Here is a 115,343-nt window from a genome sequence, read left to right as displayed (position 1 = left end):
CCATCAAATGACTCATACAAATCACTCAAGGCAATTCCTTTCACTTCTCTATCGACTTTTACTTGACGTAGTAATTCGAGAGGGAAATCAAATTGATTTTCTTCCAACCAAATATTTTGATCGTCTTTGATTCCTCCACTTTCGTCTGACATTGTCAAAGGAATTTCATACTCATAGTAGTTATTTTCAAAATCACTTCCTATTCGCATAAACATGGTCATGTCTCCAGGATCATTTTCTTGCTCTCCTCTCAAATTTTCTGCATGAACATACATTTTTAAACGTTCATAAACCCGCATATCCAAGTCTACGATTTTATAAATTCCTCTAGCATCTCCATCTTCTAGGTTACAAACTCTCAACGCTTGCGATTGTTCATTTTGTTGTGCATTGGTAACAGAACCAATCACTTGTTCACGAGACACACCAGGAGGCAACACATAATTAAATGGAATTTTAGAACCATTTTCTTCAATATTTACTGCAAATACATCAAATGTTGTGTTACTTGGATCTTCTGGAGGAATAATCAAACCTGGCAAGGTCAAATCTCTGATATAACGTCTCCATTGATTGCGAATCAAATCTAGACGAGCCATACGCAACGTCGTTTTTTCTTCAAACCCTGTCATATACATTCTCATAAATCGAATGGCACGGAAATCAGAAATTCCTCCGACACGACTGGTAAATTTATCCACAGGGATTTTCAACTGATACCAATATACTGTCTCTGGTCCATTAGGGCCATCATAGTTCATACGAACAGAATCAATGGTATACTGAGTAAATGCCATCTCATCACCATTTTCTCTGCGAATTGGAATATGATAACGATAGTAGGACTCTTGCTCGTTTAGCGTATTGTCTTTGTTTAAATCCTCTGTATCTGGAATGTTGGTAGAAGTTGAAATAGCCTGATTATTGGTACTCTGATCATTAGAAGAGTTACCCTGTGGGTTGTTATATTTAATATAACGATACAAAGTTGGATCTTCTAAGTTTCCTGAAGGAATGTTGGCAGGATCATCATAAAAGGCATCTCTATAAAAACGGAAGTTATCTCCTGCTGGGTCATCTTGAATGCCTTGGAAAATACCTGGTGCAACAATTCGTTGCATGGCACTTAGATAAGAAGCATAATGCTGACGTTCTCCTTCATCATCAAAGCCATCCAAACCAATATCTTGTTGGTCTCTAATAGCAGGATCATTGTCAAAAGCACGTGTAACAGCTTGTGTTCTTGGAATTCTTGACCAGACAGTTTCATCTGTACTAGTATTAGAATTGGCGGCTGGTATCCCATTCTCAAAGAACAATCGAGAATCTTTTAAGATATCTTCCGAAACATCTCCCAACTCAATATACAAGTCTCCACCATTACCACCATAACCTTCTTTAAAAGGACTCATGACCCACATTTCGACAAACTCAATATTAGAAGCCTCAAAATCAGTATTTGTCAAACTACGCATAACACCTCCCCAACGATCAGCAGGGTTGGTAAATTCTCCTGTAGCTGGATCTATGTTTGTCGTATCAAAGTTATAAGGTCCACGTTCCTTCGGTCTATAAGACAAATCAAATGTACGTAGTCCAGTATAGGTTAAACCTGTATTTTGAACATTTTGAAAAACCTCTTGTTGTTGAATTTCACGTGTATAAATACTCTTAGAACCAGAGGTGAAATTTAAAGCAGGTTCCAAGTTATACCATGCTATTCTTGCTCTGTTTTTATTGTATTCCAAATCATTTGACAAACTTGCTTCTGGGAACAAAGGATTAGAAAGGTCACTTCTTGGCGTACTTGCCAACACCCAATTTAAACTTGGAATAGACAAATTAAAATTGCTCGTTGATCCCTCAAAATCATCAATAAAAACAACTCCTCCTTCGTCATTAGCTTGATTGATAATATCTGGAGAACCAGGAATTAAATGTGCAAATTCTGCTGAAAACGAAATATTTGACATTGCCTTGGTGCTAATCAATGGTATTTTATCTATCAAACGAGTTAACCAAGGTGCTTCGCTGCTATATTGTACGTCAAATCCATAAATACTATTCGAAATAGGGTCATCCCCATAATTTACCTTCTGTGTAAAGGGGCGTTCGTTTAAGTGCAAAAAGGTAGCTCCAATATTCAGATCTTTATTCACAAAGTAATCAAACCTTGCTCCAAAAAAGCCTTGTTGATTAAACCCAAAGGTAGCATTGTCCTCAAAAGCAACTCGAACTGGCTGTCCAGAATTCAAATAAGCCTCATTCAAAATTTTAATTCTTCCCAAATTATAATCAATCGTATAATCCGTACCTTCTGTCAATGTACGTCCACCCGCTGTTACCACTACCGACCCTTTCGGAATATTAAATCCTCCCAAGGAAATTTCAGAAGAAACACTAGACTTGTAACGACCTCGTATAATGTATCGATTAAACTCTGGAAATTCTCTTGCTCTTGTAATTGTAGAATCGTAGAGCTGGTTGTATAGATATTTTTGAGAAATAGGATGTAAACTTGCAGGATCACCAGGTGTTCGATAAAACTCTCCAGCCAACGAACTTCCAAAAGGCTCTAAAACTGGAAAAATGACACGTCCGTTTCTAGGCAAAATCGTTGTCCCTGGGATATAGTCAAACTGTCCATCAGGAATAGGGTCTCTTGCTCTGTTCAGATTATCTAAGTTCAACATCGTAATCAAGGGCTTTCCTTCTGGTGGTCCCTCTGGCAAAAATCGCTTCTCTCCTCCTCCTGGGTCTTGATAAAAGACATCCAGCATAAAGTCTTCTTGATTAATTTGATAGGCTCCTAAGGAATAAATGTTTTTCATCATTAAGTCCCAAATTGGCAAATCAACTCTTGTTCTAACTCCCTTTAATAATTTTAAATGCATTACATTCAAAGTGTCAGCATTCAAAGGCAAATCTTGTGCAAACTCCCCCACTTGGTATATCTGACCATTATAAGTATATTGATAAGCCACTGCGACTACATCTGTTGGCTTGATCGACACATTGACAGATACGAACCCAAGTTTAGGATCATAGGTAAACTCTGAGGGCGACAATTTACGGGCTCTGATTTTCACAAAGTCTTCTGCATCACTCATATTAAACGGGGCACCTTGTAAAGCACTAATAGATGTTTGAAGCCCACGAGCGTTCCCCGAAGGAGTCCCATTTTCACTAGCCAACAACTCTTTATATAAATCATTGGCATCATTATCTGGTAGACGATTGTTTCTTAAATCAATCCCTTGTTCAGATGCGGTCGAAGGATTGTATTGGTTGCCACTAACCATTTTGCTAGGATCCGTTTCTCCCAAATCTGCATAAGCCACGACATCTCGAACGCCTTCGGTTACATTTCGATCATTGGTTACCCATACTTCTATTTTGGTAATATTAAACAGCGTATTGATCTGAGGTAGCGTCGTTAAATTCTCTTCGTAAGTAGCACGGTTGTAATGAGAAAGGAAGAAATGTCGATTTTCATCATAATTATCTGCTGTTACCTCAAAATCTTGCAATTGAGAACCACCTTTGATTTGAATTTCTTTTCGTTTGGTTTGACTTTGAGAAGCAACCAAAGACATTTTTAAACGACCAAATTGCAAATCTGTGCGAAAGCCAAATAAATTTTGGCGCCCCTGTATAAGAGAAGAACGCAATGGAAAACTAACGTTACCTGCTTCTATTTTTTTGATAATGTCATCTTCTGAACATTCTGTATCACTCAAATATTCTACTTTAATTTGGCGATCAAAATCAAAGGTAGCTTGTGTGTTATAGTTAAAAGACAGCTTTAGTTTTTGCCCAATCTTACCGACCACACTCAGCTGAATATTCATATCAAAATCAAAACCACCTTGTTGTTGCTGTTGTTCAGTCAAGATAGGATTTGCGATTCTTTGATAATCAAAACCAAATGTCAAACCTATATTACCTTGAGGTCGAACATCAATTGTTGAACCACAAAACAGACGCTCAACCAAGCTATTGCTAATTCGATCTTGATAAGGCGCAACAGGATCACCTCCAACTTTTCCTACTTTATTCATTTGAGACAACTCCTTAAAATAGGCTTTGTCCTCCTGTTCTGCCCTCCACTTAAAGTATTCATCGGGAGTTAAGTACATTGGAGATCGATAGTAAGATCCGTTGATCGTTTCAGTAATGATATACAGATTACTTTCTGCATCATACTCTACATTTTTTTCGATTACTTTGGGATCCTTTAAATCAAACGGATTTTGTTTGTTCGATACATCTACCTCTGGTCTATCCTGTATTGGAGGCAAGGTGTCTGGCATAAAAAAGGTTGGCGAAGCCCAAAAATCTTCCTCTAAATAATTGAGAGTGTTATAGTCTGTACTCCATCCTGCTACTGTATAGGTACATACTACCCAAAAGCACAAATTCAGTGTCTTGAAATTCATAAAAAACTGCTTGGTTATTAAGACGAACGGTCTTTTGTAGACTCGCCTCATCTAGGTCCATTTTTAGGGCATTGGTAATGCTCTGAAAAAGAGTGGACTTTAACAAAATGACTCCAAAAATATTTAATTTTCGCTGATTCTCTTATTTCTAAGACAAAGATTTTCTAGCTAACAATAGATATATCCTATTTTAGTAGTCAAATGCTTGCTTTGTCTATTCATTTTTCAAAAATGGTCGAAAAATTTAATCTAGAAAATTATAATTGTGTAGAATTGAACCTTATATCCTGCTATTTTGTTAAACAATGTAATGTGTTTCTTTTTTTTAGTGTAATTCTGCTTCGTAAAATCGAAAATAAGATATTGAGTGCTGATAATGATATTTTTTAAGATTCATCATCCATAAAAATAGCGAAGTAGTAAAGTTCCTCACAACTTTTAATCGACACGAAATAAAAACATTAGGCAAATCAACAAATTATTTTTTTTTAGATTTACTTAATTTGGTCTTTTTTTTTCTCAAATTAAAGTAGGCTAGGAAGAAAGTTGTCCTAAAGCTTGTTTAATTAACTCCCCTGAATCCTGAATATGAGGGGTCGTTTTCAATATTCGATTCAGCGCTTTTTGGACTAATGTCTTATTAAAACCTAACGCAACCAATGCTGATAATGCTTCTTCTCGAATAGTGTTATCAACTGTTAAAGTTTGTGAAATTGCAGCACTTTGTGCCCCTCCTTCTTTCAAAACCTTATCTTTTAACTCCAGAATAATACGCTTAGCTGCTTTGGGTCCAATCCCCTTGGCACTCTTTAATACTGCTATATTCTCTGAAACAATAGCCGATCTTACTTCTCCTGGTGATAAGGTCGATAGCAAAACCCGTGCAGTGCTAGGACCTACCCCCGAAACAGAGATTAATAGTCCAAAAATCTGCCTTTCTTCCTCTTCTGCAAAACCGTACAAAGTTTGACTGTCTTCTTTTACAATAAAATGAGTTAAGATTTTTAATTCATTCTGATTTGCTATTTTATTATAAGTATTTAGTGTAATGTGCACATGATATCCAATGCCATTGGCAGTTTCAATAATAATATCTGTTGGACTTTTTTGGGTTAACTTACCTTTGATGTAGGCAATCATATTATTTATCTTAACGTCGTGTTTAACACACAGAGACAGTTTACAATGTAATCAACGCACAAAACTATAAAAAAGCTAGTACAATAATTATTTATCCTTTAACTCTTAATAGTTTTTTTAACAAAATGAAAACATTTGCACACCCTTTTTACTAAATAGTGCATCCTTATCTATACTTAAATCATTCAAAATATGAGAACTACCATCTTAACAATTTGTTTTTGTAGCATTTTATTAAGTTGTCAAAACGACAATCAGGTTGCGACTGCTCCCAAAACAGAAATTCCACCACAACGAACCATTCCACTAAATATTAGTCTAAATATGACACAACCTAGTTATCAATTAGGGGAACCCATTACGTTAAGATTTGTCATAAAAAATAATACTTCAGAAATAGTTTCGTTTTGCAAGCTCAATTCTCCTGCCAATGGTCAAAATTGGAACAACTGTTTTCAAATTAAAGACAAAAAAGGTAATATAATTCCTTTTGTAGGCAAAATCCCAACTTATAGTGGTGCGGTAGAAGATAGCGATTTAATTAGTATTGAAGGCAATGGAGTTCAATTATACACCATCGACTTAAGACCTCGATATGCCTTAGATCAACCTGGCACTTATAGCATTCGGTTTATTGGAGATCAAGTCAATTTACTTTCCAATTCGTTGCCTGCTCGATTTACAATAAAATAAAACACCACTACTTCGTGGAAAAATCGCATCAGTTTGATTATCAACAGAGTGCACTTTTGTTACTTAATTCCTTAAAAAACTGATAATCAAACTGATGCAAAGATACTTTTTTAGTTTTTCACAAAAAAGCTAAAAAATACACAAAGTACTAAACACAATAATAATCAACATTTTCTTAGAGTGTGATACTCTATCATAACCCAACAAAATACAATACAATGAAAAAAATATTTCAGTTATTAGCACTTGGTTTTAGTGCTACGTTTATTTTCTCCTGTCAAAATGCTACTGTAGATAAGGCATTATACCTTGAAGAAGTACCGAATGCTCGTGCCATGGATCAAAAAGCTCTATCTAAAGTTGAGACTGTAACGGAAGGGGCTAACTATACTTATCAAGTGAGTCCTGAACCGATACAAAATGAAAAACTTAATACCGAAGAATACGATAAAATCAATGAAAATACCTTTAAAGGTGTTGCTCAAACACCTGTTTCTACCTTTTCTATAGATGTTGATAATGCTTCTTATAGCAATATTCGTCGTTATCTAGAAATGGATCAAATGCCTTTAGCCGACGCTGTTCGCATTGAAGAAATGATCAACTATTTTGATTATGACTATCCCCAACCGCAAGGGCAAGATCCTTTTTCGATTAATACAGAAATATCTACCACTCCGTGGAATTCTGAACATCATCTCATTCATATAGGTTTGCAAGGCAAAGACTTGGATTATACCGATTTAAAATCGTCTAATTTAGTTTTTCTTATTGATGCCTCTGGTTCTATGAGTGCTGAAAACAAGCTCCCTTTACTTAAAAAATCCCTAAAACTCTTGTTGTCTGAGTTGGATGACAAGGATAAAGTTGCCATTGTTGCCTATGCAGGGGCAGCAGGTTTGGTTTTGCCTTCCACTCCTGCTTCTGAACATGAAAAGATTTTAAATGCTCTTGATGGGATTAATTCTGGCGGGTCAACTGCTGGAGGTCAAGGTATCGAGTTGGCCTACAACATTGCCAAAGAAAATTTGATTGCTGATGGTAACAACCGAGTTATTTTAGCAACAGACGGAGACTTTAACGTTGGGGTTTCTTCATCTAGTGAGCTTGTTTCGCTTATTGAAGAAAAACGAAAAGACAATATTTACTTGACTATCTGTGGTTTTGGTATGGGCAATTATAAAGATGGTCGCATGGAACAGATTAGTAATGCAGGGAACGGCAATTATTTTTATATTGATAACATTCGTGAAGCCAAAAAGGTATTCGTTACTCAGATGCGTGCCAATATGTTTACAATCGCCAAAGATGTAAAAATTCAAATTGAGTTTAATCCCAAAATGGTTAAAGCTTACCGTTTGATTGGGTACGAAAATAGATTGTTGGCGAACGAGGATTTTGATGACGATACCAAAGATGCAGGAGAACTAGGTGCAGGTCATACAGTAACTGCCATTTACGAAGTGATTCTTGCCAATTCAAAATCTACGCAAACAATTCATCAAGCTGCTGATTTAAAATATCAAACGACTAAGGTTTCAGGAAACGAAACCGACTTAATGACCGTGAAATTTCGCTACAAACCCATTAAATCCGATCAATCTATTTTGTTGGAGCAAGTACTTAAAAATACAGCTATTACCAACTTAGACAGCAGTTCTGATAATTATCGCTTTTCGGCAGCCGTTGCTGGTTTTGGGATGTTATTAAGAAATTCTAAGTTCAAAGGTTCGGCTACCTATGATAGTGTTTTAGAACTAGCCAAAGGTGCTTTAGGTAATGATAAAGAGGGATACCGAACAGAATTTTTGCAGATGGTGCAATCAGCCAATACGTTAGAAACACTAGAAGCAAATTCAGAGAACTAATTCTCTCCGTTATTTCCAGTAAATAAATAATTTGCTCCCAATAAAACAAGCCTGCTTTTTATTGTTGAAACAAGTGCTATCGATCTTTAGTCTAAGGCATTTCACAAATAAAAAGCAGGCTCTATTTTGGCTATAAGCATTTCATATAATGCTAATCGCCTTCTTTTAAACCCACACTTTGGAGTATTTTGATTTCTATCCGTCTATTCTTCACCCTTGTCGCTTCGTATGCATTGCTGTACAATGGTCTCTGTTCACCATATCCTTTGTAAGATAAGCGATTCTTATCAACTTCTTGAGACAACAAATAATCGTAGACATACCTAGCTCGCTGCTCAGAGTAAACTTGATTTACAGAATCGTTTCCAATATCATCAGTATAACCTCCAATCTCCACAACCAACTCTTTATGTGTTTTTAAGGCTTTTAGTAAAGTTTTAATATCTGAATTTTTACTTATATTTTGAATCGTAGACTTGCCTGCTTTAAAATAAATATTGTGCAAAGGGATAGAACTATTTTCAGCAATTGATTCAGGAACAATAAGCAAATGATTTATAGTAACTTGAATTTTAGAACTGTCTATAAATTGAGGCATTTCGGGGCATATATAATTTCCTTCTTTATCCAACAAACGATACTTTTCGTTAGGTTCAAAATCACGAATCATCATACGAATTTTTTGGTATCGACTGCTTCGATTAGCACCATCTGTCCCCAAATCCCAGTACCGAATAGCTTCTGCGCTAGTATATCCACAAAATTGTTTTAACAAAACGGCTGCAATAAATCCAGAAGCGTGCCATCCATTCCAACAATGCAAATAAACAGGTCCTTTTGAAGCATCAATTCCAGATTCATATACCAACTCTATAATTTTTTGTACATGTGATGAATCAAAATAATCCAATTGATAGTATTTCATTTGATTGTTAGCCCCATGTACACAACTACAGGTGTCGATACTATCTACAGATTCAAAATTTGTTCGATAAAGATAAACTGCTGCCGAAAATCCTTCGTAACACAAATTGTTTATACCATCTTTGGGGAGAGGGTTATGATTTTTTCGTTTATCAGTTTTGTGAAAATAGTTGTTGGCACCTCCTCGGTAAGCTACTCCATGCAAAACACTTCTCATATTGCGAGTGCCATACAAAGGCAAACAACCATTCCCCCAGTTATCTGTTATTTTGTACAATAAATTTTCCTCTACATAACGCTCCTTATAAAAACTAAAATCTAAGTCAATTATAGGTTGATAACCTTCACAATAGTCTTCGCAAGGTATAAATTCAGCCGACTCTTTCAGTTGCCCGAACAAAGCAATAGGTAAAATCAGATTAAAAACAACATACCATACGTTCTTGTGTCTTAGAGTTTTCTTTTCCATATTTTCCAAACAAACTTTAATAAGTTCTACATTAACCAATTAATACAATTCATTGTAGGACAAATTTTAATATTAGTTCGTTGAAACCACAACAGAGGGGGATTATTTTAACTTAATAGATTAGTAAATTCACATCTATATCCTACTAAAGTCATAAATTCAATATTAAGACATATGCCTATAATTTTGAATTTATTAATATACTTTAACAAAAAACAACCTGTTAAAGTATAACCTCGTCCCCCCACATTGCTTAAACGTGTGTCTTTGCAATCACAATAAACTGCTGATAATAAAGAGACTGTATACTATTGTTTTTATTCTCTAATAATTTTTCTATGTCCTTTATTAGTTGCCTTAATAATTTAGAATTTTTCTGATAAATTGCTTCTCCCAACTGACGAACTAAGGAAATTTTTAATTGATAAGCGTTGAACATACCCGCTCCTTTTTCTAACTCTATTGCTGTAAATGTTTTTCCTAATAATAGTTTAACCCAAATCGTAGCAATTATTATAAAATCAGTAAATTCAGTGGCTCTAGTTCCTGCTTCTAACAAATCCTCATATAAAGCCAAAAGATCGGTTTTATTTACTTTAGGGTATTGGAAAAAATAAATATTAGCCTTTTCCATTAATGCCAAATCCAACCGTTCATCTTGCTCATGCTTCTTATAAAAAGCTACTAATTGCTCCCATTTTTTTAGTGCAAGGCGGTATTGTTTGCTAGAAATGAGAATGCTAATGGTGTTTCTAATTTCCGATTCAGAAGTTGGATATGGCAAGTTAGGATGAGCCGTTTCGATTCTATCCCTTTCTTTTAGCGCTTTGGCTGACTCATTGTATTGCCCTCTATAAAAATAAAATATTGCCTTTAGTAAGAGCAGATTATAGGTTGTTAACTTAGGGTAATGAGCCATTGCAAAAATCATTGGCATTTGAGGATGCTCTTTCAAAATAGCTTCTAACTTGTTCAAATGTCGAACCAATGCATTCGTAGACTTGTGAGTGCGCCCAATTGCCGTACACCCTTTGCTAAATGCAATATAATGGTAGAGTAGTGTAAATCTGGGCAAGTCTTTATAAGGCTGTATCAATTTTCGTACAGCTTTTAGTACTCCTTGATAATCCTCTATTGTTTTTATACGATACGATTGTTGGTGATAATAATGCAATTTCTGCAAAGCATGATTCCATTCAACCGCTTTTAACAAGCGCTTTTCGGCATCAATAAGTGCCTTGTCACCTCCTATAAACAAACACTGCTGGCAGTATATAATCATATTAAGTACGCCAGGTAGCAACTCAAATAAATTTAGTTTTTGGCAATGCTTTTCTAATTTGAGGGCTTTCTCCAAAGCATCTTTAAATTGGTTTTTATTAACCAAATAACGAATAAAACTCAAACTTTGTTCTTCTTTTGAAGAATGCGTCTCTGTCTTTTTCAAATAGTGATACAACCACTCTATTAACTGCTGCCTTAATTTATAAAAACGGTTGATTAGTTTGGTGTATTCTACTTGGTCTACTTCTTCTTTATAAATAACATTAATTGCCCTTGGAGTTTTAAATGTTGTTTCTATTGTTCTCAAAAAATGAATTAGCCGCAACATTTTAGGCGACTTACCAAAAGCATGATCCAACACAATTTGACTAGTGGGGTTTACTTCACAAAAAAGAAGGAAAAGTTCTTCATTCATTAGATAGTCTATTTCAGAGTAAGTGTGTATACAGTATTTTCGCTCAGTAGACGAATTTTGTGCCATTTTTGGAGTACCAACAAGAATATTCTTCACAAAAAATGAACTAAAGCACATTAACGTGAGAATCACTTAAAATACTAACAACCAACAAAATAATCAACAAAAAACCATCATATCATACCTAAAAACGATGAATATACATTGTCTATATTTTTTTTGGGTTTAATGTTTGATTTAGTTTTGGCACGTTCAAACAAAGGTAAAAAAAAGTACTCATCTAGCTACCTAATTATTATCATAATCTATTTTGGCAAGCTGTAAAAAGGATACTTTTTAGCCCTTATTTTTTCACCATTTTATCCAATACTATTTATTATGAAAACATACATTTCATTCTTATTATTTACCTTAACCCTACTTTTTCTGAATAGTTGTAAACCAGATGATGTATCAACAGATAGCAGCCAACTGCTAGTTATAGAAAACGGAGCCATGTCTGCTGAGCCAGGGCAAAATATTACATATAGTGCTGCATTAATTGACGCTTCAGGCAACAAAACTACGGCTACCAATGTGACTTGGTCTAGTGGCAACTCTTCTGTTGCAAGTATTGGAAGCAACGGGCAAGTTACCATTAGCGAAGTTGGCGTTACAACAATCAAAGCTTCCGTTAATGTAGGGGGAGTAACCCTAACAGCCGAGGCACCGCTAAACATTCAAGTTCCTGGTCTATTTGCTGTCGCACCTTCTGCTATTTTAGTAGACACCGATTTCCCAGATATTCAATTAGAAGCGGTTTATCTTGGAACAGGTTCTACTACGTATAGTTATCAATCTAGTGATGCCAATGTTGCCACAGTATCTAATACTGGAATGGTTAATTTTGTAGGAGTTGGTAGCTGTCAAATTACAGTAACAGCCAATGGTTTGACAGGAACACCTGTTGTTACTGTTCCTGTTGTTGTCTTAGGACCAATTAGTGTTCCTCTACCAGTTTCTCGTATTGTACTTAGCCCCAATTCTAATACTATTTTAAAAACAGAAACAACACAATACAGCGCAAAAGCATACAATATCGACAATCAAGAAGTTAGTACTAATTTCAGTTGGTCTGTTGTAGATCCTAATATCGCTAGTGTTGACGCTTCTGGAAATATTACGCCATTAAAAGTTGGTACGACAACTATTCGTGCGACTGCCGAAGGAATTACTGGTAGCGCCGAGTTGGTGGTTGCTCCTAACAAAGTAATTATTGTTGATCCATACTACGCTACTGTTCCTGCTGGTCAAACCAAACAATTTACAGCCAAACAATACGATGTTGTTCGAAATAGTAACGGAGAATTAGCTTTAGGCGCAATGACAACTCCTTCTAACTTAACATGGGAAATCCCAACTTATGGGTTCTCTATTTTTGATATCGCTACCATCGATAATAATGGTTTGGCAACCGTAAAAAGCAATGCTACTCTTGGCTTAATTACTTATGTGATTGCTTCTCACCCTTCTGATCCAGATATAGAGCCAGGTGTTGGGGTTCTTTCGGTTGCTGTCAGTTCTGGAAATTGCAACTGTGGTGCCCAAGATATAGCTGCTGCAAGTTTGAACTTGACTAGTCCTAACAATGTAACTCTAAGCATTGGGCAAACAGCTCAAATTCAAGCAGAGGTTTTAGATAACTCAGGTAACCCTATTAGTAATGCTGCATTAGTTTATTGTAGTGATAACGTACAAGTTGCCGATGTAGATTTTAATGGCGAAATTTCTGCTACTAGCTTTAACGCTGGTACAGCAACCATTACGGTTTGTCATGGTAACTTAAGTGAAACAATTACGGTTAATGTCCAATAAAATAACACCCTGATTATCAATCAACAAAATGAATATTTTTCAAGTAAAAGAGAAAAAAGTATTTTTTTTCACACCAAATACACCAAAAATTAATTTACTCGCATCTTAGTAAATAGAGTAGTGTTCATAGAACCTTTTTAGTTGAGTTTATTCATCTTCAAAGATTGAGAATAAAAGAGCCTGTTGCCCACAGGCTCTTTTCATTTTTAGTATACCAATCTCGATTTTTGTCTTAATTTCCTTTTATCATAACTAAAGCGTACCTTTGTGGCACAAAAATTTACTTTTGATTTTAAGATAAAATAATTGAATTATGTTCTTACAAATGTTCAAATCAAAAATTCACTGTGCTACAGTGACAGAAGCCAACCTTAATTACGTTGGTAGTATTACGATTGATGAAGATTTAATGGAAGCTGCTAATATATTTGAAGGAGAGCGTGTGCAAATAGTAAACAATAACAATGGGGAAAGATTAGAAACCTATGTTATTAAGGGAGAAAGAGGCTCAGGGGTTATCTGTTTAAATGGTGCTGCTGCTCGCAGATGTCAAGTTGGCGATATTATTATTATTATCGGTTATGCTTTTCTATCACCTGAAGAGGCGAAAACTTTTGAACCAACAATTGTTTTTCCTAACGAAAAGAATGCTTTAAACTAGGTTCCTTAGTAGTGCTTGTCCAAACAAAGTTCTTATATAGTAAATAAGTTGTTGAGTGTAGAATCTTAACAACTTATTTTTTTATGATGGTATCCTTGCTTTTTGATAACTCCCTTCTAAATAGTTGACAGAAAATAACAAAAAGAAACTATAAATACCAAGCCCTATCGCGCTCAAAAGTGTATTCTCTGTCATAAATGACAAGAATATTGTTACATAAAACAAGAGAAAAAATAGATTCTTATAGTTTTGATGGTAAAAGAAAGGGAATAAAAAACAACTCAGAAAAAATAGCAACCCGATGATTCCTGTAGCTGCATACAATGTCAAAAAGAAATTGTGAGGATACATGACTTTTTGATCTGGATAATGCGCCTCATATTGCTTCGCTTGCTCATCATTCAAATCTCCAATCCCAACCCCAAACCAAGGTGATTGTTGCGCTACATCCCACGCTATTTTGTATGACAACAAACGACGAGTATCTGAATACTCCCCAATATGTCCCTGTCGATACATATCCCAATTGTGTTTGGTCAAATCAACCTTGGTTCTAATACTTGGAACATACTTGTATGCCAAATAAGGCACCACACACATTCCCACTAATAAGATCATTCCAATCCCATAATGCCTTTTGCTCAGCATATAATACAAAACCGTTGTTCCTATTCCTCCATACAAGACCAAAAGACCAATTCTCACCGATAGTAAGTGTAGTGTAATGATCAGAAATAAGACAAGAAAGCGGAGCAGCCATTTCTCGCTTGCATTCTTCCAATGAAACCCTTGCTGGAGCAACCAAAATCCTGCAAAAACAGCTAGATTTATCATCAAACTGAATCGAATATGCTCTCCATTTGGTGTTGGAATAGCTTTGCTCACAATTAGACGTTGTTGCATTGCTTCATAGTGTAGTCCGTAGTTGACTAAAACTCCTAAACAGGCAATCACCATCATATAAAAATAGATGGCCAACAATTCTTGATAGGATTTTTTAGAAAAAGTTGGCAACAGCCCAAACGCAATAGGCAATATGAGTAGTGGCAAGGCTATCCGCAAACGAACCATGGATGCCTCCCAATTATCAGAGGTCAAAGCACTAAAAAGAAATAATACAAATATACCTAATGTAGCGATGAACGATTTGTTTGCCCCAATACGTTTCCAATCTTGTTTTATTGTTGGAGATAATATACCCAAAACTACAAATCCAATCATGGACAGTGTCAACAAAAACTTAGAACAAATTAGCCCAATAAATAAACTTATACAGGTAGCATAAATTAATTTTTGTCGAGGATATTGTCCTAAGAAAAACTGTATTTTTGACTCCATAAATGACTGGCAGACTTACTCTATAATGTAAATTGAATATATTTGATTGTTCTATTGTCCTTTAGGTGCATTTCTTCATAAAATGTCTTAATATCCAACTCAGGAAAATCCAACTCTTGAGCATAAATATTATCATTTTGATACAAGATTTCAATTTGCTGTTCTTCTAATACTTCTAAGGTGTATTCATACAACTCTGGAGAATCTGTTTTTAGGTGCACACGATTATTGTCCTTTTTGAGAATATGGCGATACACATCCAAGAATCTTGGTGCTGTAGTGCGTTTTCGTGCCTTTCCTAATTGTGGATCAGGAAATGTAATCCAAATTTCGGATACTTCTCCTGGAGCAAAATAGTATTCCATAAACTCTATTCTAGCTCTTAAGAAAGCAACATTTTCTTCTTTGTTCAACAAAGCACCATTGGCTCCTGTCCAGAGGCGATTCCCTTTGATTTCAACTCCGATATAATTATTTTCAGGATACATTTTTCCTAAACCACGTGCGTAATGTCCTTTTCCACACGCCACTTCCAAAATAATTGGATTGTCATTTTGAAAATGATTTTGCCATTGCCCTTTCATGTCTACATCATTTCCTTGATAATCTACGACAAGTGGTGTATTATGTCCTTTAGACGAATAAACATTGGGAAAGGTTCTAATGGCTGCAAATTTTTGGAGTTTGCTAAGCTTTGTCATTGGTTTATATTTATCACTAAGAGCAAATCAAGAATCTAGACCTGCTACAATTTTTCAGCAATTATTAAAAATAGAAGTATATGACCTTACTACTTCATGACTTTTTGTAAAACGAAAAAAGCCACGAAGTAATGAGGTGTTTAGAGTCCGCAAATATACAAACTTCAGTGAACTTTTGGGAATAGAGCAATTAATTGCTCCGCAAGCATACATTTTGCGAATCTAAAATTTTTATACTCCGATTCTTGTAAGAAACGATTCTAGTTTGTAGCAACCGAACGGCTTTATAGGTTAATAATTCTGATTGTTTTGTCGTCATAGTCTATATTTCCAGAACGTTTTAGTTTGTTCAAAACACTACTAACCGTTTGACGAGAAGTAAAAGTAAGTTTACCAATTTCTGTATTGTTCAAGAATTTCTTAACAATTAAGCTATTATCCTTATGTTTTCCAAAATCTTTGCCCAACTCCAAAAGAAAGTCAATAATTCTAGTCGTAGAGTCTTTGTATATAATTTGAGCAATTTGAAATTCTACTTTTCGCAACCTCAGACCAATTAGTTTGTACATTGCACGATTAAACGCCTTGTTTTTTGACATAATATTTTGAATCACATCAATATGCAAAGTGCAGACGGTGCAGTTTTCGGCAGCAACAACAAAATCGTTGGAATTCCCATCTGCTAAAGCCAATTCGCCAAAAATATTTCCAGAATTCAAGAGATATTTTAAGTTTTCTTCTCCATTTTCGGTGTAATTACCCACTTTCACAGCCCCTTCTTTCAACAAGTAAATTGTTTTTTGAGAGTTAAAAGGAAACATAATTGGATCATCCTTCTTATAAGGCTTATGAATAGAAGTTTCTGCCACTAATTTTAATTCTGTTTTAGTGAGCACTTTAAAAATATCAAATTGTTCTAAATACCAAAGTTTGGTTAACGTTTGCATGCTTATTGTTTTTACATCAAGGTTACTTCTAAAAACGATTGTTTTTCAGGGTAATCAGTGGTATAGTGTAAACCTCTACTTTCTTTGCGAGTAGCTGCTGAACGTGTAATCATATAAGCAATTGTAATTAAGTTTCTCAACTCACAGAGTTGCGGCGATATAGTAGTTGTACTATACAGTTGCTCTGTTTCTTCGTACAAAATATGCAAGCGATCGAAGGCTCTTTTTAAACGCACACTTGATCGAACAATTCCCACGTAACTACTCATAATTTCTTTTAGCTCCTTGATACTTTGTGTAATCAAGACCAACTCATTAGGGTCTGTTGTGCCTGTAGCATCCCAATCTGGAATCCCCGCCTGAAATTCTGTATTATCAATACGACCTGAAATATCCTGCACCACCCGTTCTGCATAAACTAATCCTTCCAACAAAGAATTGGAAGCTAGTCGATTGGCCCCATGCAAGCCTGTACAACTACATTCTCCACAAGCGTACAAGTTTTGAATAGAAGTCTGCCCCATTTCATCCGTTTTAATACCACCACAGATATAATGTGCCGCTGGAACCACAGGAATTAAATCTTTCATTGGGTCGATTCCAAGGCTAATACACTTATCATAAATCGTTGGAAAATGAGCTACAAAAGCATCTTTATCCAAATGAGAACAGTCCAACATCATGTAATCTTGTCCTCGCATCTTCATTTCGTTGTCAATCGCTCTTGCCACAATATCTCTAGGTGCCAAAGACTTTCTTGGATCATATTTGTGCATAAACTCCTCTCCTTCTGGTGTTTTGAGAATGGCTCCAAAGCCACGCACCGCCTCCGATACCAAAAATGCAGGGTTTTCAACAACAGGATTGTACAAAGAAGTTGGATGAAATTGTACAAACTCCATATTTTCCATGCGCCCTTTGGCTCTATAAAACATTGCCATTCCATCTCCTGTAGCGATACTAGGGTTTGTCGTTGTCTTATAAACCTGTCCAGCTCCGCCAGTAGCTACAACGGTAAATTTGGCTAAAAATGTTTCTATTTCCTTGTTTTGAGTGTTCAATACATACGCTCCATAACACTCTATATTAGGTGTTATACGAGTAACTTGTTTACCTAAGTGGTGCTGTGTAATTAAATCAATTGCAAAGTAATGATCATAGTACTCAAGGTTCGGATAACTTTTTGCTTTTTCATTCAAAGCCCGTTGAATCTCCCAACCAGTCAAATCCTTAAAGTGTAAAATTCGATTTTCTGAATGACCACCTTCTTTTCCCAAATCATAGTCACTTAAATTTTTGTCAAAACGCGTCCCCCACTCAATCAATTCTCGCACTCTCGTTGGACCTTCTTTGACAACAATATTGACAGCATTCAAATCACAAAGACCGTCTCCTGCATCTAGCGTATCTTCAATATGCTTGTCGAAAGAATCTGTATCAAAATTCCAAACGGCAGCCACTCCACCTTGTGCATAACGTGTGTTGCTTTCCTCCTTGGTAGCTTTTGTCAAAACACAAATTTTTTTGTCGGGATGACGCTCTGCCATTTTTATGGCAATAGTTAAGCCTGCAACTCCTGATCCAATTACCAATACATCTATTTGCTTCATCTTGCTTGCGTTAGTAGTCCATTATTGCTAACTTTAAACAAAACCACATCAAACTAATGATCAATAACAACTCCCTCAATAAATATATAGAGTTTGTTTCTGATGTTGTTCATATGGTTTTATCGGACTATTATTATATTCGATTATAATTAAAAAATATCATGACCTATATCTTCTATAACACACTCTAAAAACTTGTAACAAGTTATAAGATAGTGGTTTGAATCTATCACCTTGTAATATAAAAAAAGCCGCTTACTTTTTAAGATAAGCTGCTATAAAATGTCTTATTTTTGACATCCTCTTCCTTTCTCTTCAGCAAAACATCTATTTTTTGTCTATCTTCTCTATATCTCTCCAAGATATTTTGAGTAAGCTAGGTAAAACTCTATAATAATTATGCCCCATAATAGCCTCCAAATGCAATACTCCTAAAATTTTAATCCAACCAATCAATATTGTTTGAATGGTGTTTTTTGAGAAAAAAAATGCTAACCATACTGATTATAATATATTTTATAATTTTTTTATCGTGGGAAACAGCTACAAATGTTTTTTAAGCATACCATCTTTTTAATTATCATGCAATAAGTTTAGTTTGTACTACTACTACTGCCCCTATATACAATACCTATTTTATCATTATTCAATTAAGTTATCGAATGACACAACTCATAAGATCAATACTATTTTTTATTTTCAGTATTTTTCACTTTCAATTATTTGCTCAAAATCAAGCATATGTTAATACGCCAGATTCTTTGTACTTAATTGATGTGTCTACTTGTAGGGCTCGAACCATTGGGAAATTAGATACTGTATTCCTTGATATTGCGATGAATCCTGTCAGTAAAATACTCTATGGTATAGGTTATGATTATAACCTATACAAAATTAGCCGAATCGATGCAACAATATCTTTAATTAATAATATTCCAGTCTATCTAAATTCCTTAACATTCTCCAAAAAAGGTGTTTTATATGCCATGGGACAAGGGGATCGAATATACACGATTGACTTATTCAGAGGAACTGCCACTCATATTGGTAATACTAGTTTGTGGGTGGACCCAGATGGAGACATTGCTTTGTTAAATGGCAAGTTATACTTATCAGCCGTTGTTCATGTTCCTTATGGATCAAAGTTAGTAGAAATAGATATTAAGAATTTAAATAAACCTAATTTCCCAAATACTAAAAATAAAGGTCGCTTCAACTCACTTAGTAATGTATTTGGGCTCGCCTCTATTGGTTGTTCTCCTGAACTATATGCATTTTCGGGAAAGAACGTTTACAAAGTTCCCAACCAAAACCCTGCACAAAGAGTTTTACAGTGTTCTAATATTATTCCTGGTAATATCTTGGGGACGGCTTCTTTGGCAGAAGATATAGATTTTTCAAGCTTAGACTTGGTAGATACAACACATATTTGTCGAGGAGATAATGCAATTTTGGATGCTAGAGTCCGCAATGCTAGTTACGTTTGGCAAGACAATGCTACTGTTTCGCAATATACCGCTTCTACATCTGGTCTTTATTCAGTCACTGTATCTATAAACAACTGTACACAAACAGATAGTGCCTTTGTTTACGTTACGGATTATCCCTCGCTTGACTTGGGCAAGGACACTACTTTGTGCGAAGGAGAATTTTTAACGTTAGATGTTTATCAAAATAATTCTACTTATCTTTGGCAAGATGCGAGCACGGACCCCAACTACACCATCAATCAGAGTGGAATCTATGCCGTTTCGGTTACTCTGGATAACTGTGTTAGTACCGATAGTATTTCTGTGAGTTATACTTCTATGCCTGATTTTTATTGGGACGACTATCCAACAACGATCTGTGAAGGCAGTTCTTTTGTATTGGACGCCACCCATATGCACTCATCAACAACCTACACTTGGCAAGATAATTCTACTAGTCCTACCTTTTGGGTACAACAAGCAGGTATTTATTCTGTATCTGTTAGCAATATTTGCGGAAGTGAGACAAAGGAAATAGAAGTATCAACCAAGGAATGTGATTGCTTTGAAGGAATACCTGATATTTTCACGCCCAATGCCGATGGTGTTAACGATACATTTGGTCCAGTTACAAAATGTGATTTAGAAATTATTAATTTTGAAATTTACAATCGTTGGGGACAAATCGTCTATCAGACCAACGCCAATTATGCCCCTTGGGATGGGCAATTTAAGGGACAAATTGCCGCTTCTGAGGTTTATATTTATTTACTCCAATATTACGATGATTATGGGGTACGTGTTTCCAAGAGAGGAGAAGTAACTCTAGCTCGATAAGTGGATAAAATAAGAGCCATCATTTTGAAAATGATGGCTCTCTTGTTATAAATTTAGCTAAATTCTTATAGCATCTATTTTTCTCTTGATAAGCAGCAACAAATAGTTATTTCCACCCGTGTAACTGAAACCAGCCAGCACGCTCAATGACATTTTTAGAATAGTCTCTCCCTGTCGTATAATAATCTACTCCATATCCCATTCTATAGCCATCCCAAGCACGTCTAGGACCACAATTATATCCTGCTACTCCAGCTTTGATTAGTTTAAAACTCATCTCCCAGCCTGCTTTTTTCTCAAAATACAACATACAGTTCTTCAATACAGCTCCACCATATATAATATTTTCTCTTCCATCCGCCCATTTGCCCGATTGAATAAACGGCACATGCCAACGATCATCGACCTGCATCAAACCTCGTCCATGGCCATGATCCCCTGTTCCTCCTGGTCCAGGAGGTGTTAATGCCAATCCCCAGTGAGATTCACGAGAACCTAAACCAGCAATAATTGATGGAGGAATACCATATTTTTCAGCTACTTTCTTGACGGTGTATTCGTACTTTTTTAACTCTTCTAATTGTTGTAGTAAGGTTCTATCCCATTTAGAATAAGATGTTTGAAACGTTGTTGATGGGTTTTTAGGCGATGGCTTTTTAAGTAACAAAGACCATGTATACGGTCCTACAATTCCATCGGCACCGAGCCCTTTTGAAGCTTGAAACAAGCGAACAACATTTTCTGTATAAGCTCCAAATTCACCATCAGGGCGAATTCGGTACCCCAAGCCTTTTAATAGAGTTTGTAATTCTTTTACGTCATCTTTTAAGTGTGGAGAGGTATGGCTAAAGCCATCGTATAATCTCAAAGTTGGTCTTCCCATGTGTTAAATGTATCTTTTTTATCGGGTCTCAAAAAAAATAGTCTTAGAAGTTTAAATACCCCGTTGGTTATTCCATGAACAACTATTTTGTGGTTTAAACGGAGTAATAAAGTTAGCCTCATAGCAAAAACTATACATCGCCCCAATAGTATTTTTTGTGTTCAATCAAGCTTCCAAATAAGCATTACTATTAGATCACGACTAAATTTGTATGATTCAATATAAGTAATCGTTCAAAAAAATAATTCCATTTTTTGTTATTATTTTTTCTGACCTCTTACTTAGTGTTTTTTATTTATTAGCATGATTAAAATCCACACAACCTCTCTGAGAATGTTTGTTTTTGCTTCTTCGCTAATATGATAAAGAATTTTGACGTAAAAAAGTTTAATCTTTAGGGCTGATTTATCCCCTATAATAGTATATGTGATGCATCTTTCTTCTTCAAAAAACTTTAAAATCATACTTAAAAAAAGCAATTCATTCAACTCAAAACCACTAATTGAATAGGTTTATAGTCTGATACTTAGATATATTGACACTATTTGCGTACCTTTCAGTTTTTATATTTTGCCAAAAACTTAAAATCTTGCAAAGAAAAAGTATGATATTTCTAAAAATAGAAATAAAAAGCGTGTAATACCAAATTTTGAAACAAAAAAACAATGTTTTTGTTAGTTTTGTACCACGTACGTCTATTTTCACGTTTTCCCCTCCCTCATTACTTTAGCCCATGTGACTTATAAAATAAGAAATGAATCGTCTAATATACATAAGCATTCTCTTTTTATTCCTCAGTGGTTGCTTGTCTGTTGGTTATGCTCAGTCTGATGTAGAGCAAACATTAGCCCGTGCTTACAAACATATCCTAGATGCCGAAAAGTATTATGCAGAAATGCAATATGTAGAAGCAAAGGAATCCTACCAATTTGCTGCACGCCTTTATCGAAACAATAACTTACCTGCTTACTATGCTATTTGTTACAATGGTATTGGAAACATTTATATTGAGTTGGCACTCTATGAGGAAGCAAAGAACAAAGGCTTTGAAAAAGCACTACAACAACTTGCAGAAATAAAAAGTATCGACCCTAGTTTTGAAATAGATAGTAACCTAATTGCAGACGCTTATGAAGGGTTGGGACGTTACTACAGTAGTATTTCTACGACTCTAAGAACTGATAGAGGAATAGAAACCAAGATTCACTACAAAAAAGCTTTGGAGTATCACGAAGCAGCACTTAAAATTCGCAAAAATCTACACGGTGACATACATCAAAAAGTTGCTCTTTCTTATTACTACATAGGTCGTTGTTATCGTGGTTTTTCTAACAAAGATTTTGTCCATATTAATATAGATGGTACACCAATTCAAAAAGAATTAGAATATCTAAATAAAGCGCTCGATATTCAATTGCAGACAATTGGAAAAATGCACTATCAAACAGCAAATACCTATCAAGCGATTGGCAATTTCTTTTATGAAACACAAAAGGATTATCACAAAGGACTGTCCTATCATCAAAAGACATTTGAAATCCGCAATACATTATTTGATAACAACCATCTGCAAATTGCCTCTTCTTATATTGATATTGCCATTTATTATCGAGTCATGAACATCTATGATCGAGAATTAAAATGCCTTGAAAAAGCACTCAAAATTCAACTCAATGTCTTAGGAGCAGAACACGTAGAAGTGGCTAAGAGCTACTATCTCTTGGCCAATCGTTATAGAAACAATGGTTCTTTGGCAAAAGCTTTATCTTATTATGAATATGCTCTGCTGATATTTGAAAAACTAAAACACAAAGAAAGTTTAGAAATTGCCGAAGTGCGGTTGGCCTTGGCACTTTGTTTTCGAACGTTAAAAGAAAGCAATAATGAATTGGAGCAACTCAAACAATCTAGAAAAATCTATGAAACAAATTTGGGTCGTAATCATCTAAAACTCGCTCCTGTTTTTTTAGAAATAGGAAATTATTACCTCAATCAAAAAGCGTATGATTCTACGTTGTTTTTTTATCAAAAAGCATTAAAAATCAATCAGCAACAATTGGGCTTAACCCATTATTCTGTTACGAATATTTATGAAAAAATAGCCAATATTTATCGTTTGCAAGAATTTCCTGACAAGGAATTTAGTTATTTGATGAAAGCGTTAGAAACCAAACAAGATGAGGCATACTTAATTAATGAATCAAGGGTTAACCAACGCTCGAATTCTCGACAATTAGATTTTTCGATTGACAAAGAAAATCGTAATAGAACACTTGAACAACAACTCTATAGCAGCTATATGGGATTGGCTGATTTTTATCATAGAGCTAAAGAATATAGGCAAGCACTTTTGTACATCCAAAGAGCACTTGCAACAGTTTGTCCTAGTTTGTACGACCAAACAATTAATATTTATACCAATCCTTCTACTCAAGATTTGTCTCGTAATATTGCATGGCTTGGTGCTTTAGAGCAAAAAGCCAAACTAATTCAGCAACTCTATAGAGAAAGACATCGTATTAAAGATCTAAAGTTTGCTATTGAAACTTATCGCCAAGGGATTGAGGTCATTAACTCATTACGAAACAATTTTAGCTCGATACAAGCTCGACAAGAACTTAAGAAATATTCTCTCCCCGTTTACGAGGGTGCGATTACTGCCCTATATCTTATGTATCAACAAAGTGAAGACGCAAAATATTTGGATCAAGCTTTTGAGGTGACAGAATACAGTAAAACATTTGCCCTGCTTCAGGGGTTACAAAATAATCTTGCTCGTGGTAGTAGTAATATCCCTCCTCAATTATTAGAGTTAGAATCTACGTTGCGCAATCAACTCGCTTATTATTCTAATTATAAGAATAGAAATGCGAAAGATAATCAAGAATTTGACAAAGCTTATCTAAAAACAAAACAATCTTATGATTCTCTGATTTTTGAATTGGAACGCCAATACCCAACCTACTATCGTTTAAAATACGAAGCTAAAATTACATCTACGGATGAAGTTCAATCTCAATTACTCCAACCCAAACACGTACTCTTAGAATATTTTGTAGGAGATGATTACATTTATGTTTTTAAGATTGCACCTCACAAAAAAGAGTTTTTCCAAATTCTCATTCCTCAAAATTATGAGCAACTGGTATACAATTTAAGAAGTGCTTTAACTAACTATGACATGATTGGAGAGCATCCACAATGGGCTTATCAAGCGCTAATTGCTGCTTCGCATAAATTCTACTTAGAGTTTTTTGCACCACTCATTTCACCTACCGATCTTGTTGAAGAAATCACAATTATTCCAGATGGAATGCTCAATTATATTCCTTTTGAGGTCTTGATAGAAAAGCGTCCAGAAGAACACAAAATGCAAGATAGAGACTACAAAGAATTAGCTTTTATCCTAAATAGATACAGTATTAACTATAATTATTCATCGACACTATGGATCAATAATACACAGGACAAACAAGGTCAAAACAATGGAAAATGTTTAGGGTTTGCGCCATCTATTCAGTTTGCCACTAATCAAGATAGCTTGCCTTGGACTCAAAAAGAGCTGAATGCTATTAAAGCTATTTTTGATGGAGAGTATTATTATGGAGAAGAGGCCAATAAGTACTTATTTAAAAGAGTTTCTAATAAATTTAGTATCATCCACTTAGCGACACATGGAATTGTCAACATGGAACATCCTATGCGCTCCATGCTTTCTTTTGCTTCCTCAGATACAAGTAATAAAGACAATGCCGCTCTCTATGCTTACGAAATTCACAATTTAGCGCTAAATGCCGACTTGGTCGTTCTTAGTGCTTGCGAGACTGGATTCGGTAAAGCTATTCGAGGAGAGGGTGTTTTGAGTCTAGCACGGGCATTTTTGTATGCTGGTGCCCCAAGCGTTGTCACAACACTTTGGGAGGTCAATGACTTTACTAGTGCTGCTCTTATCGAAACTTTCTACTCTAATTTAGCTATAGGAATGAACAAACCTGCTGCTTTGCAACAAGCCAAACTAACATTCTTATCCAAAACAGATGAAATATCGGGACATCCTACTTACTGGGCAAGTTTTATTTCTATTGGGAATGCTAGTCCTATTGAAAAAAAACGTTCTTGGAGTTTTTTAATTGGAATTATAAGCCTTTCTATCTTACTCCTTTTATTACTTTTTAAAGTATTTCAAAAATCAGAAAGGCATTGAACAAAAAATCACTCTAGAATAAAATTCCAGAGTGATTCTCAATAATTTGCCTAATCTTTTGATTAATTGCTATACTTATTGTTCACTAGCTTGTTTTCTCCATTCATAACGAACACAACGAGCGGCAAAGCTTTTGATTTTTTTATCTAAGTTGACAATATCAACTTGCTTCAAATCTGCCAACTGCTGGAATGTTGTAATGCCTTCAGCTTTTAGTTTTTCGGCCATTTTTTCTCCAAGACCTTTTAACACTGTTAAGTCATCATTCTCCAATTGTTCTGCAACTTCTTTTACCTTTCCTGCTGCTTTTTTGACTTTTTTGTCAACTTTCTTTTCCACTTTTTCTTTTACTTTCTTTCCCTTCTTCAGCTTGCTGCTAACCATTTCCTTTGCCTCTTTCACTTTTACATCAACCGTTTTCTTAGCCCCCTTGACCTTCTCTTTAGTATCTTTAATAGTTTCATCAATGATCTCTTTAACTTCCTCAACAGTTTCTGAAAATGCTACTCCTTCTTCTTCCAAATCAGCTTCAATTTCTTCGATTTTGTCTTCGTTACGTTCTTTGCGATTGCGAACCTCTTCTTTGATCAAAACACTCAACTCATCAAATTTAGATTCTAAAAGCGTTAATCGATCTTCGATAGTAGTATAAATTCGATTTTCAAGTCCCAAATAGCGACTCTCCATCTTTTCATAACGACTCTTAATTTCCTTGCTTAGTGTCTTTTTTAATTTTTTCAACATTGATTGTTTCTGTTTTTCTTTAATAATTAATTGATTTTGGTCTCGCAAAAGTACATTAACATAAACAAAGTTTTGAGTTTTTTGTTCAAAAAAAGATGGCAAAATTCATTTTTCTCCTTGGTTTATTAGCCTTTAAATATATAATTTCTCCTTATTTTTACATTTTTTAAGTTTGGGTTATTCCTGTACCTTTTCACCTATAGTTTCCAACAACCTCATAACCAACTATATATCAATCAACTAAAACTAAAAATCCACCAACAACATCTAATAATCAATTGAACACACCTATCTCTAAGAACATCACCAAACAACAAAGCCAATGAGAGCGTTTCTCATTGGCTTTGCAAAAATGGGAATAGAAATACAATTTAAAATTGTAACCCGACAAATAGTTGAAACCCTAGATTTCCATCAATATCATTTCTCTGAATATACGAACCATCACTATTCAAATCTTTTAGAGAGTAGTCGTATTTGTTGGTCGTAATATCTAATAAACTATAACTAAATCTTAGTCCTAATCGAAGACCTGGCGTGAAGTAATAAGAAACACCAGCTTGAAGAGTTAAGTCAACTGTCTTAAATATATGTTCGTTAGCTTTGTCTTCTACATCTGTAAAGTAGTAGGCACTTGGTCCTCTAGGATAATAACGTGTTGTACCATCAATTTTGGCAGACTTTGCTGTATTGTCATACACAGCACCAATTTCGTCCTTGATCATTTTATAATCCAAGTCCATTTCTATAAATTGAGAAATGTCTGGATTATCTGCATTTAAAATATCAGCATCACCAAACTTGATTGTTCCCAATGCTTTTGAATCAATTAAGAAACCTATTCCAGCCCCTACGTCAAATTGCAATCGATCGTCTAATGCCTCGAAGTAAAACATGACAGGAACTTCTATATACGCATTGATAATATTCATACCGACACGACGCTTATAGTTTTTATCCGTTCTTTTTTCATAGCTACTCCCTATTTTATTGTAACCATAAATCAAGGCTTGCTCTGTTCCGTAAGCAGGTAGTTTCAAGAAAGAATTTTCGGCGGATGCACTATAGTAGGTTCCCTTCTGCACAAAAACTACTTCGGCAGCCAATCCAAAACGCTCATGCAAGGGCAACTTAACCGTCCCTCCTGCCGAAACTCGAACAGTTAATTTATTGGTTTCGTCTACTCCATTCTCTTTGGGACCAAACATTGTTGCAAAACTTGCTCCTGCCCTCAAACCAAATTTGGGTTTAAATAAGTCTTGTGCTTGTGTTGTATAACCTGCCAAAAAGCAGATTACCAATACACTCACCTGTATTGTCTTAATAAAATTCATGTTCATTTTTCTATGTGTATAAATAGGGATTATCTTTGTCCCTTTCCAAAATTATGGTGTGAATTCTTATCTTGTAAATATTCTAAAATGTTAAAAGCATCTAACAAAACACTTAATAAATGCGCACAAAGATAACAAAAGGCTTTTATAATTTAATAGTTCTGCCATTTTTTGCTTATCTAGCTACTCGCTTATAACTCTATAAAACAGAAACAATTTTAAATTGGTTGGGCTAGTTCAATCGATTTTTTTAACAACATTTTATTCGCCTAATACTTTGTGGATTATTGATCGTATTACTGTTTGGTATTCGATGCGTTTCGGGCATGGCTAGTTTTTATACAAAATGATAAAACATAAAACAACAATTGAATTAGAACCTGCTGCTTTTAAGATACAGTATCAAGATTACTTGTTATCCATTGGCTCTTGTTTTGCTCAAAATATAGCTCAAAAGTTGCAGAATATTTTCTATAATATTTCTATTAATCCTTTTGGCACTCTATACAACCCCATTTCTATTCGCAATAGTTTGGGCTTACTTCTAAACAAGTATGAGTTTCAAGAAGAGGATTTGTTCTTTCACAATGGTCTTTGGAATAGTTTTCAACATCACAGCTCATTTTCATCAACCACAATTGAGGAAACACTTGAACGGATTAACATCGAATTAATAAAAGCAAGAACTCGCTTAAAAAGAAGCAACACCTTACTTATAACTTTGGGTACAGCTTGGGTTTATGAGCTTAGAAAAACTCAAAAAGTGGTGAGCAATTGCCATAAGTTTCCTGCCAATAGATTTAAAAGAAGACGCTTAACTGTTGACGAAATTGTAAGCAGCTTAGGTCCTTTGTTAGAATATCTAAAAGAAAACACACCAGACCTTAATATCATTCTTACTGTCAGTCCTATCCGACATTTAAAAGATGGTTTTACCGAAAACCAAATAAGCAAATCAACGTTGTTATTGGCTGTACAAGAAATGGTACAGAAAGCACGTTTTATACATTATTTTCCTGCCTATGAAATTATGATGGATGACTTGCGAGATTATCGTTATTATACTGATGACTTAATCCATCCTAGTTCTTTGGCCATTGAGTACATTTGGGAAGCATTTGGTCAAAGTTATTTAGCACCAGAAGAAGCGTCTTTAAGGAAAAATATTTATAAGTTGCACAAAGCCATACAACACAAATCTTTTAATCCGAGCTCTAGTAGTCATCAAAAATTTGTGCAGCAACAATTAAAAAATATTCAAAAAATTAAAACAAAAGTGCCTTCTTTGGACTTAAAACAGGCTGAAAGTCATTTTTTGAATCAATTAATACAGACCTAAAATAATCGCTCCCAAAAGCATTTGTAGAATTCTTTAGTTCAGCATGTTACTTAACGACAACATAGTTGTGATTCATCAAACAAAGTATTACTTTTAAGAAGAGAATTAAGCATTCTACTTGATCTGCAAACTCATTTCATTATTCATCATCTTGTATCGTTAATACCATATGCAACCAATCATTCGAAAATATTCCCGCTATATTGGCGCATTGCTTTCTATAACGATTGCTTGCTTAATCATTTATTACTTTAGTGATATTTTTACTTGGGTAGTATTGGCCTGGGTTATCTCCTTACTAGGCTCTCCCTTGATGAAGTTAATGGGGCGTATTCGGTACAGGGGATGGGAAATCCCGAATAGTATTCGTGCCTTAATTGTCCTATTCCTTTTTTATGGCATTTTTGGACTGCTCTTCTATATCTTTGTTCCTGTAATCGTCAAACAAGGACAAAACTTAGCAGAAGTAGATTACACAGCCATCGTCACAAGTTTAGAAGAACCTATTGCTCATTTCAATGATTGGTTGATTGTCAAAGGTCTCTCTGGAGGGGAATTATCGACTTATGCCGATTCTACCAACTTAATAGAAGTCCCCGTGGACTCTATTCCAACCACAACAGCGCCTGCCTCCCCTTCCAATATAAAAACTTATACCAATGTACACATTGACTCTCTAATTCTAGCCAATGGTGATACAATCCCCCAAACACACGTTCACTTAAAGATAGCTCTAAATGTTGAGCCAATGGTTCCTGTAGACACAACAGTGGTTATTACACCTTCTGACACCCCTTCTGAACAGTTAAGAAAAAAAATGTTTGAGTATGTTAGCCCCTCTCAAATTATTACTAGAACCTTGCTATACATGTTCTCTTTCTTTGGCAATTTTATGGTATTGATGACCTCTGTCACATTCATTGCCTTTTTCTTCTTGAAGGACGAACAATTATTTGGACGTGTCTTAAAAGCCATTGTTCCCAATCAGCAAAAAGATGAAGCAGATACAGCACTTTCGCAAATAAAGCGCTTGTTGACACGCTATTTTAGTGGCATTTTGTTACAAATAACACTTATTACACTTTACGTTACCGTATTGCTCTCTTTCTTCAACATTCCCAATGCGTTCTTAATTGCCTTTTTTGCCGCTATTGTTAATGTTATTCCCTACTTAGGTCCTATCATAGGAACTTTATTTGGAATGCTCGTAATCATTAGTTCCAACCTAGATATGTCCTTCTATATGGTTACTTTGCCTATGATTTTAAAAGTAATGGGGGTATTTGCTTCGATGCAAATTTTAGATGGTTTTGTATTGCAACCGTATATTTTTTCTAATAGCGTGTCCGCTCATCCTTTGGAGATTTTTATTGTGGTGGTCGTTGGAGCTAAATTAGGAGGTATAACAGGTATGGTTGTTGCCATTCCAGCTTATACTATCATTAGAGTGATTGCATCTGTTTTCTTAAAAGAATTTCAATTGGTACAAAAATTAACTCAAAGCTTATCCGCCTCAAAAGAAAATATAGATGTTGGGGAAAATGTAGATATCGAAGTAGAGGATTAAGCATAAATCAACACTACTTAGCTAATTCGTTAAAATATGCTAAACTATCTTTTATTGTGAATTGTTTTAACCATAATTGGGTTAAAGATGATACCATATCATAAAAAACAAAAATAGTTCTTAGTGCAAGAACTTGTAAACAATCACTCCAAAACCGAACTGTAAGAACTTATAATACAATCAAAATATGGCTTTAAAAATAAGATATAACTCTCCTGTCGTACTCACCTTCTCTCTCATCTGCATCGGTGTTTATCTAATTGATTTAATTGCATCGGTGGGTACAGGTCCTAATGAAGTAGGGCGAATCACTTCTGCCTTTTTTATGTTACCTGGAAATTTTGATTGGGCAAATCCACTCAACTATGTCCGACTGCTAACCTATACAATGGGACATGCTAATCAAGCCCACATCATGGGAAATATGTCGATTTTCTTATTAATTGCCCCAATTATGGAGGAAAAATATGGTAGTCGAAAAATTCTCTTAATGATGATTTTAACGGCTCTAGTAACTGGTTTTTTGCAAATCTTGTTGTTTAGTACAGGTTTGTTAGGGGCAAGTGGAATTGTATTTATGTTTATTGTATTAGTATCCTTTGCAGACGTAAGAAAAGGGAGTATTCCACTAACATTTATACTAGTCGCTTTATTTTTTATTGGGCAAGAGGTCATTCATAGTATGCAAGAAAACATGGTTTCTGAATATGCTCATATTATGGGGGGTATCATGGGTGGTATTTTTGGAATGTTTTTTACAGAAACACAAAAAGATCCTACCCCTCCTTCAACAACAACAAATTTACCCAACAAGGACGTAGACATATAGATAAAAAAACCAAATAACACCTTAACAAATGATAACCAATAATTCTACTGATAGAATTATTGGTTATTTTTATGTTTGCCTCAAAATTTATTGACTTTAGATAAGAAATCTTGCTCTGCAAGTACTTTCTACTGCATTAGAGTCAACTTTACATTTGTAAATAGGTATTTTTCCATTCTTATTTATTTACCTAAAAATGTTAAAATGTATTCATCTGAAAATTTCTGGAATAGAGTCTCTAGCCATTCTAGTGACAAAATAGGAAAAATAGGCTTGCAAATAATTCATCGTACCACTTCATACCTCAATAAATCAGACACAGTTCTAGATTTTGGGTGCGGTTCTGGTCTGATAAGTATTGAATTGGCAAAAGCCGCACAAGATATAGTAGCGATTGACACTTCAGAGAAGATGATAAAAATAGCTCAAGATAAATCTAATAATATCCCCCAAAAGATAAGTTTCTTATATACAGATCTTTTCGACCAAAGATTTAAAAACAATTCTTTTGATATAATATTAGCATTTAATGTATTACATTATGTTCCAGATACAAAAAAAACACTAAAAAAAATATATACCTTATTAAAACCCAATGGCATATTCATATCCTCCACAGCCTGTTTAGGCGAAAAAAGAAGTCTTCCTCGAATCTTTATGACAGTACTCCTAAAATTAGGAATCATGCCAACTACGAACTTTTATACTAAAATAAAATTACAACAATCCATCCAACAATCAGGCTTTTTTATCAAAGAACAAAGAGAATTATCTAATTTGCCCGAATTATTCCTTGTTGCGCAAAAACACTAACAACTCAACATAAAACGATGCTTTTGTTCCTAACAGAGCAGATTGGACAGTACCTCAACGATTGGACATTTCAGAAAACTCTTTGATAACTCTAAACTCCACTCGACGATTGGAGGCACGACCATTATTGGTAGCATTGGATTCAACAGGTTGTGTTTCTCCAAACCCTTTAAAAGCAAAACGATCAGAAGCAATTCCTTTTTTCTCTAAATACTTCATGACAGTTGACGCACGGCGTATTGCCAAAGTCCAGTTGTAACGATTGGAACCATTGCTATCTGTATGCCCCAATACTTCTACCGCTATAGTTGGATAAAATTGGAGTGTATCTGCCATTTTATCTAACTCAGCTTTGGCTATATTGGTCAAGATAGACTTGTCATGATCAAAATAAACACTTTTAAACGTAGGAATATGCTGTGCCCTAATGGGCACTTTTACAGGTTCTCCAGGCTTTTTCTTAGGTCGAAAGCAAATAGGATCTAGTTCTCTTTCCTCGTATTTTTCTAAGTTAGTTAAATCAATTTGTATGGTATCTTGATTGCTCTCTTCTAGCTCAGCATTATATGTAGCCACTATTTTATAATTAAAACCGCCAACTAAAGCCAATTTAAATTCGCCATTAATGGGGTTGGTTCGAGCATAAGCATCTTCTACCAAAACACCTTCTTTAAAAACTTTTATGCTAGTAGGAATACCCTTTTGATCAAAGCAGTTGATCACATATCCCGTTATTAGTGCCGTTGGCTCAGGTCGTAAAGCTTCTGGCATTTTTAAACTATAAATATCATACCCTCCATAAGATTTTTTGTCTGAAACAAAATAGGCATACTCTCCCGAAGCAGGAATAACAAGCCCTTCATCCGCTCCTTTAGTATTGATGGTTGGACCTAAATTTTGAGGCACCTCCCAATTAGTCCATGAATCGTCCAGTCGCTTGGCCATAAAAATATCACGCCCTCCATAACCAGGGTGTCCATCCGTATCAAAATACAAGGTTTTACCATCCGCTGCTAAAAAAGGACAGTGTTCATTTCCAGGAGTGTTCAGTGTTGGTCCTAAATTTTTGGGTGTAGAAAAGTTACCATCAGGTAGCAAAAATGAAACATACAAATCCCTTCCTCCATAGGTATCTGGTCGTTTCATCGAAAAGACAATGGTTTTGCCATCCGCTGCCAAATCAAAAGAAACCCATCTACCAACATGCTGTAGTCTCTGAATGGCTTTTCGCTTAGGAATTGACCAACCGTCTTTTGTTCTATATGTAAACGCCAACACTTCATCCATACTTGTTCGTCCATAACTATTGATGGTCATTAAGGTGTTGTTATCTGGCATTACAGCATTGACAAAATTATTGCCCTGATTGTTCAATGGACGACCAATGTTCACTGCTTTTGACCATACTCCATCTTCTGAACGAGTGCTAAAGTAAATATCTTGCGCTCCAAAACCATCTTTAGCATCTTCTCGGACAAAATACAAAGTTTTACCATCTGGGCTTATCGTTGGCGATTTATCAACATACTCACTATTCACCTCTCGCCCCAAGTTCTGTGGTTGAGTTCCCTCTACAGCATCCCCTCCTTTTACCAAATTGATCTCGCCCATATCTTGGTAAATAGCCAAACGCTTAAAAATAATTTCTCTTGACGTACTTTTTAAGGCAACCCCCGTTTGCTCAAAAGGTCGATAAGGCACCTTATACACAACTTTATTATTGATAAAAAAGAGTAAATTTCCCCCTTGCTTTCGAACTTCAAGGGTATTATAATCAGTTGCAATAAGCTTACTTTTTCGAACCCAAGGCTCTATAACATTGAATTTTCCGTGTAGCTGATACCCTATTCTAAATTCTTTTTGATTGTTGATTTCAAAATGATAATATTTATAGGCATCTTTTCGCCCCCAAGACAGCCCCCATTTGGAATCCATCATTCGATTTTTAGAATCGAACTCTGCAACGAGACGAAAATCTTTTTGGGCATTTACATACAAAGCATTATGGTAGGTTTTTTCACCATATTCTTGAACTTTATACCAGCGATTGACATTCTTCTCAAAATCCAATTCTTCAAACCACAACGGTAGGTTTTCTTGTGCTTGGCTATTGGATACAAAACAAATCAGTAAGAGTAAGGTAAACTTTATTTGAGATAGTTGCATCTTTATTTTTTTTAATAATAATAACGATTGATAACAGCAAAAGTTACGAGAAGTACATCGTCTACCTCAAATAACATTCCTATTCCCAATCGAAAATAATAGCTTTCAAACCACTCTAAAATCATCGGATTGTCATTTTCTCTGATTCAGATATAATTGATGCTCTATAAGATATAACCATACACTCCTATAATTAAAAAAATTGCATAGAGTAGTAGAATGTTGTATCTTTGCGTCACTATTAATCTGTTTGGGGGCTTTCCAAAACCTCAAACCAACAATTTTAAAAATACTATGTTTCCAGAATATGATGTAATTGTTGTAGGTGGAGGACATGCAGGCTGCGAAGCAGCAACAGCAGCTGCCAATATGGGTTCCAAGGTGTTGTTAGCAACCATGAATATGGAAACCATTGCCAAAATGTCTTGCAATCCTGCTATGGGTGGTGTTGCCAAAGGGCAAATTGTACGTGAAATTGATGCTTTAGGTGGCTATTCGGGAATTGTAACCGATCATACCATGATCCAATTTCGCATGCTAAACTTATCCAAAGGTCCTGCCATGTGGAGTCCTCGTGCTCAAAGTGACCGAATGCGTTTTGCCGAAAAATGGCGTATGATGCTAGAATCCAATCCCAATATTTCTTTTTGGCAAGAAATGGTCGTTGGTCTTGTTGTCAAAAATGGTGTTGTAAAAGGAGTGCGCACTTCTTTAGGTTTAGAAATTCCTGCCAAAACGGTTATTCTAACCAATGGAACATTTCTAAATGGTATTATCCATATTGGCGAGCGAAAAATAAGTGCTGGACGTGCTGGCGAACGAGCTTCAACAGGTATTACTGCTCAATTGATAGAGTTAGGTTTTGAGGCAGATCGCATGAAAACAGGTACTCCTGCACGTGTCGATGGACGTACCATCAACTGGGATGTGATGGAGGTGCAGCATGGAGACGAACCTGTTGGCAAGTTTTCATTTACCGATACACCCAAATTAGAAAAACAACGTCCTTGCCACATTACTTACACCAACAAGCAAGTGCACGAAATCCTAAAAACAGGATTCGATAAATCTCCTATGTTTACGGGACGGATACAAGGTATTGGTCCTCGTTACTGCCCTTCTATTGAGGATAAAATTGAACGTTTTGCGGACAAAGAACGCCATCAATTATTTGTAGAGCCTGAAGGTTGGGATACTTGCGAAGTTTATGTAAATGGCTTTTCTAGCTCTTTGCCTGAAGATGTGCAATACAAAGCTTTGCAATTGATTCCTGGCTTTGAAAATGCCAAAATGTTCCGCCCTGGCTATGCTATTGAATACGACTTTTTCCAGCCCACACAACTCAAAGTTTCTTTGGAAACTCGCCTAGTGAAAAACTTATTCTTTGCAGGGCAAATTAATGGAACAACAGGTTACGAAGAAGCGGCTGCTCAAGGTCTAATGGCGGGAATCAATGCACATCTAAAAATACACGACCAAGAACCTTTTGTTTTAAAACGTTCAGAGGCTTATATTGGTGTTTTGATTGATGATTTAATCAACAAGGGGACAAAAGAACCTTACCGTATGTTCACGTCTCGTGCCGAACATCGCATTCTCTTGCGCCAAGACAATGCAGATACTCGATTGACACCGTTGGCAGATCAACTAGGTATTGATGTGAAAGATCGCCTAAAACGTGTGAGAGAAAAGGAGGCTGCTTATGAGAAAATTGCTGAATTTATTCATAATACGAGTATAGATCCATCTGATATTGATCAAGTATTGGCAGAAAAAGGCTCTGCTCCTCTGCGTCAAAAAATGAAAATGCATAAAATTCTTTTGCGCCCAAATCTCAGCATCAAAGACTTTATGAAAGCTATTCCTAAAGTAGAAAAATTCATGCAGCAATTTGAGCAAGAATTTGTAGACTGTGCTGAAATTAATTTGAAGTACGAGGGATACATTCGCAAAGAAAAAGATCAAGTTGAAAAAATTAATCGCTTAGAAAATGTGCGCTTATATGACATTGACTACTCAACCATCAAAGGGCTTTCTTCCGAAGCCGTGGAGAAGTTGAATCAGTTGCAGCCTGCAACTATTGGTCAAGCAAGTCGTATTAGTGGTGTTTCTCCTGCTGATGTATCTATTTTATTGGTCTATGTAGGACGCTAAAAAAACGATCATTTATTCAATTTATAGTGAGTTGTATGCAATCATTCTGTGATGCATACAACTCTTTTTTTTGTACGGCACATTACGCTCGCTACTGCTACGCTATCTAAAGATCTGTTTTACAAACAACTACCAACCAACAAAAATTAAGCGGTGTCTACGAATCGTTGAACTGCTTCCATTTTTTTCCTAAAACTAGGATTCATCGAGTCTTGCCGCTTTTTTTGTGATAAAACTTGCTATTCTATAATTAGGCATATTTAATTTTTTAGTTTAAATTACACACAATTCACTAACAATAAGTTGTTTATGTAGATTTTTTTTTGTAACTTTTGGTAATCTTTTAGCTTAAAGGTAAATTAAGTTAAGTATCAAGTTATAATTGGTTTAAATCAGATTATACTTATACCCTTAAACCTCACACAAACGTATTGGTTATCATTCAGCCACTATCTGTTGGAAATGTCTTTCACTACTCAAAGAATAGACCTAAAGCCTTAACATGAATTACTACTTTCTTTTTTTGAATAGAAAGAGCATCCAAGAATCTAGACGAATACAAGCAATATATTCCCTTACCAACAACACATTGATCATTAATCGAATGCAAGTCTCGCAACATAATTTTATTTGTAAAAAAGTCTTTGACTAACTGCTAGAGAAAGTACTTTTTTACAGCTTATTTGTCCTCACCTCAAAAATAAAGCATATGATTCAAGTACTTAAATCACACAGCAAAAACAAGGATACTGACAAAGTCATTTCATTGATTCACTCTAATCCTGAAATTTTAAACTTTAGAGATTATTATGGTAGCTCAGGGCTGATGATTATTGCGTATAATCAGTTAGACAAAGCTCTAGAGCAAGCACTTGCCTTGAAAAAAACCTTATCGTTTCACGAAGCGATTGTTTGTGGTAAAATTGATGCGGTAAAAGAGCATCTACGACAGTATAAATCTAAAGGAATTAATGCTCTTTCTCAAGATGGTTATCCTCCTTTATGCTTAGCCGCTCTATTCCATCAAACAGAAATTGCAAAACTACTGATTGAATATGGTGCCGATGTCAATCTTGCTGCCAAGAACGTTTCTAGAGTCACACCTTTACAATCGGCTGTTGCCAAAGAAAACTACGAACTCTGTACGATTTTACTCAAAGCTGGTGCAAATCCTAACATTGCTCAAATGCAAAATGCCACAGCGCTGCATTCTGCGGTTTACAGAGGAAATTTAGCCTTGACAAAACTACTCGTTGAAAATGGTGCTTTTATTACAACAAAAATGTACACAGGAGAAACAGCCATGAGCATTGCAGAAAATAAAGGTTATCAAGAAATAAAAGACTACTTACTAGCAGCACAAGCCGATGCATAGATACTTTTTTATCACCAAGTAATAATTTGCTTATTTCCTAGCTTTCAGCAATATTCATACAGCACTAATAATCACACATAAAAACTCTGAACTCTTAAATTATAGAAGGTCAAAATTTAGATTTTGACCTTACTTTTAATTGCCATCCATTAACAAAACAATTATGGATAAATTGCTCTCCATACATCGTTCATCAGGTCATTGGGATCTTTCCCTTGTACCACTAAATAAGTTACTGCTACACCTTGTTTTTCCATATATTTTAATGCCTTTAAATAAGCTTGATGAAGATATATCAAATGCTGTTCACTTTCATGTATTTCTTTGGGTTTGTGTTGCCCTACTCTTGTAGCAGCAATATTTTCTTCAATTTGGAAATGAATGATCTTTTGCGGTAAGGTTGTTCTAAAAAGAGTTGCTAAAGAAGGAATTAGTTCTGAAAGTTGCTGTTGCTGAATTTTTACTAAGTATGCTGGCAATTCCCAAAAATCTATCCTTCTTCCAAGCCGTTTATTTTCTAATTTAAACCAATGTAAAATACTTGCCCAAGGAATTTGTTGTTCTTCTAACAATGATTCATTCCAAGTAGAATTTTCTTGTAGATTCAATTTGGAGTTCATTTGTAGGTATAAATTACCATAAACCAAACTCCCTACTAGTGGATGGCGTTCTGTAATTAACACATTGGGTTGATAATAATCAGCAAAAAATTGCTCTATTGCCCCAAACAAGGTCATTTTTAAATATAAAGCAACATACTTAATCGTTGGATCTTTTCGAATATCAGCATATTGGGATAAGGCATCCATGCCTTGAGACAACTCAGAAAAAGGAGCATTGGGCGTATCGTGAAAATTAGTACATGCCAATACTTGATAGGCTTCTGGAACTTCTTTTTGTTTTTTGATCAATTGATGAATAACAGTGCTTTTTCCACAACCATCAATTCCTGTTATTGTAATAGTATACGGTTTCATTATTTAAAATTTTAGTTGCGCTAGAATCTGCTTTTTTAATTCTAACAAAGGTAGTTCTCCATCCAAAGCAATATGCTCTACTGTAGTCATAATCTGCTGATAAGCTGCTTGTACTTTATGTTGAAAATTCATAAATTGCTTTGTATTGACCTGTTCAGGAAATCCACTTTCAAAGGCTGAATAGTGTTTCTTTCGTTGTCCTGCTGTTTTGACAGAAACATTTAAAGAAAAAACAAGATCTGGCTTCGGAAAAGAAGTTGTCAAGCTAAGCCGATGGGCTAAGTTTCCATCATAAGCAACTTCTGTTGCTAGATACTTGTACCAATAGGCATTAATCAAAGCAATCTCTACTGCTTCTCTTCTGGCAATTTCTAATGCTTGTGCCATGCAGTGTAATAAAAAGAACGTACGACTTTGAGGAGAAAGACTTTTTAAATACCAATCAACAGCTTGCTTAGAAGAAATAGAAAGATGTTGCTCTTCCTTGGGTAAATAAAACAAATCCCAGATTGTGACTTCTTTGACTTTTTTGCCGTTAAACAAAATGGTGTCTTGCAATAAAATATCTATTAAACTAGATTTACCAGCACCATCGGTTCCTGTAATACAAATCCATTGTGGTTCTTTCATTATTGAATTCTTTTTTTGATGCGTTCTAATGCTTCTTCTGATATACCTAAGGTGTTCATTTTTTCTTTGGTAGAAGTTTTTGAGGACTTAAAAAACAAATTGGACCAACCACATTGAAGTAAATCGTACCATGTTTTAAACATCAATGCAAACAGCAACAGCCAACTAATTTCACTCGCAATGTACTCTAACATTCGATAAGATCGAGTCCACCAAATCCAAACACCTTGTCTAGCATTAGGGTATAAATTAGCAGCCATCTTCTTAGCCTCTTCCATTGGAGGAAAAAGCAAATATTTCCAAGTTAACCAAAAATAATAAGATTTTTCCTTGAACTGATTGGTGGCATTAAACTCTGAAATTGCCTTTTCTACTTCTGTTGGATAGGAGGTTCCAATTCTCAATTGAGTATGCAAATTTTTTGTTTTCTCTGCAACACCTTTTTTGTAATAAGCAGAAGTTTGGGGTTCCATTTTTTTTATCAACTCACTCACAGTTGGGTTAGAATATAATGAATTGGTCAACGAAAGCGCAAAATACATCAAACGTTCTGTTCCTGCCTTTTTCACTTCGGTTTCTAATAACTGCCAATCAAAATTAGCTTCATATTTTCGTAACAAGTTATAAATATCAAAGACATCTCTAAGCCCATTTTTATAATAGCCCAAATGCACACAAATATGATGAAAATTATCTTCTGGGCACATCTGCAAGGCATTTAAGCCTAAAAAAGAAAAAGGGCGCACTCTTGACCATATTGCCTCATAATCTAATCGATAAGGGGTTAAAGGAGATTTTAACCCCCACTGTATCCCAAACATACATTGTAACTCTCGATCAATGAATGGGGGCAAATGATGAGACGTTTTGAGTTGTTTCTCTGGGTTTCCTCCAATGCGCTCTCCAATACACAACAAGCCTTCTTCTTCAAATATTTGCAAAATGTTGGGAATCGATTTTTTTCGAACCAAAATATCAATGTCATTCATTCTTTTATAAAAACTATTTTGATAAATAGTCTCTGCAAATAAAACGCCTTTTAAAATCACAAACTCAATTCCTGCTTCTTGAAAGCGTTTTAAGATTGGCTTTGCCTTCTGTAATCTTGCTGCATTAATCTGTTGAATTTCAGCGGCTCTTTCACTAATTTCATCTTGAACATGGTCTGGTATCTGTTGCCACCAGTTCTCTTGCTTCAGAATGCGGTAGATGTGAGGTATGATCCTATTAAATCGAGCCAAGTTATAAAAGGACTCCCAAGACGAGATCAAAGGAATAAGTTGTTCTATTTTCGTTTTTTCGCTTGGTGTTAAGTTATTATAACTCAACAAAACCAACAACTGGTCTTCTATGGTTGTATTTGATATTTTCATAAGGGATATAATTAGGCTTCTATTCCAAATCGGATTACATTCCCATACAATTGATCAATGTATTCCAACTTCATGATATTATGAACCAATAAATATAAATTTAATCGAATCAAAGCACATTCATAAGCATTGATTTCTAGCACTTTTAAAAATAACTCTCGATCAAAAGTTGTTTGTGTTTCTCGACTCAATGCCTGCAAATAATAATCTACCCAAGTGATAAATTCTGCCTTGCTAGCACTAGCAGGCAATACCGAAGCAAGAAGTTCGATTAAATCTCTTTGAGGATTATGATATGCCGCCAATTCCCAATCAAATAAAATTAAACGGGCTTTTTCTCCTTCTTCCCTTACGCCAATATTTCTAGCATTGCAATCGTTGTGAATTAGAGTTTTATGATAACCATTCATTGTATCAAGATGTCTATCAAAATTGTCTAAGAAATATGCTAGCTTTTGGTGCAACTCTACAGAAATTAAATGTGGGTGATTTTGAGCATTGAACTTCAATGCTTCTTTTAATAAAATTGTCGCAGAGGAATCAAACCGTTCTAAAAATGGTTTGACTTTCATTGTTTGTGGGATGGCTTCATAATTATTCCAATAGACACTATGCACTTTTGCCAAATCGCTCACTACTGTCTGTATTCTAAAGCTATTCCATATAGAGGCATCATTAGAAGATTTGGGGTGCAAGTATGTTGTTACATCTTCTAATAACAAAGCAAAAACCTGCCTTTGAGGCTCCTGTCTTGCCCCCAACAACTGAGGACAAAACTGTTTGATAGACAAAGGGGCTTGGGTATAAAACGCCATTTCTCGCTCATCACAATTATCAAAACCAAATACAGCATGATACGTTTCAAAATAACCAGGTAATACATCCTCTCCTGATAATTTAATCACCATGCTAGCTGCTCGGATAGCTTCTTTGTGAGAAGCTTTTAATTTTAAGACAGCTTTAATTTTTTCTTCAGATGGATCTAAAGTTGATGGCGTTTGGGTTTTGGTTGTTAATTCATATTTAAAAAGTCCTGTTATTCCCTCATTTGACTTGCTGGTTAAATGCGATACCAAGCCTTCATTTTCCGAAAAATCCAATGCCTCAAAAGAAACTACCTCTCTACTTGTAAATAGGCTATTGAAAAAAGCAATATTGAGCTCTGACTTGGTTAGTTGATTGTGATTTCTATTGCGTCCTAAGCGTTCGTGTGCACTGACAAATTCTTGAGCGGTAACAGCTGCTCCTGTCGACAAGTCTAAAGCTAAACAACTACTGGCAATAATTTCTGCAAATCTAAACAGCTGTCGTTGTCCGTAACAACCCATTATTTTTAGGCTTTCTTTTTGAGTTGGTAATCCCGTTCCTCCTCCAATAGTACCAATGGTAAGCGAGGGCAAATAGACTGTAAAAAGAATACCATCTTCTTGTTTTCTAGCTTTTAGAATACCACAAGAAGATTCGTGTACACTGGCAATGTCTTGTCCTGTTGCTGTGAAAACACCTGCAATAACATTGGCAAAATTAATATTGTGTCCAACCATCCCCGACTTTAATCCTGCCACTTCTCCTGCCTGAAAATTTTTGATATAATCGTCTGCCGTAATTCGCAGCACATCACGTAATATTTGTCCAGAGACAAAGCAAGTTCCCGTTACAGTTACTCCTCGCCCCATCAAAAAGTTTTGAGCCGTTACTTTTTTATCTCCTGCCAAGTTGCCATCAATAATATAATTTTGATATTTGATGTAAGGATCTTCTTGGATTTTTGATACGATCCATTCACAAGCTGCCCAAGTACAAGCCGTTGTCATATTTTGCCCAGAAGCATCTCCTGTTCTAAAATGAAATTTTAAATGCAAGGTATCTCCAAATAAGAAAGGAATGATTTGAATTAATTTGGCAACAGAGGACATTTTTTCTGCTTCCTTAGTAATCTCCATTTGGTGTTCATAAATCCATTTTTCTAAGTTGACAGCGCCATGAATATCTTCACAAAAAAAAGCAGGAGCCCGAACCATTTGCTGTTTGACAACTTGCACATCAATTCCTCCTGCCATATTTGTTGCCATCGCCCCTCTTGTTATCGAACTCACTAAGGCACCTTCTGTAGTTGCAATTGGAACAGGAATATAACCATTGGCATACATTCCATTAATTTTTATAGGTCCTGCTATTCCTACAGGAATCTGAACAGCTCCAATGTAGTTTTCTATATTCCCTGATAAGCTCGGTGGGAAAAAAACGGATTCGTTCAAAGCATCGATGTGTATTCCTGTTGTTTTTTCTAGCCACTCTTGTCTTTTCTCTATCGCTCTTTCAGAATAATGAGCACTTCCTGGAAACCAAGGAAATGTCTTTAATTCAAACACCCCTTTGGTATTTTGCTGCGTCAACAAAGTCATTTTTTTTAGAATATTTTGAAAACGTTCTATTTGATCGGTGTTGAGTAATAATAAAGAAACCGATAGTTGTTCTGTTAATTCGTTCTTTCGAATTCTTTGTACACGCAACCTTTCTAAGCAATAATTTTCATCGGTTTGTTTAAAATAAAGAGCATCGACAATCTGTCCTATGTATAAATTACTCTCCAAAGAACAGTAAATTCTAAGTTCATCATCCGAAAAGTCGGTCATGCATCCTGTCAATAGATCACTTCCTATCGCCAGTAAAATTTCAGGCAATTGAGTTTCGTGAAAATACCTTCTCGTTTTTGTGTTTTGATTTTCCATGATGTTATAAGTTTTTAATAGTCCGCTAATTCTCTCTATTTCATTCAACACTTGTGACATTCTCAAAATTTGACTTCAGAACACTACCTTTCCTTATCACACACAAGATGCTCAACAAGTAGTATTGATCTAGCAATTTGAATGTGATTTTAGCCGACTGTTTGTTGTAGATAAACTACCAAATGGAATCTATTACATTTTTATTCTTAGTACCAAAACTATTGATATTGTTATACTCAATAGTGCAATAATACCCAGTTGATCAAAGTATAGTAATTGGTGATTGGGCAATGTGTGTATGACCAAACTGCCTATTAAAGCAGCTGAGCCTATGGCCATTTTTTTTATAGAAGAACAAAGATTCAGATAAGCCGTTCGGTTTTCTTCTCCCGTTAGTTCTGATAAAATAGTGTTGATTGGAATCATTCTTCCTGCATCCAATCCAAAATAAAAGATGGATAAGATTAAAATGTGTTGGAAAAAAGAAAAGGACCAGTGGCTCACTAAATAGATCGGTCCTGTTAAGAACGTTGATAATAAAATGAAAACTCGTTGTTTGCCATATCGATCGGAAAGAAAGCCTATTATTGGGGCAAAAACCATTACAGAAATTCCTCCTACTAAATAAATCAAAGAAAGTTCTTCTTCTGTAATACCTAGATTATGAACAAAATAGGGTGCTAAATATATAAAAATAGTGTATTGGCTCAATGAAACGCTAATGGTTACCAATAAACCTGATAAAGGTTTCCATTCTGTAAGAAAGGAGGTTAAACTAATTTTTTTCTTTCGGTCTATTTCCTGCTTTTTATTAGAGTCGATAAAGTATAGCATTGCTCCGACCAATGTGCTCATTGTACTTAACAAAATAAATGGCAATCGCCAAGTGTCTAATTGCGCTAAATACAAGCTTATGGGTACCCCTATAATAGAAGCTAATGCCAAGGCGATCGTGGTTATTGAGATGGGCTTAGAACGTTTGGAGTATTCAAATTGCAAACTAATTTCTGCTAAAATGAGAGGTCCCAATAAACCTCCAAAAATCCCAGTAAATACTCTTGAAAATAAGAGAACCTCATAGTTAGGAGCAAAACTTGTCAACCACAAACCTACTGTAAAACAAGCAAATATTAAAAATAAGGCTTTTAGTCGATCATAACGTTCTATAAAAAAAACGGCCATAAAGGAGGAGCAACCGCCTGCGATTGCAAAAGAAGAAATTAGTAAACCAAACTGATTCGTAGTTATGTTCCATGAAGTGATTAGAAAAGAACCTAATGGCATCATAATCATCAAATCAAGGGTATAAATAAACTGTATACTGGCTAACAAAAAAAGTATGATGTTACGGTTCCTAAAAAAAGAAGATGTCGTTGTTGTCAAATTCATATCTTTGATTTAAATAAATAGCTTTTATATAATTTTAATTCAAATTAAATCCAACCTGATTAGAGCTATTTTAATACACCAATTCATCCATCAACATCATAAAACTATATTTTTTTTGCTAAAAAAAGCACAATTCACAAAAATTAATTGAACATTTAGTTAAAAATAAATAAATTTTAACTTTTTTTACATTACTTAAGCTCTAATAAGTCTCATTATGAGTGTACTTATAACTCCATTGGGTACTTTATAAAACAAATGATGATGCTACAAGAAAAATATGTTTTAGCCATAGACCTAGGCACCTCTAGTGTCAAAGTAATTTTATTATCTTCTAATGGGAATCTAGTTAATGCTACTTCTGAAAAAGTTTCTTTGCAATTATTGGAAGGTGGTGGCGCTGAACAAAATCCAGAGGATTGGTGGCAAGCTTCTCTTAAGGCAACCAAACGACTGCTTCAAAAAGTAACAATAAACAAGCAAGCTATTGTAGCCATCGCTTGCACAGGTCAATGGGCAGGAACCGTTCCTTTAGATAAAAATGGTCAGCACTTAATGAATGGTATGATTTGGCTTGACTCTAGAGGTGGGGCTTGTGCCAGAAAAGCAATAAATGGTTTCCCAAGAATTCAAGCATATGGGGCGTGGAAGCTTTGGAAATGGATTCAATTGACAGGAGGAGCTCCTTCCCCTTCAGGAAAAGATTCTTTTGCTCACATTTTATACATCAAAGAACATCGGCATGATATTTATCAAAAAACCTATAAATTTTTAGAACCCAAAGACTATTTGAATTACAAGTGGACAAATAAAATGGTCTCTACCTTTGATACCATGACACTCCATTGGGTAACCGATTGTCGAGATATTGGCAACATTCAATACCACCCTAAATTATTGAAAATGGCAGGTATTGCCCCCGAAAAATTGCCTGATATGATTGCAGCAACAGATGTAATTGGTTGCATTACACCAAATTTAGCAATAGAATTAGGACTCTCGCCCAATGTACAAGTCGTTGGCAGTTCTCCAGATTTGCAATCTATACTTATTGGTGCAGGGGCTGTAGAAGACTATCAACCCAATCTTTGCATTGGTACCTCTACCTTTTTGAGCATGCACGTTCCTTACAAAAAAGTAGATATTTTACATAACATTGCCACTTTTCCTGCTAGTATCCCTAATAAGTATTTTATTGCTTGTGAACAACAGACTTCTGCCATTTGCCTGTCTTTTTTAAAAGATTTATTTCAGCTTGATAAAGAATACGTTGGTTTATCTATAGAAGAACAAGATCGAAAGATCTATGCTTATTTTGATGAGATGGTTGTTCAAACTAGCCCTGGTAGCAATCACTTAATATTTACCCCTTGGTTGTATGGGGAGCGTTGCCCTGTTGAGGATCCTTATATTAGAGGAGGCTTTCACAACTTATCTCTAACCACAACCAGAGCTGAAATGATTCGAGCGGTTTATGAAGGCATTGCTCTAAATGCTCGTTGGCTTTGGCAATATGTCGCTAAATTTTCTCGCCAAAAAAAGGAAGCTATTACAATGACAGGCGGGGGAGCTAACTCTGCGGTTTGGTGTCAGATTTTTGCAGATGTTTTGGGCTATCCAATTTTACAAGCACAAGACCCTAGTTTAGCTAATGCCAAAGGGGCTGCTATGATTGCTTTAGATGGCTTAGGGTTGGCTACTTTTCAAGATTTAGCAACAACAATGCGTTATCAGAACACCTTTTATCCTATCCCTCAAAACCAACTAATTTATAATCGATTATTTAAAACCTTTGTTCGGCTTTATAAAAAAAACAAATCGATTTATTATCAATTAAATCTGTAGCCGTTGCCATAAATAGTCATTCACTATTTGCTTGTATTAGCTTATAATTTTTCTAATAACTACATTCTAGTGTTGGATATAAGAACGATTAAATAACTTTTTAGGTTATTATCACTAGCTATTTTAATAATTCAAAACTCTAACTCATGCTAAACGGTACTTCTTTGATTCCAAATTTTGTAAAAAAACCTAATGTCCTATTCCAAACAATTCTAAAAAATACACCTTGGAATGAGTCCATAAAAAGTAGAAAGACAGCTAGTTTTGGTCTTGCGTATAACTATGCTCCAATGGCGTATCCTTTTCAGGAAATGCTGCCTTGTATAAGCATCCTATGTCAAAAAATTTCTATACCACTTCAATTTTTTCCTAACAACTGTCTGATTAATTTATACGAAAACGGGCAGTCAAAAATGGGCTATCACTCTGATCGGATTGATATTCTTGCTCCTAATACAGGAATCGTTATTATCAGTTTGGGAGCAACTCGAATATTGCGTTTTAGAAATATTTTAAATAAAGATCAAAAAAGAGATATCGAATTATTGAGTGGTTCTTTGTTTTATATGGACCAAACCGTTCAAAAAAATTGGCAACACTCTATTCCAAAATCTCAAACAATCTCCTCACGCATGAGCTTAACTTTTAGACAAATTATAGTCTAAAAGTTAATAATCTGACTGATAGTCATTCATCTACCATCTATCAGGTAATAATACCCCATTATCAAACTTAGGTATTATTACCTGTAAAAAAACAATGATTCTACTCTAAATTTGAATGCATTGTATAAGTCAATTTACCCCAAATTGAAAGGTAGGTATATCAGTCCTAGATAGATACCCTAATTGAACCGCTTATTCATTTAAGTCCTCCTTTTAAATATTGGATATTGTACATTTTAAGCAGTCTAAGAATTTTTAGGCTGCTTTTCTTTTTGAAAATTTTTGGGATTTTATTTTTCTACGAATATAGGTTTCCTACCTTTGCTATGTATTTATTATAGTTTTGAATATATCGATAATTGTAGTCGTATATTCTTCATTAATTTTATAGAACCTAAGGTTCCAAAATTACAAATAAAATGATCAGCTACAACAAAAAACGATTGAGCCAAAAAAAATTATTAGAGCTTTATCGTGCCTTGCTCAAACCTCGTATGATAGAGGAAAAAATGTTGGTTTTATTACGTCAAGGTCGCATTAGCAAATGGTTTGCAGGAATTGGTCAAGAAGCAATTGCTGTAGGAGTTACAGCCGCTTTGCAACCAGAAGAATATGTATTTACGATGCATCGTAACTTAGGGGTATTTACAACCAGAGAAGTTCCTTTAGAGCGTTTGTTTTGTCAATGGCAAGGAAAATTACCTGGATTTACAAAAGGTAGAGATCGCTCCTTTCACTTTGGTGCTCCAGAGTTTAATATCGTAGGTATGATTTCTCACCTTGGTCCTCAACTTTCTTTTGCAGGAGGGGTTGGTTTAGCAAGTAACTTAGCCAACGAAGGTCAAGTAGCTGTTGCTTTTACAGGAGAAGGAGGAACAAGCGAAGGTGATTTTCACGAAGCGTTGAATGTGGCGGCAGTTTGGAACCTGCCTGTTATCTTTGTGATTGAAAACAATGGATACGGTCTGTCGACACCTACTTCAGAACAATATGCTTGTGAAGATTTGGTGGATAGAGCCAAAGGATATGGCATGGAAGGGCATAAAATTGATGGGAATAACATTTTGGAAGTTTACAACACAGTTGATAAACTAACTAAATCTATGCGCAAGAACCCTCGTCCTGTTTTGTTGGAATGTAAAACATTCCGTATGAGAGGACATGAGGAAGCTTCTGGAACAAAATACGTACCCCAAGATTTAATGGATCACTGGGCGCAAAAAGATCCTATTCGCAACTATGAACAGTATCTGATAAAAGAAGGTATTCTAACAGAAGAGGCTATTCAAGATTTGCGAAAAGCTTACAAAAAAGAAATTGAAGCCGGTTTAGAAATTGCTTATGCCACACCTGATATAGAAGCTAGCTTTGAAACAGAAATGGAGGACTTATTTGCTCCTCATACTTCTGTATCTACCGCTCCAGCTTCTAACAATGTTAGTACGCGTCGTTTTGTGGATTCGATATCAGATGGTCTTCGTCAAGCAATGGAGAAATATGATAACTTGGTTTTGATGGGGCAAGATATTGCAGATTATGGAGGTGTATTCAAAATTACGGATGGTTTTACGGAACAGTTTGGCAAAGACAGAGTACGCAATACGCCATTGTGTGAAAGTGCGATTGTTGGGGTAGCTTTGGGACTAAGTCTCAAGGGCTATAAAGCCATGGTCGAAATGCAATTTGCAGATTTTGTAACTTGTGGTTTCAACCAAATTGTGAACAATGCTGCTAAATTGCACTATCGCTGGGGACAAAACGTAGATTTAGTATTGCGTATGCCAACAGGTGGAGGCGTTGGAGCGGGACCTTTTCACTCTCAAAGTAACGAAGCTTGGTTTTTCCATGTTCCTGGTCTAAAGATTGTTTATCCATCCAATCCTGAGGATGCCAAAGGATTGCTTTTGGCTGCTTTCGAAGATCCTAATCCCGTGCTGTACTTTGAACACAAGGCTTTATATCGTTCTATGTCTGCTGAGATTCCAGACGATTATTATACAGTAGAAATAGGAAAAGCTGCCATTGCAAGGGAAGGTTCCGAAGCAACTATTATCACTTATGGTAATGCCGTTCATTGGGCAAAGGCTGCTGTGGATAGTTTAGGTGCAGATGTAGAAGTAATTGATTTGCGCACCTTGTTGCCTTTGGATTACGAAACAATTGCTGCCTCTGTCGAAAAAACCAATCGAGTACTTTTACTACACGAAGACACGATGATTGGGGGCATTGGAGGAGAATTATCAGCCTATATTGCTGAAAACTTATTTGAACATTTGGATGCTCCTATCAAACGGGTGGCTAGTATGGATACGCCATTTCCTTTTGCCAAAGACCTAGAGCGTCAGTTCTTGCCACAAGAACGCTTGTTAACAGCTCTTGAAGAATTATTAGCTTATTAAAGCTTTCTTCTAGTGTTCTTCTCTTATGCTGGTTTTCTAAATTGGTTAGAGGATTTTAATTTTTAAAATATTACTAGAAAAGATCATCTTTTATAGATAAAAAAGGAGGCTGCCTAGGATTTTCACCTAGACAGCCTTTTATCTTTACTCGTTGATTGTATGCAATTACAAATAAGTTACATCTTCCATTTTTACATGCACATTTCGTACGTCCAAGGCACGATCCCCTGTATCCTCGCTACTATTTTCTAAACGCAACACACCACGAGGGCAAACAGCAGAACATACACCACAACCTACACAAGAAGCACGGACTATATCTTGTCCTCGTTGTGCATAATGGCGTACATCAATTCCCATTTCACAGTAAGTAGAACAATTTCCACAAGAAATACATTGCCCTCCATTTGTTGTGATTCTAAATCGAGATTTAAATCGCTGTACAATTCCCATGATACCTGCCAAAGGACAACCATAACGGCACCACATTCGATTTCCCATCAATGGGTAAAAACCTGTTCCAACAACGCCCGCAAAGATAGACCCGATCAAGAAACCATACCATGTTCTAATCTGGTAAGCATCAAATTCAACCAACCAAAGATCTAACTTGCTATTACCACTGATATAATGGTACAACACAACGATTGTTAACACAAAGACAAAGACCATAACAGTATGTATCACATAACGCTCTATTCTCCACGCTCGAAGTGTTTTGTCTGACTGTTGTCTAAATGGATCTCCTAGTGTTTCTGCCAAACCGCCACAACCACAGACCCAAGAGCAGTACCAACGTTTTCCATAGTAATAGGTAAAGAAAGGGACAATAACCAAAGTCAATAGTATTCCCCAAACAAACATTGCCGTACCAACGTGCATTCCTAAGAAATAATTATCATTTTGAACCAACATAGCATCTAGTCGGTAATCATAATAAAAACTATAATCTAAAGGCCATGCATTTTTTAAATCAACGGCAGGGTTGTTAAACCTTCCTAATAATTCAGGAATAAGAAAAGCAAATGCTAGTTGAAAAAATAAAACCGAGCCTGTACGAAATAGTTGATAACGGTTGTGTCTATATTTTATAATCATACGGACACCCATGACAATCATTACCAAACAATACAAAAAGCCATACAAGAACCAACGATCTGCGGGTTTTCCTCCCGAAAGGGCTCGTTTGATTGGATCTACTAACAACACCCAATTGGTTATGTAATGAGGATAGAAATAAAGGACTATATAAAATAGAATTAAAAAGGTTCCCATTATAATTCCAATCCAACCATTTCCTATAGAAGAGGAACCAGGTGCCCAAGGCTGTTTGCGTTCTCTGCTCTCCTTAAAATAAATCAGTGCTAAAACGGCTGCTGTAAATAATAACGTGCATTTTAAATAAAACAAAGCCCCTTCGCTATACATAATATAACAGGTCACGGCAATCGTAATAGTTACTAAAACCATTTGTAGAATAGGAATAATACCTTTTGTGACGGCACTATGAAAAATTCCATCATGTTTAATACCTGGTATTTTGCTTACATCTGGTACGATATACATAAATGCTCCAATACTTCCTAGTATAAAAATTAGAAAAAAGAAAAGTCCTGCATTATTAGGCAATAGCCCTGTTGCACTATCTTTGCTAATACTAGCCAGATACCCTTTAACATCACCATCACTCATCCGATAATCCCACTCTGACACACCTTCAGGTAAGTTTGTCGCATTCCAAACATTATTAGCAGGGTCAATACCAGCTTTTTTTTCTAAGGCTTCTTGTGTTTTTTTCAGTAAAGGTTTGAGCTCTTGAATAAACGTAAAATTATTAGAATACTCTTTTCCAAATTGCGCTCCCGCTTGCTCCTTCAACGTCTCTTTGTAATACTTTTTTAGAGAGGCAATAGCAGCATCATTCAGGACATGTTGGCTCAAGGTTATTGACACCACAAATAAACCAAAAGAGAATAAGAAGATGGCTAATCCAAGTATTTTTAAACTTTTCATAGAGATATTTTATAGTGTTTTTAATTGGATTATTCTTGTCTAGCAAATTTATTTTTTAAAAATCGAAGCGCACCTGTTAAGCCTCGTTTCTGCTTCAATTTCAAATTTTTATTAAATTTCCTATTGTATTGTTCGATCACGGCAGCTTCATACTCATCATAAAACTCAGGATCAAAGTTGGCTAAGCCCAAATTTTGCAAAACCTCCTCTATGGAAGTATCTTCCTCAATCCATTTTTCACAGACTTCATGACGATAACGCACTCCCATCAAATTAAAACCTAATATAGCATTGGTTTCTTTATCAAACACCAACCGAATGCTTTTACGTCCTTCTTCATGTTCCCAATAGAGTTGTGCATGGTTGCTTGGTGGATTGGCTCTTACATCACCATATACTTGATATTCTATGTCCAAAAACTTTGCAGAATTGAACCACAAGCTAGGGACATAAGCCGTTCGTTTACCACAAATCGTATGTGCCACGGTTTCTCCCATCATTCGTCCTGTATACCAAATTGCTTCAATCGGACGACGACCTTCCATTGGATTCATTAGTTGTGCACAATCGCCTAATGCGTACACATCAGGCGCTGTTGTTTCCAGATAATCATTGACAAGTATTCCCTTTTGTGTATCAATATCGCAAGCTTCAGATGTTTTGATAAACTGAATATTAGGACTAACGCCTGCTGTTAAGCCAACAAACTGGCATTCAATTTTTTCTCCAGTATTGGTGATAACGGCTCTTGCTCGTCCATGATCATCCGATAAAATCTCCTTCAACTCTGTTTCCAAACGCAAATCAATATGATGCTCTACTATATGGCGACCAATCATTAAAGATTCTTCTTTGGGCATCACCGCATCCCAATAGCTTTTCTCTCGAACCAAAAAAGTGACAGGAATATTTCTAGACTGAAACATTTCCGCCATTTCCAAACCAATTAAGCCACCACCAACAATAACTGCTCGCTCCAAGTCTTTGCTATATTTTTCCATTCCCTCTAAATCTTGATAGGAATACAAGCCCTGTACAGCATCTAGGTCTTGACCTGGCCAACCAAACTTATTGGGAGTAGAACCACAAGCTATAATTAACTTATCGTAATTAATGGTCTCTCCTTGACGCATTCTTAGCGTTTTTGCTTGTGTATTTACTTCATCTACATAATCAAACACTAAGTCAATTCGATTTTTTTCCCAAAACCAAGGCTCATAAGGCTGCGTATTTTCAAACTTCATGTGCCCCATATAAATATACATTAGAGCTGTTCTGGAGAAAAAATATTTAGTTTCTCCTGATATAATAGTAATTTTTTTATCACTTAACTTACGGATAAAACGGGCGGCAGTAACACCACTAATCCCATTACCTATAATCACAACATGTTCATTATCTGTAGCCATAATAACAGAAAGCTTTTTGGTTATTAAAAGTAGCCTTTCGTGGATTTTTTGTTTTGCTATCGAAAAATTAAAAACATCTTTATATCAATTGTAAAGTACTCACAAAGTATTGTACAAGAGTACTCTTATAAATTATAAGAGATGTTTCTTTAGGACTAAAACCTATATCTCAATCCTAGATTATAAGTCATAATAGTATTCGCACCAGGAGACACAATATCATATATTCCTGGTATTGGTATGTAATAACTATACATCCCTTGTATTTCTAGTTTCGGAGTCAACATATATTTTACTCCTACTCCCCATTCTAGCAAATACATTGTCGTCACAAAGGCAGAAAATCTTGGCGTTACAAAGTAGTTGAAAAAACCTCTTAACAAAGGTAATTGAAATTTAAACTCGTTTCCTATGCTAATTGGTTGCCAAAAGGTCAATGCCAAAAACAACTGTGTTTGCGAAGTAAAAGAATGGCTGTAGTAAACTTGTGTCACACTATACAACTTATCATCAACCGTGTTTTCTTTCGGCAGATTTTGTATTGGAAACATAAATCCTTGTTCGAAAGACATATTAAAATTCTTAAAAGGAGCAAAACGGACGTTTAAACCAACGTGCGACAATCCCCAATCGGTGTATGGCCCTGATGCTCTAGAATTCACGCTGATTGTACTGCGCTCAAATGCAAATGTTTTGAAAGGCGAAGCATTAAAACGATCATTTTCGATAGAAGAGCGCAACAAAAAAGTCGCACCTATATCTAATTTTCCTGTCACGCCATAAAATGCACTAAAGTAGCCATTATAATAAGAGTTTCTCGTACCATAATTCTCATCTCCATATGTAACGGTGTATAAGCTATTAAAAAACATCAGCTCTAAACTTCCCTTAGGCAGGGTAATTACTTGTAAAGAGGGCGAATAACCTACTTTTTTTTCTTTTTTCTTTAAGGTTGTATTGGTATCCTCATAAAATCCATTCAATCTCCAATCATAGTTAGCGTAAATTACCTGCACCTCTCTAGGAAGTTTTCTTACCCGATATTGGTTGATAAAATCAATGGTAGATGCTCCAAAATCCAAACGATTCATCTTAAACATTAAAGGAAGTTTTACTTCGTTCAAATCCTCATTATATTGAATGTATTTGGGATCATTTAATAATACAATAGCTCGTTGTTCTAATTGGTTATCTATCTCAGTTGGCACATAAGCATAGTCTACAATTGGCGCACTACTAATCGCACCATCTACCAATACTAAATGTAACAACGGATCTCTAAAGGTTTCCAATATATGCTTTTTTAACACCTCTAGCGTATAATTTTTCTCTGCAACAGTATGTTCAATTTCATCCCAAAACGTTACTACTTCATTAGGGGAAGCAATTGGATAATGTTTGACAATGGAACTTATGACTAATAAATTATAGGCATTGATAAAAAAGGCCTTTTGCGTTGATTTTTTAGCCTTACTCAAGTCCATTTTAGCAATATGGTTGACTAAAATATGTAATGTTTTAGGATCTTGTTGTAGTTTTTTGTACTGCACATGATTATGATGAGCATAATTTAAGAAAAAAGTATGCGATTGCTCAAAAAACTGTTCCAAGTTTTGTGCTTTTACACTAGGTAAACTGAATAATAAAAGTGTCAAAAAAAGAAGAATCTGTTTCATATTATATTACGATTAGGGCTCTCTAAATAATAAGCTCCCACTAGTTCTGTCCTATTGTTTTGCAATAAGGAGCAAATCATTACTATGATAAGCATAGAAATGATATTCATTAGAACCGTTAACAATTGTTAGGAATACTTATTGGAGTACAAACAAGTTAAATTTAAGCTTATTTCATCTTAATTATTAGAAGAACGTTCAAAACTTAAGAGATGTTCATCTTTATCATTGCAAGTTACAGCAAGATCAACAAACGTTCAATTAATTGAATAAAATACAAGCCCTTTTAACGTTTTTGCACGATCAACTAGTATAAGATAAGTCTTTTACAACAAAAAAAAGCGCAAAAGACTTAAATTATTTTATAAAACGTACAGTTCTACTTTTTGGCAACTATAATCTTTTATTTATTTCACACGAACAGATGTTCTGTAGCGAATTCCTAAATTAAATGTCATGACATTTTTCGCGCCACTCCCTGTATAAATATCTGCCAAACCTGGAATCGGCACATAATACGTGTACAATGCCTGTACTTCAAATTGTGGCGTAATCAAAAACTTTGCTCCAAGTCCCCATTCTGTAAATGTTGTTGTTGTCGCATACAATGTAAATCGCTTGGTAGTGTACCAACTAAAAAATGCTTTTAGATAAGGTACTTGAAACTTAAATTGTTGTCCAGGATGGATAGGCTGCCAAAAGGTTAATGCGATAAATAATCCAAACTTAGAATTAAACTGCTTGTCGTAATAAAACTGTGTCACCCAATACAAAGCAGGATCAACAGTATTGTTAGCAGGTATTCCTGTAATCGGAAAATAAAACGCCTGTTCAAAAGACAAGCCTATTTTTTTGAACGGAGAAAAACGCACTCTTGGTCCCAAATGTGTCAAACCAAAATCATAAATTGCTTGCATTTTGGTTCCTCCTGGAGTGACCACACTGTCAACCCCTCTTCTAAATTCTAATGCACGGAATGGGGAGCTATTAAACAAATCATTGGCACGGTATGACTTGAATATAAAGTCCCATCCGATATCAAAACGTCCAGAAATACCATAAGAGAACAAAAATAAACTCGAAAAATAAGACCCTCTATTCCCAAACTCTTTATCCCCATAATTAGACGTATAAAGAGTATGAAACGTATTTAATTCAAATGTATTCTTGGGCATTGTTGCCGCGGCAATAATTGGCTCAAAATCTGTTTTTTTCTCGACTGCATTAGCACCTGTACCACCTGTTGTTGCTCCTCCCGCATCGTTTAAACTCCAATCATAAGCATAGTAAGTAGGTTTTACATCGCTTGGCAAAGGGGTTGTTTTATATTTCTTGATAAATGCAGTAGCATTGGGTTTAAAATCTGAGGCATACCAATCAAAAATCTGAGAAATCTCTACTTTTCCTGCAAAATCATCGACTTTAATAAATACCCCATCATTGATCGCTGACTTGGTACGTGCTTCCAATTGATCTTCTAACTGATTGGGCATATAAGCAAAATCTGCAATAGGTGGGCAACTTACAGCCGCACAGACTAGGACAAAGTGTAACCGAGGATCTTTATATCTTTGTAATAATTCTTTTTGTTCGAAATTATTCAAAGTCATCTTTTTTCCAGCTACTTTTTGTTTAATTCCATCAAAAAAACCAGGGACGTCTAAGGGTTGAGCAATTGGATAATGATCAACAACCGTCTTAATGACCAATAAATTATAACTATTAATATAAAAAGCTTCTAGTTCCTTATCAGAATATGCTGAAACATCTGCCGAAGCAATGAAGTTAGTCAAAGCAGTTAATTCATCTGGATTCTGCTTAATTGCACCATACTTTATTTTATTTTGGCTAACATTTTTGGCAAAAAAAGCATCTGCATCTTTAAAAAAACCATTCAAATCTTGCCCATATGCACCATTTATTGCACAACAAGCAACTATGATTAATGCTAATAATTGTTTCATCTTCAACATATTTTAATATTACTAATAGACATTGTGTAAGCTACCTATCTTCTTCTATATTTCAATCCGTTCGATATGCATTGCTTACGTCATTAAACATAGCCTAAAAGTCAACCTCAATAAAAATAGGACATAAAAAAGTAGAGATGTATTGTTTTCTATGAAGAAAACCTGCTTAAGTAATAACTAGCAGCTAGCTGGAATAACTTTTAAACTATTAGACATTTTTTTCAAAAAAAAGGCCTTTCGAGTCAGACCCCCGTCAACCCGAAAGGCAAGGACACACATTGAAAACAACAACAAATGTTGCCACTTCCAAATAAAATAAGACCTAAACCCTTGTCTTAATCTTTGATATCTTGAATTACATATATTGTAATCTTTTGCTCTTTTGTTATAACAAATATAGGCGATCCAAATAAAGAGAGGTGTCGTCTAGCAGACACTTGATGCATTTTATCAAAATGTGCTTTACTAAAAGACACCCAAAACGACAACACAAACAACTAATAACCAACCCATTAAAAAACAAAACAGGATTATATGAAAAAAGTGTACTTTTTTCATATAATCCTGTTTTCAGCAGTTTAAGCTCTTAAAAATCGTTATCTTTATAAGAGCGACAACCTATTTTTGCTTATCGGTACGTCTAGATCCTTGGTACATTTCAAATTTCATATATTGACATTCTAGCCCCCCATTAAATAACTGTATTTTCTTAGAAGGTCTTAAGCCAATAAAGCGATTAAAATTTTTGACCGAGCTAATTAACCAAGCATTATATCCTGCACAATCTGTCTTTAGTTTATCTCCAATTGCTTGGTATAATGCTTCCACATCTGCAAAAGTTAGTCGTTCTCCATAAGGAGGGTTGGCAATAATTGTTCCCGGACCTTTAGGAATGCGTCGTTCTGTAAAATCTTTAGAGGACAATCGAATGCAGTCATCTACTCCTGCTGCAACTACGTGTTCTCTAGCATGTTGAATAATTTTAGGCGAAATATCCGATCCAATAATCGTTCCTTCAAAATCTCGTTTGGCTACTTTGGCTTCTAACCAAACCTGTTCCCACAATTTAGCATCGAAATTTTTCCAAGCAGAAAAGCCAAATTTTTCCCGTTTGATATTGGGAGCTATATTATAAGCATAGGTAGCTGCTTCGGTCAAAATTGTTCCAGAACCACAAAAAGGATCGATTAAAGGTGTATTAATATCCCAGCCTGATAATAAAACCATTCCTGCTGCTAGTACTTCATTTAAAGGAGCACGATGACCGCTTTCTCGATAACCTCGACGATGTAATGACTCCCCTGAGCTATCAATGGAAATTGTACATTTATCTTTAAAAACAATCACATCAATCAGAATATCTGGGGTATTCTTATCAATAGAAGGACGTGCCCCTCCCAAACGTCTAAATTGATCCACAATAGCATCTTTCACTTTTAAAGCAACAAAAGTAGAATTATTAAACGCTGGTGCTTTAATCGTTTTTGCTCTAACGGCAAAGGTCTGTTTTGGGGTAAACCACCGCAACCAATTGATACTATGAGCAAAGTTATACAACTGATTTTGATTTTTCACAGTCTCTGTATCTAATGGATGTAGAATTCTCAAAGCAGTTCTCAAGTGCAAGTTAGCTTTATATAATAGTGCTGTATCGGCATCAAAAGCAACGGCTCTAGATAGTTTTTTAGTACGTTTAGCCCCCAAATCTTGCAATTCTTTTTCCAAAACACCTTCCAAACCCAAAAAGGTTTTGGCTATATATTCATTTGTCATACGATTCTAATTTTGCTACAAAAGTATTCTTTTTTTGCCATTAATTGCCTTAAAAGCCTCTGAATAGCTTTCTTCTTGCTTTTTTAAGTGGAAAAACGGAAAATCTATCGAGTATTGTTTAGAAAAACAATATCTTTATTCAAAAGATTCAGAAAAAAATGAAAGTTTAAGCAAACTTACACATTCTTTCTAATGTTATAGACTCACTGATCATTGTCTACTGCTTTTCATTCTGTTGGAAAGCAAACGACAATACTCAATGTAAAGAACTTTATTTTAGAATAAGAGTATGTTATATTTTATTAATCATTCGTTACTTTTTTAACAAAAAGCCATACTCTAACAGTCAAAAGACAATTATGCAGGTAGATAATTTGCTTCAACGTGCCTTAAAATTAGAATACTTAACAGCTGAAGAAGGAGTATTTTTATTTGAAAATGCCACAACAGCAGAATTAATGTATGTTGGCAACAAAATAAAACAACACCATGTCCCGCACAATAAAGTGACTTGGATTATTGATCGCAATTCTAATACAACCAATGTTTGTATTGCCAATTGTAAATTTTGCAACTTTTATCGTAGACCCAAGCACGGCGAGGCTTATGTGACTACTATTCCTGAGTACAAACAGAAAATAGATGAGTTGTTTAAATATGGTGGTGAACAACTTTTACTGCAAGGAGGGCATCACCCTGATTTGGGGCTCGATTTTTATACCAATTTATTTAAAGAACTAAAAACACTCTACCCCAACCTAAAGTTACACGCCTTAGGACCTCCAGAAATTGCGCATATTGCAAAATTAGAACAAGCAAGCCATACAGAAGTACTTCAAGCTTTAAAAGAAGCTGGTTTAGACTCTTTGCCTGGCGCTGGAGCAGAAATACTAAACGACCGAGTACGCCGAAGAATATCTCGCGGTAAATGCTCTGGTCGAGAATGGTTAGAGGTGATGGAAGCGGCTCATCAATTGGATATTACCACTAGCGCTACTATGATGTTTGGGCATATTGAAACCAATTATGAGCGAATGGAACACATGGTTTGGACTAGAGAGGTTCAAGATAAAAAACCTGCACATGCAAAAGGTTTCTTGGCGTTTATTTCTTGGCCATTTATGGACGAAGATACCATCTTGAAACGCTTGGTCAATAAGCGTGGTACCTATACTGGGGACGAATACATCCGCATGGTTGCGATGAGTCGAATTATGATGCCTAACATTGTCAATATACAAGCTTCTTGGCTAACAGTTGGCAAACAAGTAGCTCAAGCCTGTTTGCATGCAGGTGCCAATGACTTTGGTTCCATTATGATAGAAGAAAACGTTGTGTCAGCTGCTGGTGCGGCATTCCGCTTTACTGCTGATGGCATTCAAAAAGCGATCAAAGAGGCTGGTTTTGAGCCTCAGCTGCGCAATCAACAGTATGAGTATCGTGAACTGCCTGAAAACATTATTCAACAACAACTCGATACCACTACAATGATTGTAGATTAGGTTAATGCTTATTTTTATAAAGATTATAAAGAGGATTTGTTGATGATGAACAAATCCTCTTCTGTTATGCTACCATAAAATCTTCTTGAAATATTTTTTCTAGCCGTTTGATTAATTCCTTGGCATGTTCTATACCAAAGACCATTGGGGGTTTGATTTTTAGAACATTGTTTTGAGGACCGTCTACACTCATTAAGATTTTATGCTCTTTCATTCTATTTGCGAGGTAATCTGCTTTTTGAGACAAGGGGGTCAGTTCTTGATCGACCAATTCAAACCCTAAAAATAATCCTTCTCCTCGAACATCTCCTATAATGGGATATTGAAGCGCTAACTTTCGCAAAGCATCTTTCAAGTATTGCCCAACAGTAAAGGCATTTTCTTGTAAAGCTTCTCGTTTTACCGTCCGCAACACCTCCAAACCAATCGCGCAAGAAACAGGGTTCCCTCCAAAAGTATTAAAATATTCCATTCCATTGGCAAATTTATCAGCTAATTGGCGCGTACAAACGACTGCTGCCAGAGGGTGACCATTGCCTAAGGGCTTGCCTATTGTTACAATATCTGGTACTACATCATGCAATTGAAATCCCCAGAATGCTTTTCCAACCCTTCCACATCCTACCTGAACTTCATCAGATATGCAATAGCCTCCTGCTTTTCGAACAGCAGCATAAGCAGCCTTAAGAAATCCCGTTGGTAAAACTACTTGCCCACCACAACTAATAATTGGTTCGATAATTAGCCCTGCAATATTTCTATTTTTAGCCTGCACTTTGGCAATTTGCTTTTCTACCTCTTGAGCATAATGTACACCAGCATCATTACCTCTGTATTTTCCTCGAAAAGTGTCTGGAAGCGGAAATATGTGCGTATGCTCAGGGACTCCACTCCCTCCTTTGCCATCAAATTTATAAGAACTAATATCAATACAGGCATTGGTATTTCCGTGATAACCAACCTCCGAGGCAATAATGTCTTTTTCCCCCGTAGCCGTTTTAAGTATTCGTAGAGCCAATTCATTGGCTTCACTTCCTGAATTGACAAAGTGTACAACCGAAAGTTCTTTAGGAAGGGTCTTTAACAACTCCGCGGCAAAAGCATTGATTCGCTCATTTAAGTAGCGAGAATTGGTGTTCAAAATCGCCATTTGGTTTTGTCCTGCCTTAACAACCATAGGATGTTCGTGTCCAACATGTGCTACATTATTTACAGTATCCAAGTACTTTTGACCATACTGATCCAAGAGATATGCACCATCTCCCCGCACCATTTTGATAGGAATTTTATATTGCAGACTGAGCCCTTTTCCTAAATGTGCCTTTCGATATTGAATTAGTTCTTCATTTGTTTTTACTAAAATAGGTTCTAATTCTGGCACATCAAAAAAGCAATTGGCATTAGGGCAGATGGACTTCCATACATCAATTTGGGATGGACGAGCAACACCAGGAAAGTCAAACTTGTTTCCTAACAAGTCTAGCATTACTTGGAAATGCAAATGAGGTGTCCAGCCACCATTCTCTTTTTCTGTTCCTAGCCAACCGATTAATGTACCTTGCGCCAGTTGTTGTCCAACTTTGACTTGTGTCAAACTTTTCTTTGACAAATGTCCATACAATGTATAAAAGCATTTCTGTCCTCCATAAAAATGCTTGATGATAATGGTTGGTCCATAATCTTTTTCATTTCCATTATTATAAACAGAAACTACCTCCCCTGACGCAATACAATGCACAGGAGTATTTGCTGGCAACCAAAAATCTGTTCCCAAATGAATACTTCTGTATTCATATCCATTGTTTCCTTCCTCTCTATAAGCATTGGTCGTATACAAGAATCTCGGTTCTAAATAGCCTCCTGCCAAGATTGTACTTGATTGTTCTTGAGCAAGTTCTGACAAGCGATAATTCATCCAAGCTACATTGTCAAAATCATCTTTTTGTCCTATTAAAGTACTTTCCAAGCCCAAGTCTACTAGTCCTACTTTTGCCGTTGACACACTAGGAAAAAGTGTCGTTAGTTTCCAAGTACTCTTTTTTGCCCAAGCAAGAAAATCAAACTCGTTCGGATGTGCTGTTAATCCGCAAATCGATCTAAAACTATAAGTTGCAAAAGACTCATTAAGTTGATACCATTGCTCCAACACCTTCCATCCTGCTTTTACACTAATCTGATGGTACGGATTGTCTGGCTCTTTTTGTTGATTTATCTTCGCTTTGGTCAAGCTGATAACCAAACGCATTGCAACTGAGCTGTACAACAACGCTAATTCCTCGGCTTGCAAAGGATAGGCTTCATGATAACCTTTTACAAAAGGTAAAATCGCAGCTAAAGCATCTGGTTGCCCCGTTGGAAGGTACATTCCTGCTACCCCCAAATCATTGATAATAGGTGTATAAATAGCATCTCCATAATCAATTAGAGCAACTACACTAGGATTTTTCACCTCATTCGTAACAACAATGTTATTATCATTAATATCATTATGAATAACCCCTTTGCGCAATGTTTGTAATGCGGGTAGTCGAACTTTTATAAGTTGATGAAAATGCTCCATTAATCCACGCTGGTGACCTTCAAATAAATCTAAATAGTCGTAGACCCAATCCACTTGAGCATTATCCCATTCCAATATTCGATGAGCCTGAGGATGCTCAAAACCTTCCAAGGCTTTTGTCAGTGCTCCAGCCTTTTGTCCCAATTGATAGCGCAATGCATCGGTTTGAGGATTGACACTAGACCACAGTCGTCCTTCTGTCCACGTCAATAGTCGAGCCATACGTAATTGCCCTTGTTCATCCGACAACACACTTATTCCGTCTCCATCTACATTCAATACAAGTCGAGGAGCAGCAACTTCTTTATTATCCGCAACGTACTTGAGTAATTCTTGTTGAAAATGCAACTGATTGACATCAGGATTAGGACGACTTATTTTTAGGATATATTTTTCCTTGTTCGCTGTTGTAATTTTAAAATTAAAATCTAGTTCACCTTCCAGACACGTCAAGTTTCCCTCTATACCATAAAATTCTAACGCGACCTGCCTCGCGTCCTCTATCGGAACTTCTAACAGAGTGTATTTCCCTTTCATAATGCTGTTGTATTTGCTTCAATTTGCCAAGTAGCTCTATACGTTTCTTGAGGCAACAACTCTCTGGTTCCCCAGTTATTATTATAACAATCTGTTGCTGCTGTCATCGGTTCTATAGCTATGCTTTGACGATGTGCAGGTGTGTATAACTGTACATAAGGTTGTGTCATATCTTGCTCTATATAAATTCTAATTTGATAATCGGGCGTTTTATAGTGTATTTCTGGTGCTTCTAATATAAATCCTGTATCAAATTGTTCTTGCTCCAACAAAAGAGGGTTGGGAAAGCTAGCTGTATTTATTCCTATAGGGATCATGGTCTCATCTGTCTGAATTTGTTGTTGACTATTCATGTGTATGGTACTTCTATCCAGATCTCGACTATAAAAGTAAGGATGCCATCCCAAACTAAAGGGAAAACTTCTTGTTCCTGTATTCTCTACATCTACTTCTAGCCTCAAACTATCTCCTGTCAGCCGATAGGTCAATACGGTTTTGAAGGGAAAGGGAAATCCAACAGCACGATGGTCTTGATGGTATACAAAACTAATATTGGCGCCTTCTTCATTTACTTCTGCATCTAAAAAATCAAAACACTGCTGATAAATTAGCCCATGCATGGCATGCCCTCTCGCCGTTTCATTGCACTCTAATTGGTACTGTTCTCCTTGGTATTCGTATTGCCCTCTATTGATTCGATTCGCAAATGGAAATAAGACAGCAGAACAGGAGCTGTTCAATAATTGAGGTTCGTTTGTGGTTCCTATAATATTGTTAATGACAGGTTTAGTATTCACATATAACTGCTGCAAAGAAGCACCTAGTTCTGGGTAAATAACTGCCTTTGTTCCAGTATTATTAGAAATGACATAGTGATTAAAACGAGTATTAGGATGTTCTATAAACGATAAGTTAAACATATAGCTTTTTTTTATGAGCAAGTTGATAGATTATGATCGAGCATAAGACTATACGAGGATAAGACTATCAAAGCAGAAAAGCAATGAATCTCAAATCTTTTTTGCTAAAAAAGTATTATATTTATAGTATCACAAAATCAATCAATATTATGACACAAATAAAAAATCGTTGCGTGCTGATTACTGGCGGCGCATCAGGAATAGGCAAACTAATTGCCAGACGCTGTTTGGAGCAGCGAGCTTACAAAGTAATTCTTTGGGATATCAATGAAGTGAATCTACTCAAAACCCAATCTCAATTTGCTAACTTGGGTTACGATGTGGATATAGAAGTTGTTGATGTTTCTAATCTTGAGGATATTGAGCGAGCGGCAAAAGTGGCTAAAGACAATTACACCACAATTGATATTTTATTTAACAATGCTGGAATCGTTGTCGGCAAACCGTTTGCAGAACATAGTCACCGAGATATTGCTAAAACAATTAGTATTAATACTGCTGCATTGATGCATATTGCCAAAGAATTCTTGCCTGATATGATCGACCAATGTGAAGGCCATATTATCAATATTGCTTCTGCATCAGGACTGATTGCCAATCCCAATATGTCGGTATATGCCGCTAGTAAATGGGCCGTCATTGGCTGGTCTGAATCAGTTCGTTTAGAAATGGAGCGTGGAGAAACTGGAGTTAACATTACAACCGTTATGCCTAGCTATATTAGCACAGGAATGTTTGATGGGGCAAAATCTCCATTTATGACACCAATCTTAACGCCTGAATACATTGTTGACAAAATAATGGAAGCAGTCAAAAATAATGAGATCATCCTTCAAGAACCTTTTATGGTGAAATCCGTTCCAATCCTAAAAGGAATTCTACCACAACGTGTTTTTGACTTTGTTGCGGGTAAAATCTTTGGAGTACACAATACAATGGACAATTTCAAAGGTCGTCCACAAGATCAAGCGGTTCCTGAAAAAGATAAATTGTCTGCCAAATAATCTGTTTATATACTCTCTAAAAGTAGTTTTTTTTAAAAGAACCATTTTTAGGGAGTTGCTTTATACAACTGTAAGAGATGCATATTGCTCAATGGTACTTTATTATAAATCCTATTGCAGGGAATGGACGAGGAACAAAGTCTTGGAGGAAAATTCAACAATTATTGAATCAAGCTAATATTGCCTTTGACTTTGGCATCAGTACTTACCCTCAACACTCTACTCATTTAGCAAGTTATGCGGTTCTTAAAGGTTATCGCCATATTGCTGCTATTGGTGGTGATGGAACCGTCAATGAAGTTATCAACGGTATATTTTCACAGCAACAAGTTTCCCCCGCGTCTATTACTTTTGCCGTTATTCCTATTGGAACAGGCAATGATTGGGTTAAAACACATCGCATTCCTACCAATTTAAAAAAAGCAGTTCAACTAATCTTGGAACCTAAGACCATTGAACACGATATAGGGAAAGTTACCTATCACCATATTGACACGCTACAAAAAGAGCAACGCTTTTTTATCAATGTTGCAGGCTTAGCTTACGATGCTTTTGTCACCAAAGCTAGTGAGACTCGCCCCAAATATGGCAATAGCCAGTTTTATTATCTATACCTAATCGCTCGTTGTATTACTCAATACAAAGCAACACCTGCTACCATTACATTTGATGGTCAAACACTTTCTTATCCTTTTTTTAATATTACCATTGGGCAATGTAAGTATAATGGTGGTGGAACCAATCTCGTTCCTCATGCAGATCCTACAGATGGTCTATTTGCTCTGAGCTTGTACAAAAACATAAAATCTTGGGAAGTTATTCTTAGAGCACCTCAATTTTATAATGGATCTATTACTAATCACAAAGAAGCTGTAACTGCACAGGTCAAACATATCAAAATTGAGGCTCCTTCCGACACTCCAGCTTATGTAGAAGTCGATGGAGAATGGCTTGGGCAAAGTCCTATTGAATTTACCATGCTGCCTGCTGCCATTCATGTCGTTGTTCCTTAAATCTACTTCTACTAAATAGCTCAAAGGTTCTTACCAAAGCTTGTTCTTATTCGACACACTTTTTTCTTCAAGAAGAATTTTAGTCGATAAAAACCAAGCGTCCATCCGAATCTAGAACTTTAGAGAACTTCATCCCGTATTTTTGAGTTGAGTTTATTACCTAGCATAATAGATCAATTGCTTGATAATAAAGTTTATTGGTTTCTGTTTTTTTTAGATTATCCAATAATGGATGCTTTTTTTGCTCTGCAAAACATCTTATAAAAAACTATAAATCAAATAAATAAACTAAAATATGTGCCATTAATCTGCCAATGCTTAATTTTTTCTTAAATAATACTTTTAGGCTGTTAAAAAAAAGCAAATACAATAAATCTGTAACATAGTTACAAGTATATCGTCTATCTTGTAGCCATTCATTTATTCCCTATTCTAGTTGCTATTTTTGAGTTAATAAAATCAATTGTTACACACAAATTGAGAGGGGCACTCCTATCTCCAATCTTCTGTAAATCAACAATTTCATTTTACTTAACAGGCAGTTCTATGTCCTTATAAAAACATTTTTTTATTTACCTAAGTACCATAAAATGATTTACGGAACACTACTCTTTTTTTGTTTTTTGTGCAGTTCTCTAGAAAATACCAATGCACTTAAAAATTACGAAAAAGCACAGCATGCTTTACATGACTATAAGGTCAATGCGAACGGTCGTATTACCTTGGCAAAAATGACCAAAGATACCTTTGACCGATTGATTTTAGTGGAGGGAAAAAAAGGGAAAATCAATTATAATAAAGCGAATAATAAACTCCGAAATGAACACATTCTTGTTAAAAAAGGAGTGTTACAAAAGCTTTTACCCTTAAAAGGACGTGCGAATAAACGACACTATAAAGGTATGCAAATCAGTTTTCAAGCAAACTTTAACTTAGCTAAAAATGTTTTTGAATTTTTGGCAGATCATACTTCTGTTGAGTGGTCTCTATTATCATTTGGAATAGGAGAACAAACACGTAATTTTGTCTACACCTCTTATCGACCGGATTTAGAATTTTTTGGTTCCGTTAAGGTACATCATTTACTCAATTATCCTAGAGAGATTAGCAGCCTGAGGCATTATCATAATCATCCTAGAACTCCCGTTGAAGCATTAGATAAGTATGCTTTTCCTTCTAATTCTGATTTGGACTTTAGAAATAAAATTTTAGAAAAGGGCATTGATTTGGTAGAATTTATGATTAGAACCGAAGGAAAATATATCGATTATACAGATCCTAAAAAATGGAACAAAAGAAATGGAGAAGATTGGCTATAAGTCTTCTTGTTCCCTCGTATAAGCTCTAATATAATACAAAATATTTTATGAATTGATACGACATTGCTTGAATAAGACAATAGATATTGGTAAATATATCTCAAGAATAGGAAAATGCTGGTAGTTCGTTAGTTTACAAAAGATTGCATTAATAATTCTGCTGCTTTAAATGGTGATATTTGTCCTTCTACTACCTGTTTTTCTATTCTTATAAAGATTTCCTTGATACTGGGGTGCTGATAAAACAAGTGCTTTAGTTGTTGTTGAATGCTTTCCTCAAACCAATATTTAGCCTGTTCTTGTCGATGTTTTGAGAAGTAACCGTTGATGGTCGTTTGATTTTGATAACTTAAAATATGTTGCCAAATAGTATTTAAGCCTGTTTGCTCTAAGGCGGAGCAAAGCTCGGCAGTAGCTACCCAACCACTTTGTTTGGGAGGAAATAAATGCAAGCCATTTCGGCATTGTTTTTTTGCTAGTTTTGCGGCAGGTAATGCTTGCCCATCGGCTTTGTTAATGGCAATTAAATCTGCCATTTCCATAACCCCTCGCTTGATTCCTTGCAATTCATCTCCTGAGTTTGGCAACAATAACAATAAGAAAAAATCAACCATCGAATGCACGGCTGTTTCAGATTGTCCAACACCAACGGTCTCTACAAAAATGGTATCAAATCCCGCTGCTTCACATAAAATAATGCTCTCACGAGTCTTTCGAGCCACTCCTCCTAACGATGCGCCCGCAGCAGAAGGACGAATAAAGACATTGGGATGAACAGAGAGCGTTTCCATTCGCGTTTTATCTCCCAAAATACTGCCTTTTGTTAATTGACTACTAGGGTCTATCGCTAAGACAGCCAACTGCCTATCTTCTGCTAATACAATCTGCCCAAAACTATCAATAAACGTGCTTTTTCCCACACCTGGCGTTCCTGTCAAACCTATTCTAAGAGACTGCCCTCTGTATGGCAAACAAGCCTCTATTATTTGTTGTGCTAGTTCTTGATGTTTGCTTTGGGTGCTTTCTATTAAGGTAATTGCTTGGCTTAAGATAATTCTATTTCCATCTAATATCCCTTTCAAAAATTCGTCTAAGCTACGCTGAGGGCGCTTTTTTCGCTTGAAATTTTTATTAATATTAGATTCCATAGATTTGCCCTTGGAAATATGCAAAGCACTATTTTTATTGTCCGCGCTGTCTTTCATATTAGCCGTTGTTCTTTAATTTTAACGTGTTGTTCTGCCCAATATTGACCTATTTTGAGTATAACCATATATTATTTCCCCATAAACCTACTCAACTCAAACACCCATAAAAACCTACTTTTTAGACGATTGCCATTTTATTATTTGTTAAAAATAATACCTTAACATTTTTCAGTATGCTTTTTGTTTTATAATAAACATACTTACTTCATTCTAATAAACAAATTAACTATGGTAAAGATAACAAATCTACTCTCAAAAATACTATTACTGGGTTTTTCAATGCTACTCTTTAGTTGCCACCTTCATATCGATGACGACCATCACCACCACATTGATGAGCGCTATCCTTTTTTGGGAACCTATCATGCAGAAGAAACATTTTATAACCCACAAACCAATGTTCATGAGTCGTATCAATATGATATAGAAATCAGAGAAGCCAATGGCAGCGATTTAGAAATTGCCGTTACTGGCTATGGAAACAACGGTATTTATGGTACCAACTGTACTTTAATTGGATCTGTTTATGGTGCAGGACATATTGATATCCCGCTGAATATTTGCCATTATGATAATGTTACTGATTTTGAAATAGTAGGGCATGGTGATTTATCGGCAGATGGACAATATTTGACCTTTGATTTAGATATTATACGCTGTGATGCTGGTGTGTGCAACAATCAACCGCCTGTTGCTATTGAAGCGCATCGAATTTAGAGTGCCTCGAATTGTCTAAGAAAACTTAACATTCTTTCTCATACAAAAACAACCAATCTCTGTAGAGATTGGTTGCTATAAACTGAGTTGCTGTAGTAGCCTAGCGATAAACGACTACTATCTATAACTCTGTTATTTATTAATGATTATCACGAACCATCGTTCCTATCATAATAAAATGGTATGGTTCGCTATTCTGGTAAAATATTTTTTGATAATCATTACTGTACAACAACTTTTCCTGTGTTGATCAATTGACCATCGCCTTTCAACTGATAAAAATAAACTCCTCGTATCATCGCATCTCTAGATAATTCAATGCGATTTTGTTGTGTAGAAGTAACCTGTTTTATCATGCGCCCTGTCACGTCAAAAACACCTAATTCTAACTCCTTATAATCTTTTCCTTTTACTTCTAAAGTCGTCATTTGCTTAAAAGGATTCGGGTAAATAGTTACCTCTATTGCATCATCCAACACCTTTGTTTGGTCTAGCAACACAACATTCACAAAATCATCTCCCACAGTATGCCAAGTCGTATTGGTAATAACAGGTGGATTGAAATCAAAGTAAATAGCTGCTGAATTATGAATTACGGTTCCGATTGGGTTGTTTGTTTTTTGCTCAATGCGGTATCTAAAGAATCCATTGGAAAGCGGTTCGTTGACATTACTATCAGGTAGCATGATATTCGCGAATTTAACATTCAATACATTTCCATTTTGAATACTCCAAGTATAGTTATGGCTGCTCGCTCCCATTTCTAAAGTCGATAAATCTAAGTGCGGAGAAATCGTATCCAATATAACAATATTAAATGCTGTATCTGTTCCTGTATTTTGAAAACGAATTTTGTAATCTAATGCTGTATAATCATAAATATAGTGGTTAACAACATCATATCCTGCTGGTTGTGCTTGCTTATCATTCGGGTCATAAGAAGCTACATTCTGCTGACAGTCAATTGCAATAAAAGGAGAGCTATTTCCATTAGAGAACTGAGTAATAAATCCAGTATTAAAAGAACCATCTGGATATGGTCGACACCCCTCGACTGCTGCCGTTATGATAGAGTCCCCTAATATTGGAGGATATCCTGATTCTTGCTTGGTAATAATTCGATAGGTTTTTCCCATATCGGCAGGTTGTAGTACCTGTTGCACTCCTCCTACTCCTATTTGAAAGTTGTTTTGACGCATCATAATATTATCTTCAAATACATAATAAGTAGTTGGCTGCGTCATTGCGGCACCATGATTATTAATGGTAAATAATACGGTATCATTTTGGCATACAGCATCAACCGCTAATCTTGAATTGACCCAAATATTAGGCATACAAATAGAATCAGGATAAATACGAGCTTCTGTACAATGAGTCTGTCCTATCAAAACACCCGTATCCAATGCTACATTAATAAAAAACTCACCACAACTATCGACAGGTACATTTCCTATATTAAAAGTATATACATTCCCATTCTGACCAACAATCGGAACACTCGAATTAGACACACTCAAAGAAGGGTCCAAATCTACTTCTACATAAGCATTATTAGCCATTACCGTCCCTTCATTACAATAATCAATAACGTAGTAACTTCCTCCTCCTGCTAATCTCAAGAAAGGTGATGAAATATCTACTCGAAGTTGAGGACAAGATACAACTGCTTCCAAAGCCCAATCTAGTTCATGTACGCCACTACTGGTATCAATGACGACCATTTGTGTGCTAGGGCAAGACTGCCAATACATACTTCCTGTTACAACTGATACGACATAGGTTCCCGTATCCAAATGCGCAATATAATTTCCATTGGTATTGTATGTTGTTGCATAATATACATCCGCTCCTCTTTGAAATCGAACCATTTTATGAATCAATCCTTTTTCAAGACTATCTGCCATACAATTTGTCATACTATCGATTACAATGCGCCCCCTTACTGCCATTCGATAACAGTTTTCAGATAAGTAAACAGCATGCACATCCTTTACCCAAGCAATTTGACCAAAATTTGGTTTTGACAACGCTGCAGTAGTATCTGGAACGCAAATTTGGAGTCCGTAAAGATTTTGTTGGCAATACATCCTACTAAGATTGGTGGTTCGCAACTGTAATCTCAATAATTGGTTGGCGTAACAATACATAATATCCAAATCTGGATTTCGTGTCAAATCCAACATGCCACTAATATTATTAAATGAACAATCTAATCTTTTTAATTTAAGAAGATTAGAAACATCTAAAGCACTTAACATATTTCTTCCTACAAATAAATCTTCTAAATCAGGGTTGTTAGAAACATCTAAAGTGGTTAATTGGTTACTAGTGATTATTAGTTTTTTTAAAGCAGGAACACTAGACAAATCAATACTTGTAAACAAATTTTCACCTACTGAAAAACTAGTCAAATTAGGATGGTTCAATAAATTGAAGCTAGAGAGTTGATTCTCGCCAGCCGATACCACTGATAAATTAGGACTGTTCGGTATGTTCAAATTAGTTAACTGGTTACGGTAACATCCAATACTAGTTAAATTAGGACTATTTAATATATCTAAACTCGCTAATTGGTTATCGCTACAACTGATGTATCTCAAATTAGTATTGTTGGGCACTAGCAAACTAGTTATTTGATTATCACTACAGTATATTGTTGAAACATTCGTATTATTTGTCATATCTAAAGTAGCAATAGCATTATTGCTACAATTCAATACCCAAAGGTTCGTATTGCCAGTAAGATTCAAACTCGTCAATGAATTATTTTTAACATTTAGTTCTCTCAAATCTACTAAAGGAAGTAAATTCAAAGAAGTTAGCATATTATCATGAAGCGTAAGTGTACGCATACTCGTACAATGAGCAATGTTTAATGCGGTTAACTGATTTTCTGAACAGTCTAAATCTTCTAATAAAGTACTAGTTGGTACTGTCAACTGAGTTAACTGGTTTTCCGAACAATTTAGGTAAAATAAAGCAGGAGCATTGGGTATGTTCAAAGTGGTTAATTGGTTGTCGACGCAATTAATCGACTCTAATGCAGGAGTATTAGTTATCGTAAGAGTTGTCAATTGATTGTATAAACAAGACAACTGTTTCAGTGCTGGTTTGTTGGATACATCTAAGGTTGTTAATTGATTTTTGGCGCAACTAAGGTGTTTTAGCCCTGCGTTATTACTAACATCTAAAGTTGTTAACTGATTATCACTACCCCTAAAATATTCTAAGTTGGTTAAATTTGTCAAATCTATTGTTGTCAACTGATTGTAAGAAGCTTTAACGGTTTTTAGACTCGTTGTATTGGGTAAGTTTAAAGCTGTCAGAAGGTTATTCGAAACATCTAATTCAATTAGGGCAGCATTGTTCACTATATTGATGCTAGTCAATTGATTTTGATCTACTTCTAATTTCCACAAAAGAGGATTGGAGGAAACATCCACATTTGTCAACTGATTATCATTAGCGGTCAAAATTTCTAAATTTGCAAATGCTGCGATTCCTGTCAAGTCTACGATATTACTGGCACTCAAATCTAGTGCTTGAACGCCAACAGCATCACTATTCAAAATCTGCCCATTAACTAAGCCATCTGAATCGATTCCCAAATTGATTAATTTTTGCTCAAAATTAGCATCGGGGATAGTTGTCGTTTGAGCCTGTGCCAAGCTGCAATAAAGCAGCAAGCAAACTATCGTTCCATAAAGTTGAAACTTGTTTTTTGATTGTATTATTTTCATCATTTTATAATTTGCAAGAGGTTTGATATAATATATACGTGCTTTAGTGTTCATGAATTCACTATTAATAATACCAAAGATAACGTAATGAATAGCTCTTGTCGAACACAAAAAATGAATTTTGTCTACTTTTTATTGTATCTTTATTAAATGATAAAATCCAAATTAATACGCATATATACCTGCCTAGACAGCATAGAATTAGAAGCATTTCACAAGTGGTTGAAATCGCCTTTGCACAATCATGACCCTAAACTAACAGCACTATTTAGTTTCATAAACTCTAGGAGAATACTTTCTAAGGTATCTATTAACAAAAAACGGGTTTTTAAACACCTTTTCCCAAATGAAAAATACAACGATCTAAAGCTTAGAAGATTGATGTCTAAAGGCATCAAAAACTTAGAAGATTTTGTCCATTTTTGGATGTCAAAAAAAAACACGATTGAGCGACAAAAAAATATTACTTCTTTTTTGAGCACACGCAACAGACCTCATTTGGCACAACAACAATGGTTCAAAGGACAAAAAGAGCTTCATCAGTCTCCGCATAAAACGCATGAATATTACTATCATGCCTATCAGATTGAACAAGAACACTTCAAACAAACAGCACTTCAATCAAGAATGCGTGCTACCAACCTTCAAGCTATCTTAGATAATTTTTCTATTGCTTTTATGACAGAAAACTTGCGCTATGCCTGTGTTGCTATTAGTCACAAAAACTTATATAAGACTACTTATAACATCCCTTTTTTGGAAGCGATTTTACATCTTGTCAATCAAATGCCTTATGCTACTATTCCTGCCATTCAATTGTACCATCAAGCTTATATGGCTTTAACCATTCCTGATAACTCCGATTACTTTGAGTGTCTAAAAAATAATTTATTAAAATATGAATCGTTGTTACCTCTAAAGGAAAAGCGAGATATTTATACTTTGGCGATTAATTATTGTATCCGCCGAATCAATTCCGATGAATCTCAGAAATTTATCCGAGAAGTTTTTGAATTATACAAACACGGATTACAAAACAAAACACTGCTAGATAACAATGTGCTGAGTCGATTTACTTATAAAAATATTGCATCAGCAGGCTTGCGCCTTCAAGAATACGATTGGATTGCAAGTTATATTCCTCAATACGCCAAGTATGTAGAGGTAGATTATAGAGAAAGTTACAAACACTATAATACCTCTAAGCTATATTTTGCAAAAGGAGATTATGAAAAAGCCATGCAACGGTTGATTCAGGTGGAGTATGACGATTTGTTTCTTAATTTGGATGCAAAGACAATGCTTATGAAGATTTATTACGAAACTCAAAGTCACGATGCCTTAGATTCCTTTTTTCATAGTTTCACGATTTATCTTCAACGAAAAGAAATTATGGGTTATCATCGTGAAAACTACCTCAATATTATTCGCTTGACGAAGAAATTATTGGAACTTCCGCCTAGAGATTCTAAAGCGCGCCAACAGTTGCAAAATAGTATCGATACCTTGCAGCCTCTAACAGAGCGTGCTTGGCTTTTAGAGCAACTCCGTCGTATTTAGGCTAGACTTTAGCGTTTTATTGATATTTTTTTGTTTACTTTTGCCCCAAATAATACACTATGAATGTCTTACTCTTTGCGCCAGAATACCGCCCAAACCTTTCCTCTATGATTCGAAGCGCCGAATTTTATGGACTTGATAAGGTTTATATTTACGATAAAAACAACTTGCTTTTGCCCCCAACACATAGCAAAAAAGCAAGGGCAGATATGGCCCATATGGCAAAGGTATGGACAGCTGGTGCAATTGATCATATTGAAATTATCAAGATAGAAACGATTGACTCGTTTTTATTAGATTATGAGGGCAGAAAAATTGCAACGCTTGTTGACGAAAAAGCACAGCACTTAAACAACGTTCAGTTCGAATCAAACGATTTGCTTATTTTCGGAAGCGAGAAAGAAGGTTTGCCAACAGATGTATTGCCTTTGATTGACCAAAGTATTTACATTCCAGCACTAGGTCATACTCCTTGTTTGAATGTTGCGGTTACCTTTGGTATTGTTTTGCATCAAGCCCTAAGAACAATTCAATGATTTTTTTGTTACTTAAGCAATTGTTAGAACACGTATCTAACTATTGTGCATAAAATTCGCAACCATGGACAACATGATTAAAGTGACGGTAATTGACCGTGAAAACAACAAACACGAATTGGAAGCTCCTACAGATATGAATATGAATATGATGGAGTTTTGTAAAGCTGCTGAATTGCCTGTTGAGGGTACATGTGGAGGAATGGCGCTTTGTGCAAGTTGCCACATGTATGTTGAAAGTGACCACGACTTATCTGACCCATCAGAAGATGAAGAAGATATGCTAGATCAAGCTTTTTTTGTAGAAGATAACAGCCGTTTGGGTTGTCAAATTCATTTACACGATGATTTAGATGGTTTAATTGTTCGTTTGGCTCCTGTTAGCGAATAAAACAAATTTATTAATCTTCAATAGTTCGTTGAAACCACGCAGTAGCAGCGCAGCTAAACTTTATTAGTTTGAGAATCAACAAGTTGCAAATCCGTTGCATTTTGTCTTAAGATTTTGATTATCAAACTAATATAAATGTGCTTTTTTACCAAAAAGATAAAAAAGTAAACAACTAAGCGATAGCGATCTCATGACCGCAGGGAATAATCAACGAACTACTAAATCTTAATAGCTTGCTATTTTATTCTTTGTGCTTCTGACTCTGTAGCACTAAAAGATTATTGATGCAAAACAGAATATCATCCAAGTATCTAATATAGCATTGCCCATAACTAGTAAAATAGCAAGCTATTGTCAACTATTATAATAAAAAAACAATGGCAGTAACACTCAAAGAAGGCGATAAAGCGCCTGATTTCAAAGGACTAGACCAAGATGGCAACACCATCCAATTAAGTGATTTTAAAGGCAAAAACCTCATTCTTTATTTTTATCCAAAAGATAATACGCCTGGTTGCACCAAAGAAGCATGTAATCTTAGAGATAATTATACCTATTGGCTCGAAAAAGGATATGCAGTAGTGGGCGTAAGTCCTGATACAGCTGCATCGCACCAAAAATTTATAGAAAAATTTGAGTTACCTTTTCCGCTAATTGCCGATACGGACAAATCTGTTATGGAAGCCTATGGCACATGGGGCGAAAAAAACATGTATGGAAATATCAAAATGGGAGTTCTAAGAACTACTTTCATTATTGATGAAGAGGGGAACATTACTAAAATTTTTAAACGCCCTAAAAATGATGCTCATACAGAACAAATTACACAGGGATTAGAAAAATTAGGTAAACTATAATGAAAGCTGATTACATCCAACAATTGAAAGAGAATCTTGGTCAAAAAATGGGCGAATACCTTCCTGGCTTAGGGGCTTGGTTAAATGGTGCCGTAACAGCAATCACAGAAGAAGGAGATGTAGAAATTGCATTCGAAGTTCGTGAAGACATGCTCAACCCTATGGGGGCAATCCACGGTGGTGCCGTCGCTGCAATCATTGATGAAATACTAGGTTTCCAATTGTTTCTAAAAAGTGATAAAGATGCTGCCTATGTCTCGATGACCATGAATATAGATTTTCTGAAAGGAGCTAAAGTGGGTGAAGTCATTACTGGCATTCCTAAGGTTATTAGAATAGGAAAACGCACCGCTAATGTTCGTTGTATTCTTAAAAATGAAAAGGGGCAACTAATTGCTCAAGGTGTTTCTAACTTTATGCGAGTCGTCTAATTTACACTTACAGGTTACTATAGAGTGAGGCTGTTGAAAAATAATTTTACAATCAATCAGAGTAGTCGTTTTCAGTTTACGTGCTACACTGCTTTATTCAATTGTATTGTAACTTGCTCAACAGCCTCGTTTCAATGAATTCTGTTTTTTATTATCACTCGTAGTTATTTTTCAATGCTTCAAACTCTTGGACAGAATAAATATTAGCCAATCGCACAATTTCTGTCTCCTCTGCCCCTGCTGTTTTTGTTTCCTTGTAGACCAAACCAATCCCTTTGGCATAAACTTCGATACTTGCTTTCTTTTGATTCCAAAAACCACCTCCTTCTGTATTTTCTATATCATACAAATCTGTTGCAGTAAAAGCAATCGCATCAAGAGTTTCGCCCTTGTATTCGTAAGATAATTTTTTATTAAATTTTCGATCACGAATCAGTTTAACAGTTAGAAAATCAGGAGGAAGTTTCATTTCGCAAACAAAACGATATGCCATGGCAGAATCTAATGCTGCATAAAAGGGAAACACAACATTTTGGCTAACATTGTTGGGATATTCTTTAAGCGTTTGGCTAATACTATCCATCACCCAAAAGGTATATTCTTGTGTAATAACACCGTCTTTTATAATCCATTCTTTTATGGATTGGTTTTGCTGAAAATTAGGCGCATAATACTTAGAAATTAAGTAACTCGTTCCACTTTCGGCGGGTTCTGCTTTTAGGGACAGATAATGAGATAAATAAGCTTCCCCTTCATTCTCTAAAACATATTCATATACCTTTTCTTCTGATAAGGTTTCTATAGGGTAATAATATGCTTTAGTATAGAAAGTCGTGTCATTTGGAGTTGATTCTTCTGTCTGTTGGGTTGTGTCATTGGATTCGCAACTAAAAAGAATAAGAAGCAATAAGCAACTGATAAAATAAGGCATGAAATTTACTGTTTTGAACAACTGAGTGAATATAAAAAGCTATTACATTGCTTTTCAACACCAATGTGCTTTTGCAAAATAAGCTAGCATTATGGCGAAAATTACGATTTAAGTGCCAAAAAGTCGATAAAAAATTACAATTTTTGCCAATATGGCATACATAATACAGATGGAATAAAATGTGATAGCAAAATTAAATGTTATATTTGCTACAATGTTGAGTCAATAGCAAGTACTCTTATTCAGAACAAACTGTTAACTCTGAATTTCCCTCAACATCCTAATAAGAAAATTATTCATTTTAAGTAATTGATAATACCCTTGACAATTGCTTCATAAACTAAAGAAAACATGTTTGGTTTTTTAAAGAAACTATTTGGTGATAAATACGATCGTGATATTAAAACGATTCTACCCATTGTAGAAAAAATTAAGGATGAATATGCAAAATTAACATCCGTTTCCAACGATGTATTGCGCAACAAAACCCTTGAATTTAAAGATCGTATTGCCGAGCATCTAAAAACCATTGACAGTGAAATTGCAGCGATTCAATCGGATATTGATGCAACAGAAGATGTTCTGAAAAAACAAAATTTATTTGCTGAGATTGATACTCTAAAAAAAGAAAGAGACGAGGAAATAGAAGTTGTTTTGAATGAAATTCTACCAGAAGCATTTGCTGTGGTAAAAGAAACTGCTCGCCGTTTTGCCGAAAATGAATCTTTAGAAGTATCTGCCACCGATATGGACAGAGAATTGGCTGCTCAACAAATGGGTAGTCCCAAACCTTTTGTATCAATTGATGGAGACAAAGCAATTTGGAAAAACTCTTGGATGGCTGCTGGCAATGAAGTGACTTGGAATATGGTTCATTACGACGTTCAGTTGATTGGAGGGATCGTTTTGCACCAAGGAAAAATTGCAGAGATGGCTACAGGAGAGGGAAAAACATTGGTTTCGACTTTGCCTGCGTACTTGAATGGTTTGGCTGGCGAAGGGGTACATTTGATTACTGTAAATGATTACTTAGCCAAACGGGATGCAGAATGGATGGCTCCTATTCACAACTTCTTGCAACTGACAGTAGATTGTATCGATAAATACAGACCTCATTCTCCTGAACGTAAAGCGGCTTATCGTGCTGATATTACTTATGGTACTAACAATGAGTTTGGTTTTGACTACTTGCGTGATAATATGGCGCACAAACCCGATGAAATTGTACAGCGTAAGTTTCACTTTACAATGATTGATGAGGTTGACTCTGTTTTGATTGACGATGCTCGTACGCCTTTAATTATATCGGGTCCTACGGCTCAAGATAATCGTGAAGAGTTGTTTACTGCTCTAAAACCTGCCGTGCAACAACTAGAAGCAGTGCAACGCAAACTAGTTGGAGAATTATTGCGAGAAGCAAAACGATTGATCGCAGAAGGAAATACCAGCCCCGAAGAAGGTGGTGGTGGTTTGGCATTGTTCCGTGCATACCGTGGATTGCCCAAACACCGTGCATTAATCAAATATTTGAGTGAGCCTGGGGTCATGCTAATCATGCAAAAGACAGAGAACTTCTACATGGCTGAGCAGTCTAAGCACATGCCAAAGGCGGATGCACCTCTGTATTTTGTTATTGAAGAAAAAAATAGATCGGTTGAGCTAACGGATAATGGTCGTATGCTCTTAGGTAAAGGTGCTGGCGATGATAGTCTTTTTGTAATGGATGACATTGGAACAATCCTTTCGGATATTGACAAAATCGAAGGATTAAGTCAAGAGGAGATTGTTGCTAAAAAAGATGAAGCTCTATTGGCTTTTCAAGCCAAAAATGAGCGTTTGCATGCCTTGCGTCAATTGCTAAAAGCCTATACCTTGTTTCATAGAGAGGATGAGTATGTTGTGATGAATAATGAGGTAAAAATTGTAGATGAGCAAACAGGACGTATCATGGATGGACGTCGTTTCTCTGATGGTTTGCACCAAGCACTAGAAGCAAAAGAGAGTGTTAAGATCGAAAAAACTACTCAAACTTATGCTACCATTACGCTTCAAAACTTCTTCCGTATGTACCATAAATTAGCAGGTATGACTGGTACGGCAGAAACCGAAGCACAAGAACTTTGGAATATCTATAAATTGGATGTAGTTGTTATTCCTACCAATCGTCCAATTGTTCGTGATGATAGAAATGATTTGGTCTACAAAACAGAACGAGAAAAAATTAATGCAATTATTAATGACGTTGTTGAATTGACCAAAAAAGGACAACCTGTGTTAGTGGGTACTACTTCTGTCCAACAATCGGAGATGTTAAGCCGTTTGCTCCAACTTCGCAAAATTGAGCACAATGTTTTGAATGCAAAACAACACGCTCGTGAGGCAGATGTTGTTGCTGAAGCAGGTAAAGCAGGGCAAGTAACTATTGCTACCAATATGGCTGGTCGTGGTACGGATATCAAGATTTCGGATGAAGTTAAAAAAGCAGGTGGTTTGGCAATCATTGGTACAGAACGCCATGATTCGAGACGTGTCGATAGACAGTTGCGTGGTCGTGCTGGTCGTCAAGGAGATGTCGGGATGTCTCAATTCTATGTTTCTTTAGAAGACAAACTAATGCGTTTATTTGGGTCTGAGCGTATCTCTAAATTGATGGACACAATGGGGCATCAAGAAGGAGAAGCATTGCAACACAAAATGATTACGAATGCCATTGAACGTGCTCAAAAACGTATTGAAGAAAATAACTTTGGAGTTCGTAAACGCTTGTTGGAATACGATGATGTTATGAACATTCAACGGGAATCTATTTACAAAAAGCGTAATAATGCCTTGTATGGAGAACGTTTGGCGATCGATCTAAACGATATGTTTGACCAAGTAGCTGTGTCTTTGGTAACTACTCACAAAGTCAACAACGATTATAATGCCTTTGCTCAAGATGTGATTCGTTATTATGGCTTTGAGACCAATATTACCGAAAATGAGTTTAGAAGCGAAACAGTACTAGACAAGTTAATGGATAAATTGTACAATCAAGCTGCAAGAACGTACAAAGCTAAATTTAGCGACATTGCTCAACGTCTAATGCCTATTATTAACCGCGTTTACAATGACCCCAATACCAACTACCAAAAAATTGGTATTCCTTTTACTGATGGTACCAAAGGAATGGAAATAGGGGCAGACTTAAAAGCAGCTATTAGCACAAATGGCAAATCCTTGGTTAATGATATCGAAAAATCAATTACTTTAGGCTTGATTGACAATGCATGGAAAGAGCATTTGCGTGATTTGGACGAATTAAAAGATCAAACTCAATCGGCTTCTTTTGAGCAAAAAGATCCTTTGGTTGTTTATAAAATTCAAGCTTCTAAACTTTATGAGTTGTTCTTGGATAGAATTAGCAAAGAAATCACTAGCTTCCTATTCAAAGGAGGTATTCCTATTCAAGAATCGGAAGATGTACACGAGGCTCAAGAGGTAGAAGTTGATAACGAAAATCTACAAACAAATATTGAGGCTCAAAAAGAAGCAGAGGAAATGCAACGTCGTGCTGCGCAAAATGCTAATAATGCAACACAAACAATTGAAAAAGTAAAAACATTCAAACGTGACACAGAAAAGATAAAACGTAATGATCCTTGTCCTTGTGGAAGTGGCAAGAAATACAAACAATGTCACGGCAAAAAATAAAACAACAAACTAACATTATGATTATCAGTAAGCTAAAATTCAAATACGTGTAAAATCTAGTTACTGACAATCTGGTTTTTATAGTTTTATATGGGTGGTTAAAATAGAGAGAATCCGTTCTACTATTTTGACCACCCTTTTTAGTAACTAGTAGTTCGTTACGGGGTTTTAACAAACTATTGTATAATCTAAGGAACACCAACAAAGAAGGATTATTATCTCACTTGATGAGAGATTATGCAGAACAGGTAATAATGCAGACTGTTTGTTCTAAAACATAAAAGAGGAGAAGGCTTGCGCCTTCTCCCATAGCAATACAGCAATTGCTATCATGAAACACTCAGGGGGAAATTTCTTATCTATACAGACGAATTCATTCTTGTTTTACAAATATCTTATTGTGGTTTTCCCCATCTTCAAAGCTCATTTGTATCATATACGTTCCTTGTGGCAATTGTACAGTCTCCTCCAAGGTCGTCACTCTATGAGCGATTAGCTTCTTTTGCTGATTGAATACAAGTTTACCTTCCATAGTATAAATATGAATACTTACGTTCCTATCTTCTAAAGCATCGGAGTAAATAAAAATATGATCTGTTGTTGGATTGGGATAAATCATCCATTTTTTATCATTAGTAACCCCACGAACTGTTTTAATTGGACTGTAACTGACTTGCCCATCGCAATCTACTTGCTTAAGTCTGTAGTAAGTATTTCCTTCATAGGTATTTTCATCTAATAACTCATAAGAATGTAAAGCGTTGGAAGTACCATTTCCTTCGACCCAAGCAATCTTAGTAAAATCATTTTCATTATCAAACAAGCGCTCTACATCAAATCCTTTGTTGTTAACCTCCCCCAGAGTTTGCCATTTGAGTTGAACCATTGTCGCTGTTTCTCTTTCTGCCATCAATTCAAGCCAATCTAGTGGCAAATTCAAACTTGAGGTATTGACCATTTCAAACTGAGTATTATTTTGATGGTCTTTATAAAAACGAAGCATTTTAGTTGCATTAGGCAGGACTATTTCTAAGCTATCGTGTGTAGGATTCCAATTAGTTATGGGTAATGTATCTCCAAGAGTATAGGGAAATAACAATACTTTAAAATTGGGACTGACACTATTGCTCTCTACAATTAACCTATGGCGAATCCAGTTGGGGTTAGAATTATACGTAGCTCCTGTAAAAAAATTTATGTAAGGTATTGTATCTATTATTCCAGGAGGTTGACTTGCGGTATAATTTTCATTCTGCAACACCCTTACCAATAACCTTCTATTGCCTACTCCTACTGGCTCTTTTAAAATTATATCGCATTGATAATTGCTATCTAATAAATTAACAGAATAATGGTCTAAAGTGAGATCACGAGCAATTTGAGCCATCCACTTGTACTGATGTACCAATGAATCTTTCTTGATATCATCTACAATAAGTAGCATAGGCTGCGCCCCTTTTATCAACCCTACATTTCGAACTACTTTTTCCATAGGATTATAAGGTCGTTTCACCATTCGTTCTAAACGACCTGCGCGACTCCAATGTGGGTAATCATAAAACGGAATATTATAATGTGGATCTGAATGAGGCGTTACCAAGAAATCATTCCATGTTTCCGTTACTCGCTGCCAACCGTTATTTCCCAACCAAGGATGATTGGAGCCTAAGGGGCGAGCCGACCAATGCCACTCCCAAGTATAAGCATAAGTAGCATCCCCAGCTACTGAGGATAAATCTGAATTGATTCGATGCCCTAATACAGTAGCTGGCTGTCGACACTTATCTCCATCTGGGTCGCCAACGCCGATTCCCAATCCATCCACTAAAACCATGGAATGAAAGTCCGAAGGTTGAAATGGACTTCCTCCAAAGGTTTTTCGAACCCAAATACGCCCCAACGCACTCATTGTAAAGTCCAAGCGATCGCCATGTGTATGACCTCCCATATCTTGTCTTGCATGAAACTGCATAGCCATTGCCTCTTTATCTGTTCCTGATCGAAATGTAGCCAACCCTCTATCCATCGCAATATATTCTGTTGAAATGGTTTGATCAGCTTGACTTTGCCAGCTACTTGTTGAGTAATCACGAGCAAATACAGCTGCGGGTATCAAATAGGTGTTGTAACTACCTCCTGGTTCTATTTGAGCATAAACATAACCTTCTGAATCATTACGATAAAAAGTAGAAATATAATTTCTCCAAACAAAATCTACTTTATTACTATTCGGAAAAATCCATTTTAAACCAACAGCATCAGAAGAATTAAATTTATACTGCCCCCATACGGGATGGTGTCCTGAACCTCCCCAAACATCATAGCTAGTAAATCCCTTTCCAAAAGGTTGTGTAATCGCAGGTAAAAACTGCTCTCCATAAGCTCGTACATGTGGGTGTGAAAGTAAACTATATCCTCGTTTTGCCATTGCAATTAGAGTCGTTACAAACATATAGTTTTTACCCAAACCCTCGTACCCTGCCCCAGATGGATACCAACCATAAGTGATAAAGTTATGTGCCACGCGCATCCATTCACGAGTCAATTGGGTTTGATATCCTAGTTCCCCCTCTATAGCTAAATTGGTAATAATCTCAAACCCATTTAAGGTTGCCCAATTGCTTGTATTGGCATAACATGCCAAATTGTGACCATGTCGAGGAACAATTGGTAGAGTTCGACTTAATGCCATCCGAATCGTATCTCTTTGATTAAGACTTAGATTGTTGTAATTCAAATCATAACACATTGCCATATGTGTCCCACCTACCAAGTTATAGGTTGTAGGACCTAGGTTAGGATCAGCCAATGCTAAGGTTGCCCAATAATGCATTGCATTGGCTAAATCTTGTGCTCTTGTTTGGTAACTGATTCCCACATCAGGGTCTGTTTGACCAGCATACAATAGACACATAAAAGCTTCTAATGACATCAAAGTAGCCGTTCGTTGGCGATGTTTTAGACTTGCTCCATTCCATACGCTAGGATCACGATTTTTTAATTTATCGTAATAAGCTCCCATACTCCATGCGCCACTATTTTCGATATATCGATTTCCATCTGGATCTAACGCATAGGGTTGATTTTGGCTATAAGCTCCTCGTAAATGCAACAAGGTAGTATAAGCGTGAATAGTAGCTTTAATGGCTTGACCACTTAGAGTACTATCCAAGCGCTGTTTAATGGCTGGAATTTCTGAAGGTCCAAAATAAACTCGAGGGTGCACTCCTATTGCTGGTGCATGAACAATGTCAACTAAATCTGTAGAATCCCAGTGTACTAGTCGGTTTCCTAAACCTGTATAATCGTCTGAACTATAGCTACTCCATTCATACACAAATCCTCCTCGCTGAGTTGCTTGACTATACCCATTCATACAACAGAATATCACTACAATTATCAACAAAAATCGTATCATATTTCTTCCATTCTAAGTTGTTCAATAAAATAACTATTAATAGATATTCCTTGCCTAAAAAAAGTTAAGTTCAACTACCAATTGCTTTTATTTACACAATAAGAATAAATGAAAGTTTCAAAAAAGAATAATCTATTTTGGATAATTTAATTTATCTTAAACCAAAGATAAAACCACCACAATACTCTAATTGTCAACAACTAACCTTAAATAAATTTGTCGTTTTAAAATTAAAGTTGTAATTTATTAGATCTCTCCAAAAACTATGTTCCCTCTTAGAGTTTAGTAATTTTACTTCAAATTTAAAGGCTCTAAGCCACATTTTTTCTATTCAATATTTAGATCAAATCAATGCAACATGATACTTCAAGAAATATTTGACATCATCTCCAATATGAACAAAAAAGAAAAATCTTTTTTCGTTCGATATGCAAAAATGTATAGCAATGATTCTGACAAAAGACATTACATTTTATTGTATGACAAGATTTATCAACAAACACAGGAAGGACGACTAAATGAAAAAAAATTATTGAAGCAGATTGGAAGTAAAATTGATTTAAAGAATTATAGTAATTACAAAAGGTATTTACATCAACAACTCTTACAAAGTTTGGTCATTCATCACAAAAATGCCAACTCTTCTATGGCTATCAATAATGCCATTCAAACGATACGAGTGCTTTATAGCAAAGGCTTGACCTCAATAGGCAGTCGTTTGTTGAAAAAGACAAAGGTCAAAGCAAAAAGGTTAGAAGATTTTGGTAACCTAATTTATATTATCAATTTACAATCTAATGTTACTGCTAGCAAAAACAATTCGTATCATTTGCTAAAAACAGAACGTGATTTGGCCATTCAACAATACGATCAAATCAATGAATTGCACCTATTCAATGAACGCTGTTTTGACTTCAATGTAAAAGAATGTTTTTTTACATTGAACGACCCTCGCTTCAAGGAGTTGTACAACAATCCGCTCTTGGCAGATGAGACAAAGCTTTTATCCAACAAAGCAAAAGCTTATTTTTGCATGACCAAATCTCTATTATTATTTATGGCTTGCCAGTTTGAAAAAGCTAGGTCATTTCAATATAAAATACTGGAAATAATAGAAAAACAGAAAATAATAGAATCTACCTTAATAACGGTTTATCAAAATATTATATACCAATCCTTATTCATGGATGATTTTGAGACGTATCATTTTTTTGCAGACAAAATGCAAAAAAAAGTACTCGAAACGCCTTCTCCTTTTAATATGATTTCTCATCAGCGAACCTTGCTATTTTATTATCGAATTACTCAAAAGCATCAAGAAGGAATGGATTTGTTAGATATCATTGGTCCTGAATATTTAGAACAGACTAATCGACCTTTAAATCTATTAGAGTCTTTCTTGGTTACGGAAGTTATCCCTTACTTGTGCACTGTAAAAGAGTATGCTATTGCTTTGAACTGGATTAATTATTGGCACAACTTGCCTGCTTCGAACTTTATTGTTCGATATAAACTTGTCATAAAAGTACTAGAAATTATTGTCCACTTAGAATTAAATAACTTCTTACTAATTCCACATTTATTAAATTCATTAAAAAGAGAGCTAAAAAAACAAATCTCAATTGGTGACTTTGAAAGAGCTTTAATCGATTTTTTTAATAAGAGTTCTAGCCAATTTAGTGACACTCAAAACTATCAAAACTTAATACAGAGCACTCTAATTAAAATTGAAAATATTGGTCGTTTTCCTAAAAATACTTTCTGGTTTCAATTTTTTGACTTCAAAAAATACCTACAACAAAAACTCCAGCAACCTCTTTCCTCATGAGGTATTCAGATACTTTTACATTCTATCTTTCAAGCATTAAAACGTTCTTAAAAACAAATTTGGCATCCTTTTGGAATTATACAAAGCAAATGAAACGATAAAGAACAATTTTTCAATAGTCTTTTCTTTTACACAAAAGATTATTCCATATAAAAACATGCTAGATATGAAAAAGGATAAATTTGTATCGGAAAAAGAAGAAGAAAACAAGAAAAGAGGATTAATCATTACTTTTTTTGTGCATGCTGTTATATTGTGTTTGGCGATTCTTCCACTAATGGGAGCCATTCAAAATGTTGAATTAGCAGATAATACGGTTGAGTTTGCCGATTTAGATGATATTTTAATTGAAGAGCCAGATGTTCAATTTGTAGATAATGTTGATGACAAAGCACGCAAAAATGAATCTAATGAACCTAGTGAAACAAAGGAAGAAGAACCTACTCCTGAACCTACTCCCGCTCCAGAACCTGAGCCTGAACCAGCACCTGTTGAAACGGTAGAAGATAACGAAGCTCCTGTGGTTACACCTGCTGAAGTTCCTAATGATAACGATGTTAAGTTTGACGAAACACCTCCCAAAGTGGATCCTAAACCAGATCCTAAACCAACGCCTTCTAAACCATCGGGTAGTGCATCAGATAAAAATAAACCTGGCGGTAAAGCTACAAACAATTCGGATGCTAGTGGCGATGGAGGAAATGATGATAATTTGCAAGAAGGTGTTTTTGGTCGAAAAGTAATGCAACGTCCTAATATTAAAGGGTTGACTAAAACGAAAGGTAAAATAGCAATCAAGGTTTGTGTGAGTCAAGAAGGTACTGTTATTGCAACCAAGTACTTACAAAAATTTTCGACCATCAATGAAGCTAAATTAATTGCCTCTGCGATGCGTGCTGCTAGACGTTATAAATTTGATGTAGATTATACTGCTCCCAAAAAGCAATGGGGCAAATTAACCTTTATCTTTGATATTTAACATCGAGCTTAGATAGACTGCTATCTATTCCAACTACTAAAATATGAACGGTCATTGCTCAAGGGCGATGATCGTTTTTTTATGAAAGAGAAGCCTGATATTTTCAAGAATGCGGTACTAAAACACATATGTGAAACCGCCATAGTATCGGCGTCCTACAGTAGAGTTCCAAAACAATCCGCCATCAAAATTTTGATCAAAAGGTTGGCTCGCACTAATAAATGATAAGGGTTGCACTTCATCCAAGATATTATCAATCCCAAAATAAAAAATGAAATTCTTCCATTTTGTTTGTCTCTGAATCCAAGCATAAAGCGGAAAATTAAGCTTAAAATCCCATCGACTAACACTCGGAGATTGTAATGGATAAGGAGTTCCTATTCCTGTTTTAACAGCAACATTGGGCAACCGTTGAGGACCATACCAATGAAATTGACTAGTAATATCGCAGATATAAATATCTCGAATATACAAACGATAATCAAGCGCTAGTAAGAGATTGTGCATTGAGTAAAGAGGCTCTCTAACGTATTGGTTGTTGATGGTAGAATTAATAAAATCTAACCTATAGTCAATATTTATCCCCAGTTGTGGTTTTGACAATCGAATTTGACCATCTAATTCAAAGGATAATTTTTCAGCACGTCCATTTTGGTTATAAAACGACAATTTGTAGGCATCGCTATCCATATCTAAGATTACTTTATTTTGGTAGATAGTATGATAGACTTGTAAATTCAATGCCGTATAAAAATCCAGTCCCAAACGAACCCAATTGCCATAATGAACAGATGCCCCATAATACCAAGCCCTTTCAGGCAATAGTGGTTCTTTTATCTTTACTTCTCTGTTACTAATCAAAAATTGAGCATTTTCACTCAATACATTAGCATAACGCATCCCCGAACCACCAAATACATTAGCACTTAAAGACTTTAATATCGTTGCATCAAACCGAAGGTGTGGCACAAAAATCCAACGAGCTAAATTATGATAAGCAACATTAATACGAGTAGATAATTTGAATTTTTTGCCAAAAAAAGTTTCATATCCAACATAGCCTCCACCAAAAGACTCCTTGCGTTCTATTTGCAGCGAGTCTAAGTTTTCTTGAATGGTTTGATAACGGTAATTGACACCAAATTGAAACAAATCAAAACCATTTTCTAAACGGTAGCTATACTGGGCTTTGCTGTCAACGCTCCACTCCTTGCCTTTATATTGACGCAAACCATAATAATTGTTTTGAGTATGATCAACCATCCTAAAATTAATAAGCAGCATATCTTTCCCTCGTGTTGCAATATAATTAGTCGATTCTCCGATCCAATGCATTACTCCCATTCCATGTCCATAAGCATTTCTAGTCAGAAAATCGGTTGCTTTGTTGAACTGCACTTCCCCGCCTTGAGTCTCCATCCCCAAAAACCAAATATTATTAATTGACGTAAACTTTTTTAAGTGAATAGACCAAGCATTTTGTAAGAAGAGGCGCTTCTTTAAATTCAAATCAAGATAATTATCTTGATTAAAATCATTGCGCTGATTGTTCCAATGCCCGTTTAAACTCAAATGACCAGTCACCTTTTTGAATACCATGCTACCTCTGAAACTAACGTCTAGCTCTCCTAAATTAGATCCTTTAACATCTAGTCGAAAAGATTTATTTCTCAACGAACTTAGTTTTGGTTTTACAGCTCCAAAAAGTCCCTGTATATCCTCCAAAGCATTGGTTCTCTTATATTCTACAATCCAATTGGAAGGTATGTTTCTAAAAAGAATAAATTTCCCGAGTCCTGTTTCATCAAATAATTTAGTTCGCTGAATACTTCGTCCCAGATAATAGCGTATGTAAACATCCTCCCCAAGAGACTGCGCCATACTTGCACTGCTAATTAATATAAAAATTAATAATAATAATTCCTTCATGTGGTGGATTTGGTGGTTTTAGGAGGTGATAACCCAACTAATTTACCTGAATACTAGCCCCTTCTAACCAATACTTATATTCATCTCCATAGTACAAATATGTCGTATTAGCTGGTGCGGTATAGTGTCCTGGAACTTCTGTTTTTAAATCTAAGGAAAGCGTTTTTGTTTCTTGACCATCCAATTCTCTATAATACAATATTAAATAATTATCTTTCAATTCATAAAAAGCAAATTGTTGTTTTTCTTGCAAATCTTTTAATTGCCAAGCTTGAACAGACAAACCTGCGGGAATACCAATCCATGCCATTGTAGAAGGCACCGCTTCGTTGTTGGAGTTTTGAACAGTCACATCCAAACGTACTGTTTCTCCTACTTTAGCTTCTTTTTTATCAAAAGTACTGGTTACCATCAAAGGGCATTCGGCAGCACTTTCAGGTATTTTGGAAGTCCATGAAACATCAAAGCTATAGGGTAATCCTTGAGTAGCAGCATCAAACTTAACCGCCACAATATTCTGTCCTTCTACAAAATATTGATGCAGATCGGTTACTAGTAAGTTTCCTTTTTGATGTTTGCGATACAAGTCCTTCCATACAACCTTGCCATTGATCTCCACTTGTATCGATTTGTCTTCCTGTTGTTTAAGAACACTACTCGTGTAAGCACTCAACGCTTTTAATGCCATGACGGTTGATTGAGTAGAGCCAAAACGACCGTATTGGCGTTTGCTCAATAGGTACTCTACAATTTTTACTATTAATGCTTCATTTCGATGTTCAGACCTCAACATAGCTAAGGCAGCAAAAGAAAGTGTTTCTATGTTCAATGCCTTTCCATAAGAATAAGTTACAGTTGACTCTGCGAAAACATTTTCTAGCCCAAGTTTTAGAATCATATTTTGAATGTTTTTCAGTAGGTTTTCAGCTCGTTCTTGATTTCCAATGTTAAAATGGGTCAATGCCGCTAAACTCATTCGATACAAATCTTCACTTGCAATAGCTTCTCTAGTCATTGCCTCCACTTCTTTGTGAATTCCTTTTGTATTAACTTCTGACAACGCCCAAGTAATATAAGCATTAAATAAAGCAGGTTTGTTTCCACTAAATCCATACTTGCCTACATTTTGCTCAAAGCCGCCTTTTCCATTTCTTCGACTCAACAAGTAGTTTTTGGTCCGTTCTATAATGCCTGCCTCAACCTCGTACACCTCTTGCATATCTTTGAACTGTACCAAACCATAGGCCGTCAAGCCTTCGTGTGCAGGTGCTCGACCATACCATTCAAAACCACCTCCATTAATTTCATAAGCTGCTAATTTATGGTAACCTGTATGAAGGTATTCCAATGCTTTTTGGCGCACATCTACTTTTAACACTCCTGTTTGTTGCATCAACTGTAAAGCCAAAATATTGGGGTAATTGCTAGAAGATACCTGTTCAAAACAGCCACTAGGAGAGTTCAAAATACTCTCTACACCATCCATCAACCCTTCTAAAATATCTGGGTAAAACTTTAACGTTGAGGTCAACGAACCTTCATAAACATCCCTCAAAACAAACGTATCTACTTGCTCTAGTTCTTGCCCAGCCATAACAAAATCTACAGGAAAACCTTTGGCTGTTGTCTCAACGGTTTGAGTGATAAAATCGTTTAGACCATCAGATTCAAAACTTATATAAATAGGCGCTTTTCCTTGTTCAAATCTCACTTGATAAAGCAAATGAACCACCTGTTGTGTGTCCGCAGCAATAGAGATATTTTTAGAAGGCATTTCCAAAACATTTAAAAACGAAGGTACTTCTATCTTTAGCGCTCCAGCAACTGTTTTAGAACTATTATTTTGAAGTACAATTGGCATGCGTACTGTATCTCCAAAACTCAACACACTAGGTATCTTTGTTACAATATTAAATGGTAAAGAGGTAGAATAAGTATGTTCTTCGTGCACTAGTTGTCCTTCTGCATTATTTCCTTCCAAAAGGATTCGGAAGGTAGTTACCTCATCGGAGTTATAATAGCTCAAAGAAGCTTTGCCATTTTTATTGGTCTGAATACTCGGATTCCAGTAAATTGTCTTTCTAAAATCAGTTCGTTCAGGAGTTCCTCTTTTATTACTATAGTTAGGCTGATAAAACCTAGGGATACTTTTATATTGAAGATTTTTAGGCGCAACTTGAATCAAATACACACTAGGGCTTATTAGTTCCTCTTGAAAAGATGGCGTTACATTGTACCGATTATTCCTACCGCTATTCATTATCTCTATGTTGGAGGCTTCTACAACGACCGATTCTGTCGAAAGCATAACACTAGCAAGCGCTCGTTCAGAAGTCAAACCACTAGTGCTCAGCTCTATCCTTTTTGTATATTTATCGGCATTTCTACGTCTATCCCAATCCAATGAACGATTTTGAGGAACAGTATATGAAATACTATCCATAACAATTGGGCTACTCCGTTTATTACCTGCTGTCTTTTGTACTATTTTAGAATTGACATTGACAGGTGCTTTGCTCAATCTTCCTTCGTTTGAAAAAACATACCCTTCTTCATCTATTCGTACGGTATAGTTATGTTTAGTTTTGATAAGGCCATCAACAATCTTAAAATTTTTGGAAGTAGTAACCAAGCGACCATCTTCACTTACAATATCACTATTAACCACGTCAACTTGTTGATTGTATCGATCATATAATTTTCCATCTTCTTTCTTTTTATAATAACCTTGGTTGACAATTTGATCGTGGTAAATACCAGGCACCGTACGTTCCCAACTCAATCCTGGTTTTGAATATTGATTGATTCGAATGGACTGGTATTCTCCATGATAAGTGGTCGACAAAAAAGCAGGGAAACTAACTGTAACATTTTTAAATGTAAAAAAACCGTTGTCATCTGTTTGTGTCGTTGCCAATGCCTTTTTTTTGGTATAACGTGCTTGCCCTTCAGATAAAAATATAGTTTGTTTCTTACCCAATTGATCTCCAATTTTCACATACCCCGAAATTTCATTTGCCAAAATGGGGTAACGGATCGTCATGCGATTGGACTCTTCTAAGATAGTTTGCCACTCAAATCGCCGCCAACCATGTGTCAACAAAACATAATCTAAAGCGGCGGCGGCTTTCTCATTTTTAGGATCAAAATAAAAATTAGGTTCATAAATTTCTCCTTTTAATTCTGAACTCATCAATAAATAAGACAGAATATTATCCTGCTTATCATCTGCAAAAGTGTGCTGTTTGTCATCTACAACCGCCATCGAAAAATTTCCTTGTACGCCTCGTCCAGTTTCATCTTTAGCCCAAATATCTACGACCACCTTTTCTCTAGGCAAATAATCTTCTTTGTTGGTTGAAATATGAACCTTTAGTTTTCGTTGTGCATTAACAAATACCAATCGCTCAGCATGAACACGTTCTTTTTCATCTACAACAGTTAGTTGAACGATCCCCATTGGAAAATCCTCGGTAGAAAAAGCAACTGTATTCGCTCCTTTTACGGCTTTTATTTCTTGGGTATAAATTAAGTTACCTTGTTGTTGAGCTACGACAAAAACACGCTGTTCTTTGGGACTATAAAGGTCAAATTCTATTCTTTGATCCTGTTGTTTTTTAACAAAAATACCCAATCGATCTGTCTCTACAGATGGAACTTTCCACGTTTGACGGATGCCTACTGGTTGGGTAACTCTCAGCATATAATTTTCATTCTTTTCGGGCACCAATTCAAAAGTCCCCATTCCTTGATGAAAAGTACTAAACTCCTGAATTACATTTCCTGATTTATTGACAATTTCGCCTTTAATATCAGCAGGCTGACCAAACTCATTCAATACCTTGATGGCAATTCTATTCTTTTGATTGGCAACTACCGTTCCTCCCTCTGGCAATAGTTGTATATCTAAATTATTTAAGACAATAGGTGCCGACCGAGTAATAGACTCTGTTAATCCACTCTCCTCAAATTGCACATTTATCAAATTATTGGTTTCCGTCAGTTTATCTGGCAATTTATATGATAAAAGAGCCTTCCCATTATCGTCTGTTGTAGCTGTTTGATTCGTAACAAGTTGTCCGTTTAGTTGAACGGTATAAGTGAGTTTTTTGTGTGCTAATGCCTTATTATCCTTTGTTTTTGCCTTAAAAATTGCCACAACCTCATCACCTGCCCCATAGGCTTCTCGTTCAAAATCTAGCTGCATTAATACCTCTGGCAAAACCGTTTTCTGAACGGTTAACTCCTTCTCAAAATAGTTCTCTTCTCCAAAATTCTGCATCCAATAGGTATACACACGTAGTTTGTAAATACCTCCTATCGCATCTGGTTTTAACTTAAAGTATCCTTGAGCATACCCTCCCTTATTTTTCAAAATTAAAGCATCCGACTTTGTACCATTCGGACTATACAACTCCGCATAAACTTGTTCACTTAGCGTACTAGGAGCATTTTTAGCATTGGTCACAAAAACATTCCACCAGATTTCCTCATTGGGAGCATAGAATGTTCTATCTGTTTGTACATAAACCTTTTCCTGTGTATTTATACTATCGTAAGTTGTATATTTTTGCTGTATAGATTCTACTATTTGAGCTTTTATAGATTGGCAATACAAGCAAATTAAACAACAAAGTATCAACTGTTTCATATCCATTTTTTTATTGTTCATCTTACTTGTAAGATGCAAATTTGGCTTTAAATGGTGTATTAAGCCCACTTCAATAAGATAGGCATTAAAAATAAAAATAATTTTTGTCTATATTTTTTTCCAATAACAGCCAGTCTAAAAAAATCATTTAAATAAAAAATGAGCTGCCTAATTAATAGACAGCTCATAATACTTGATTTTTGTTGACTACTTGTTTTGCAATGTCTTACCTTACAAGAGAAACTTTTTGGGTTTGTATTGCCTCTTTTGTTCCCAATGTTAGCATATAAACACCACTGCTATACGAACTTAAATCTATGCTATATTTTCCTGACTTCAAATCAGATCGATGATAGACAACACCTCCTATTAGGTTATAAATTGTAAGTTGATAGCTCTTTTCTCTATCTTGACTATTAAGATTTAATTGCACAATTCCATGAGTTGGGTTTGGGCTAACCTGCCAATCAAAAGTATTAGCATTTGTTGAAGCAGTAGAAGAAGCAACTGAATTCAAATCACTTTCCCAAACTCCTCGACCAAAGGTAGCTGCTCTAAGTTTACCCGTACTGTAAGTAATTTCTAAATCATTGACAATAACATTAGGTAAACCTGTATTATATGATTGCCAGTTTGATAATGTATTGTTCTTGTGAAAAACGCCCAAGTCTGTACCTATATAAATATCTTCACTAATAGAACCAGATTGAGCAATAATGCAAGTGACAGGTATATTGGGTAATGTTCCCGTTATATTTGTCCAAGTTTGTCCTCCATTTGACGAAACAAAGACTTTATCTGTAGCTGCGTAGCCAGCATACGTAATCCATATTTTTTGTGGATTTGTTGGAGCAATTGCTATTCCTGATATCTGCCCTGTCATAATAGGAGAAGTAATTGGCGACCACGTCGTTCCTCCATTTGTCGTCCCTATTAAACTATTCGCATCATATACGGCATAAATAACACTTGGATTGGATGGAGCAAGAGAGAAGTCAACATATAGCCCACCACTAGAGATTCCGTTTGTAATAGACGTCCATGTATCCCCCTTATCTATTGATTTGTAAATTTCATCACACCCCGCATAAATAGTTGTAGAGTTAATAGGATCTAGTTGCATAGGCCATACAAACCCACAATCTGATGCTGGAATACTCAAAACAGAATCTGTCGCCCAACCATCATCCGTTCTAAGTAACCCTCCTGCCTGAGTAGAAGCATATTGAACCATTGTTGGGTTCGTTGGATCTATCAAACCTTCTATTCCATCAGAAGGACCAGCTCTATTAAACCATGTTGTTCCATCAAATTGTCCAGCATCATTATCTTGGGCTCCCGCTAAAATTACATCATTATTGATGGGGTCGGCACCTAAACCATAATATTGTGTAATTGCTAATCCCGAAGACAAATCAACCCAAGGAGTAGAAAGTGCTGCGTCTCCTCTGTGCAATCCACCATCATTACCTGTTAGCATTATAGTAGAATTAGGCAAAAATTTGAAAATATGGTGATCAGAATGGACGTAAAAATAAGGCTCTCCACTTGACCAGTAGCCATCTAAGTACTTTTCCCAAGTAGCCCCTCCATCGGTACTTCTCCATCCATTTACACCTCCTGCCATAATCAAACTTTGATTAATAGGAGCAATTGCTAGCGATAGATTATAACCACCTTGTGAAGTAAAACCATTCGCTGAAAAAGTATTCATAAGACTCCAAGTAGCACCTGCATTATTACTTGCCATCAATGTACCTTCATCATCCAATGCTAAAATATAATTACTATTGGCTTGAGTCAAGGCCAACTCTATTTTTACACCAACAATCATACTAGGACTAATATCCAACCAATTATCACCTCCATCAATAGACTTTAAGATCACTCCTAATCCCGATGCATACAGAACCATTGGGTTGTTGGGATCATATTCTATATCTCTAGCGGGTTGATTACTTACTGTAAGCCAATTATCACCTCCATCTATTGTTTTATAAATTCCATCGGTAGCAGTGACCAACAATGTATTAGCATCAATAGGATGTTGAACCATACGGGCAGTTTGGGCAATAACAGGCTTTTGAAACACTAGCCCTGTTTGGTTCCAACTATTTCCACCATCTACCGATTTCAAAACTCCAACAGAAGCGTTTTGTTGACCATCAGCATCTCCTGTTGCTAAATAGATTACATTGGCATTAGCATGACTAACAACTACATCACTGACTCCTAAAGTAATTTGGTTATCTGTTAATGGAATCCAAGAAACGCCGCCATTAATGGACTTCCACAACCCTCCACTAGGTGAACCGACATATAAATGATTCGTATTCCCTACCTCCCATGCAACGCAATTAATGCGTCCCATTCCACCATAAGCATCTATAGAAGACGTTGGCACCGTGATTGGACCAACAATAGACCAATTGGAAGTAGTAGACCTTAATGTTGGCTTTTGTTTTAATTTATTTGCTTCTTCCAAGGTTCTCTGTGCAGATACAAAGTTACCTTTTTCATCTATTCTACTTTGCCAATAATATTCCCAACGCTTATATTGCTTGTATGATTGACTATAATTAACAGCCTGCTTTTTGCTAGATTTTCCTTCATACTTTGTCTCCATCTGTTGTTGGATGGTATAAAAATTTTCACCTTGATTTTGAAGATGTCGCCATTCGTGTAAATCAGAATTTTGAGCGCTAAGATTGAATATAATACAACTCAATGCAATCGCGAATAATTGTTTTTTTTTCATATTGGAACGTTTATAAAAAGGAAGTATAGGTATCTCCCATCAATTAAGATATTAATGCTGTGGAGTTGTGTGGTGGATAAATAGTTAACAACACTTGTATTCTTTGACCATCAAAAAGTACCTTAACGACAAAGTATTATAACTAAAGTATGAATACCTTTAAACATCTTTCCACAAAAAAAACAACAATTATTTACTTTTAAACAAGCAACAAAAACACACAAACAAATAAATACCAACAAATTATCATCAATATTAATTTCAACTTAAAATACATTTTAAGCATACACCTACTATCATTATTTTCTTGTCCATAAAGTCTGATTTTTAGTCCATTCGTCGATGAACTCGATTCGTTTAACTAAAAATATAGTTAAGCTATGTTAAAATTATTCTGCTCTAAAAAAGTCTTCTTTAATTCGTAACTACAAACCAATAACACTGAACGCCTTTTGTATATGTTACTAATTATTCATCAATACCTTAACTTTCGAGTTAAGCAAATATTTAGAATCCTCAAAGACATTGGCATTGGACACCTAATCCTCCTTGCCCCCATCTTATTTGTTGCTATTTTGGGAGTCTTACAATTAGTTTTAACCAGTCAAAACGGAGGAATTGCACTTGTTCTTCTTTTCTCTTGGGCAGGAACACATTGGAATCGCAAAGACCGTTTTTTCTTAGAGCAATTGACCATTCCTATTGCTATTTTTTTCAGTTTAGACTATTTTATCACAAATAGCTTTTTCATTTTTACCTTTATTCTCTGGGGGAAATGGCAAAACTTGATTATTCTATCATTTGGTCTTCTTATTTTATCCTTTATAAAACCACCTTATCACAAAGGAATCAACAAAAAAGGGCTTCCTGTTTTTTCGTTTGAATGGATACCTATTGAGTTGTTTGAATGGCGTACTGGATTGCGTAAAAGTGCCTTTACATTTATTCTGATATACATGCTGGGGTTAGGATTTAGTTTTTATCCTATCACCACTCCTATTTTTGTGTTATTAATGGCATTAGGAACAACAACTTTTTTCCAATTTTTTGAACACAAAGATTTATTATTAGCCGTCAATTATGACAAAAAATTATTAGAAAAAAAGACGATAGGCAGTTTAGTAATTTTCAACTTTTTGATGCTTCCTCATTACCTACTCTTTGCTCTATTCAATCCTTATCCCAAGCACTTAATTGCGTTGTTGATTGTTGCTATTATTGCTCAATTAATCATCACTTTTTCTATTGTCATGAAATACAAAAGTTATAGCTTTCACCAATACAAGTTACACAATAGCCTTCCTTTGGCTATTTTTGTAGGCTGCTGGACCATTCCCTTTTTGTGGCCAATTCCTGTTCTTATGATTATTCGCTTTTGGAAAAAAGCCAAAGAAAATTTAATTTATCACTATGCTTAATATAAAAAATTTAACCGTTTCTTACCAAAAAGATTGCATTCTAAATGCTTTAAACATTCAGTTTCATTCTGGAGAAATTCATGGCATATTAGGCATGAACGGAGCAGGTAAAAGCACTTTTTTTAATAGTATTTATGGAATAAAATCCATTGATAGTGGCGAGTGCCTGTACCAAGAAGAATGGGTCAACAGCAGCCAAGTTGCCTTTATGCAAACCCATACTTATTTTTATCCTTACATGAAAGGAATAGAGTACCTTGAACTAATGAGAAAACAAAATCCTGCTTTCGATCCTTTCCATTGGAATCAAATCTTTGAGTTACCCCTTCACCAATTGATAGAAAACTATTCTACAGGCATGAAAAAGAAATTGGTTTTTATGGGAGTTTTGGCGCAAGATAAGCCCATCCTAATTTTGGATGAACCTTTTAATGGAGTGGATATCGAAAGCAATGAAAAAATCATTCAGATACTAGAGCATTTACGCCAAAAAGGGCGTTTGATTTTACTTTCATCTCATATTATTCATTCTTTGACAGATTGTTGTGATAAAGTAAGTTATTTAAAAAATGGCCAATTTGCTCGAACCTATTTGAAAGAGGATTTTAGCGAATTACAGTTTCTAGTTAAAGAATTAGTGCAACAAGACGTAGCCAATGTTCTAAATTCCTTGGACAAAAACAAACAAAACTAAACAACTCTTAATCAACAACTTAATACTTCAAATTTCATATCAAAACAAACTCAAAAATGTTAACAAAACGTTAATAAAAAAAGTTTTACTTGGATTTATAGTTTATTTTGCTCTATCTTTGTGTCAACAAAAACAGAAAGTTCAATTCAAAATATAAAGAATAACATCTTTATACATTCTTATCAAGAAAGGTGGAGGGAATAGGCCCTGCGAAACCTTGGCAACCTACCCATTTTGGGAAAGGTGCCACATCCTTCTCTATAATTTTATTATAAGAGATAGATAAGTTGCAATTTAGAGCATCATATAAATTTTATAAAACGCTCTTCTAGCACTTGTCTAGGAGAGCGTTTTTTTTTGATGGTGCGCACATCTAAAATAATGATCTTCTTGACATTTTCTCGGTAAGTAATGAATATGAATTTTAATTTAATAACAAACTGAGAAAAGAAAAACGACATGAGTAATACGATATTAAAATTAGGCATTTTTGGATTCGGTTGTGTTGGTCAGGGCTTACACAATGTCCTTTCCCAAACAAAAGGAATCAATGCAACGATTGAAAAAATTTGTATCAAACATCCCAATAAGAAACGTTCTTTAGATGCTTCCTTTTTCACCACCAATCCTTCAGACATACTAGACAACCCCAATATTGATGTGGTTGTTGAACTAATTGATGATTCTGATGCGGCATATCATATTGTCAAAGAAGCTTTAATTAAAGGCAAAGCTGTCGTTAGTGCCAATAAAAAGCTAATTGCTGAACACTTAGAAGAACTTCTATTTTTGCAAAGCAAACACGAAACACCTCTCCTTTACGAAGGTTCTGTCTGTGGAAGTATACCTATTATTCGCAATTTAGAGGAGTATTATGATAATGATTTATTAAGTTCTGTTTCGGGTATTTTTAATGGTTCTACTAATTATATCTTATCCAAAATGCGCCATGATGGGCTTGATTTTGAGGTTGCATTAAAAGAAGCTCAAGACAAAGGTTTTGCAGAGTCAGACCCAAGTTTGGATGTTGGAGGCTTTGATGCTAAGTATAAACTCTGTATTACTCTATTACATGCTTTTGGTTTGCTTGTTCGCCCTGAAAATATTTTGAACATTGGCATCCAAAATTTGAGTGATCAAGATGTAAATTATGCCTCTCAAAACAATCAAAATATTAAACTAGTTGTGCATGGACAAAAACAAGGACAACACATATCTGCCTTTGTAATACCGACTTTTGTATCGGCAGATAATCCTCTTACCAATGTGCATAATGAATTCAACGGAATCGTCCTAGAATCTGCCTTTGCCAATCAACAGTTTTTTGGAGGAAAAGGAGCAGGAAGCGATCCTACGGGCTCTGCTGTTTTATCCGATATTAGTGCGTTGACCTATGGGTACAAATATGAGTATAAAAAACTACATCAAAATACCGTCGTCACTTATTCTACCAAACAACTCTTAGAAGTTTATGTCCGCTATCAAGATAAAAATGCTGTTCAGTGGGCTGATTTTGAATCCATTAATCAACGATTTGAATCAAAATCGTACAACTATGTCATTGGTACTGTTTATTTAGAGCAGTTGTTACAGGAAGAATGGGCGTTAAATCCTACTATTTCTATTGTGCTCAAATCTATTGTAGGAGAAGCAATACATGACGTTGCGGAACAAAATAAGGATGCGGTTTTAGAATCCGCTTAAAATAAAAAGAGCAAGGTTGAAGTTTCGGTTAAAGTTCTTCAAACATGCTCATGGGAATGGATTAGAAATCCATCGATTCGTTCTCTTTGGATGTCAATTCATTCCTTTTAAAAAATACGTATTTGCCAAATTAGTTAGTTAGTTAGTTAGTATACAGAACCCATCTTCAGCTGTGGTAACTGAAGATGGTTCTGTATTTTTTTTATTGGCGAGTTGTTATTTTTAAGGTATATGCACCAGTACTATTCTCATCCAATCCCGTTACAGCCACAATAACATGCGTTTTTACAGAACCTGCCTTCATCATGATACGATCCAACTCTCCTGATGGTTTTGCACTTGACTGACATCCTGACTTAGATACATTTTCTAAATACGGAGGCACATCAAAACGTTGGGCATCAATCATGTACCCATACAAACTCATATCGTTGTTGGTACTTACTTCTACTAGAACTTTTGTATTGGCTGGCACTTCAAACGCATACAAACGATGATGCCCGCTAAAGTATCGTTTTTGAGCTTCTGTAAAACAACTTACAGAACCACGCATACCAAAACGCAAATCAATAAAACGACCTTCTGACAAATCTCCTTTAACAGTTTTTGTTTTATTTAATTCTACGTCCAAAACCTTGACATAATCTGGAAATTGAGCATTGGCGGTCACAATCATAGCTGCCATTAATAGAAGTGTAGCGATAAATGATTTCATTTTTTAAGCTTATTTTAATGATTAAATATAATGGTGGGGTACATTTTGATCGTATTACTAATAGACTAAGGTACAACAATTTTATTAAAAAATTAACCACCCCATTCAGCAGCTATTTTATAAAAATACTGTATTGCGCCACTTTTTTTTCTAAAAGTCAAATTCCTCTACCACTCTACTAGGCTTTAGTCTACTTAAATTGAAACTGAATGTAATACGACGATAAAATTCATTTCCTGTAAATGATTTAATTTTATTTTCAATAGAATCAGTCCCAAATAATGGCAAGTAAATCCCCGCAGCACCATCCCAAATATCCAACATCAATCCACCACTTATCATCAAACCATCCATCAAACTAGGATTCGGTATAGAGCCGTCAGAAATATGATGGTATCCTATATCCAAAAAAGGTTTTAATCGGATAAACCTAGTTCTGAATGGTAATTTGATTGGAATGTCTGATTTCAAATTCATAGAGAAAATAAAGGTATTACTTGCCCCTGCCCCTATAATCGGCTCAATTGCTGTTTTAAAACCTCCTTCTCTAAGAGAAATTTGTTGTGCCAAAACATTTTCTGTTTCTTGGCGCCCCATAATATGATCATCGTAATGATAGTCCGTACGATTTCCTGCTATTAGCAACAACGGGAATTTACCAAAACGGCGATCAGTATGCATCAAAAAACCACCTGTAAATATCCTTAGATCAACTCCCCACAAACGACTATACATAAATTTAAAATTAGCTTCCAAACTTAATTTTAAATAATGCTGCCTCCCATCTATAACATCATCATAGTTCGCATATTCTAAGGTTGTTAATAAACTTAATGGTGCTTGAGCTTGTTTGTTGGTATAATAATGACTTAGACGATGTGTACTTCTCCACGTTGCTACTTTTCCTAAAAACTCATAGGTAAAACTATTGGTTAACGTATCTCGAATGCTATTAATTTGACCACTCTCTTCTACAATAAAAGCGTGTTCAAAACGGAACCGATGTCGTTCTTTGCTAATATCTGAGCTTTTTCCTAACTCAAACTCTAGATAAGGGGCAATTTTATAAAATCGTTCTTTATAAGCATAAGGACGTTCATCGGTATAGCGTTTCAAGCGTTTGTGAAATGTTTTAAACGTTAGCCCATGCGAAAAGCGATGTGTTTTGATATAGCTATTGTGTTTCAACTCTCCCATACCTGTTGCTGATAAGGTAAATGTTGAAAAGAACGGCACAACACTATATTCCCATTCTGGTTTGGGTATGGGTAAATTGTATACCGCTCCTCCTATCATTACGCCATCGTATAAGTTAAACCCTAGCAAAGGCAACCAGTTGATTCTTGGTTTATTCGGATCTTTGAAATCAGCCAAAAACTGTATACGAACAGGTTCTCCCTTTCGGAACAAACCATAGTTTCTAATTTCATTATTATTGCGATTAATTTCTGGCATTGCCTCCTCGGCATCAATCTTATAAGCAACAGCATTTTTTGATACCAACTCTACAGTTGTATCTGCTCCCATAGCCAATGGCTCTATCCATATTTTTTCCAATATATTGTCTTCCTCATCAAGGGCGGATACAGAAACTGGAGCTGCAATTTGTCCTTTATTTTTAATTGTTACAGAAGCCTTATCATGTTTACTACAGCAACGATGTCCCGTAGAAGCGTAATCAATATGGCGAGTGGTATTGATGACATTATCAAAAAACCAATCTAACTTTTTGGTACTCTCTGCCTCAAATACAGCTCTCAAATCACTAGGACTAGGATGTTTAAATTTCCATGTTTCAAAATACTTTTTAAGTATTCTATCCAATTCTTCCGTTCCTAGATACTCTTGTAAGTAACGAAAAGACAACGTAGGTTTGGCATATCCACAGATATAATAATTGATAAAAGATAAATCTTGTGAACGACTCTCTATGGGCTGGTCCTCGTGTTTTTTAGCCTCATGCAAATAAGCCAAGTACTCTATCTTAGTGGTATAATAATCGTAATGCGCAGACATATATCTAGAGTCCATATACGAATTCCAACCTTCGTCCATCCACGGATGGTCTCGTTCATTGCTACCCAATATCCCATAAAACCAATTGTGCCCTACTTCGTGTGTAATCACATTATCTAAACCAGAAGGGAAGGAAGCCAAACCAATAACGGTTACCATTGGATATTCCATATCTCTCCCCTCATAATCCCCCTGAACAACCGTCACAGAATTATAAGGATACTCTCCTACGATATCAGAATAAAACTTCACAGCTCTATTGGTATATTCCAATGCTTTTTTGTCCCAAAGATCAGATTCTTGGTCTGTAAACATGGTATAAGTCTGCACTACACGCCCAGATGACAGTTGCACGCTATCTTGTTGTACGTGATACCGTTTGTCTGCAAACCAAGCAAAATCATGCACATTATCAACAGTATAACGAATCGTTTTTTTCTTATCACTAGATGGAGGGAAAGGAATATTGCCATAAATATTGCCATAAAATATACTTTGATAATCTTCTTTTTTTGATGCCGCTACTTGTTCGGCTAAAAATTCTTTTTCTGATGCTGTTTGTAAATCTCCTGTTGCACCGACAATATAATTTTCCGGAAGCGTAATAGAGACATCAAAAGAACCAAATTCTGAATAAAACTCTCCTTGACTCAAATAAGGCATAGGATGCCAGCCATCTTTGTCGTATACCGCTGGTTTGGGGTACCATTGACAAATCATATAAGCCTGACCAACATGCCCTAACCTAGAAAAATCGCTAGGAATAACAACTCTAAAAGGCGTTTTGATTATAATTGTTTCTTTGGGTTTTAATGTTTGGGGTAAATGAAGCTTTGTTATATCTGGATTTAAAAAATCTTCCTTCCAATCAATAGGTTCTCCATTGCATGAAAACTCAAGCTTGTCAATAAATCCCTTGTCCTCTTTTTTACTAAAATGAAAATCCAAACGACCACTATTTAATAACTGTTTGGCAAAAGCTGTTTGTTGATTTTTGTAAGCATTGGGCCATAAATGGAAATACAAGTAAGACAAACTGTCAGGTGAATTATTGGTATACTCTATTTCGATATTTCCAGTCAAAACATGATTGATATCGTCTAATTCCACCGCAATTTTGTAGTTGACTTCTTGCTGAAAATAATCAACATTTTGTGCCGATAAATCATTAAACATCAATACCATTAACAAAACTAAATTAAGGTAGGGTTTTACTTTTTTATTGTGATACATAGGAGCGATTGTTATAAAAATTATAAAATAATACCATAGGTAGATGCTACTAAAAGCTAAACTACAACTTTTAAATTTTTGTCAAAAGTGCTTTGGAGAGAACTAATGGTACAAGGTTTGAATTAATAATAAAGATACAGTTTATCTACAATTAACCTGACTTAAAAAGTATGGTGATTTTTGTAGAAATTCTATTAAAAAAGAAATAGGGATGGCACAAAATATAAACAATACGGTGACAAACAAGCCTTGACTATTGTCTTTTTTATTTGTATCTTTAAAGAAAGAGGTACTTATCTAAGTGCTATTTTGAACCCAAACAACTTTAGATGGAAGCACATGATTATGATGGAGAGCATCAACCAGATTTGAAATTGCTGGTTCAGCGATATGAAGGTATGCTAAAAGAAGGTGGTATCTCTTTTTTAGAGGTAGATAGTTTCTTGATGTTATCGGATTATTATGAGGAAGGAAATGACTTTAAGCGTGCTTTAGTAGCTCTAAATCACGCAATGAATCAACATCCCTACTCTGCGTCTTTATATGTCAGAAAAGCTCAAATTCTTTCAGAACAAGAGCGATATGACCAAGCTTTTGAAGCTTTAGAAGCTGCGGTTATTTATGAGCCTTCTGATTTGGACATTTACTTGACCCAAGCAGATATCTATATGCGTATGTTTGACCAAGATAACGCTATCAGAGTCATTCAAAAAGCTAAAGAATATGCTAGTAGGGAAGAATTGGGCGATCTTTATGTTTTAGAATCTACAATTTATGAAACAAAAAAAGATTATGATAATGCGCTTAAATATCTAAAATTAGCGCTTCGCAAAGATCCTAACAATGAAATTGCATTGAGTCGTATTTCGGGTATCTATGATCAAACCAAAGATTATGGCGATGCCATTACATTTCATCTGAATTTTATCAATCAGAACCCATATTCTTATTGGGCTTGGTATAATTTAGGGTTAGCTTACTTATATGTTGGTTTGATCGAAAAAGCCGCCGAGGCCTTTGATTATGCCATTGTTATCAATGAGCGCTTTGAACCTGCTTATCATTATTACATTGATTGTTTAATTGGATTAGAACAATTTGATGCAGCCATGCGCTACCTTTCCGAATACTTGGATTTGTTTGATGCAGATCCAGAAATTTGGTATCGTTTGGGACAGTGCTACGAACATCAAGGAAATTATGAAAAAGCAAGAAGTTACTATACACAAACCTTGCAATACAATAGTTTAAATGGACGTGTTTATCATAGCATTGGCAACTGTTATATAGAGGAAGATGAGTGGTATTTGGCAGAAAAAGCTTTCTTACAAGCCTATGCTGTAGATAAGTTTAATGAAGAATTTTGTCTTTCTCTAGCAGATACTTATGATGCTTTAGAAAATTCAGACAAAGCGCATGAGTTTTACCACAAGGCACTCGCCATTGAACCTAAAGAGGTTAGCATTTGGATTCATTACATAGAGTTCTTGATTGATGAAGAAAGCTATGCTGTTGCCATTGAAATGCTTGACGAAGCAAGACAGTATATCGAAGACATTTTGTTGGATTTTGCGTTAGCTGCTGTGCTTATTGAGTCTGGTCAACGTCAAGAAGGTTTTGTTGTTTTAGGGCAAGCACTTATGGAGGATTATAATATGCATACCTATATTTATCAAATTGCTCCCAGATTGGCAGATGACGCTAGTGTAACTTCGTTCATATTGCAGTATAAAAACGAGTCTTAGATTATAAATTTTAGATTGAAAGCCACTTTGCTCTACTCAAGTGGCTTTTTTTATGTTACAAGTCTAGCGTACTTGCTCTAATGACCAAAAAGAATAGAAGAAGTATTCAATAAATATCTGCATCCAAATAAAAAATCGTTCTACCATAGTCTTATAGTAGAACGATTTTTTAGGTATAAATGCCTAAGATCAGGTAGTTATCTATGGCAATGTTGCTAACATTGCTGCATAGGCACCTTGATCGCCATTATCATGATATAATGTAGTTGAACAACCTAGTTCTGTTGCACGTTCATTAATTTTAGTAACACGATTTCCTGGATCAGGGTGTGTACTCAAAAAAGCAGGTGTTCCAGAAGTTTGTCCTTGTGCTATTAGCTTAGCAAAGAATCCTGCCGCTCCATTACAAGCATACTTAGTGCTGTGTAAATAATCAACAGAATGTTCGTCAGCGTCTGTTTCATGAGCACGGCTAAAACCTAATTGTGCCAAACTTCCTGCTACTTGTCCCAATTGTGCTGCGGTTGCATTATTACTAGCAATTGCAATTAATGTTTCAAGTCCATACTGCTCTGTCATACTAGCCGTTGAGTGGCGTTGATCTGCATGTGCAATTTCATGTGCTAATACCCCTGCTAAATGATCTACTTTATCCAAATATTTCATCAATCCAGTATACACATAGATATATCCCCCAGGAGCACAGAAAGCATTCAAAACGCTATCATCATTAATGATCTTTAATTTCCATTCAAACTCATCTTTGAATTTTACTTCTGGCGATGCCAAAATTTCATCGCGCATTGCCAACAAATAAGTATAAGCTGTTGCATATTGCGTTTCATCCAATAAAGGGTACTCTGTAGGGTTAGAAGCTATCTCTTGTTCCAATTGTGCTCCTAATTGCTTGTCTTGACTTACCGTGAATACATTAATCGGGCGATCACAAGCCGTGTGGAACACAGCCACAAATAATAGCAGAGCAAATAAATTTCTTAATCTTGTCATTATATTTATGGATTTGTTTGTGTAAATATTGTTTACAAATAAGTTATTGTTAATGAATAGAGTGCTTCTAAAAACAACCTTAGAGCAAGATTTCACATTCTATTCTACCTCAAAATAATTGCTAATGTCTATTATTTTAACTTAAAAAAGGCGTCTATTGTTGCCAATTTAAACACTTATCTTGCCAAAAAGTATTATTGGTAATGGTTTAAGAGGCTTTAGTAGGTAAATAGAACCTCTCGTTTTTTTCATAAGGTAACATTTTTTTCCATAAAAAAACCATTCCAAAATGAGATTTTAAGCTCATAGTTCCTCTAGTTATATGCATTATAATGCTTTCATTAAAATAAATGCAATTGCCTCAGCTGAAATGTTCTGATTGACAGATACGGCACAAATTACTCCTGTATTAGTATCATAAGCCAAAACAGCTTTGTAGTTTTCTGTTCCTCCACTGTGTCCTATCCATTCTTGGCTACTTCCATTGATTTTATCAAAATCGTACAACATAATTCCATTGCCATAGTACATTCCATCATTAAACATAGGATACAAATTTGCCAACATTCCATGTACGGTCTCTATCGGCAGATACTTACCTACTAATAAGGCATAGAAAAATAAAACCATATCCTTTGAATTAGCAACTATATTTCCTGCCCCCAAAGGTACAGAATATTCTGTGGTAATTGTTGTGTTATTATAATGTGCCAAAGCTAAATTGTTAGGTAATTCTCCCAAGTTCAATACTCGTAAAGAAGATAATTGTTCTGGTCTTGCAATTCTATCTTTAACAATCTCCTGAAAGGATTTATTTTCGATTTGCTCTACAATCAATGCAAGTAATAAATACCCAGTATTGGTATATGCCCAGTATTCGCCAGGTTGAAATAATGATTCCTTGGACAATGCTATGTTCAACAACTCTGTTGGGCTATGAAGCTGCTGACTAAAGTGCAATGATGAATCACTATTAAAACTATAAATACCGTTGGTGTGATTTAATAAATGCTCAATGGTTATCTGATTCGAATTTTGAATATTCGGATACCAATTTTGAAGAGGTGTACTGAGTTTTAATTTCTGTTCTGCAACCAATTGGTAAACAACAGTACTTGTCACGAGTTTAGCGACACTTGCCCAATAAAAAACCGAAAGGTGATCAATCAAAACATTGTTAGGTTTAGAAATAAAACCTGTATCAATTTGCCAAATTCCTTGATTGGGAATAAACATAGCAGCCGAAAGCCCCGTTATCGCTTGCCTACCCATAATGTCTTTAGCTTCTCTATCTAAGGTTGTTTTCACAACAGATGAAACTTGCTGATGAAGTCTATAGTTGCTCGTATCGGGAAAAATATACTTGGAAGGTTGCGGATGTAGATCGCCCCCTTTATAACGAATGGGTTTTACAAGAGCATCTTTACACCCAACAAAAAACAACATACAATAGAAAAGCGTTATTCTCTTACAAAACATAGGTCCTTTATTAATAAAAAAATCCTTATTACCTTTATTATCACTATACTATAACAACTCCTCTCAAATAGTATAACGATGCTAAAAATAATAAGGATAGTCTATCACTCCTCTAATAAGAAGAAGACCGTTTTATTTTATAATAAATTGATACTACGCATTTTCAGCTTTTCTTTCTAGTACTTTTTTAACGGCTTTAACAACATCAACCGTATCCAATCCATACTTAGCAATCAAATCAGGTACCTTTCCACTTTCTCCAAAGGTGTCATTTACTGCGACAAACTCCATCAACGTTGGTTGTTTTTGCGCCAATACACGAGCAACACTTTCTCCTAATCCACCTATAATATTGTGTTCTTCAGCAACAACGACACATTTTGTTTTCGCTGCTGATTTTAGGACAGCATCTTGATCCAAAGGCTTGATCGTATGAATATTAATCAGTTCACAACTAATACCTTCTTCCTCTAGTTGTTTGGCAGCTTCCACAGCCTTCCACACCAAATGCCCTGTTGCAAAAATAGTAACGTCTGTCCCTTCATTTAATGTCAACGCCTTTCCTATTTCAAAAGGCATATTTTCTGTAAACATAGGCCAACTTGGGCGCCCAAAACGAAGATAAACAGGACCATGATGCTCAGCAATTGCTACGGTTGCTGCTTTGGTTTGGTGATAATCGCAAGGATTAATGACAGTCATACCAGGCAACATTTTCATCATTCCCACATCTTCCAAGGTCTGATGAGTAGCACCATCCTCTCCCAACGTTAGTCCAGCATGAGAAGCACAAATTTTTACATTTTTATCAGAATAAGCAATTGACTGGCGCACTTGGTCAAAAACACGAGCCGTTGAGAAATTGGCAAATGTACCTGTGTAAGGAATTTTTCCACCTGTTGCCAAACCAGCAGCAACGCCCATCATATTGGCTTCTGAAATCCCCATTTGGAAGAAACGCTCAGGGTTCTCATCAATAAATTTATTCATTTTGAGTGACCCTACTAAATCTGCACAAAGCGCCACTACATTAGGATTTTTTTGACCAGCTTCGTACAAACCATCACCAAAGCCATCTCTAGTTGCTTTCTTGCCTGTACTTATAATATCTTTAAGCATTGTTTTTAATTTTAAGTTTAGAAGTAATAACTAGTTAAAGCAATTGAAACTTACAGAGGATAATCTCCTAGAGTTTCTTCTAGTTGAGCTAACGCAATATCTTTTTGCTCATCGTTAGGTGCTTTACCATGCCACTTGTGAGTTCCTGACATAAAATCAACACCATGCCCCATGTCTGTTTTCATTAAAATAACAACAGGTTTCCCTTGACCAGTTTTTGCTTTTGCGGCATCAAAGCCTTTGACAACTTCTTCCATGTTGTTACCATCCATGTGCACCACTTCCCAACCAAATGATAACCATTTGGCTTCCAAGTCTCCTAAACTAAGTACATCATCATTCGCACCATCAATTTGCTGCCCATTCCAATCTACAGTAACAATGACATTGTCTATTTTTTGGTGCGTTGCAAACAACATTGCTTCCCAGATTTGTCCCTCTTGTAGTTCTCCATCTCCTGTCAACACATAAACTAACTTATTGTCACCATCTAGCTTTTTTGCCAAAGCAGTTCCTAAAGCAACTGATAATCCTTGTCCTAAAGAACCTGAGGCTACACGTATACCAGGAAGTCCTTCGTGTGTTGCGGGGTGACCTTGCAAACGAGAATCTAGATTTCGAAAGGTTGCTAGCTCCTCTACTGGAAAATATCCAGATCTAGCCAACACGCTATACCAAACAGGTGAAATGTGCCCATTAGATAAATAAAAGACATCTTCTCCTTTGCCTTCCATGTTAAAAGAGGGATTGTGATCCATTACTTCTTGATATAATGCTGTAAAAAAGTCAGCACATCCTAAAGACCCTCCAGGGTGACCACTTTGACAAGCATGTACCATACGAATAATATCGCGACGTACTTGTGTAGCCATACGTTCTAGTGATTGAATATCAGCCATGATTTGATTATAATTATTATAAAATTAGTAGTATAACGCTAAAAAGAGGTTTTCCTACCACCTTTTTCTCAACGGTTACTTATTGATTATTTAAACACTTCATTTTTGAATGAGCTATGCTGTCTACCATTATATTTATATTGAAGGCATTGCATTGGCAAAACAATAGCTTATTTCATTAAAACTGATTATCATCAGCCGCACAATTCTAAAACCACAAATCAAAATCTATGATAATCAATGCTGTAGAACTTTTTCTTTTACTTTATAAAGTAAATAAAACTTAAAATAAATCACGCTAGGCAATAAATTTGCTGCAAATATACATTTTTTATTTGTAGGGAGTTTAAGTTCACTCTAAGGAATTATATTTTAGTCTTATACCATTGCTAAGGGTATAAAACGAAAAGAGTTACTTGTTGTGAAACCGAATAGAAATTAGATTGCTAAGTCCAGTAGTAATACTTGGTAATTTATTTTTTGAACGTTACTAAGAGCTCAGTTCTATAGGCTTGTGAAGTTCTGGATAGTTATTATCCAAAGAATCAACTTCTTTAGCAATAGGATAAATATCCAAAGAAAGGTTTTCTAAAGGTTGAAGTATATTAAGTGCGTTAGGAAGCGAGTGTTCTCCCAACCATTTAGCACGATCAGTTCCTGTTGTTATCAACGCTGGCATTCTAGATATGCCCAGTTCTTTTAGTGAGTTATTGGCAGGTGTTGTTATAATAGAAAAAGTCTTGTGTAATTCTTGGTTACCATCTACCCATACATCCCAAACTCCTGCAAAAGTCATCAAATCTCCATTGCTTAATTGTACTCGATAGGGTTGAGTAGCTCTCCCCTCTTTTGTCCACTCATAATAACTATCAGCAAAAATTAGGCAGCGTCTCTGGCGAATTGGCAAACGAAAAGATAATTTACTGGCAATTCCCTCTACTTGTGCATTAATCAAATTTGTTCCCACACTTTTGTCTTTAGCCCAATGAGGAATCAACCCCCAACTAAATATCTGTAAATCTAGAGATTGATTGGTCAACAAGTAAGCATTTTGAGTTGCTCCAATATTAAAACTCTGTTGCAATTCTTTTTTTATATCTAAATTAAACTGACGCTTCATTTTTTCTTTTGAAGCAGAGAAGGAGAAACGAGTGGGCATAAGTATCAAGAATTTTGAAGCACATTGGTAAATAGGATACTACTATTATATAACTATAGTATCGTTTATGCTATTTAGGCTTGTTTTTTTATTAAAACAAATCTATGTGTGGGTATTATTTTTTGAAATAACCCGTAAAGCTAAGCTTATTAAATTGATTATCCACAATTTTTCCTATTAATTTTATACTTTTTTTTTGTTAGCCATTTTAGCTTATCCACAATTTATTTAGTTATGCACAAAAGTAACGTGGATAATTAACTCATTTTTTAAATTTCTCACTCTATGCTAACTTTTTTGATTACAAATCAACCTCAAAAACGCAAAAAAGGGTTAAAAAAAAGTAATTTTTTACTACCTAGGTAAGTTACGCACACATAATCCACAAGTTATCCACACCTTATTCACAGTGTGCATAAATCCATCCATAAAAGTATCAACACCTTTAAAAAGATATTCCTCTATCAAAAATAATAGTATTACTTCTACATTTTTTTGTGTTTTTACAGAAAAACAAATTGTTATTAGGCAGTTATCAACATTATTTATGTAAATATATATAAATAGCTAAAAAATAACGATTTAAAACCAAAGATATCCACAGTTTATTTGTCTATAACTGTGGATAAGTATAGGGTTTATCCACAGTTCATCCACAAGGCTTCCTCTATTGTCTATAAAAATCTATTTTTATCGTACATTTTGTGGATTAATGTACAATTATTCACATCAATATCCACAGTAATCAACAGCCAAATAAAAAAATCTATATTTTGAGTGTTTTATCCACAAAAATGTGGATATCTGTGCATAAAAAGATAAAATACTGACTAAAAGCATACTTATATGTGGATAACTATAGTGGATAACTTCTTTTTTATTGTTAATAGTCATTTAACAGCAAAAAAAATATTTTCTAAAACGACTTATCCACTTATCCACGCTCCTAATAATGATAGCTTTTTTAATTTTAAATTTTCTTTTTATTATAATTATATAGATGTGTTTAGATTTTTGATTGGAAAAAGGGAAACAAAAATTTGTTTGAATTCCGCTGCTGACGCAAAACCATTTTTGTTTAAATCTGGAGTAGTTTAGATTTTTTCTAAAAAAAAATAAGCTTTAAGCTTTTATAGTATGATATCGTTTATTGAATTGTAAATTTGTACAAAATTTTTAACCGTCTAATTGGACGTATATTTAATCATACTTGGCCTCTATGTTATTAAAATGCCTTATATGGCTGGTTATCAGTTGATTTAATTCAGAGGTGCTAATGGTATAAAAGAAAGTTATAAGAATGGCAAAAGAAACAAAAACGTTTTCGAACGCTGTAAAAATTTGGTTACTGATAGGAGTTGTAATGGTTTTTTGTCAAGTTGTTATTGGTGGAATAACTAGACTAACAGATTCTGGGCTATCGATTACAGAATGGGCCGTAATTCAAGGAACAATCCCACCTTTGAATGCCGAACAATGGGAAGTTGCTCGACAAGAGTATATGGAACACGCTATAGGGCAGGTGAAGATGAAATGGTCTGGAGCAATGTATCCTGATGGAATTCCTATGAATGATTTTAAGTTTATTTACTTTTGGGAATATTTCCATCGGTTGTGGGCTCGTACTATGGGATTTGTTTTTTTAATTCCGTTTTTGATTTTTTGGAGGCGAAAGATGTTATCCAAGCCTTTGATGGTAATGTTGGGAAAAGTTGTTGCGTTGACAATGTTAGTGGCCGTTTTTGGGTGGATTATGGTCAAATCAGGGCTTGATACGCCAGAGTTTGCTTGGGTAAATGGGTACAAATTGACAATTCATTTGAGTTTAGCAACGATTGTTTTTGGTTATTTGTGGTGGGTAGCATTGCATGTTGTGCAGCCTGTTGCTACAGATGAACACAACAAACGTTTAAGAACCTTTGCTTGGCGTATTACCATTATTATCTGTCTTCAAATTGTATTAGGAGGTTTGATGGCAGGTATCAAAGCGGGATTAGTTTTTAATCATTTTCCTCACATGGAGGTAAGTTCTACAGACGGTTCGTGGGTATGGATAGCCGATGTACTAAAGGATTATTCTAAATGGACTTGGGAAAATATGCGAGCTTATAACTCAAAAGAAGGGGCTGGTTTTGCTGCTGCGCTCATCCAATTGTTGCATCGAGGAACAGCTTATTTATTGTGTATTTTAATTCCTATTTTTTATTTGTATGTTCGTCGTATACACCAATCTCCTCAACTTGCTAGGGGCAGCCAATTACTCCTTTTTATTCTAATCGCACAGATTACTTTAGGAATTTTGACCTTATTGAATGGAATTGGACAAATTCCTCTATTATTAGGGGTATTGCATCAAGCTGGAGGATTATTATTGTTGGCAGCAATGCTGTATGTCAATTATCAATTTGGAAAGGGAGGAGAGCATATTTTGCGAACAACCGAAGTTAAAAAAGACCTTGTATTGGATTAGCTTTTGATTGTTTTTCCAGAGTCTTATTATAAGTTTAACAGGCTTATAACCAACCGTTATATAAGAAGCTATTAACAAGCTTTTAATACAAAATAAGGAGTAATACTTCTATTCTTGTCCTTGTCAACACCTTGTTGGCAAGGACATTTTTTTTTATAAAAAAACTTATAATTATGCTTACTCATCGTTGTTTACTCCTTGGTTTGGTTGTGTTGTTAAATGTATGATGGAAGTTCATTGAAATAAAAGACAAAAATTTTAAACAAATGCCATTGATACTTAAGTTTC

71 protein-coding genes and 1 riboswitch (1 of these 72 running past the window's edge) are annotated in these 115,343 nt (G+C 35.5%); of the genes, 33 read left to right on the top strand and 38 right to left on the bottom strand.

Annotation, left to right across the window (positions count from 1 at the left end; all coding sequences use genetic code 11):
• Positions 1–4,439, bottom strand: the 5' portion of a protein-coding gene (gene sprA / locus CG11_RS17445; RefSeq protein WP_052598092.1) for a cell surface protein SprA. The gene continues 2,965 nt to the left of window position 1, outside the view; the window shows 4,439 of its 7,404 coding nt (coding positions 1–4,439); it begins with the start codon at positions 4,437–4,439; its stop codon lies off the left edge, out of view.
• 534 nt (positions 4,440–4,973) lie between these two features.
• Positions 4,974–5,579 carry a Holliday junction branch migration protein RuvA gene (gene ruvA, locus CG11_RS17440; protein WP_052598091.1) on the bottom strand — a complete coding sequence of 202 codons (606 nt, stop codon included), beginning with the start codon at positions 5,577–5,579 and terminating at the stop codon, positions 4,974–4,976.
• A 192-nt stretch (positions 5,580–5,771) separates the two neighbouring features.
• Here ruvA and CG11_RS17435 point away from each other — a divergent pair, with 192 nt between their 5' ends.
• Both CG11_RS17435 and CG11_RS17430 read left to right on the top strand, forming a co-directional pair.
• Positions 5,772–6,272, top strand: a complete 501-nt coding sequence (locus CG11_RS17435; RefSeq protein ID WP_052598090.1) for a hypothetical protein — start codon at positions 5,772–5,774, stop codon at positions 6,270–6,272.
• A gap of 218 nt (positions 6,273–6,490) precedes the next feature.
• Positions 6,491–8,140, top strand: a complete 1,650-nt coding sequence (locus CG11_RS17430; protein ID WP_052598089.1) for a von Willebrand factor type A domain-containing protein — start codon at positions 6,491–6,493, stop codon at positions 8,138–8,140.
• A 151-nt stretch (positions 8,141–8,291) separates the two neighbouring features.
• Here CG11_RS17430 and CG11_RS17425 read toward each other — a convergent pair whose 3' ends face one another.
• Positions 8,292–9,533: an OmpA family protein gene (locus CG11_RS17425; RefSeq protein WP_052598088.1), complete on the bottom strand. Its 1,242-nt coding sequence runs from the start codon at positions 9,531–9,533 to the stop codon at positions 8,292–8,294.
• Between the two features lie 253 nt (positions 9,534–9,786).
• Entirely contained in the window at positions 9,787–11,232 is a 1,446-nt protein-coding gene (locus CG11_RS17420) for a hypothetical protein (protein WP_052598087.1), read from the bottom strand.
• A 378-nt stretch (positions 11,233–11,610) separates the two neighbouring features.
• Here CG11_RS17420 and CG11_RS17415 point away from each other — a divergent pair, with 378 nt between their 5' ends.
• Together CG11_RS17415 and panD are read left to right on the top strand one after the other, a co-directional pair.
• Positions 11,611–13,086, top strand: coding sequence for an Ig-like domain-containing protein (locus tag CG11_RS17415; protein WP_052598086.1), 1,476 nt, complete (start codon positions 11,611–11,613; stop codon positions 13,084–13,086).
• 313 nt (positions 13,087–13,399) lie between these two features.
• Positions 13,400–13,747 (top strand): aspartate 1-decarboxylase, encoded by a 348-nt coding sequence (gene panD / locus CG11_RS17410; protein ID WP_052598085.1) that lies wholly within the window; start codon positions 13,400–13,402, stop codon positions 13,745–13,747.
• 81 nt (positions 13,748–13,828) lie between these two features.
• Here the strand turns inward: panD and CG11_RS17405 are convergent, their stop codons facing one another.
• From CG11_RS17405 to nadB, 4 genes are all read right to left on the bottom strand, one after another.
• Positions 13,829–15,085: an O-antigen ligase gene (locus tag CG11_RS17405; protein WP_052598084.1), complete on the bottom strand. Its 1,257-nt coding sequence runs from the start codon at positions 15,083–15,085 to the stop codon at positions 13,829–13,831.
• Between the two features lie 20 nt (positions 15,086–15,105).
• Positions 15,106–15,786 carry a tRNA (guanosine(46)-N7)-methyltransferase TrmB gene (gene trmB, locus CG11_RS17400; protein WP_052598083.1) on the bottom strand — a complete coding sequence of 227 codons (681 nt, stop codon included), beginning with the start codon at positions 15,784–15,786 and terminating at the stop codon, positions 15,106–15,108.
• Between the two features lie 284 nt (positions 15,787–16,070).
• The gene (locus CG11_RS17395; RefSeq protein ID WP_052598082.1) at positions 16,071–16,733 is read right to left on the bottom strand and encodes a Crp/Fnr family transcriptional regulator; all 663 of its coding nucleotides are present in this window, start codon (positions 16,731–16,733) and stop codon (positions 16,071–16,073) included.
• 11 nt (positions 16,734–16,744) lie between these two features.
• Positions 16,745–18,343: an L-aspartate oxidase gene (nadB, locus tag CG11_RS17390; protein ID WP_052598081.1), complete on the bottom strand. Its 1,599-nt coding sequence runs from the start codon at positions 18,341–18,343 to the stop codon at positions 16,745–16,747.
• A gap of 662 nt (positions 18,344–19,005) precedes the next feature.
• Between nadB and CG11_RS17385 the strand changes: the two genes are divergently transcribed.
• Positions 19,006–20,649: a T9SS type B sorting domain-containing protein gene (locus tag CG11_RS17385; RefSeq protein WP_052598080.1), complete on the top strand. Its 1,644-nt coding sequence runs from the start codon at positions 19,006–19,008 to the stop codon at positions 20,647–20,649.
• Positions 20,650–20,755: 106 nt separating this feature from the next.
• On the opposite strand, the gene CG11_RS17380 is transcribed toward CG11_RS17385, so the two are convergent.
• Positions 20,756–21,532 (bottom strand): peptidoglycan-binding protein, encoded by a 777-nt coding sequence (locus tag CG11_RS17380; protein WP_052598079.1) that lies wholly within the window; start codon positions 21,530–21,532, stop codon positions 20,756–20,758.
• Between the two features lie 754 nt (positions 21,533–22,286).
• On the opposite strand from CG11_RS17380, the gene CG11_RS17375 reads away from it, so the two are divergent.
• Positions 22,287–25,736, top strand: coding sequence for a CHAT domain-containing tetratricopeptide repeat protein (locus tag CG11_RS17375; protein WP_052598078.1), 3,450 nt, complete (start codon positions 22,287–22,289; stop codon positions 25,734–25,736).
• Between the two features lie 75 nt (positions 25,737–25,811).
• On the opposite strand, the gene CG11_RS17370 is transcribed toward CG11_RS17375, so the two are convergent.
• Positions 25,812–26,480, bottom strand: a complete 669-nt coding sequence (locus CG11_RS17370; RefSeq protein WP_156039814.1) for a hypothetical protein — start codon at positions 26,478–26,480, stop codon at positions 25,812–25,814.
• Between the two features lie 371 nt (positions 26,481–26,851).
• Entirely contained in the window at positions 26,852–27,814 is a 963-nt protein-coding gene (locus CG11_RS17365; RefSeq protein WP_052598076.1) for an outer membrane beta-barrel protein, read from the bottom strand.
• Positions 27,815–28,160: 346 nt separating this feature from the next.
• Between CG11_RS17365 and CG11_RS17360 the strand changes: the two genes are divergently transcribed.
• The 4 genes from CG11_RS17360 (at position 28,161) to CG11_RS17345 (ending at position 32,362) form a co-directional block, all read left to right on the top strand.
• Positions 28,161–29,153, top strand: a complete 993-nt coding sequence (locus tag CG11_RS17360) for a GSCFA domain-containing protein (protein ID WP_052598075.1) — start codon at positions 28,161–28,163, stop codon at positions 29,151–29,153.
• Between the two features lie 169 nt (positions 29,154–29,322).
• Complete coding sequence (locus CG11_RS17355) at positions 29,323–30,720, top strand: AI-2E family transporter (protein ID WP_052598074.1); 1,398 nt, start codon at positions 29,323–29,325, stop codon at positions 30,718–30,720.
• A gap of 187 nt (positions 30,721–30,907) precedes the next feature.
• On the top strand, positions 30,908–31,549 hold the full coding sequence (locus CG11_RS17350; RefSeq protein ID WP_063833137.1) for a rhomboid family intramembrane serine protease: 642 nt from the start codon (positions 30,908–30,910) through the stop codon (positions 31,547–31,549).
• Between the two features lie 204 nt (positions 31,550–31,753).
• On the top strand, positions 31,754–32,362 hold the full coding sequence (locus CG11_RS17345) for a bifunctional 2-polyprenyl-6-hydroxyphenol methylase/3-demethylubiquinol 3-O-methyltransferase UbiG (RefSeq protein ID WP_052598073.1): 609 nt from the start codon (positions 31,754–31,756) through the stop codon (positions 32,360–32,362).
• A gap of 54 nt (positions 32,363–32,416) precedes the next feature.
• On the opposite strand, the gene CG11_RS17340 is transcribed toward CG11_RS17345, so the two are convergent.
• A complete protein-coding gene (locus CG11_RS17340) occupies positions 32,417–34,528 on the bottom strand; it encodes an OmpA family protein (protein WP_052598072.1) in 2,112 nt (703 codons plus the stop codon).
• A gap of 294 nt (positions 34,529–34,822) precedes the next feature.
• Between CG11_RS17340 and mnmG the strand changes: the two genes are divergently transcribed.
• A complete protein-coding gene (gene mnmG, locus CG11_RS17335; RefSeq protein WP_052598166.1) occupies positions 34,823–36,682 on the top strand; it encodes a tRNA uridine-5-carboxymethylaminomethyl(34) synthesis enzyme MnmG in 1,860 nt (619 codons plus the stop codon).
• 709 nt (positions 36,683–37,391) lie between these two features.
• The gene (locus tag CG11_RS17330) at positions 37,392–38,057 is read left to right on the top strand and encodes an ankyrin repeat domain-containing protein (protein ID WP_052598071.1); all 666 of its coding nucleotides are present in this window, start codon (positions 37,392–37,394) and stop codon (positions 38,055–38,057) included.
• A 161-nt stretch (positions 38,058–38,218) separates the two neighbouring features.
• On the opposite strand, the gene CG11_RS17325 is transcribed toward CG11_RS17330, so the two are convergent.
• The 5 genes from CG11_RS17325 to CG11_RS17305 all read right to left on the bottom strand — a co-directional run bounded on the left by CG11_RS17325 (position 38,219) and on the right by CG11_RS17305 (position 45,158).
• Positions 38,219–39,034 (bottom strand): hypothetical protein, encoded by an 816-nt coding sequence (locus tag CG11_RS17325; protein ID WP_052598070.1) that lies wholly within the window; start codon positions 39,032–39,034, stop codon positions 38,219–38,221.
• A 3-nt stretch (positions 39,035–39,037) separates the two neighbouring features.
• Positions 39,038–39,664 carry a hypothetical protein gene (locus tag CG11_RS17320; protein ID WP_052598069.1) on the bottom strand — a complete coding sequence of 209 codons (627 nt, stop codon included), beginning with the start codon at positions 39,662–39,664 and terminating at the stop codon, positions 39,038–39,040.
• On the bottom strand, positions 39,664–41,037 hold the full coding sequence (locus CG11_RS17315; protein WP_052598068.1) for a nucleotidyltransferase family protein: 1,374 nt from the start codon (positions 41,035–41,037) through the stop codon (positions 39,664–39,666). Before CG11_RS17315 ends, CG11_RS17320 begins: the two co-directional genes overlap by 1 nt.
• Before the next feature lie 11 nt (positions 41,038–41,048).
• Positions 41,049–43,769, bottom strand: coding sequence for a phosphotransferase (locus tag CG11_RS17310; RefSeq protein ID WP_052598067.1), 2,721 nt, complete (start codon positions 43,767–43,769; stop codon positions 41,049–41,051).
• Positions 43,770–43,961: 192 nt separating this feature from the next.
• The gene (locus CG11_RS17305) at positions 43,962–45,158 is read right to left on the bottom strand and encodes an MFS transporter (protein WP_052598066.1); all 1,197 of its coding nucleotides are present in this window, start codon (positions 45,156–45,158) and stop codon (positions 43,962–43,964) included.
• Positions 45,159–45,422: 264 nt separating this feature from the next.
• Here CG11_RS17305 and CG11_RS17300 point away from each other — a divergent pair, with 264 nt between their 5' ends.
• From CG11_RS17300 to CG11_RS17290, 3 genes are all read left to right on the top strand, one after another.
• Entirely contained in the window at positions 45,423–47,003 is a 1,581-nt protein-coding gene (locus CG11_RS17300; RefSeq protein WP_197043878.1) for an FGGY-family carbohydrate kinase, read from the top strand.
• Between the two features lie 146 nt (positions 47,004–47,149).
• Positions 47,150–47,668, top strand: a complete 519-nt coding sequence (locus CG11_RS17295) for an alpha-ketoglutarate-dependent dioxygenase AlkB (RefSeq protein WP_052598064.1) — start codon at positions 47,150–47,152, stop codon at positions 47,666–47,668.
• Positions 47,669–48,087: 419 nt separating this feature from the next.
• Positions 48,088–50,067: a thiamine pyrophosphate-dependent enzyme gene (locus CG11_RS17290; RefSeq protein WP_052598063.1), complete on the top strand. Its 1,980-nt coding sequence runs from the start codon at positions 48,088–48,090 to the stop codon at positions 50,065–50,067.
• Positions 50,068–50,232: 165 nt separating this feature from the next.
• Here CG11_RS17290 and CG11_RS17285 read toward each other — a convergent pair whose 3' ends face one another.
• The 5 genes from CG11_RS17285 to CG11_RS17265 form a co-directional block, all read right to left on the bottom strand.
• Positions 50,233–52,080: a 4Fe-4S binding protein gene (locus tag CG11_RS17285; RefSeq protein ID WP_052598062.1), complete on the bottom strand. Its 1,848-nt coding sequence runs from the start codon at positions 52,078–52,080 to the stop codon at positions 50,233–50,235.
• Positions 52,081–52,109: 29 nt separating this feature from the next.
• Positions 52,110–53,489, bottom strand: a complete 1,380-nt coding sequence (locus CG11_RS17280) for an NAD(P)/FAD-dependent oxidoreductase (protein ID WP_052598061.1) — start codon at positions 53,487–53,489, stop codon at positions 52,110–52,112.
• 155 nt (positions 53,490–53,644) lie between these two features.
• Positions 53,645–55,165 carry a DUF547 domain-containing protein gene (locus CG11_RS17275; protein WP_052598060.1) on the bottom strand — a complete coding sequence of 507 codons (1,521 nt, stop codon included), beginning with the start codon at positions 55,163–55,165 and terminating at the stop codon, positions 53,645–53,647.
• A gap of 407 nt (positions 55,166–55,572) precedes the next feature.
• The gene (locus CG11_RS17270; protein ID WP_052598059.1) at positions 55,573–57,129 is read right to left on the bottom strand and encodes a DUF547 domain-containing protein; all 1,557 of its coding nucleotides are present in this window, start codon (positions 57,127–57,129) and stop codon (positions 55,573–55,575) included.
• Positions 57,130–57,756: 627 nt separating this feature from the next.
• Positions 57,757–58,911 (bottom strand): class I SAM-dependent RNA methyltransferase, encoded by a 1,155-nt coding sequence (locus CG11_RS17265; RefSeq protein ID WP_052598058.1) that lies wholly within the window; start codon positions 58,909–58,911, stop codon positions 57,757–57,759.
• Between the two features lie 359 nt (positions 58,912–59,270).
• Here CG11_RS17265 and mqnC point away from each other — a divergent pair, with 359 nt between their 5' ends.
• Entirely contained in the window at positions 59,271–60,413 is a 1,143-nt protein-coding gene (mqnC, locus tag CG11_RS17260) for a cyclic dehypoxanthinyl futalosine synthase (protein WP_052598057.1), read from the top strand.
• A gap of 64 nt (positions 60,414–60,477) precedes the next feature.
• Here the strand turns inward: mqnC and CG11_RS17255 are convergent, their stop codons facing one another.
• Both CG11_RS17255 and CG11_RS17250 read right to left on the bottom strand, forming a co-directional pair.
• Positions 60,478–63,510, bottom strand: coding sequence for an aminotransferase class III-fold pyridoxal phosphate-dependent enzyme (locus CG11_RS17255; protein ID WP_052598056.1), 3,033 nt, complete (start codon positions 63,508–63,510; stop codon positions 60,478–60,480).
• Positions 63,507–64,430: an aldose 1-epimerase gene (locus CG11_RS17250; RefSeq protein ID WP_052598055.1), complete on the bottom strand. Its 924-nt coding sequence runs from the start codon at positions 64,428–64,430 to the stop codon at positions 63,507–63,509. The genes CG11_RS17255 and CG11_RS17250 overlap by 4 nt, the downstream gene beginning before the upstream one ends.
• A 149-nt stretch (positions 64,431–64,579) precedes the next feature.
• Here CG11_RS17250 and CG11_RS17245 point away from each other — a divergent pair, with 149 nt between their 5' ends.
• The 3 genes from CG11_RS17245 (at position 64,580) to CG11_RS17235 (ending at position 67,766) form a co-directional block, all read left to right on the top strand.
• Positions 64,580–65,434: an SDR family oxidoreductase gene (locus tag CG11_RS17245; RefSeq protein ID WP_052598165.1), complete on the top strand. Its 855-nt coding sequence runs from the start codon at positions 64,580–64,582 to the stop codon at positions 65,432–65,434.
• A 77-nt stretch (positions 65,435–65,511) separates the two neighbouring features.
• Positions 65,512–66,447, top strand: coding sequence for a diacylglycerol kinase family protein (locus CG11_RS17240; RefSeq protein WP_052598054.1), 936 nt, complete (start codon positions 65,512–65,514; stop codon positions 66,445–66,447).
• 590 nt (positions 66,448–67,037) lie between these two features.
• Positions 67,038–67,766, top strand: a complete 729-nt coding sequence (locus CG11_RS17235; protein WP_052598053.1) for a JAB-like toxin 1 domain-containing protein — start codon at positions 67,038–67,040, stop codon at positions 67,764–67,766.
• Positions 67,767–67,894: 128 nt separating this feature from the next.
• On the opposite strand, the gene meaB is transcribed toward CG11_RS17235, so the two are convergent.
• On the bottom strand, positions 67,895–68,971 hold the full coding sequence (gene meaB / locus CG11_RS17230; protein ID WP_052598052.1) for a methylmalonyl Co-A mutase-associated GTPase MeaB: 1,077 nt from the start codon (positions 68,969–68,971) through the stop codon (positions 67,895–67,897).
• Between the two features lie 231 nt (positions 68,972–69,202).
• Here meaB and CG11_RS17225 point away from each other — a divergent pair, with 231 nt between their 5' ends.
• Positions 69,203–69,691: a hypothetical protein gene (locus CG11_RS17225; protein ID WP_156039813.1), complete on the top strand. Its 489-nt coding sequence runs from the start codon at positions 69,203–69,205 to the stop codon at positions 69,689–69,691.
• A gap of 221 nt (positions 69,692–69,912) precedes the next feature.
• On the opposite strand, the gene CG11_RS17220 is transcribed toward CG11_RS17225, so the two are convergent.
• On the bottom strand, positions 69,913–73,437 hold the full coding sequence (locus CG11_RS17220) for a T9SS type A sorting domain-containing protein (protein ID WP_197043877.1): 3,525 nt from the start codon (positions 73,435–73,437) through the stop codon (positions 69,913–69,915).
• A gap of 147 nt (positions 73,438–73,584) precedes the next feature.
• On the opposite strand from CG11_RS17220, the gene CG11_RS17215 reads away from it, so the two are divergent.
• From CG11_RS17215 to CG11_RS17195, 5 genes are all read left to right on the top strand, one after another.
• A complete protein-coding gene (locus CG11_RS17215) occupies positions 73,585–74,994 on the top strand; it encodes a hypothetical protein (RefSeq protein WP_156039811.1) in 1,410 nt (469 codons plus the stop codon).
• Between the two features lie 59 nt (positions 74,995–75,053).
• Positions 75,054–75,530, top strand: coding sequence for a TrmH family RNA methyltransferase (locus CG11_RS17210; RefSeq protein ID WP_072011004.1), 477 nt, complete (start codon positions 75,054–75,056; stop codon positions 75,528–75,530).
• Between the two features lie 64 nt (positions 75,531–75,594).
• Positions 75,595–75,921 carry a 2Fe-2S iron-sulfur cluster-binding protein gene (locus CG11_RS17205; RefSeq protein ID WP_052598048.1) on the top strand — a complete coding sequence of 109 codons (327 nt, stop codon included), beginning with the start codon at positions 75,595–75,597 and terminating at the stop codon, positions 75,919–75,921.
• 377 nt (positions 75,922–76,298) lie between these two features.
• Positions 76,299–76,778 carry a thioredoxin-dependent thiol peroxidase gene (bcp, locus tag CG11_RS17200; protein ID WP_052598047.1) on the top strand — a complete coding sequence of 160 codons (480 nt, stop codon included), beginning with the start codon at positions 76,299–76,301 and terminating at the stop codon, positions 76,776–76,778.
• Positions 76,778–77,209, top strand: coding sequence for a PaaI family thioesterase (locus tag CG11_RS17195; RefSeq protein ID WP_052598046.1), 432 nt, complete (start codon positions 76,778–76,780; stop codon positions 77,207–77,209). Before bcp ends, CG11_RS17195 begins: the two co-directional genes overlap by 1 nt.
• 154 nt (positions 77,210–77,363) lie before the next feature.
• Here the strand turns inward: CG11_RS17195 and CG11_RS17190 are convergent, their stop codons facing one another.
• Positions 77,364–78,140: a hypothetical protein gene (locus tag CG11_RS17190; RefSeq protein ID WP_052598045.1), complete on the bottom strand. Its 777-nt coding sequence runs from the start codon at positions 78,138–78,140 to the stop codon at positions 77,364–77,366.
• A 351-nt stretch (positions 78,141–78,491) separates the two neighbouring features.
• On the opposite strand from CG11_RS17190, the gene secA reads away from it, so the two are divergent.
• Positions 78,492–81,833: a preprotein translocase subunit SecA gene (gene secA / locus CG11_RS17185; RefSeq protein ID WP_052598044.1), complete on the top strand. Its 3,342-nt coding sequence runs from the start codon at positions 78,492–78,494 to the stop codon at positions 81,831–81,833.
• Positions 81,834–82,206: 373 nt separating this feature from the next.
• On the opposite strand, the gene CG11_RS17180 is transcribed toward secA, so the two are convergent.
• Complete coding sequence (locus tag CG11_RS17180; RefSeq protein ID WP_052598043.1) at positions 82,207–85,209, bottom strand: T9SS type A sorting domain-containing protein; 3,003 nt, start codon at positions 85,207–85,209, stop codon at positions 82,207–82,209.
• A gap of 400 nt (positions 85,210–85,609) precedes the next feature.
• Between CG11_RS17180 and CG11_RS17175 the strand changes: the two genes are divergently transcribed.
• Both CG11_RS17175 and CG11_RS17170 read left to right on the top strand, forming a co-directional pair.
• Complete coding sequence (locus CG11_RS17175; protein WP_052598042.1) at positions 85,610–87,079, top strand: hypothetical protein; 1,470 nt, start codon at positions 85,610–85,612, stop codon at positions 87,077–87,079.
• A gap of 166 nt (positions 87,080–87,245) precedes the next feature.
• Complete coding sequence (locus CG11_RS17170; protein WP_156039810.1) at positions 87,246–88,058, top strand: hypothetical protein; 813 nt, start codon at positions 87,246–87,248, stop codon at positions 88,056–88,058.
• 117 nt (positions 88,059–88,175) lie between these two features.
• Here the strand turns inward: CG11_RS17170 and CG11_RS17165 are convergent, their stop codons facing one another.
• The 3 genes from CG11_RS17165 to CG11_RS17155 form a co-directional block, all read right to left on the bottom strand.
• On the bottom strand, positions 88,176–89,987 hold the full coding sequence (locus CG11_RS17165) for a hypothetical protein (protein WP_052598040.1): 1,812 nt from the start codon (positions 89,985–89,987) through the stop codon (positions 88,176–88,178).
• Between the two features lie 37 nt (positions 89,988–90,024).
• Positions 90,025–94,638: an MG2 domain-containing protein gene (locus tag CG11_RS17160; RefSeq protein WP_197043876.1), complete on the bottom strand. Its 4,614-nt coding sequence runs from the start codon at positions 94,636–94,638 to the stop codon at positions 90,025–90,027.
• A 226-nt stretch (positions 94,639–94,864) separates the two neighbouring features.
• The gene (locus tag CG11_RS17155; protein ID WP_052598038.1) at positions 94,865–97,396 is read right to left on the bottom strand and encodes a T9SS type A sorting domain-containing protein; all 2,532 of its coding nucleotides are present in this window, start codon (positions 97,394–97,396) and stop codon (positions 94,865–94,867) included.
• A 458-nt stretch (positions 97,397–97,854) separates the two neighbouring features.
• Here CG11_RS17155 and CG11_RS17150 point away from each other — a divergent pair, with 458 nt between their 5' ends.
• The 3 genes from CG11_RS17150 (at position 97,855) to CG11_RS17140 (ending at position 101,212) form a co-directional block, all read left to right on the top strand.
• Entirely contained in the window at positions 97,855–98,814 is a 960-nt protein-coding gene (locus tag CG11_RS17150) for a hypothetical protein (protein ID WP_052598037.1), read from the top strand.
• Positions 98,807–99,508, top strand: coding sequence for an ATP-binding cassette domain-containing protein (locus CG11_RS17145; protein ID WP_052598036.1), 702 nt, complete (start codon positions 98,807–98,809; stop codon positions 99,506–99,508). Before CG11_RS17150 ends, CG11_RS17145 begins: the two co-directional genes overlap by 8 nt.
• 176 nt (positions 99,509–99,684) lie before the next feature.
• A riboswitch (SAM riboswitch) is annotated at positions 99,685–99,797 on the top strand.
• 170 nt (positions 99,798–99,967) lie between these two features.
• The gene (locus CG11_RS17140) at positions 99,968–101,212 is read left to right on the top strand and encodes a homoserine dehydrogenase (protein ID WP_052598035.1); all 1,245 of its coding nucleotides are present in this window, start codon (positions 99,968–99,970) and stop codon (positions 101,210–101,212) included.
• A gap of 202 nt (positions 101,213–101,414) precedes the next feature.
• Here CG11_RS17140 and CG11_RS17135 read toward each other — a convergent pair whose 3' ends face one another.
• On the bottom strand, positions 101,415–101,927 hold the full coding sequence (locus CG11_RS17135) for a hypothetical protein (RefSeq protein WP_156039809.1): 513 nt from the start codon (positions 101,925–101,927) through the stop codon (positions 101,415–101,417).
• A 150-nt stretch (positions 101,928–102,077) separates the two neighbouring features.
• Complete coding sequence (locus CG11_RS17130) at positions 102,078–105,176, bottom strand: M1 family metallopeptidase (RefSeq protein ID WP_052598033.1); 3,099 nt, start codon at positions 105,174–105,176, stop codon at positions 102,078–102,080.
• Positions 105,177–105,505: 329 nt separating this feature from the next.
• Here CG11_RS17130 and CG11_RS17125 point away from each other — a divergent pair, with 329 nt between their 5' ends.
• Positions 105,506–106,921: a tetratricopeptide repeat protein gene (locus tag CG11_RS17125; RefSeq protein WP_052598032.1), complete on the top strand. Its 1,416-nt coding sequence runs from the start codon at positions 105,506–105,508 to the stop codon at positions 106,919–106,921.
• 201 nt (positions 106,922–107,122) lie between these two features.
• Here the strand turns inward: CG11_RS17125 and CG11_RS17120 are convergent, their stop codons facing one another.
• The 5 genes from CG11_RS17120 to CG11_RS17100 form a co-directional block, all read right to left on the bottom strand.
• Positions 107,123–107,929 (bottom strand): M48 family metalloprotease, encoded by an 807-nt coding sequence (locus CG11_RS17120; RefSeq protein ID WP_052598031.1) that lies wholly within the window; start codon positions 107,927–107,929, stop codon positions 107,123–107,125.
• A 327-nt stretch (positions 107,930–108,256) separates the two neighbouring features.
• The gene (locus tag CG11_RS17115) at positions 108,257–109,375 is read right to left on the bottom strand and encodes a serine hydrolase (protein WP_052598030.1); all 1,119 of its coding nucleotides are present in this window, start codon (positions 109,373–109,375) and stop codon (positions 108,257–108,259) included.
• Positions 109,376–109,561: 186 nt separating this feature from the next.
• Positions 109,562–110,527: a transketolase family protein gene (locus tag CG11_RS17110; protein WP_052598029.1), complete on the bottom strand. Its 966-nt coding sequence runs from the start codon at positions 110,525–110,527 to the stop codon at positions 109,562–109,564.
• A 50-nt stretch (positions 110,528–110,577) separates the two neighbouring features.
• A complete protein-coding gene (locus tag CG11_RS17105) occupies positions 110,578–111,426 on the bottom strand; it encodes a transketolase (RefSeq protein WP_052598028.1) in 849 nt (282 codons plus the stop codon).
• Positions 111,427–111,916: 490 nt separating this feature from the next.
• Positions 111,917–112,585 carry an SOS response-associated peptidase gene (locus tag CG11_RS17100; protein WP_052598027.1) on the bottom strand — a complete coding sequence of 223 codons (669 nt, stop codon included), beginning with the start codon at positions 112,583–112,585 and terminating at the stop codon, positions 111,917–111,919.
• Between the two features lie 1,300 nt (positions 112,586–113,885).
• Here CG11_RS17100 and CG11_RS17090 point away from each other — a divergent pair.
• Positions 113,886–115,055 (top strand): COX15/CtaA family protein, encoded by a 1,170-nt coding sequence (locus tag CG11_RS17090; protein ID WP_052598025.1) that lies wholly within the window; start codon positions 113,886–113,888, stop codon positions 115,053–115,055.
• The last annotated feature ends 288 nt before the right edge of the window (positions 115,056–115,343 follow it).

Origin of the sequence: Aureispira sp. CCB-QB1, assembly GCF_000724545.1 — a bacterium.
Classification (GTDB): Bacteria; Bacteroidota; Bacteroidia; order Chitinophagales; family Saprospiraceae; genus Aureispira.
This window is presented reverse-complemented; position numbering and strand designations above follow the sequence as displayed.

What these genes read in the sequence shown, in the direction of transcription:
- ruvA (WP_052598091.1), bottom strand. Translation starts at nt 5,579, where the DNA reads ATGATTGCCTACATCAAAGGTAAGTTAACCCAAAAAAGTCCAACAGAT.
- CG11_RS17435 (WP_052598090.1), top strand. Translation starts at nt 5,772, where the DNA reads ATGAGAACTACCATCTTAACAATTTGTTTTTGTAGCATTTTATTAAGT.
- CG11_RS17430 (WP_052598089.1), top strand. Translation starts at nt 6,491, where the DNA reads ATGAAAAAAATATTTCAGTTATTAGCACTTGGTTTTAGTGCTACGTTT.
- CG11_RS17425 (WP_052598088.1), bottom strand. Translation starts at nt 9,533, where the DNA reads ATGGAAAAGAAAACTCTAAGACACAAGAACGTATGGTATGTTGTTTTT.
- CG11_RS17420 (WP_052598087.1), bottom strand. Translation starts at nt 11,232, where the DNA reads ATGAATGAAGAACTTTTCCTTCTTTTTTGTGAAGTAAACCCCACTAGT.
- CG11_RS17415 (WP_052598086.1), top strand. Translation starts at nt 11,611, where the DNA reads ATGAAAACATACATTTCATTCTTATTATTTACCTTAACCCTACTTTTT.
- panD (WP_052598085.1), top strand. Translation starts at nt 13,400, where the DNA reads ATGTTCTTACAAATGTTCAAATCAAAAATTCACTGTGCTACAGTGACA.
- CG11_RS17405 (WP_052598084.1), bottom strand. Translation starts at nt 15,085, where the DNA reads ATGGAGTCAAAAATACAGTTTTTCTTAGGACAATATCCTCGACAAAAA.
- trmB (WP_052598083.1), bottom strand. Translation starts at nt 15,786, where the DNA reads ATGACAAAGCTTAGCAAACTCCAAAAATTTGCAGCCATTAGAACCTTT.
- CG11_RS17395 (WP_052598082.1), bottom strand. Translation starts at nt 16,733, where the DNA reads ATGCAAACGTTAACCAAACTTTGGTATTTAGAACAATTTGATATTTTT.
- nadB (WP_052598081.1), bottom strand. Translation starts at nt 18,343, where the DNA reads ATGAAGCAAATAGATGTATTGGTAATTGGATCAGGAGTTGCAGGCTTA.
- CG11_RS17385 (WP_052598080.1), top strand. Translation starts at nt 19,006, where the DNA reads ATGACACAACTCATAAGATCAATACTATTTTTTATTTTCAGTATTTTT.
- CG11_RS17380 (WP_052598079.1), bottom strand. Translation starts at nt 21,532, where the DNA reads ATGGGAAGACCAACTTTGAGATTATACGATGGCTTTAGCCATACCTCT.
- CG11_RS17375 (WP_052598078.1), top strand. Translation starts at nt 22,287, where the DNA reads ATGAATCGTCTAATATACATAAGCATTCTCTTTTTATTCCTCAGTGGT.
- CG11_RS17370 (WP_156039814.1), bottom strand. Translation starts at nt 26,480, where the DNA reads ATGTTGAAAAAATTAAAAAAGACACTAAGCAAGGAAATTAAGAGTCGT.
- CG11_RS17365 (WP_052598076.1), bottom strand. Translation starts at nt 27,814, where the DNA reads ATGAATTTTATTAAGACAATACAGGTGAGTGTATTGGTAATCTGCTTT.
- CG11_RS17360 (WP_052598075.1), top strand. Translation starts at nt 28,161, where the DNA reads ATGATAAAACATAAAACAACAATTGAATTAGAACCTGCTGCTTTTAAG.
- CG11_RS17355 (WP_052598074.1), top strand. Translation starts at nt 29,323, where the DNA reads ATGCAACCAATCATTCGAAAATATTCCCGCTATATTGGCGCATTGCTT.
- CG11_RS17350 (WP_063833137.1), top strand. Translation starts at nt 30,908, where the DNA reads ATGGCTTTAAAAATAAGATATAACTCTCCTGTCGTACTCACCTTCTCT.
- CG11_RS17345 (WP_052598073.1), top strand. Translation starts at nt 31,754, where the DNA reads ATGTATTCATCTGAAAATTTCTGGAATAGAGTCTCTAGCCATTCTAGT.
- CG11_RS17340 (WP_052598072.1), bottom strand. Translation starts at nt 34,528, where the DNA reads ATGCAACTATCTCAAATAAAGTTTACCTTACTCTTACTGATTTGTTTT.
- mnmG (WP_052598166.1), top strand. Translation starts at nt 34,823, where the DNA reads ATGTTTCCAGAATATGATGTAATTGTTGTAGGTGGAGGACATGCAGGC.
- CG11_RS17330 (WP_052598071.1), top strand. Translation starts at nt 37,392, where the DNA reads ATGATTCAAGTACTTAAATCACACAGCAAAAACAAGGATACTGACAAA.
- CG11_RS17325 (WP_052598070.1), bottom strand. Translation starts at nt 39,034, where the DNA reads ATGAAACCGTATACTATTACAATAACAGGAATTGATGGTTGTGGAAAA.
- CG11_RS17320 (WP_052598069.1), bottom strand. Translation starts at nt 39,664, where the DNA reads ATGAAAGAACCACAATGGATTTGTATTACAGGAACCGATGGTGCTGGT.
- CG11_RS17315 (WP_052598068.1), bottom strand. Translation starts at nt 41,037, where the DNA reads ATGAAAATATCAAATACAACCATAGAAGACCAGTTGTTGGTTTTGTTG.
- CG11_RS17310 (WP_052598067.1), bottom strand. Translation starts at nt 43,769, where the DNA reads ATGGAAAATCAAAACACAAAAACGAGAAGGTATTTTCACGAAACTCAA.
- CG11_RS17305 (WP_052598066.1), bottom strand. Translation starts at nt 45,158, where the DNA reads ATGAATTTGACAACAACGACATCTTCTTTTTTTAGGAACCGTAACATC.
- CG11_RS17300 (WP_197043878.1), top strand. Translation starts at nt 45,423, where the DNA reads ATGCTACAAGAAAAATATGTTTTAGCCATAGACCTAGGCACCTCTAGT.
- CG11_RS17295 (WP_052598064.1), top strand. Translation starts at nt 47,150, where the DNA reads ATGCTAAACGGTACTTCTTTGATTCCAAATTTTGTAAAAAAACCTAAT.
- CG11_RS17290 (WP_052598063.1), top strand. Translation starts at nt 48,088, where the DNA reads ATGATCAGCTACAACAAAAAACGATTGAGCCAAAAAAAATTATTAGAG.
- CG11_RS17285 (WP_052598062.1), bottom strand. Translation starts at nt 52,080, where the DNA reads ATGAAAAGTTTAAAAATACTTGGATTAGCCATCTTCTTATTCTCTTTT.
- CG11_RS17280 (WP_052598061.1), bottom strand. Translation starts at nt 53,489, where the DNA reads ATGGCTACAGATAATGAACATGTTGTGATTATAGGTAATGGGATTAGT.
- CG11_RS17275 (WP_052598060.1), bottom strand. Translation starts at nt 55,165, where the DNA reads ATGAAACAGATTCTTCTTTTTTTGACACTTTTATTATTCAGTTTACCT.
- CG11_RS17270 (WP_052598059.1), bottom strand. Translation starts at nt 57,129, where the DNA reads ATGAAACAATTATTAGCATTAATCATAGTTGCTTGTTGTGCAATAAAT.
- CG11_RS17265 (WP_052598058.1), bottom strand. Translation starts at nt 58,911, where the DNA reads ATGACAAATGAATATATAGCCAAAACCTTTTTGGGTTTGGAAGGTGTT.
- mqnC (WP_052598057.1), top strand. Translation starts at nt 59,271, where the DNA reads ATGCAGGTAGATAATTTGCTTCAACGTGCCTTAAAATTAGAATACTTA.
- CG11_RS17255 (WP_052598056.1), bottom strand. Translation starts at nt 63,510, where the DNA reads ATGAAAGGGAAATACACTCTGTTAGAAGTTCCGATAGAGGACGCGAGG.
- CG11_RS17250 (WP_052598055.1), bottom strand. Translation starts at nt 64,430, where the DNA reads ATGTTTAACTTATCGTTTATAGAACATCCTAATACTCGTTTTAATCAC.
- CG11_RS17245 (WP_052598165.1), top strand. Translation starts at nt 64,580, where the DNA reads ATGACACAAATAAAAAATCGTTGCGTGCTGATTACTGGCGGCGCATCA.
- CG11_RS17240 (WP_052598054.1), top strand. Translation starts at nt 65,512, where the DNA reads ATGCATATTGCTCAATGGTACTTTATTATAAATCCTATTGCAGGGAAT.
- CG11_RS17235 (WP_052598053.1), top strand. Translation starts at nt 67,038, where the DNA reads ATGATTTACGGAACACTACTCTTTTTTTGTTTTTTGTGCAGTTCTCTA.
- meaB (WP_052598052.1), bottom strand. Translation starts at nt 68,971, where the DNA reads ATGAAAGACAGCGCGGACAATAAAAATAGTGCTTTGCATATTTCCAAG.
- CG11_RS17225 (WP_156039813.1), top strand. Translation starts at nt 69,203, where the DNA reads ATGGTAAAGATAACAAATCTACTCTCAAAAATACTATTACTGGGTTTT.
- CG11_RS17220 (WP_197043877.1), bottom strand. Translation starts at nt 73,437, where the DNA reads ATGATGAAAATAATACAATCAAAAAACAAGTTTCAACTTTATGGAACG.
- CG11_RS17215 (WP_156039811.1), top strand. Translation starts at nt 73,585, where the DNA reads ATGATAAAATCCAAATTAATACGCATATATACCTGCCTAGACAGCATA.
- CG11_RS17210 (WP_072011004.1), top strand. Translation starts at nt 75,054, where the DNA reads ATGAATGTCTTACTCTTTGCGCCAGAATACCGCCCAAACCTTTCCTCT.
- CG11_RS17205 (WP_052598048.1), top strand. Translation starts at nt 75,595, where the DNA reads ATGGACAACATGATTAAAGTGACGGTAATTGACCGTGAAAACAACAAA.
- bcp (WP_052598047.1), top strand. Translation starts at nt 76,299, where the DNA reads ATGGCAGTAACACTCAAAGAAGGCGATAAAGCGCCTGATTTCAAAGGA.
- CG11_RS17195 (WP_052598046.1), top strand. Translation starts at nt 76,778, where the DNA reads ATGAAAGCTGATTACATCCAACAATTGAAAGAGAATCTTGGTCAAAAA.
- CG11_RS17190 (WP_052598045.1), bottom strand. Translation starts at nt 78,140, where the DNA reads ATGCCTTATTTTATCAGTTGCTTATTGCTTCTTATTCTTTTTAGTTGC.
- secA (WP_052598044.1), top strand. Translation starts at nt 78,492, where the DNA reads ATGTTTGGTTTTTTAAAGAAACTATTTGGTGATAAATACGATCGTGAT.
- CG11_RS17180 (WP_052598043.1), bottom strand. Translation starts at nt 85,209, where the DNA reads ATGAATGGGTATAGTCAAGCAACTCAGCGAGGAGGATTTGTGTATGAA.
- CG11_RS17175 (WP_052598042.1), top strand. Translation starts at nt 85,610, where the DNA reads ATGATACTTCAAGAAATATTTGACATCATCTCCAATATGAACAAAAAA.
- CG11_RS17170 (WP_156039810.1), top strand. Translation starts at nt 87,246, where the DNA reads ATGAAAAAGGATAAATTTGTATCGGAAAAAGAAGAAGAAAACAAGAAA.
- CG11_RS17165 (WP_052598040.1), bottom strand. Translation starts at nt 89,987, where the DNA reads ATGAAGGAATTATTATTATTAATTTTTATATTAATTAGCAGTGCAAGT.
- CG11_RS17160 (WP_197043876.1), bottom strand. Translation starts at nt 94,638, where the DNA reads ATGAAACAGTTGATACTTTGTTGTTTAATTTGCTTGTATTGCCAATCT.
- CG11_RS17155 (WP_052598038.1), bottom strand. Translation starts at nt 97,396, where the DNA reads ATGAAAAAAAAACAATTATTCGCGATTGCATTGAGTTGTATTATATTC.
- CG11_RS17150 (WP_052598037.1), top strand. Translation starts at nt 97,855, where the DNA reads ATGTTACTAATTATTCATCAATACCTTAACTTTCGAGTTAAGCAAATA.
- CG11_RS17145 (WP_052598036.1), top strand. Translation starts at nt 98,807, where the DNA reads ATGCTTAATATAAAAAATTTAACCGTTTCTTACCAAAAAGATTGCATT.
- CG11_RS17140 (WP_052598035.1), top strand. Translation starts at nt 99,968, where the DNA reads ATGAGTAATACGATATTAAAATTAGGCATTTTTGGATTCGGTTGTGTT.
- CG11_RS17135 (WP_156039809.1), bottom strand. Translation starts at nt 101,927, where the DNA reads ATGAAATCATTTATCGCTACACTTCTATTAATGGCAGCTATGATTGTG.
- CG11_RS17130 (WP_052598033.1), bottom strand. Translation starts at nt 105,176, where the DNA reads ATGTATCACAATAAAAAAGTAAAACCCTACCTTAATTTAGTTTTGTTA.
- CG11_RS17125 (WP_052598032.1), top strand. Translation starts at nt 105,506, where the DNA reads ATGGAAGCACATGATTATGATGGAGAGCATCAACCAGATTTGAAATTG.
- CG11_RS17120 (WP_052598031.1), bottom strand. Translation starts at nt 107,929, where the DNA reads ATGACAAGATTAAGAAATTTATTTGCTCTGCTATTATTTGTGGCTGTG.
- CG11_RS17115 (WP_052598030.1), bottom strand. Translation starts at nt 109,375, where the DNA reads ATGTTGTTTTTTGTTGGGTGTAAAGATGCTCTTGTAAAACCCATTCGT.
- CG11_RS17110 (WP_052598029.1), bottom strand. Translation starts at nt 110,527, where the DNA reads ATGCTTAAAGATATTATAAGTACAGGCAAGAAAGCAACTAGAGATGGC.
- CG11_RS17105 (WP_052598028.1), bottom strand. Translation starts at nt 111,426, where the DNA reads ATGGCTGATATTCAATCACTAGAACGTATGGCTACACAAGTACGTCGC.
- CG11_RS17100 (WP_052598027.1), bottom strand. Translation starts at nt 112,585, where the DNA reads ATGCCCACTCGTTTCTCCTTCTCTGCTTCAAAAGAAAAAATGAAGCGT.
- CG11_RS17090 (WP_052598025.1), top strand. Translation starts at nt 113,886, where the DNA reads ATGGCAAAAGAAACAAAAACGTTTTCGAACGCTGTAAAAATTTGGTTA.